Raw genomic sequence first — 110,445 nt, 5'->3', positions numbered from 1 at the left:
TGGTGCCGGTGGCCGTCCAGGCGGTGGCCGGGTCGGGGGTCAAGGTGGCCTCGGTCGCCACCGCGTTCCCCAGCGGGCGCTCCTCGCTGGAGGTCAAGGTGAGCGACACGGCGCTGGCCGTGGGCGCGGGCGCCGACGAGATCGACATGGTGATCGACCGCGGCGCGTTCCTGTCCGGCGACTACATGAAGGTCTACGACGAGATCGTCGCGATCAAGGCCGCCTGCGGTCCCGCGCACCTGAAGGTGATCCTGGAGACGGGCGAGCTGGCGACGTACGACAACGTGCGCCGGGCGTCCTGGCTGGCCATGATCGCGGGCGCCGACTTCATCAAGACCTCGACCGGCAAGGTGTCCCCGGCGGCCACGCTGCCGGTGACGCTGATCATGCTGGAGGCGGTGCGCGACTTCCGCGACGCGACCGGCCGCCAGGTGGGCGTCAAGCCGGCCGGCGGCATCCGCACGACCAAGGACGCCATCAAGAACCTGGTGCTGGTCAACGAGACGGCGGGCGACGACTGGCTCTCCCCCGACTGGTTCAGGCTGGGCGCGTCCTCGCTGCTCAACGACCTGCTCATGCAGCGCGAGAAGCTCGCCACGGGCCGCTACGCGGGCCCCGACTACTTCACCCTCGACTGAGGGTGAAGGCCCTCGGGCGGCTCTACGAGGTGTTCGGAGCCGTCGGCCGGCCCGCGAGCGTGTCCGGCTGTCCCCATTGCGTGGAGCCGGGCGAGGAGGCCTGCCTGCTGTCCGGGCCGGTCTCGGCGATCGAGGCCGGCTCGCTGGCCCGTTACGCGGCCAAGGCGCTCACCACGTGGGGTGACGTCCCCGAGTTCCGCTACTTCCTCCCGCGCCTGCTCGAATGCGCGGCGGCCGACGCCTTCTCCTACCCCGACCCGGAGATCGTCCTCGGCAAGCTCGCCGTCGCGGGCTGGCACGACTGGCCGGCCGCCGAACGCACGGCCGTCACCGCGTTCCTGCACGAGTGGTGGCACGACACGCTGCACCGCCATCCGTCCCGCCCGCTGGCCGACACCGTGCTGTGCGCCGTCGCCGCCACCGGCGTGGACCTCGCGCCCTTCCTCGACGCCTGGGCCGGGCTGGAGAGCGACGCGGCGATCGCCCACCTGCACGACTTCGTCACCGGCGGCCTGTCCGGGCAGCGGCTGACCAACGCCTTCTGGGACCGCGACGCCCCCGCCCACGCCCAGGTCCTCGCCTGGCTCGCCGGCGGGCCCGCGGCGCGCGCGGTGGAGGCCGCCTTCGCCCGGGAGAGCAGGGAGCCCGTGCTCGGCCTGCTCGCCGACGTCCACCAGGCGCTGCCGCCGCGCTCCTAGAGGATCGCGTCGACGAGCAGCACGATGCCGAAGACCGCGAACGCGGCGGCGGCGCCGTACCGGATGACCTTCTCGGGGAGGTGCTTGCCGAGCAGGCGGCCCACGAGGATGGCCAGGGCGTCGGCGGCGACCATGCCGACAGTCGAGCCGATCCACGTGCCGAACCAGCCGTGCTGCGTGGCCAGGGTGATCGTGGCGAGCATCGTCTTGTCGCCCAGCTCGCTCAGGAAGAACGCCACGGTCACCGCGACCAGGACGTTCCTGGTCGTACGGCGGGCCTTGTCCTCCTCCTCCTTGGTCAGCTCGTCGCCCCGCAACGTCCACAGGGCGAACCCGAGGAAGGCGATGCCGGCCACGATCGAGATGGCCGTCGTCGGCAGCGCCTTCCCGACCAGCTCGCCCACACCCACGCTCAGCAGGTGCACGACCGTGGTGGCGATGGTGATGCCCGCGAGCACGGGCCAAGGCTTGAAACGGGTGGCGAACGTCATCGCCATGAGCTGGCTCTTGTCACCGAGCTCGGCCACGAAAATGACCGCGAGACTGATCCAGAACGCGTCCAACCGGTCCTCTTCCGCGCGACCAGACCGGAAGCAGGCACCCGGGGGATCTTCGGGCACGACTTTCGGCCCGGCAGCGTCTTTGTGTCATGACTGCCAGGCCGAAGGTCTCGTCCGCCCGTTCAGGCCCGTGTGACCGGGCGCGATCACGCGCCAGTATGTCGATCACACGATTGGGACTACTCCCCTTCGGAATTACCAACACACCATAACAGCCCACGCAGAGCCGTCATTCCCCCAGGTCGTCCGCCAGCGTGCAGCCGACCAGCACCGGCTCGTTGACGAGCGTGACGCCGAACTTCTCCCGCACCCCGTCGCGCACCTCCGCGGCCAGCGCCAGCAGGTCGGCCGTGGTGGCGGCGCCCACCGGGTTGGTGAGGGCCAGCGTGTGCTTGGTGGAGATGCGCACCGGGCCGCGCTCGTAGCCCTTGGGGAAGCCCGCCTGCTCGATCAGCCAGGCGGCCGGCACCTTGACGCGGCCGTCGGGCATGTCCCAGCGCGGGTGGCCGGGCGCGCGTCCGGCCAGCTCGTCGGCGTGCTCGGCGGTCAGGATCGGGTTGGTGAAGAACGAGCCCGCGCTGCGGCTGTCGGGGTCGGACGCCGGGTCGAAGACCATGCCCTTGCCCCGCCGCAGCCCCAGGACGCCCTCACGGGCCAGGCCGAGGGGCACGCGGCCGCCGAGCTCCACCCCGAGCCGCCCGGCCAGCTCCTGGTAGGCCACCGGCCCGGACAGGTCCGACACGTCCAGCGCGTACGTCACCGCGAGCACCACGTGCCGCGACAGGTCCCGCTTGAAGGCGCTGTCGCGGTAGGAGAACCCGCACTGGCGCGCCTCCAGGTCGACCACCTGCCGGGTGAGCCGGTCGTAGGCCCGTACGCACCTGATGGTCTGCGCCACCTCCTGGCCGTACGCGCCGACGTTCTGGATCGGGGTCGAGCCCACCAGGCCCGGAATGCCGGACATGCACTCGATGCCGGACCATCCCTCGGCCACGGCCCGCTCGACCAGCACATCCCAGTCCTGGCCCGCCTCGACCGTGAGCAGCACCTGCTCGCCGTCCCTGGAGACCGTCACGCCCTCGGTGGCCACCTTGACGACCAGCCCGTCGAAGCCGTCGTCACCGATCACCACGTTGCTGCCGCCGCCGAGCACCAGGGTCGGCACCCCGTTCATGTCGGCCTCGGCGACGAGGGACACGAGCTGCTCCGCCGTGACTGCCTCGGCGAAGTCGCGGGCGGGGCCGCCCAGGCCCAGGGTGGTGTGCGGCGCGAGCATCTCCATGAGCCCCAAGCTTATGAGCCCCCCAGCCCACCCAGCACCCCCTCCACCGCCCCCTCCACCCGAACAGCATCCTGTCCGGGCAGCACTCCCACCCGGGCAGCACCCCGTCCGGGTGGCATTCCCAGCCGGGCAGCACCCCCTCCGGGCAGCACTCCCTCCGGGTGGCATTCCCAGCCGGGCAGCACCCCACCCGAGCCGCACCCCCATCCGGAAGGCCCCCCTTCCCGTGGGTGCGTCCGCCCGTTCGGGGGGCTTTCGCAGGTTGGGGGGCTTGGGGTGGGCTCAGCCGTGGAGGGCCTGCTCGCCGTGGTGCTCGGAGTCGAGCCGGAGGACCGGGAGCGGACCTTCGGGCACCACGAGGCTGCCCTCAAGCGCGTGGGAGAACTCCAGGTCGGCGTCCTCGCCGCGCTCCGCGTCCTCGGGGAACGCGCCCAGCGCCGCCGCCCTGCGCACCGCCATCAGGTCGCAGCGCAACGCCCGGACCCTGCCGGGTTCCTCGGCCTCGGCCGCCCGCCACCCCGCCGCCACCGCCCCTTCCACGATGGCCGCCACCAGCGGCGTCACCGCGTCGCCGGTCAGCGCGAGCGAGGTCTCCATCAGCACGTGCACCTCGGACTCGTCCAGCCGCAACAGCTTGGTACGCCCCTCACCCCACCCCGCCGTGCCCCCGTCCGCCCGCGAGGTCTCGGCGACGTGCCACACCGCGATCCGCTCCGGGTATCGCGCGGCCAGCTCGTCCAGGACGTCTCCCGCGCCGTCGACGTTCCCCAGGTCGAGGGCCAGGATCCGGGTGTGCGTGTGGTCGATCACCGACTGGACGCACGCCAGCACGTCCTCAGGCCGACCGTCCACGAGCAGCCCGACGGAGACCGTCACGTCCCTGGTCTCGACGCGCTGGCGCTCGGTGTTGACGCCCAGGTCGTCCATGCGGTTCGTGGCGAGGGTGGCGTCCCAGACGCGCTGGGCGTGCAGCATCGTGTCGTCGGGGTCGCCGTGCTGGCCGGGGTCGCCCGAGAAGCCCAGCGCGGCGGCGGGGTTCCCGTGCGCGCCCACGCCTCTGGGCCGGGCCCGTCCGGTGCCGACCCCGGTGGCGGAGCCGCCGGTGGTGTCCCGTCCGCTGCCGCTGCTGCCCCCCACCTGCTCAGGGGACGCGGGACGCAGGTGAGCGGGCGGCTTGGTGTCGGTCACGGACGACACGGGGATGGAACGGACGGTGGGCCAGACCTGTCGCGCAACTTCACTCATAACAACACGGGCTACCCGCGACCTGCCCGACATATCACGGCATCAGGAGAGCTGTATCACCGCGCGCGCCTTCGACAGGACCTCCGCGTCGCCCGCCTTGGCCGTCAGCCCGACGACCACCCGCTTGTCCTCAAGCTTCTCCTCCACGACCCCGCCGACCGAGATCGTCGCCCCGTGGTCGTCGTCCGGCACGATCACCATCGACGAGAACCGCACGCCGAAGTCCACCACGGCGCCCGGATCGCCCGCCCAGTCCGTGACGTACCGGCCCGCCTGCGCCATCGTGAACATGCCGTGCGCGATCACGTCGGGCAGCCCGACCGTCCTGGCGAAGCGCTCGTTCCAGTGGATCTGGTTGAAGTCGCCGGAGGCGCCGGCGTACATGACCAGGTTCAGCCGCCGGACGTTGTAGTCCACGACGGGGAGCTCCTGCCCGACCTCGACCTCGTCGTACCTCACCGTGGCCGCCATCTCAGCCCGCCCCTCCGCGCTCGACGATCGTGTTGTAGGTGGTGCAGACCGGCTCTCCGGCGGCCGTCGTCACGTCGCTCCTGATCGTCAGCAGCTCGTTGCGTCCCGCGCTCCGGATGTCGGTGATCGTCGCGGTGGTGACCAGCTCGTCGCCCGCACAGATGGGCCTGACGTACTCGAACCGCTGCTCGCCGTGGACCACCATCGCCAGGTTCAGACCCAGCTCGGGATCGACCAGCGCCTCGCCGCCCGCCTGCAGGCTGAACACGATGGGGAACGTGGGCGGCGCGATCACGTCGGGGTATCCGGCGGCCCTGGCGGCCTCCCTGTCGCGATAGACCGGGTTGTGGTCGCCGATCGCGGCCGCGAACTCCTTGATCTTCCCCCGGCTGACCTCGTACGGGGCGGCGGATGGGTAGGTCCTGCCCACGAAGTCACGGTTCAAGGCCATCAGTGCTCCCTCGTATGTCTTCAACGAGCGCTGCTGAGGCAGACGGTAACAGAACAAGGTTCGGCTGTCGCCGCTCATGGCGTGCTTTTTGCCGGGGCCTGGGTCAGTGCCCAGGATGGGCGCCCATACCAGGGCGAAAGCGCCCAGGAAGGACGCTCAAGGCAGTGAGAACACGACAAACCGGCGCCCCAGACGGGACGCCGGTTGTGCGATGTGGAGGCAGAAGTACCGCTAGCGGGTCTCGCGGTGCGCGCGGTGGCAGCGGCAGTTCGGGCAGTACTTCTTCAGCTCAAGCCGATCCGGGTCGTTGCGCCGGTTCTTCCGCGTGATGTAGTTGCGGTGCTTGCACTCCTGGCAGGCCAGCGTGATCTTCGGCCTAACGTCGGTGGCAGCCACTTGGGAGTGCCTTTCTACGTTCGGGACATGGACACACCCGTACCCAGGCCGACTGACCTGGGATTGGGTAGTAGCGGAGGCCGGACTTGAACCGGCGACACAACGATTATGAGCCGTTTGCTCTGCCTGACTGAGCTACTCCGCCTTGGCCGGAAACTCCCGGCCCGTAGAGGATACCCGAAGCTGGGAGCACATTAGTAACTCACCTGATCGGGCGGGTGCCACCAGTATGCCCCAGGTACCTCCGACAATCGAAATCCGATCATGCCACCTAGGTCTCGCCTGGGGAATCACCTGCGGAGGCTCTCGCCACAGTAGCAGCCGTCCTTTGCCCACGCGAACGCCTGGACCAGGCACGCAACGAGGGAAAGGCCGCCCGGCTTCGGGCATTCGCGCAGTCGACGGAGGGGTGTCCGCGGCGGACGCCGGCGCAGCGGCAGAGGGGGTCCGTCGCGGACGTCTGCGCACCACCAGAGGGGGTGACGCGCAGTCGGCGCCAGCGCAGTGACGAGATGGACAGAGCGGGTAGCTCTGGGGCAGACAAAGGGAGCGTGGCAGACACCCGTCCACCACATAAGGAGAACGCGGACACCCGCGCGCCGCGCAAAGGAACGCGGTGACCCGCGAAGGAACGCGGTGCGCACCCGTGCGCGGCGCAAGGGGAACGCGGTGGACACCCGCGCGCCACGCAAGGGGGGCGCTTCGCGCGGATGTCCGGCGAGGTGCCGCCCACCTCGACCGCGTCCCGGCTCTTGCACGACGAAACCGGTCCCCCGCCCGTCGCGCTTCATGGCGGCCGCGTCAGACCGGGCCGGGCGGGCCTGGCGAAGGGTGCTGGTTCGTCGGGGTCAGGCCTGGCGTTCGTCGACGCCGACAGCGCCGACGCCGCTGCCCCAGCTTGCGCATTTGCCCTCGGACCTGCCCGAGCCGCCGGGGCCGAGAGTGACCCACGGGCCGACGACGTCCGGGCTCCAGCCGCAGGTGATCACGGCGCGGTACACCCAGGTCTGTCCGGTGGGGTTGTGGCAGTCGGCCCGGCCGACGTAGCCGTCCTCCGGGGCCCGGCCGCTGTTGCACTGGAGGCTGCCGGCCGAGGCGGGGGCGGACGGGATGACAAGGCCGGAAAGGGCGGCGGCAATACCGGCGACGAGGGCCAGTTTCCTGTTCATGTCGTCTTCCTCTTCTGCTCGTACTGCTCGTACTGCTCGTACTGCTCGGGGTTTCGGCGCTGTTCTGCGCTCGAATGCCAGGAAAGCCATCGGGCGCCGGTGTCCAACAGCAGGGCGGACAGGCTCGTCCGGAGTCGTCCACATGCGAGCCTGACTCGGACGCCACTGAAATCCCCCCGGACACGTACGGTCATCGTTCGTACACTGTCGGACAGGACACGGCCGGTCGGGGAGAGGGGCGATGGGCGAGGACCAGGAAGGCGCGGAACCCGGCGTGGAGTCGGTGAACTGTCATGAGGGCCTCGTGAGGCTCCTGGCCGAGCAGTTCGCGCGAGCCGACGTGTCGCTGCGGGAGCTCCAGGCGCGGGCGGACAGGGCGGGCGGGCCCCGGCTTCCCCGGGCGACCTGCGCGGACATGCTGGCCGGGCGACGATTTCCGAAGAAGGCGGTGATGGTGACGTTCCTGCGGGCTTGCGGGGTGCCCGATCATCGGGTCCCGGAGTGGGAACGGGCCTGGGAACGCGTACGGATCGCCCGCATGCCCCCCAACGGCTTCCAACTCGCCGCAACAACCTTCTCCCCCGAAAACCCCACTCTCCCGGCCCCCGCCGCCTCTCTCACCGCCCCCACCCAGCCGACCCCCGGCCCCCTGGTGGACACGTACCCGCCGCACATGCCGCCCCTTGAGGGGATGGGCCACCCGGGCACCACAGCCCTCACGGAACTGGGCCAGCCAGGCACCACAACCCCCGCGGGACTGGGCCAGCCAGGCACCCCAGCTCACACGGGACTGGGCCAACCTGGTGCCACGCCTCACACGGGGCCGGGCCAACCGGATACCGCGGCTCTCATGGGGCCGGGCCAACCGGGTGCCGTGCTCGTCGGGAACTTCACCGAGCCTGGCGCGCCTCCCGGAGGGCCCGTCCAAGGCGCCACGTCTTTCGGTGGGCCCAGTGGTAGCACCGCAGCTCTCGGGGAACCGGGCCAAGGCGCCACGCCCCTTGGAGAGCCTGGTCAGGGCCCTGCGCTCACCGGCAGGCTCGGCGAGGTCGTCGCGCCTTCTGGAGGGACGTCTCTGCCGGATACTGAGCCTCCTGGAGGCTTCGCCCAAGCCGGCTCCCAGCATGTCGGAAGTGCTACACCGCCTGGGGCCGTTGCCCCACCTTTCGGAGCCGCCATTCCGTCCGAAGGAGTTGCAACCCCGCCTGGCGGAGCCGCTGACGCGCCGCTTGGAGGCGCTGCCCTGCCTACCGAGGGGCTCTCCGCCCACCCCGCCGGAGGCTTCACCGAGCCTCATGACGGGACAGGCCGCTCGACAGATGCTCAGATGGCGTGGAGTGGGCTGCCTCCGGCCGGTGCCCCTTCTGTCGGCGCGCCCGTCAGCGGCGGTCAACCATCAGCTACCCCCCCGACCGGCGGTCTCCCAGTCGAGAGCCTGTCGAGCGGGGGGCTTACGGTGGGCGGCCTCCCCGGCGGTGCACTCCCGGTTGTTTCCGGCGGCGGGTTGGGGGGCGACAGGCGTCCCTGCAGTTTGGCTTTCGGCGGGCTTTCTGGTGGTTCGGCGGTCGGTGGCCTTCCTTGCGCCGCATCCCCGATAGGCGCTCTGCCCGTCGGCGGGCATTCCGCCGCCAGGCCTCCTGGTGAGGGAGCTCCTGGTGGCGAGCCGTCTGCCGGCGAGCACACGCCGAAGGCGTCCGCGGAGGGTGTTCCCGCCGTCGGCAGGGCCCACGCCGCCGCTCCTCTGCCTCTTGTTCTCCCTGCCAACGCTTCTCTGCCCGATGCTCTCCCCGCCGACGCTTCCCCGGTCGGCGGGGGGCCGGGCGGTCCGGCGGCGGGTGGGGTGGCGGCCTCGCCAGGCGGGGTCGCGACTCCGCCGGCCGGAATGGCGGCTCCGGCAGGCGGGGTGGCGACCTCGGCGGATGGGGTGGCGACCGCTCCAGGCGGGGTGGGGGCTTCGGCGGGTGGGGCGCGGGGGTCGGGGCGGTGGAGGGTGATCGGGGTGGCGGCGGTGGTGCTGGCCGGGGCCGTCGGGGTCGGGGTGGCGGTCGGATTGTGGATGGCGCCGCGGCACGTGGAGCCACTCACCCTGGGCCGGCCGGTCTCGGACGACGGGCGCGCGTTCGGCCCCGGAGGTTCGAGCCGGTTCACGGTGACCGTGGACCCCGCCAACACCGGCGTACGCCTGATCCGCCGCCTGGACGCCGGCATCTCCATGCAGCAGGCCGCCATCACCGTGAACGGCGCCCCCGCCGGCATGTGGCACCCGTTGCCCGTCGAGAACACCTACCGCTGGCGGGACCAGGCCGTCGACCTGCCGCTGGCGCTGACCGCGGGCCGTCGTTCGCTCACCGTGGTCAACACCTTCGTCTCCTCCTCCCTCGACTTCAACGAGTTCCTCTACGTCGTCAGGCAGCAGGTGAAGGGCGTCTGGTCGATCGCGGACACCGTGGACGTGGGGCCGTACCACACCACCAGCGAGGCGGCCCACGGCTACCGGCTCACCGGCCCCCAGACGTTCGCCGACACCCGCCACTTCGCCTACCCGCCCCTGGACGAGACCGCCTAGCGACGGAACCCCGGACACGCGAAAGCTCCGGACGCTTCCCCACGTCCGGAGCTTTCGTGGATGGGCAACCAACCCTCACCGGCCTACTGCCCACCAGTCCACCTTCTATGCTTTTGTCCGTTTTGCGCAGAGTTGTGGCGTGACACGCCGGCACGGCCCCCGCGGTCTCCTCGGGGCGAGACAACGCCTCAAGGCCACCTAGACCGCCAACAGCCGCCCCCCTCAGCCACTACGGCACCATCGGCCAGATCGTGCAGCACGTCGACCTAGCGATGAGTCCCGCTCACCGGAATCCCGGCCACAGAGAGCCAGGACCACCAGTCACGAAGGGTCCGCAGGGTAGCGGTAGCGCAGATTCCACTGATATGTCGGCATCACATAGGTGGTGACCTTGACGGCCCGACCGTTGGCCGTCCACCCGATATGGAAGATCTCGTACACCCACTGATCAGGGATCATCCGCAAAAAGCGCGCCTCATCGGGCGTAGGCGGCCGAACCCGGACGTCCTCCTCAAGCTCGACCTGCGCATGCCCCAGTTCGGCCAGGCGGCTGCTGATTCCGCCGACTCCCGGGTCGACTTCGGCGATCGGCGTCCCATCGGCGATGTCCCGCGGGATGTAGCTGATGGCGATCTGAATGGGGACGTCGTCGGCCTTCATGCGTCGCGCGGATGCGGAGGCGCTCGCGTTCCTCGCCGCCTGCGCCGCCAACCCCGGCGCCGGCCTCGGTTCGTCCGAGCTGGTCGACATCGGCTGGCACACCTTCCTGATGTACACGGAGGAGTACGCTCGGTTCAGCGCCCGGGTCGCGGGCAGGTTCACCCACCACCAGCCGGACGACGTCCCCGGCCAGACCGGTGGCGGGGCCGGCCTCGCCGCCACCGTCAAGGCGATCAAGGCCGCGGGTTACCGGGTCAACCCGGCGCTGTGGCCGACGGCCGCTGAATGCAGCGGCGACAAGTGCCACCAGTGTCACGAGGGGTGTTATGACTCGCCGAAGAAGGTGGGCTGATCTGCCGGAGCAGGCCCGCGCAGCCGTGGAGGCACAGACCGGTCCCGTGGCCGTCACGCGGTCAGCGGAGATCGGGCTGACCTCCGGGCTTGCGGCCAGCATCAGCAGCACTGAGGGTGCCGTCTTCTTCGTGAAGGCGGCCCCCGCCGCCGCCCCCATCGCTGGACATCTGCTCAAGGAGCGCGCCGCCGCCCATGCCCTGCAGTCGAGCGTGCCGGCTCCGCGCCTGCTGTGGACTGACGATGTCGAGGGCTGGCACCTCCTGCTGTTCGATCACGTCGACGGCACCCCGGCAGACCTGTCCCCTGGCTCCGCCGACCTCGCCGGCGTCATGGAAGCCGTCGCGTCCATCGCCAGGCCCTGCACGTGGCCGGCGCCCCCAGCCACCAGGAAGATCGGCGGCCTCCTCCGGGTCGCCCAAGAGCACCTCGCCGAATCGCCAACCAACGACCTGGAGCCGCTCGTCAAGGCCCTGGACGTGGCAGCCTTCGACGGCGACATCCTCGTCCACGGCGATCTCCATCGGGACAACCTCCTCGCCCACCACGGCAGGGTCCAGATTGTCGACTGGTCGATGGCGTGCCGTGGATCTGCCTGGCTGGACGTTGCACTGCTGGTGCCGCGGCTCGTCGACGCAGGGCACACGGCCGCCGAGGCCGAGCAGGTGGCCGCGTTGGTACCTGCGTGGGCGGACGCCCCTGGTGAGCAGGTCACTGCTCTGGCCGCAGTTCGCAGCCTCTTCGCCAGCCGGATGGCCGAGGTCGGCCCACAGCACCTGACAGCGAAGCGCCGGTGGACAGCGGAGGCTTGCCGTGCCTGGGTCGAGTACCGCACCGAGCTGTAGTCGTACAACAACCCGCCGCTGTACCGCTTACGTGGGTGCCACGGTCTCCCGTGGCGGAGACGGGATCACGCCTGACGCTTACCAGCCAGCATTGCCATGGCAACCCCTCCCAGCATCGTCCCCGCCCCGGCCAACACCAGAAACAAGGGCTTCGCCAACGCATGTAACGCCATCGCCACCTGGAACGGGCCGCCTTCGGAGACGATGTAGCCCTGCACTTGGAAGAGAGCTACATACAGGCCCCAGGCGATAAGCGAAGTTCCTGCGGCCACGAACAGAAAAGTAATCAGTCGCATTCGCCGAATGGTAGGCCGGAAGGGGCGGGTCGCCCATCGGCGACCCCGGCGCCGTACAGCGATGGTTCACGCCGTCTTAGGCACGCTGATCTGCCGCACGAGCACCGCCACGGCGGCGCCCGCCTGCGACATCAAGACCGCGGTTTGCTCAGGCGAGGCTTCCCCTGCGAAGGGGACCGCCGCGGACATTGCCGCCTGGGCGAAGCCCAGGATGGCCGCCATGACGCCGCCATCCGTGCTCTTGGCGGTGAACGCCACCCGCACGCCAGCCGCAGCGATCACAGCCGCGTTCACGCCCGCCGCCATGGCATCCGTCCCCGGCAGCCAGAACGAGTGTCCGGATGCGGACAAGGTCAGGGGCAACCAAACGGAGAGCGGCGACGTCTCATAGGGGCCGATGTCTCAGGAGTCGCCTCATGACCTATCCGCCCCAGCCGCCCCAGGACCCGTACGGGCAGCCCTATGGGCCGTCAGGGCCGCAGGACCCGCAGGTGTACGGGCAGCAGGGGCCGCACCACTACCTGCCTCAGCCGTACAGCCAGCCCTACCAGGTGCAGCCCTACGCGCAGCCGTACCAGCAGGCGTGGCAGGCACCCCAGGTCGGGCCGGTGCAGTGGGTCACGGTGCGCGAGCGCGGGTTCAACCCGACCGCGTTCATCGTGCACCTCTGCCTGTGGCTGTTCGTGCACTGGTGGCTGGCAGGGTGCAGCATGGGGATCTGGTTGCTCGCCGCGATCCCGCTCACGTTCATCGGCTGGAATGTCACCAGGACGTATCCGGTCCAGAACGTCTACCAGCCGCCTTATCCGCCGATGTATCCGAGATGAGGGTGTTGCCGGCTCCGTTCGTGACGGAGAGCGGGAGCCGAGCGCCCCGATGGGGGTTCGCGGGGAGGCGAATTCCCGACTTCGCGTGCGGATTAATGGGCTCTCATTGCGAATGGCTCTGGACAACGAGAAACGCCCGGCCCCAAGTCACCTTGGTCCGGGCGTCGCGCCTGCTCACTACAAGAGCCCCCAAACGGAATCGAACCGTTGACCTTCTCCTTACCATGGAGACGCTCTGCCGACTGAGCTATAGGGGCCTGTCCGCTCGCTGCGGACAGGTGTAACCATACACGGCACTCAGCCATGATGCGAACTCGTACGGACCTCCGTCGCGGTGGCGGATCGGCGGCGCGCGGCAAGATCGACGACCTCGCACAGATCGGCCAGGTCGACGTGTCCGGCCACCTCCTCGACCGAACGGCAGTCGGCGACCAGCCACCCGTTCCTGAGCACCCGCAGCACCTGCCGGCCCGCTCGCACCGCCGGCACGATCTCGACGCCGTCGAGGCCGACCCATCGCCTGTCCATAGCGGCACACCTTAGCCCGCGGGTCTCTCAATTTCCGTCCGGCCACACGTGTTACAGCCATGCCAAGTCGGCACAAGTCGGCACCAAGAAGTGTCTAAGAGCGGTCGCCCACGCTGGTGCCCACACGACAAGAGGAGCACCGAAATGGCACCCAACATGCTCGGCTTCCGCATCACGCACCGGGCCATGCGCGGGGACACCCGCCGTCTGGCCGAGGTGATGAGCGCGATCGCCGCCGGCGAACAGCGGGCCGGTCAGGAACGGCTGCGGGCGATCGCGACGTTCACCGCGAAGCTCTGCGCGGGCATCCACCACCATCACCAGGCGGAGGACAACGTGCTCTGGCCGGTCATCGTCCGCTCGGCGGGCGCCGAGGTGGACCTGAGCGACCTGACCGACGACCACGCGGCGCTCGACCCGCTGCTGGAGGAGATCACGACGGCCGCGGCGCAGCTCGGCGCAGACGGGCAGGCGGCCCGGCGCATGGCCAAGTCCCTGGCCGCGCTGGCCGACCTCCTGGACGAGCACATCGAGGAGGAGGAACGGCTGATCTTCCCGGTCGTCGCCAAGTACGTCTCGGAGGCCGACTGGCAGAAGGTCGAGACCGAGGTGCGGAAGGGCGGGGACGCCCGGTTCGACCTGCCCAGGATCGCCCAGTACGCCGAGCCGGCGGAGCTGGCCGAACTGCGGCGTCTGGCCGGGCCGGTGCTCGTGGTGCTGCTCGCGCTCATGCGGCGCGGTCACCAGCGCCGCCAGGCCCTCATCTTCGGCACACCATGAGCCTTCCCGGCCGGCCAGAAGGCCGCCCGGCGGCAAGCCCTCCAGACCGGTCAGGAGATCGCCCGGCGGCAAGCCCGCCAGACCGGTCAGGGGGTCGTCCGGCGGCGGGCCGCCTCCGCCCAGTGGGGTGAGCCGACGCGTTCGGCCACCTTCAGGGCCTGGGCGTAGTGGCCGTCGGTGGGCAGCCCGAGCAGCTCGGCCAGGTCACCGAGCACCAGCGCGACCGGCCCGAGCGTGATCGACCCGCTGCTCATCCCGGCCAGCTCGTCCGCCCACGGCAGCAGGACGCGGTAGGAGCGTCCGGCCACCTCGCGGTCCCGCAGGGCGACGGCGGTCTGGCCGCGCAGCGCCTGCCACATCAGCCAGTAGTAGTTGCGCGGCAACCACGACTCGGGCCGCCACACCCGCCGGGCCGCGTCGAGCTCGCCCGCGGCCGCCAGCGCCCCGGCGTAGATCTCGTGCACGGTGTCGCTGTTCACGCGTTCCCGGATGGCGGCCAGCTCGTCGAGCGAGTCGCGGACGTTCCCGCGGGCCATCCGGACGGCGAACCTGCACAGCGCACCCATGGCCCGCGCGTTGACGCCGCCGCGCTCGGCCATCTGCTCGGTGAGCCCGGTGTAGACGGCCTCCGCCTCGTCGAACTCGCCCTCGACGAGCTTCCGCAGCGCGCCGAACAGCGTCAGGATGGCCAGCGACATGCCGAGCTGACCGCTGGTGGAGACCGCCACGCCGCTGTCGGCGTGCCGCCTGGCCGCGTCCAGGTCGGTGCGTCCGAGCGCGGCCATGAGCAGCGCGCAGTGGCCCAGCGTGAGGTAGCCGACGAGGCGGTGGGTGCGGCCCAGCTCCAGCAGTTCGGCGCCGACGGCCTCCAGCTCGTCCCGCCGTTCGGGGCTGAGCAGCGCGAAGTAGCGGGCGTTGAGCGCCAGGCAGAGCAGGTCGGGACGGCCGAGGCGGCGGGCCAGGGCCACGGCCTCGGCGCCGGCGGCGTCCACGCGGTCGTCGTCGTGCCCCTCCAGCTCGAACACGAGGGCGGCCAGCAGCCGGCAGCGGGTCTCGTCGTCGGGTCCGGCGGCCAGCTCGCGTTCCACGGCCTCCATGAACTCCCGGTTGTAGCGGGAGTCCACCTGGATCGTCCAGACCACGGGGGCTTCGTAGGAGGTCAGCGCGCGGGCGAGCGCGCCGCGGGCGGCGGCGAGCTCGACGGCCCGCGCCCTGGCGGCCAGCGCGCCCAGGACGTCGCCCGCGTGTCCCAGCGCCGACACCAGTCCGCACAGCAGGTCGAGCCTGGTCCCGTCGTCGGTGGCGAACTCCAGCGCGGCGCGCCACAGCGCCGCCGCCTCGCGGTGCGCGTGCAGGCCCGACGCCTGTACGGCCGCCGCCCTGGCGTACCGCACCGCGCTCGGCGCGGCCGCCTCCAGCGCGTGGTGCGCCAGGGCCGCCACGTCGTTCGGCCGCAGCCGCTCCAGCACCGACACCACGCGCCCGTGCAGCCTGGTACGCCGGATCCGCGCGGTGTCCTCGTACAGGGCCTGCCTGACCAGGACGTGTGTGAACCTGACGCGGCCGGGTCCCGGCTCGGCCAGCAGGCCCGTCATGACGCCCGCCTCCAGGCCGTCGAAGACGGTGTCCTCGTCGCCGTCGTGCAGCGCGATCAGCACGTCCACGTCGGCGTCCCTGCCGACGACGGCGGCGTTGCGCAGCACGGTCTGGGCGGTCGCGGGCAGGCGGGTGATGCGGCGGCGGATGAGGTCGCGCACGCCGGGCGGCAGCGCCTCGGCGGCCTGCGGCCCCTCCGAGGCCAGGAGGCGGGCGATCTCGCAGACGAACAGCGGGTTGCCGAGCGATCGCTCCAGGACCGTGCGGACGGTGGCGGGGTCGAGGCCCGTGTGCTGGGAGTGGCGTTCGAGCAGCGCGGCGACGGCGTCCTCGTCGAGCCCGGCGAGCTCGACGTGCCTGCTGCCGGTGGCGAGCGCGGCCAGGGTGGCGGTCAGGTCCTCGGTGGTCTCGGCCGGGCGGTAGGTGGCGACGACCATGATCCGCGCGGCGGGGTCCAGGTGCCGCAGCAGGTGCAGGGTCTCACCGTCGGCCCGGTGGACGTCTTCGAGCACCACGAGCAGGGGCGCGCAGCCCGCCAGGTAGCCGGCCACGGCCCTGGCGAGCTGGAACTGGTTCTGGATGGCGACGCCGTCGTTCAGGAGGGGCGCCAGGCGGGCCGCGTCGGCGGCGGACGGCGGCCGGACGGCGGCGAGCTGCCGGACGATCTCGCTCCACGCCCAGGCGGGCGGCGCGTCGCCGTCGATCTCCGGGCAGCGTCCGAACGCGACCCGCCACCCGCGCCCGGTCAGCTCGGCCGCGAACGCCTCGGCCAGCGCGCTCTTGCCCGCGCCCGGCTCGCCGCCCAGCCAGACCGTGCGCCGGGCCGGTCGCGCGGCCTCCTCCCGCAGCACGGCCAGCTCGCGCGTCCGGCCCACGATCGAGGGCTCCTGCGTGACCACGTGCCGTTCCTGGACGCGTTCGACGACCTCGGGCGCGTGCAGGGACTCGGATTGGCGGAGGATGTCCTGTTCGAGCGCGCGCAGGGCCGGGCCGGGATCGACGCCGAGCTCCTCGACCAGGCTCTCGCGGGCCTGGCGCAGCACGGCCAGCGCCTCGGCCTGGCTGCCCGCGCGGTAATGGGCCAGGGCCAGCAGGCGGACGGCGTTCTCGCGCAGCGGATGGGCGTCGGCGTGGACGCGCAGCTCCGGCACGGCCTCGGCGTGGCGGCCCATCAGCAGCGCGGCCTCGGCGCGGTACTCGACGGCGACGAGCCTGAGCTCGGCCAGCCTGGCCGCCTCGGGCGCGGCCCACTCCTCGGCGAACTCGGCGTAGGCGGGGCCCGTCCACAGGTCGAGCGCCTGGTCGAGCAGGTCGTGCGCGACGGCTCCCGCGCCCCGCTTCAGGGCGGCGCCGGCCGCGTCGATGAGTCCGGGCAGCCGCCAGGCGTCCACGGCCTCGTCGGGCAGGCAGAGCCGGTAACCGGGCGGGGCGCTGACGATGACGCGGGCGGGGGCGCGCGGCGGCCGGTCGGGTTCGAGGGCGCGGCGCAGGTTCGAGACGTAGACCTGGAGGGCGGCCAGTGCCTTGGGCGGGGGCTGTCCCTGCCACAGATCTTCGATGAACCGGTCGGTCGAGACGACCTGGCCGTCGGCGGCGACCAGGCGGGCGAGCACGGCGCGCTGTCTGGCAGATCCGAGGTCGAGGCGGCGGCCGTCCAGGGTGGCGTGGAGCGGTCCAAGGAGGTGTAACTGGATCATGGCACCCTTTTTCAGTACCGGTAGAAGCCCGCGAAGTCCGATCTTCGCCCGATATCGTCAATACGCACCAGAGCCCCCGTCTCAGGTGCGTTCATCATCTTCCCACGGCCCAGATAGATGCCCACATGATGCGTCTTGATCTTATTTTTCGTGATTTTTCCGAAGAAGACTAAGTCGCCGGGCAGTGCCCGCTCGACCCGCCGCATCCTGCGCACGTGGTCGTCGGTGTTGCCGGGGCCGAGCACGTCCGTGCCGTTGGCCAGGGCGTACACCCATCGGGCCAGGCCGGAGCAGTCGAGGCCGCGGGTCCGGGCGGCCGGGCAGGGCTTGATCCGGCCGCTGTAACCCTGGCAGGTGCCCTTCGTGGGGCCGGGCCGCTCGCCGTGGCCGCCGCCCCACGAGTACGTGATGTCGTACCGCTCGATCTCGTACGCGATGCGGACGATCCTGGACGGCACGAACGTCGACAACGGCATGGACGCCGTACCGGCCAGCAGGACGACGAGCAGCACGACCAGCGGCACGACCGGGCCGGCCACCAACACGCTCAACCGCCGCCGCGCCACCCGTTTCCCCTTTAAGCCGAGATCCCGGGATTTATCCTACCTATCGCGATTTATCAGCTTTTGAGGTTAAGCGTGACTGTTCCTACCTTGACGACCACCCCGACCTGGCCCGTCGGCTTCGGCTTGGTGGTGAACGTGAAGGCGGCCTTCTGACCGCGTTCCAGCTTCTCGATCGCGCAGCGCACCGCCGTGCCGCTGAACTTGCAGCCCGGGGCCTTGACCACCTTCTGCCCGCCGTACGCGCGCCCGGAGATCACGATGTTCTCGACGGGGTGCGGGCCGGTGTTCGTGACGGTGACCCGGTAGAGCTTCCTGCCCTTGACCAGGCCGGAGACCGACACCCGGGCGGGCGGGTTGGCCAGCGACCTGAGCTGGGACTCCGTGCCGTTGAAGGAGTTCTGGCCGCCGGCCAGCGAGCCCTTCTCCGCCGACTGCCAGAACGTGTGCCTCTTCCAGCCCTTCGGCAGCTCACCGGGGTCGCCGCCCCAGCGGGCGAGCCAGAGGGGGTTGGCCTTGAACGCCGCGGAGTTGCCGGTGCAGGTCTGCCACCAGCTCGTGGTGGTGTAGATGATCGCGTCCCGGCCGGTCTGCTGCCGGTACTTCTTGGTGAAGTCCTTGATCCAGGTGACCATGTCCTCGGCGGACAGGTCGTAACAGTTGTTCTTGCCGTTCTTGTCCTTGTACGGGTTGTCCTCGATATCGAGGACGCCGGGCAGCGTTTGACCGTCGCTGGACCAGTTTCCGCCGTTCTGCAGGAAATACTCGGCCTGCGCTGTCCCGTCGGATTCATGCGGTTGCGCAAAGTGATAAGCGCCGCGCAGAAGACCGGCCGTCGCGGCTCCGGCGAACTGTGCGTCGAACCGTGGATTGCGGTAGTTCGTGCCCTCGGTGGCCTGCACGAACGCGAACTTGCCGCCGCCGGAGGCCACGCTCGCCCAGTCCACGTCACCCGTCCAGTTGCTGACGTCGACGCCGGGAACACCGTCGGCCGCCTCCGCGACCCCTGTCATGCCGACTGCGGCAATTACCGCAATTAACCACAGACTTTTCACGCCGGAGATCATGACGGAGCCACCACATACACCGCAAGACCTGAAATATTGCGTCTCTTCGCGAAAAATCGCATAACCCCATGTCGCGGCCCGGAAATCAGCCTCCCGCGACCACCTCCCAGGACGGCGTTTCCGCAGGTCAGAGCCGTACATGAACGTCACATTCGCGTTTGCCAAATCGATATCACCCGGCTCAAACTGAACCGATCCCCGAAAGGGCCCCTGACCAGGGGCTTCTTCGCCATGCCCAGGAGGCGACCATCCATGATCCACACCCGGGGTCTCACCCGAGTGTTCACGCTGAAGAAGGAGACCGTCGAAGCCGTACGCGGCATCGACCTCGACGTCGAACCCGGCCGGCTCGTCGCCTTCCTAGGCCCCAACGGCGCCGGGAAGTCCACCACCCTGCGCCTGCTCACGACCCTGCTCCCGCCCACCTCCGGCACCGCCGTCGTCGCCGGCCACGACGTGACCCGCGACCCGGCCGGCGTGCGCTCCCGCATCGGCTACGTCGGCCAGAAGAACAGCGCGGGCGAGAACTTCCACGTCCGGGACGAGCTCGTCACGCAGGGCCGCTGCTACGGCCTGAACGTCTCCGACGCCGTCGCCCGGGCCGGCGAGCTGATGCGCCTGCTCGACCTCGAAGACCTGGCCGGCCGCAGGCCGGGCACGCTCTCCGGCGGCCAGCGCCGCCGCCTGGACATCGCGCTCGGCCTCATCCACCGCCCCGACCTGCTCTTCCTCGACGAACCCTCGACCGGCCTCGACCCGAAGAGCCGCGCCGACATCTGGCGGCACATCCTGCGCCTGCGCGAGGCGTACGGGACCACGCTCTTCCTCACCACCCACTACCTGGAGGAGGCCGACGACATGGCCGAACGGGTGGTGATCATCGACAACGGCACGATCATCGCCGACGGCACGGCCGAGCAGCTCAAGAACGACCTGGCCGGCGACACCGTCACGGTCACCGCCGAAACCGCCCAGGACGCCGCCAGGGCCGCCGAGCTGACCGGCGGCCACGCCGAGGGCCTCACCATGCGCCTGCGGGTGGCGAACGCGCCCGCCGCGCTCCCCGGCTGCCTGCGGGCGCTGGACGCCGCCGGGATCAAGGTGACCGCAGCCGAGACCGCCCGCCCCACCCTCGACGACGTGTTCCTCACTCTCACCGGGAGAAGCCTGACCGATGACGACCTTCCTGCGTGACACCGCCACCGTCTTCACCCGCGAGTTCCGGCCGGTCCTGCGCGAGCCGGTGGCGCTGCTGTTCGAGATGGGCCAGCCGCTGCTGTTCCTGTTCCTGTTCGGCGCGCTGCTGGACGGCGCGGTGGGCTCGTCGTGGCAGTGGTTCGTGCCGGGCATTTTGGTCATGATGTGCCTGACCGGGCCGATGTCCGCCGGTTACACGCTGCTGGTGGAGCTGATCGGCGGCTCACTGGAGCGCATGCTGGTCACCCCGCTGAACCGGACGGCGATGCTGGTGGGCCGGGCGCTGAAGGCGATGGTCGTCCTGCTGGCGCAGGCCGTGCTGATCATCGTGCTGGCCGTGCCGCTGGGGTTCGAGCTGTATCCGGCGGGCGTGCTGGCGGGGCTGGCGCAGCTCACCGTCTTCGGGGTGGGGCTGGGGGCGTTCTCGTTCGTCCTGGCCATCCGGTCGGCGCCCGGCGGGACGCTGTTCTACATCGTCAGCCAGTCGATCCTGTTCCCCCTGCTCCTGCTGTCGGGCGTGCTGCTCCCGCTGGACACCGCGCCGGGCTGGCTGCGGGCGGTCGGCACGGCGAACCCGGTCACGTACATCGTCGAGGCCCAGCGCGCGCTGTTCTCCGGCGACCTCGCGAACCCCTCCGTCCTGTACGGCACCGCGTCGGCCTGCCTGGTCGCCGCGATCGGGCTGTACCTGGGCAACCGGGCCATGCGCAAAGGCGTGTGAAATAGGGGCATGACACATGTGGTGGCCTCCTGCGTCGTGCCGTGGATCCCCGTCGACCACCGCCTCGACGTGATCCTCTCCTCGGCCCTCCCGCCCGCCGGCAGCACGACTTCGGCGTTCGCGTTCGTCTCCGACAGCATCGGCAGGACGCTGCTGACGTGCGTCGACCGGGTCGGGCGCGGCTGGGACATCCCGGGCGGCCACCTGGAGGCCGGTGAGAGCGCCACCGAGGCCGTGGTCCGTGAGCTCCAGGAGGAGACCGGTCTTCTCCTGGAGCCGTCGGCCCTGTCGGTCTTCGCGTGGCAGCGCGTCGAGCTTCTGGCCCCAGCCCCCGCCGGCTACCGGTACGCGGCGCTGACGCACATGGTGATGTTCCGGGCCCGGCTGGCCACGCCCGGCGCCGCGACCGCGCCGCCGGCGGGGTCGGAGAGCACGGGCGCGGAGTGGCTGCCCCCGGCGCGGATCAAGGAGCTGTGCGCCGGGCGCACCTGGCTGCCGCTGCTGGAGAGCCTCTAGAGGGTGCGCGCCCGTTCGAGGTCGGCGCTGCGGTAGTGCCGCTCCGGGATGCTGGCCAGCGTGGACGGGTGCACCTGCGGGCCCAGCCCGTACAGCTTCTGGAAGCTCATCATGAGCGGACGCCAGGCGTCGGGGTCGATGTGGTCGTCGGTGCCCTTCAGGCGGATGTCCTCGTGCACCCAGACCCGCTGCACCCGCACCTCGAACGTGAGCACCCCGCCGTCGCCCATCGGATGCGTCTCCTCCACCACGACCTCCATGGCGACCGGGCACTCGGCCACCCTGGGCGCGGCCACCGTCTCCGACGGGACGGCGGTCAGCCCGGCCCGGCCGAACTTGTCCGGCACGAACCGGTAACCGCGCTGGTGCTTGCGCTCGGGCACCGGGTCGCTCCCGGTGGTCAGCGCCAGCCGGTCCACCTGCGGGGCGAGGGCGTCGGAAGGCAGGTTGAGCACGCCTTCGCCGGTCCGCAACAGGTTCTGGGACGTCTTCGACCTGGCCCCGAGCCCCAGCATGCCGCGCCAGCCCAGCCAGAAGACCGACGACATGGGGGCGAGATTCGGGGTGCCGTCCTCGTTCAGGGTGGAGATCAGGACGACGGGGGTGCCGAAGTAGAGAATATTGGGCTCAATCCGGACGTGCTCATCCACGACAGTGTTCATGCCTTCCACTGTCGCGGCCGGTGGCGGCCGGGCGCTGGCGGCCATCGGACCTCTCGTTGCCGGGCGGGTCAGGAGCGCGGCACGAGCCTGATCGTGGCGGCGCGGGCCTGCCCGCTGACCACCGAGTCCACGATGCTCTCTGAGTAGTGGCGGTACTTGTCCCGGTAAGCGGCGTCGATCCGGTCGTTGAGCTCCTGGTCGGCGTCGGCGAACGTGACGCCCTTGTCGACGCCCCCGGCCTGGATCCGACCCCTGCCCCGCTCCTGGGCGCCGCGGAACCAGGTGCCGTCGCGCCCGTTCACGGCCCGGACGTACAGGTCGTCGTCGAGGCGGACGACCCAGATCGTCACCGGGCGGCGCAGCTCGCCGTCGCCGCGCAGGGACGCGATCTGCAGTTCCTCGGCGGCGGCGATCCGGTCGAGTTCGTCGTTCGTCCAAGCAGTCATGGTGGGGGCCTACCCGGAACCGGTCGACGGCGCTGATGGGCATCGTCCGTTGTTGGTAAATCCGCCGGGGGCTCAGGGGAGGTAGCCGGCGCGCCTGGCCGAGACCACGCTCTCCATCCGGGTGTGGGTGCCGAGCTTGCGCATCGCGCTGCGCAGGTAGCTCTTGACCGTCTCCGGCTTCAGGTCGAGCCGCCGGCCGACCTCGGCGTTGCCGCAGCCGACCGCGACGAGGGAGAGCACGTCGAGCTCCCGGGGCGACAGCGGGTTGGCCGGGACGGGCCCGACGTTCGGCGAGCTCAGCCGGTCGCAGACGCCCTGCAACCGCTCGCGCAGGACCGGGTCGGCGACCTCTTGGGCGATCGAGCGCAGCTCGGCGTGCGCCTCGCGCAGTTGCTCCCATTCGGGGCCGGCGGGCCGTTCGCGGGCGGCGCCGGTGATCGCGGCCGTCTCCAGCGCGGCCACCCGCCGCTCCACCTCGGCGCGTACGGCCAGCTCGACGCCGAGCCGGGCGGCGATCTGGTTCATGCCGTCGAGGACGCGGGTGCCGAGCGGAAGCGGCTCGCGGACGCCGCCGTAGAGCAGGCCGTAGACCGTCTCCCCCACCACGACGGGGACGGCCGCGATCGCGCGCAGCCCCTCCACCGCCACCGGCTTGTCGTATTCGTGGCTGATGCGGGAGTCGGTGACGTAGTCCTCGACGCTGCCCGGCCGGGCGGTGACCAGCACCCGGCCGCCCAGGCCGGTGCCGGTGTGGATGGCCAGCCCGCGCAGCACGTCCGTGCGGACGCCCGTCAGCTCGGTGAGCCGCACGGCCCCGCCCGGGGTCGACACCGCGCCGCCGAACAGGACGGGCAGCCCGACCACGTGCCGCATCCGGGTGAGGGCGGCCCGCAGGAGCACGGCGGCCTGCGGGGCCAGGGCACTCGACGGAAGGTGTGTCACCGCCATGTCACCAGCATGGCACGCGGCCGGCCTCCCGCGGCTACCCCTGAACGGGGGTAGCGTGCCTCACCGCCCTGGCGGATGCTTCCGGCATGGGTGACTCACTGCTCTCCTACGCGTCCGGCGTATCCTCGCTCCCCCTGCTGGGCGAGACGATCGGGGAGAACCTGGAACGCGCCGCGGCCCGGTACGCCGACCGCGAGGCGCTGGTCGAGATGGCGAGCGGGCGGCGCTGGACGTACGCGGAGTTCGACGCCGCGGTGGACGAGGTGGCGCTCGGCCTGCTGGCCAGGGGCATCGCCAAGGGCGACCGGGTCGGCATCTGGGCTCCCAACTGCGCCGAATGGGTGCTGACGCAGTACGCCACCGCCAAGATCGGCGCGATCCTGGTCAACATCAACCCGGCCTACCGCGCCCACGAGCTGGACTACGTGGTCCGCCAGTCGGGCATGCGGCTGCTGGTCAGCGCCGTCGAGCACAAGACGAGCGACTACCGCGCGATGCTCGCCGAGATCGGCTTCACGCAGGTGGTGTTCATCGGCGAGCCCGGCTGGGACGAACTGGTCGAGACCGGTCGCCGCGCCGACCCCGACGCGCTGCGCGTACGGGCGGCCACGCTGTCCTTCGACGACCCGATCAACATCCAGTACACCTCGGGCACGACCGGCTTCCCCAAGGGCGCGACGCTGTCGCATCACAACATCCTCAACAACGGCTACTTCGTCGGCGAGGGCGTCGGCTACACCGAGACCGACCGTGTCTGCCTGCCGGTGCCGCTCTACCACTGCTTCGGCATGGTCATGGGCAACCTGGGCGCGACCTCGCACGGCGCCTGCGTGGTGCTGCCCGCGCCCGGCTTCGACGCCGAGGCCACGCTGCGGGCCGTGGAGGCCGAGCGGTGCACGTCCCTGTACGGCGTGCCGACCATGTTCATCGCCGAGCTGGGCCATCCGCGTTTCGCCGAGTTCGACCTGTCGTCGCTGCGCACCGGCATCATGGCGGGCTCGCCGTGCCCGGTCGAGGTGATGAAGCGGGTGATCGGGGAGATGCACATGAGCGAGGTGGCGATCTGTTACGGCATGACCGAGACGTCGCCCGTGTCCACGATGACCCGCCGCGACGACGGCCTGGTTCGGCGCACCGAGACGGTCGGCCAGGTGATGCCGCACCTGGAGGTGAAGATCGTGCACCCGGAGACCGGGCTCGCGGTGCCCCGGGGCGAGCCGGGCGAGCTGTGCACCCGCGGCTACTCGGTGATGCTCGGCTACTGGAACGAGCCGGACAGGACGGCCGAGTCGATCGACGAGGCCCGCTGGATGCACACCGGCGACCTGGCCACCATGGACGCCGAGGGCTACGTCAACATCGTGGGCCGGATCAAGGACATGGTGATCCGCGGCGGCGAGAACGTCTATCCGCGCGAGGTCGAGGAGTACCTGTACACGCATCCCGACATCGCCGACGTCCAGGTGATCGGCGTGCCGGACGAGAAGTACGGCGAGGAGCTGATGGCCTGGATCGTCATGCGCCCGGACACCGAGCCGCTGACCGCCGAGGCGGTCAGGCGCTTCTGCTCCGGCCGCCTGGCCCACTACAAGGTCCCCCGCTACGTCCACCTGGTCAACGGGTTCCCGATGACGGTCACGGGCAAGATCCGCAAGGTCGAGATGCGCGAACAGGCCGTCACCCTCCTGGGCCTGCACGACTGACCCGCGCCCCGGACGGCTGAACCGGGGCCGGTCGGGCTGCGTACCTTCGCTTGTGCGCCGGAAGCAGACGATCACCGCGCCTGGCCCGGGCACGGCCCCTGTGGGAGCATGTGGGGACCGCGCCCGCCCCGGCCGGCGCGGCCGGGTTTCTGGCCTCGGACGACGTGGCGGGTGGCCTATGAGAGCTTCCGCACGGACGTACGCCGTGTTCGCGGTCGGCGTGGGCGTCCTGGTGCTGGTCGCGGTGCTGCGCTTCGGCGGCGGCGCCGGCACGGTGGAGGTCTTCGGGCTGCCCACCGCCGGGCCGGTCACCGACTGGGGCCTGCCGCTGGCCCGCCTCGCCCTCGACCTGTGCGCGGTGGCCTGCGTGGGGACGTTGCTGGCGGCGTCCGTGCTGGCCCCTGGCGGCTCGCCGGAGTCGGAGCGGTGCCTGCGCGCGGCGGGCTGGTGGGCGCTGGGATGGGCGGTCGCCGCCCTGGCCGGTTACGTGTTCACCCTGTCCAGCTTCATCCCGATGCCGGTGGCGAACCTGCTCGCCGAGCCCGGCATGCTCGACTTCGGCACGTCACTGCCGCAGACGCAGGCGCTGCTGGTGGTGCTGGTCACGACGTTCGCGGTGGCGCTGACCACGCTCGTACGGCGGCTGCCCGCCTGGGTCCCACTGGCCGTGGCGGCGTTCGGGCTGCTGCCGCCCGCCTACGTGGGCCATGCCGCCTCGGCGGCCGACCACGACATCGCCGTGTCCGCGCTGATGGCCCACCTGCTGGGGGTGTCGGTGTGGGTGGGCGGCCTGGGCGCGGTGCTGCTGCACTTCCGGCGCTCGACGGACCTGCGGGTCGTCCTGCCGCGGTTCAGCACGATCGCGTTGTGCTGCTTCGCCGCAGTCGCCTTCTCCGGCCTGGTCAGCGCCTGGGTGCGGCTCGACAGCCTCTCCGACCTGTGGCTGAGCCGGTACGGCCTGCTCCTGCTGGCCAAGGTCGCGGCCCTGGCGGTGCTGGCCTGGTTCGGCCGGCGGCATCGTCTGCGTACCGTCGCCGGGGTGGCCGATCGCGGGGTGCGCCGCACGTTCGTCCGCCTGGCCGTGGGCGAGGTGACGGTGATGGTGGCGGCGACCGGGCTGGCCGTCGGCCTGTCCCGTACCCCGCCGCCGCCCGGCGCGGGTGGCGGGCACGACCATCCCGTCCTGGAGTACGCCCTCGCGCCCTTCTCGCCCGGCGCCCTCCTCAGCGAGGTGCGGCTCGACCCGCTCGTCCTGCTGCTGCTGGCGCTGCCCGCCGCCGGCTACCTGGCCGGCCTGCGCCGGGTGCCCGGCTGGCCGGTCCTCCGCACGCTCTCCTGGCACGCCGGGCTGGCCCTGGCCGCGGTCGCGTTGCTCGGCGGGGTGGGCGGCTACGCGCGGGCGATGGCGTCGGCCCAGGCCGTGCAGCACGTCGTCCTCGCCGTCGTCGCGCCGCTGCTGCTGTGCGCGGGCGCGCCGCTCACCCTCGCCGCGCGGGCCACCGGCCCCGGCTCCCGGTACGGCCCGCTCGGCGACCGCGCCTTCGGGCGGCGTCTCACCCGTCCCGCCCTCCTGACGGCCGCCGTCCCGCTGCTGCTCCTGCTGCTGTACGGGACGGCGTGGCTGCCCTGGTCGCTCGCCGGGTACGCGCCCCACCTGGTCACCATGGCCGGGTCCGCCGGGGTCGGCCTGCTGGTCGCCTGGGCGGTGCTCGACCTCGACCCGTTGCCCAGGCCGTTCCCGTGGGCCGCGCGGGTCCGGCTGCTGGCGGTGGCCGCCGTCGCGTACCTGGGGCTCGGGACGTACCTGCTGGTGGGACCGGCGGTCGCGGCGGACTGGTTCTCCCTGGCGGCCCCGCTCGGGGTGCCCGATCCGCTGGCCGACCAGCGCGTGGCCGGGGCGGTGTTCCTGCTGGTGCCGCTGGCCGCCTTCGCGTTCCCGGCCGTGCGCCTGGCCCTGCGGCGGCAGGCCGCCCGCGCGCGGCGCCCCCGGCCCGTCCTAGACTCCTCCCTTATGGGCGATCTCCCGGTCTACGACGTTGTCCTGCTGCCTCCGCACGACGTCAACGCTCAGTCCGTACACCTGAGCCGGCGCTGCGCGGAGGCCACCGCGACCGAGTTCGTCCTGCGAGAGGACGGCCTCTACCCGCACATCTCGCTCTACATGGCCAACTTCACCCCCGACGGGCTCGAAGAGGCCGTCGCGCTGCTGCACGAGCTCAGCCGGCGCACCTCCGCGATGCGCCTGGAAGGCGAGTCCTTCGCCGCCAACGAGCACGGCATGGTCGAGCTGTTCTTCCGGAAGACGGACGCGATCACCCGGCTCCAGGAGGACGTCGTCACCGCGCTCGGCCCGTTGCGCACGGGCCTGCGCCACCTCGACCCGGTCGGCCGCGTCCTGGCCGACCACCGGCTCACCGCGCCGCCCACGGCCCGCGCCAACCTCGACCTGCACGGCTACGACGAGATCGGCGACCTGTTCCGCCCGCACATCACCCTCACCCGGCTCCAGCGGCCGGACCACCCGCTCGACCTGGGTCTCCTGGCCGAGCCCGCGGCCTTCACCGCCACCTACCAGACCCTGGCGCTGTGCGTGATGGGCGAGCACGGCACCTGCACCGAGATCGTCGAGACCTTCACCCTGGACACCGCCCCCGTCACCCCGACCGCGTGACCGCGCGGACCGTGGGGGCTCCCGCGCTGCGAGCACCCCGTACTGAACGGTCCGCCTCCTCGGCCTGCGCGCCTGCGTCAGTCCGTGGGGAGCAGGGTACCCAGGGGGCCGAGGTCGAGGTTGAGGTCGGCGGGGGACAGGCCGAAGCGTTCGCAGAGCTCGGCCATGGCCTCCTCCAGCCGCATCAGGGTCAGCCCCACCGCCTCAAGCTGCTCCTCCGACAGGTCGCCGTTGTCCATCCGCCGCACGCACTGACGTTCGACGAGCTGGCGGATCAGCTCGACCAGCGTCAGCACCAGCCGGCTCAGGTCGCGCTCCACCGAGTCGGCGTCCGTCTCCAGCCGCCATTCGCCGCGTCTCGCCGTCCGCCCGTCACTCCTGCCCGTCACGTCGCATCCCTCCTTCGACCGCGTCGCCCTCCCTGACGCTCACCAGCAGGGCCCTCAGGGAGATCCGTACGAGGTCGATGCCGGAGATGGACAGCACGACGTCGCCGATCACCACCGCCCCACCCGCCAGCAGGCGGTCCAGCAGGTCGACGAGCGCCACCCGCTGCTCGGGAAGGCGGCCCTCGGCGGCGAGCCGGCCTCCTCTCGGCTCAGGAAGCGTCACCGTGGGCCGCCTCACCCTCCTGGTCGAGCGCGGCGAAGGAGTAGGGCGCCCAGGGGCCGACGAGTTCCACGGCGACGCCCTGCCCGACGATGTCCTCGATCACCCGGGTGAACTCGGCGGCGCGTTCCTCGTCCACCAGGTAGGCGCCGTTGAGGACCATCTGCTCCCGGCGTCCGGACAGCTGCGGGTCCTGGGCGCGGTGGCGACGGCCGACGACGGCGACGTGCATCAGCGCCTCGTGCACGGCCTGGGCGTGCTCGGCGGCCCGGCGCCAGTCGGCCTCCCGCCCGCGCAGGGCCGCCCGGCGGCGGTTCAGGTACGCCGCCCCCGGCGACGCGCCCCGCGGACCGTCCACCGGCTCGGCCGCCGGCTCGGCGGGGACCGGGACGGCGTACGCCTTGACGCCCCACTCCTGCCGGCCCGTCACCCGCGACAACACCGCGTCGAACTGCTCGTGCCGCTCGTCGAGAAGCTCCCGTACCTGCGCCTCTCCCGTGTAGACGGTGACCAGCCGCACCGGGGCCGTGGACCGCAGGCCGGCGATGGCCTCCACCACCCGGTGATGGGTGCGCGCGGTCTCCTCCAGCCAGGCCAGGTCCTCCATCGAGCGCCGCAGCGCCTCCTCGCCGAACTCCTCCAGCGAGACCGTACTGAGGAAGGCGGCCAGGCCCGCGTGCACGAGACGGCGCACGGGCGCGCCCGCCACGCCGGTCAGGCCGTCGGGCCCCTCGCCCTCCGCACGCGTGACCGCGTACAGGTAGACGCCCTGATCAGTGGCCACGCTCGACCGCCTCAGGCCCGTGACCGGACACGTGCCCGGCGTCGCCGCTCGGCACCACCCGCGCGGACACCATCTCCTCCAGCGCCGCGAGACGGCGGCGCAGCTTGCGGTTCTCCTTGGCCAGCTCCTGGGTGCCGCCGGTGAGCCACGGATCGTGCTCCCACCAGTCGATGCCCATCTCACGGGCGGTGTCCACCGAGGCGATGAGCAGCCGCAGCTTGATCGTCAGCAGTTCGATGTCGAGCAGGTTCACCTGGATGTCGCCGGCGATCACCACGCCCCGGTCGAGCACGCGCTCCAGGATGTCGCCGAGGTTGGCCGACTCCCGGCCGCCGTGGCCGGACTGCATCGAGGACCCGGGAAGGTACGGACTCGGCCGCACGTTGGCGCTCACCGCGCCCCCTCGGCCAGGTCACCGCTGCCCCGCTTGTAGCGGCGCACCCGGCGGTAGGACAGAAGGTCGCCCGCCATGTCGAGCTCGATCTCGTACAGGGCCAGGGTGTCCCCGGACGACGGGATGCGCCGGTCCTCCACGATCTCCACGCCGACCAGCCACCCGTCCTCCGCCGGCTCGACCAGCGTGACGGACTCGGCCTCCTTGCCGGTCAGCTCGGTCATCATGCGCAGCCCCACCCCGGCCACCGCGGCGGCCGGGAGGTCCGCCGAGCGCGTACGAGGCGGCCCCTCGCCGCTGATGTCCGCGCTTCCCGTTCCTGGCGCGTGCTTGCTCCCGGTTCCCTGCCTGGCAGGCACGAAATCACCCCCGTACTCCCCCGATGCGGCGCGGGCGCCTCACCAGCCGACCATCCCCTGCAAGATCTCCTCGACCGCCCGCTCCTCCTCCTCCTCGGAGATCCGGCCGGCGGCCCTGGCCTGCTCCACCTCCTCCAGGCGGCGCCGGACCACGGCCGGATCGTGCAGCTCCCGCTCGACCTGGTCGCGCAGGAGCTCCCCGAGTTTGACGACCGCATAAACCGGCATAAGTGGCCAGCCAAAAAGCAACGTCCCCAGTCCCAAGGATGTTCACTCCTCTCTGACGTCGCTGTCCGCGCCGAACCGTCAGCTTCGTGCCGTCAGCTCGTGCCGACGAAGTCGTACGGCGCCATCGGCCCCAGCAGGCGTACCTCGACCCGGCCCGACCAGCGGCGGGTCAGCTCGTCCACCGCCTGCTCGAACTCGGCCTTCTTGCCCCGCTCCACCAGCGCGGCCACGTGCGCGGCGTCCCGTTCGTGGGCGGGCTCGCGCACGACCAGTTGCTCGCAGACGTCGGAGAGCTCGTCCACGACGGCCGCCGTGTCCACCTCGCGTTTGTCCGCGATCGTGCCTTCGATGATCTCCCCCAGGCGCATGCGCTCGTTGCGCGTCGCGTCCTCGGGCAGGCCGGCGATCTGCTGCCGGAGGTCCGCGGCCTCGCCGTTCTCCCGCAGGATCTCGCGCAGGATCGCCTGCTCGTCGTACCGGCCGTTGACGACGTACTGCGTCCGGCCCTCCACCTCCTGCAGGGCGTCGGCGAACTGGTCGTGGTACGGCTTCAGCAGCTCCTCCACCACGGCGTCGGAGTCGGTCAGCACCGCCCCGAACCGGAACGGCAGCACCGGCACCTCCGCCGCGGTCTGGTCGAGCAGCCGCTGGTGCGCCTGGAGATCCTTCGGCCGGCCCAGCGGGCGGTCCACCTCGACGTCGCTCACCAGAGCGGCGATCTGGCCGAACGGCACCAGCCGCACCTCCCCGGCCGGCTGCCCGACCCCCTCGGTCCCGGGCTCCACCTCGACATCCGTCGGCACGATCCCGTACACGTAGGACGCGCTGCCGTTCACGCTCGCCGGCGAGGTCTCCTCGGCCTCGGCGGCCCTGTCACGTGGCGACATCTCAGCCATCCTCTCTACGACGTGCCCGGCGCGGTTCTTCCTCGCGTTCCACGACGTCACCCGCGATCTCCTGGATCTCGTCCGTCTCCTCGGACGGGGCTTCCAGCGCTCCGCCGGCAGGCTCGTTCGCCTGGCTGACGGCCCTCGCCTGCGTCACTCCCTCGACGACCTCCGGCAGTCCCTTCTCCGTGGCCGACAGGTCGAGCCGGTTGGCCGCCTCCGCGAAGCGCAGGTACGTGTCCACGCTGGCCACGACGATCCGGCTGTCGATCGTCAGCACCTCGATGCCGACGAGCGAGACGCGGACGAAGGCGTCGATGACGAGGCCCTTGTCGAGGATGGTGTCGATGACGTCCGCCAGGCTTGTCCCCGCGGTGCCGCTGCTGGCCGGCGTGCCGCGACCGGCAGGCTGAACGGTCATGTCGTTCCCCCTGTTACTGGCTGGCCGGGCCTTCGGCGACAGGCCCTGACGAGTGGCTACTCGGCTCGGATCCGACGCCGGCGTACCGGCCGGTCCTGCTCGGCGGCCCGGCGGGTGGGCGCTCCGGCCCGACGCCGCGCAACCGGAGCCGCGGGACGCTCCTCCTCGGGCTCCTCTTCCTCTTCCTCTTCCTCCTCGGGCTCCTCTTCCTCTTCCTCTTCGGGCTCCTCCTCGTACTCCTCCTCTTCGGGCTCTTCGGGCTCTTCTTCCTCTTCCTCTTCCTCGGGCTCGCCCTCGCTCAGCTCGTCCTCGTCCTCGAACTCTTCCTCTTCGGCCCTCTCGCCCTCCTCGGGCTCCTCTTCCTCGGCGCCCTGCCGGTCCTGTTCCTCCTGGACGGCGGTCCGGTGATCCTTGACGACCTCGCTGTCGTGGATCTCACCGCGCCAGCCCTCCAGTTCGTCGGGCTTCAGCAGCAGGTGCGCCATCACGTGCCGTCTGAAGTGCTTGAGCTCCAGCCGTACGCGTCGCCCCTGCGCGCGCCACAGGTTGCCGGTCCGCTCGAACAGGCCCTGCGGGTGGTACTCCAGGACGACCAGGACCCGGGTCAGGTCGGGAGTGACCTCGTGGAAGGTCACGGCTCCGTCGACATACCCCTTTTGTCCCTCTGACCGCCAGATGATCCGCTGATCCGGGATCTGCTCGACGATGTGCGCCTTCCAGCTCCTGTGCGACCAGAAGACCTGGGCCTTCCAGGAAAGCTCCTCGTCGCTGTCCTGCTTGACGGTCTCGACCTTCTTCATGAACGTCGGGAAGTCCTGGAACTGGGTCCACTGGTCGTACACCAGACGCCGTGGCGCGCCGACGTCGATCGACTCCACGATGTTGGTGATCTTCTCGTGGCCCGCCTTCCCGCCGCCACCGCCGGTGAGCTTCTGGAAGATGCCCTTCAGACCCCCCTTGAGGCCGCCCTTCAGGCCACCGGTCAGGCCGCCCTTCAGGGCTCCGCTGACGAACCCGCCCGGCTTGTCCGAGCCCGTGACCGCGCTCATCAGGCCCTTCCCGCCGTGTTCCACGTAGTCGGAGAGACGGCCGGTCAGGCCTTCGAGCTTGTCCCCCGCGGAGGACAGCACCCGCGAGCCCGCGGCCTGCAGCAGCCCCTGTGCGGACTGGACGAGCCGGTCCATCGGCAGGCTGTCGGCAATTCCGTGACCGACCTCCCCCGCCTTCCCCGCGGCCTCACCGGCCTTTCCCACGGTTTCCCCGGCCTGGTCCTCGACCTTGCCCTTCGCGGCCTGGCCGGCGCGACGGGCCGTGCCGGTGGCTTTGCCCAAGGCTCTCCCGCCGGCTCCTGTCGCCTTCTTCGCTGCCTCTGCCTCAGTCACCGCACTCACCTCCGCGACTGGCTGACCCGCCGGACAGGACGCGTTCGCCGCTGTCCTCGATGACCCTCGGGTTGCTGCCCGGCCTGCTCCGGTTCCTCGGTCGCCTCTTCGTCCTCGTCCTCGTCGTAACGATCGCTTTCGTCGTAGTCCTCTTCGTCGTAGTCCGCTTCCTCGCCTCTGGGCGCCTGCTGCTTCGCGGGCTTGGCCTCGTCCTGCTCGGCGTGGGACTTCCCGCCGTGCTCCTGGAGCTTGTGGGTCAGGGAGTCGATCTGCCTGCTGGCCGCCGACACGGCCGCCGCCTTGCCGACCTCCATGAGCTCGCCCCGGAGGCGGCCGGTCATCCGCTGCAGCTCCGGATTGGAGCTGAGGGCCTTGACGCCCTGCGCCAGCAGGCCGCCCTCGCCACAGCTGGCACGTCCGGCCAGCCCCGCCGCCGCCAGTGCCGCCGCCATGCGCAACTTGTGGCGCCGTCCGAGGTAGTACCCGGCGAGTACGGCAAAGGCCACCTGCAACCTGTTCGACATGATCAGCACTCCTTCCCGCTCACTCACCACCTCGGCCCGCCCTGGGCCCGGTACGCGCGTACAGACCCCGGACGTGCCGGCGCCTGCTCGCGCGGCATGACCTACCCGCAAATCCGACAAAGGACCACATTGGCGGAAAAAAGGGACGCGGAGTTGGCGTGGAGCCGCGAATCCGACCCACCCCATCAGCGCCCGTTTAGCCCCAACTGGCCCCGACCGAGACCCCACACCTACCCGCAGCCATCGCAGGACTCCGGACCTCGGCATGGAAGTCGTTGACGGACAGTAAAAACTTGCCTACTGTGAGTGCTCGACATCACTCAACGCATCGAGAGGTGAAGCTCATGCTCAGACGAGTCGAATCCGACCGGTGGCAGGAAGCGCTCGATGTCAATCCCCTCTACAACGGGCTGGTCCCCGAAGGGGGCGTCCCCCGCTTCAAGATGCCGACCAACCCGATGAACCCCAGCGCGGCCCAGGCGCTCATCCGCGACGAGCTCCTCCTCGACGGCAACGCCCGGCTCAACCTGGCCACGTTCTGCACCACCTGGATGGAGCCCCAGGCCCGCGAGCTCATCGCCGAGACCCTCGACCGCAACATCGTCGACCACGACCAGTACCCGCAGACGGCCGACATCGAGTCGCGCTGCGTCAACATGCTCGACCACCTGTGGAGCGACCCCAACGGCGCCAGCGTCGGCTGCTCCACCGGCGGCTCCAGCGAGGCGGCCATGCTCGGCGCGCTGGCGATGAAGTTCCAGTGGCGCGAGCGGCGCCGGGCGGCCGGGCTCCCCGTCGACAGGCCCAACCTGGTGATGGGCACCGCCGTCCACACCTGCTGGCCCAAGTTCTGCCAGTACTGGGACGTCGAGCCGCGCTGGAGCCCGATCGAGGAGCCCGCCTACACCCTGTCCCCCGCCCGGCTCAGGGAGTTCTGCGACGAGAACACCATCGGCGTCGTCGGTGTGCTCGGCTCCACGCAATGCGGCAAGTACGACCCGATCGAGCAGATGTCGGCCGAGCTCGACCGGCTGGAGGCCGAGCGCGGCCTGAAGATCCCGCTGCACGTCGACGCCGCCGTGGGCGGCTTCATCACCCCGTTCCTGGAGCCCGACAGGGTGTGGGACTTCCGGCTCCCCCGGGTGCAGTCGATCAACACCTCGGGCCACAAGTTCGGCCTGGTCTACCCGGGCGTCGGCTGGATCGTCTGGCAGGAGCCGGACGCGCTGCCCGAAGACCTGGTGCTCTCCTGCGACCTGCTCGGCGGCAGCATAGACACCTTCACCCTCAACTTCTCCCGTTCCGGCGCGCCGGTCGTCGCCCAGTACTACAACTTCCTGCGGCTCGGCTTCGAGGGCTACCGGGCCGTCCAGCAGACCTGCCGTGACGTGGCGACCTACCTCGGCGAGGAGATCGCGAAGCTCCCCGAGCTCTCGCTCATCGCCGACGGCTCGGAACTACCGGTGCTCGCCGTACGGACGGCTCCCGGCTTCGACGGTTTCACCGTCTTCGACCTGGCCGACCGGCTGAAGATCCACGGCTGGCAGGCCCCGACGTACTACCTGCCGCCCAACCTGGAACACATCGCCGTCATCCGCTTCGTCATCCGCAACGGCTTCAGCCAGGACATCGCGGGCAAGCTGCTGGCGAACCTGCGTACCGAGGTCGAGTACCTGCGCAACAACCGGGTCCCGCGTCCCCGCACGGCCGCCGACGGCACCGGCGTACCGACCGGACGATAGGAACGATCCACAGCCTCAGTCGAAGGCGGCCCCCACAGCTGGGGGCCGCCTTCGCCGTGTCCCGGCCGCAGCCGATGAAACGCAGAAGAGGCCCCGAAGGGCCTCTGGTCTGCCTTCAACTACAAGGTACGAACCGCGCAGGCTGGGCCGATCTCCCAGTCCTGCCGACAAGAGCGCCGGGTTCTCCGGATCGGGCGCGCCTTCGTGACGACCTCCGCAACTTGGTCCGCCTCCCTTCTGGAGGCCGCGGGTCACAGGCTGCGGGCGGTGATGTCGCCGCTGGAGGTGGTGGCGTGGATGTCGAGCTCGACAGCGCCGTCGTTCTTGAGGGCGTTGGTGATGCGGCCGTGGTCGGTGCCGGCGTCCAGGGCCGCCGAGACCCCGGTGGCGGCGGCGATCGAGATGTCACCGGACTGGGTGCGGAGCACGACCTTGCCGCCCGCGGCCTCGGCGATACGGATGTCACCCCGTGCAGTGGTGATCTCCGCTGCGCCGCCCAGTCGGCCGATCTCGACGTCGCCGTCGACCGCGGTGAGGCGGAGGCTTGCGGCCTCTTCGATCTTGATCTGGCTGTACGCGCCGTCGAAGGTGACGTCGCCGAGGCGGCCGGCGGTCCGCAGTTCGGCGCTGGCCGCCTTGGCCTCGACGTGGGAGCCGGCGGGCAGCTTGACCGTCACCTCGATGGCTCCGGACGGGCCGAGGTACTGGTTCTTCACCGGGGTCACGACGCGCAGCACGCCGTCGGCGTAGTCGATCGTGGTCTGCTCCGCGGCCTGCGCGTCGCGGCTCTTCGAGGCGTTCGAGGGCACGACCTCGACCGTGGTCTCGGCCTGGTCGGCGGCGACGAAGTGCACGCGTCCCGCGGGGATGTCGAGGATGGCGCGGATGGCGGCGGGGGTGGCGAACGTCTGCATGCTGGTCTCCTGCGACTCATGGTTCTCGGGTAGGTGGCCCAGTTCGCGGCCCGGAGGCCGCATCGCTGAACCGTTCATGCATTCAGCATGTCCGTCCGCTCTGATACGGGGCTGTCGCCGCCCTGACACCACAACTGACATGGGGACGCCCTGGTCGCCGCGCGGGCGGGGCAACTTGTCAGTGGTCTTGGCCGCTGCTCCACACAGTCGATCCGGCCTCGGCCGGTTGGTCGCGCGGGGCGGCAAGGTCGTGGGCGGAGCGGGCCAGCCAGATCATGATCAGGACGCTGGAGACCACGCCGAGAGCCTCGACGGCGCTTCCCTCTTCCGCGAACGGCAACGCCGCCAGCATCAGGAGGATCGGCACCACCAGGGCGGCGACACCGTACTTGACGGTCGCCGTCCGCCAGCGGTCGTCGTCCCATTGGGCCCGCAGGATCAGAATCGTCCAGGCCAGGACGGCCAGGCCGCACACTAGCTCCATACTGTCCGGGACAGGCAGGCCGACGAGGCCGAGCACATCCATGAGGGTCAATCCGCCGTACCCCAGCACCCCCGCGCCCCGCATGTACTGCCGGCCGGGGCCCAGCACCCGCATGAACAGCAGCACCAGCACGTACATCGCCGCAGAGTCGATCACCGCGACATCCACCGGGAGCCACGCGGTGACGTGGAGCAGCCACGTCGTGGCCGTCGCGACGTAGAGCGCCACGCGCAGCCGCAGGATGTCGCGGTCCTGCCGGGGCGGCGGGCCCGCGAGCGGCCCGCGCAGGACCTCCCAGATCCCCCATGTCCAGGACAGCCCGGCCACGATCAGGAGGAGCAGGTTCCCCCCTGTCACCGTGACGTCGTCGGTCACGGCCGAGAACACCGTCAGCCCCCACAACGGGCCGAGGTCGCCGGAGATCAGGGTGACGACGGCGGCTGCCGTCAGCGCGGCACCGTACAGACCGGCGACGAGCAGGGCGGGCAGGGCTGAGCGGTGACGACGTAACACGAGAGGCTTCCTTGGGGGGGCGGAAGGACGGGGGTGAACGCCTCACCCTACAAGCGATCATGGAGAGTGGCGTCAGGCCGGAACACAATGAACTTTCTTCACGTCCGTCACCTCTAACCCGGATGTGAACAAGCTCCAGAAGTTAGTCGCCCTGTCCGCGCTGCCGGTCGTCGCGGCGCTCATGCCGCTCCCGGCCCAGGCGGCGGCTCGGCCGTCCTGTCCCGTCCCGTCCAAGGCCGAAGTGAAGCGGTCAGCCGACACCAGGATCGACAAGCCGCCGCGAGGGGCCGCCGCCATCAAGGGGGTCCGTGTCGGCCATGTCCCGAAGGGGTTCACGTCCGGGCAGGTCCTCGTCAACAAGCACGACAGCATCACCGAGTACGGCTACCAGTGGACCGACGACCGCGACGACGTGGACCGCCGGCATCGGTCGCTGTGGATCAGGGTGGTGTGCTGGCCGAAGGCCAAGTCGCTGGCACAGCTCAAGAACGGCCCGTTCGACCTCGGGACGTTCTCCGGAGACACCAGCACCGTGAAGATCGGCGACCGTCAGGTGCTCACCCAGGAGGGCGACGGCGCACTGGGCCACGGGCGGTACGCGGGCTGGGTCGAGCGCAAGGGAGTCGTGGTCACCGTCATGGCCAGCCAACCTCTCGTACCCGAGCTCACGAAGATCATCAGGAGCATCCGACTCTGAGCCGGCACCGGCCTTCCACGACGCCTACGGATCCCTCGGCGGAACATCGCGTCAGCAGAACAGCGGCTTGCCGGCGTTCTTGGGGACCTCCGGCATTGAGTCGACGACCTTCACCGTCATCACCGCCATGCTGGAACGCGGGGTCTCCTTGACCTGTCCGCCCTGGGGTTGTCCGAGCCAGCTCCGATAACCGAGGAACCGGTACGTGCCCGGCTCGAAGATGAGCTCCCCGCGCTCCCAGCCGCCGTCGGGGGTCGCGAGCTTGAGGGAGGCGCCCACCCCGTGCCGTCCGGCGGAGTCGGTGAGGTCCGGGACGATGGTCACATTGGGCATCCTGGACAGCGCGCCGAAGACCGTGGACCTGGTCCCGGAGGAGGCGAGCGGGTTCTCCACCAGCCTGAACAGCTGGCTCCCCACGGTCTTCTCGACCCGCATCTCGATCTCGTCCGCGTCCAGGTTCGTCTCTGCGCGTCTGCTCTGGTCCGAACGGACGAACGCCTCCGCGTCCTGGCGGACCTTCGCCAGGGCCTGATCGGGGTCGACGGGAAGCTCGTCGGCCTGAGGAAGCCGGGCCGATCCGCCTGTGCGGCACTGTCCCGCGCGTTCGTACTCCACCGTTCCGGGAGACTGGAGGTGCATCGGGTCCCGTCCGTCGGTGACGTGTGTCTGCCCGTACGTCGAGCGCGTCAGAGCCTTGTCGGCGTTCCCGCCCGGCAGCCACAGCTCGCGACGCACGTCCTGGGTGTATTCGCCCTCGGAACCGGAGCCCCAGGTGACGGCCTTCTGGTCGACGTAGAGGAACTGTCCCGCCCCTGGTCGCGTCTCCTCCCGTACCGCGACGAGGGCCGCGTTCCGCAGCAGCTCGGCGGCGCCGGCCGGGGCCGCCCCGAACGGAGCGGAGTCGTGATCGCCCCGGACCACCACGAGCCCCGCGGTCACCGCCGCGGCGAGGCCCATGGCCGCGCCGACTCTCATCGTCCACCTGCCGCCCGGGAGACCGTGAAGAGGCCGCCGAGGTGACCGCGCCGGCTGAGGGAGGCCGGCCCGGTCGCCCTCGATCTCCTCGGAGCCAGGGACGGGCGCTGGGACAGGTGAGGTCGAAGCGGTCACGGCTGCGAAAGGCGTGCCTTTCAGGTGGTTACGTCGAACACACCTGGTTCGGCGAACCCCCGATCCTTCTTCACGGTTTCTCGCGATCTCCACGGCCGTCCGAAAAGTATGGATTTACCAAGGTGATCGACTGGTGAGAAGATCGGGGGTGCGCAGAACAGCTAGAGCAGTACTCGCGAGGTTGCCGAAACCGCTGCACGCACTCGTGCTGAAGCACCGTGAGCTGCTGAAGTTCGTGGTCGTGGGCGGAGCCGCGTTCCTGGTGGACAACGCGACGTTCTACGGGCTGAAGCTGACCGTCCTGGAACCGAAGCCGGTGACCGCCAAGATCATCGCGGTGCTCGTGGCGACGATCGCGTCCTACGTGCTGAACCGCGAATGGTCGTTCCGGACCAGGGGCGGCCGCGAACGCCGTCACGAGGCGGCGCTGTTCTTCCTGGTCAGCGGCATCGGTCTGGTGCTCAGCACCGCACCGCTCTGGATCTCCCGGTACGTGTTCCATCTGGAGACCCCGGACGTGAGCGTGCTCACCCAGGAGGTGGCCGACTTCATGAGCGCCCAGATCATCGGCACGCTGGTCGCCATGGTCTTCCGCTTCTGGGCGTTCCGGAAGTGGGTCTTCCCCGACGAGAAGGCCGGGTCCGGCAGGATGCGACTGCTTTCCGTCCCCGATTCCACGGACGAGGCGGCCTGACCGCGCCCCTCATGGCTCACGGGGAGGGAAGGTTGAGCGGGTTGGTCACGACCAGGTCGAAGGAGTAGGAGTCGTCGATCCAGGCGATCACCGGCCGGCCGCGGCCGTCCAGGGCCATGGCGAGGCCCTGGCCGGGAGTGTGTTCGCTCTTGGCCACGGGGGTGTGCGTGCAACGGGTGCCCCTGCAGGTGGCGACGACGATCTGGTCGCGGTCGAGGTCCTGGTAGGCCACCACGGTCCGGCCGGTCTCGTCCACCGTCAGCGCCGGGGGCAGGTGGTCGTCCCCCGGGGTGGACAGGACGACGGTGTCGGCCTGCGAGCACGAGGGGTTGCGGCAGTCGAGCAGCCTGACCGACCCGTCGGCCGAGTCCCGGTAGGCGATCAGCGGGCGGCCGTCCTCCCTGAGCACCATGGTCGCGCCGGTGGGGCCGTCGTTCTTGCCCGAAGCCCACGTGAAGCCGCCCTGGACCGGATGTTCGACGTGCACGGGGTCGCAGGTGTCGTCCTCGCAGGTGATCACGGCCAGGGAGCCGGTGTAGTCGTCGAAGCGGAGGACGACGGGGCGGTCGAGCGGGCCCGCGGCGACGGCCAGGCCCTGATCCTGGTAGCGCGACGTGCGGGTAGGCAGCTTGGCCAGGTCCTTCGTCCGCGGCTTCGTGCAGGCGGGGTCCTCGCAGGTGGTGACGGAGAGGATCTCGCCGTCCCCGTTCCGGCGTACCTGGGCGATCATCAGGCCGCCGTAGTGGCTCGGCGCCAGGGCCACCAGCCTGTTCTCGTCCTTCACCTCGCCCAGGGACCGGCCGCCGGCCGCGGGCAGGCAGCCTTTCGCGTCGCACATCAGCAGTCCGAGCCTGGCCCGCCAGGTCTCGTCCTTGCCCTGTGTGGTCCAGGTGGTCAGCACGATCCGGCCGTCGGGCAGCCGGGTGCCGGCCGACCGGGGATCCTCGTCGGCCTGGGCGGGCTCGGCCCACGCGTACCGGTAGTGGGCGCAGGCGCTGTCGGCGCAGGTCAGCAGCTTCGCCTGGTCGAACCCGTCCATGAGCATGACCATGCTCGATCCCTGGCCGGCGAACACGGCCCGCAGATCCCGCGTGCCGAGCGTCGGGGCGGGGCGCCCGTCCTTCCGTATCGGCGGCTCACGACGTGTCCAGGACGCCGTGACGACCGTCTGGTCCACCTCCAGCCAGCCGAACGGGTTGACCAGCATCGTGCCCCCGTACAGCAGGCCGGGCAGCAGCAACGCCGCGAGCACCGGCACCGGCCTGGCCGGGGACGGCTCGCTCTCGGGCAGGCGCTCGACGAGCCCGTCGAACTCGGTGGCCGTGCCGCGCAGCGCCAGCCGCCGCAGGTACAGGCGGGCGATCACCGTCGCCTGGAACGCGGGGAAGGCCAGCCCCAGGACCGAGGTCGCGACGCCGCCGACGAGGGGATGTCCCGAGGCCGCCCACTCCACCGCCTGCCGCGCCGCGACCGGAAGAGCCAGCACGCCGAGGGCCAGCGTGAACGAGCTGGACCAGAAGCCGCTCTGGGCCGGTCCCGCCGCGCACGCCAGCCGGTACCCGCGGGCGATCGCGCTTCCCGGCGACCGGCCCTCCAGCACCACGGCCGCCATGCCCAGCAGGCACGGCATCGCGATCAGCAGGAGAAGGCCCATCACGAAGAACGCCCCCGGCAACGGCCCGTGCCACAGCAGCACGCCGATCCCCGCCGCCGCGATCACCGCGCACACCAGCACGGCCAGCAGCGCCAGCGCCAGCATCGCGGGCAACCTCCGCGCCGCGGCACGCATCGCGTCCGGCACCCGGACGCGCCTGCCGGTCAGCAGCCCGGCGGCGAGCACCACCGTGGCGGGCAGGACCACGGCCTGGGCGGCCAGCACGAGCGCGGTCGCCGCCGCCGTCCACGCCAGCAGCGGCCCGACCGGCGGGTCGAACAGCTCGAACGAGCCGTTGACCAGCGCCGCCGACCCGTCCACGACGGGCGCCAGCCCCAGCAGGGCCAGCAGGCCGAGCGGCACGAACACCAGCGCGGCCGGTGTCGCCAGCCGGATCAGGTGCCGGGCCGTGGCGGCGTAGGCGAACCAGACCACCCAGCCTCGCCGCATGCCCTCGCGCGGGTCCTCCACGCGGTCGGTGCTGCTGGGGACGTCTGCACGGGGTGGCGCCTCAAGCTCGGCCATGGGAGCTCCTGCGGGGGAAGGGTTCCCACGAGCCTAGGTTTCACCCGCCGCCCGGACCGGGCCGCAGACTCCATCGGCATCGGATCGAACCCACGGCGGGACACGTTCCGTACTCCAAGAACGCGACGGCCCCCCCTGGACGGAGGCGTCTCGCGGACGTGAAGACGTGCGTTCCCGCCTCGATACTCGGTGGCCGTTCGGTCTTGGCCCCGCATACGTTCGGCCGCATGGCTGACGAATGTTTCGGGGATCCACGCCTCGCCGTGCTCTACGACCCGCTCGACCCCGACCGCGGCGATCTCGACGCCTACCTCCGGATGGCGGAGGAGTTCGAGGCTCGCCGGGTGCTGGACATCGGCTGCGGCACAGGCGTGTTCGCACTTCTTCTGGCCGGCCGCGGGATCGAGGTCGTCGGCGTCGATCCCGCTCAGGCCTCCATCGACGTCGCCCAGGCCAAACCGGGCAGCGAGCGAGTGCGCTGGATCTGCGGTGACGCGACGGACCTCCCGCCGCTGCAGGTCGACCTGGCGACGATGACGGCGAACGTCGCCCAGGCCATCGCCGATCCGCCGACCTGGCAGAGGACGCTGCGGGGAGCCCGCGAAGCGCTGCGGCCCGAAGGGCGGCTGGTCTTCGAGACCCGCGATCCGGCCAGACGCGCCTGGGAGGAGTGGACCCGCGAGTCCTCCCACGACGTGACGGAGATCCCGGGCGTCGGCTCCGTCGAGAGCTGGGTCGAGCTGATCGAGGTGAGCCTGCCCCTGGTGACGTTCCGCTGGACCTACGTCCTCGCCGCGGACGGGCAGGTGCTCACGTCGGACTCGACGTTGCGTTTCCGGGAGCGGGAAGAGGTCGAGAGGGATCTGGTCGCCCACGGCTATGTGGTGGAGGACGTTCGCGATGCGCCTGACCGGCCAGGAAGGGAGTTCGTCTTCCTGGCAAGGCGTTCGTGATCGCCCAGCGATGACTTCCGGGTGGCGTCGGTGTCCAACCGCATGGACGACGGGCCGCGACGCCCACACGCACGTCCCTCCAACAGGCAGAGACCCCCGGAGATCTGATCATGCGGAAGCTCATAGCGACAGTCTTCAACTACTCCCTCGACGGCCTTCTCGCCGACGAAGGCACCGAGTTCTCGACGTTCTGCTTCGACCTGCCCGAAAACCGTCAGCCCGACGAGCCCGCGCACCTCGACTTCCTCCGGAGCGCCCACGCGCACATCATGGGCCGAACCGCCTACGAGAGCATCGCCCCGGCCATGACGACCTCCACCGACCACCCGTTCGCCGACATCCTGAACCCCGCGCGCAAGGTCGTCTTCTCCCGGACCCTGAAGACGGCCGACTGGGCCAACACCACCATCGCCGCCGGCGACACGACAGAAGAGATCGACAAGCTCAGGTTGGGCGGCGACGGCCACGTCATCGTCTGGGGCGGCGTCAGCCTCTGGCGGTCGCTCATGCGGCTCGACCTGATCGACGAACTCCGGCTGAGCATGTTCCCCTACGTCGCGGGCGAGGGCACCCGGCTGTTCGACGGCGTCCCCAAGTCCTACCGGCTCGACCTGGTCTCCAGCACCGCCTCCGGCAACGGGATCGTCTATCTGCAGTACCGGCGACACCGCTGACCTGCGACAGGCTTGGGGGCGGGGTTCAGCTGGTGAGCAGGAGACTGTCGACGAGGCCGGTGGCCGAGGAGATGGGGGCGGTGCCGAGCAGGCAGCCGGGCAGGCTGCCGTAGTAGCTGATACCGCTGGTGACGCGGGTGGCGGCGTCGCCGAGGTAGCGCCCCGAGGTGACGGTGCCGGTGAAGACGCTCTCGGCGCCGGTGCCGTCCGAGGCGACCGCGCAGGTGTCGTAGGAGTAGCCGCCGGTGACGGTGATGGTCTGCGCGGTCGTGGTGGCGGGAGGTGAGAAGGTACGGGCGAAGCTGCCGACGCATTCGACGTCGATGCCGGCCGCGTACGCCTGGGATGAGAGCGTGCAGGCGGCCAGGGCCGGCAGCAGTGCTGTGGCCCGGCGGCCGAGGACGGAGCGATGGCCAGGGCTCCTCGGACGCCGATGACGCTGCCTCGATGGACCGCCGCTCGACCGTGCTCAGCTGCCTGGCATGCTCTGTGGCGTGATGATTCGTACTGCGACGCGCCGGGATCTGCCCGCGATCATTGCCCTCCTGGCTGATGAGGACACTGTGATTGATCCCCGGACCGTTGAAGTCGACGAGGCGTACGAGCGGGCCTTCAAGGCCGTCGACACCGATGAGCGAAACGAAATGCTCGTTCTCGACGAGGGAGGCGGCACGGTCCTTGGCTGCCTCCAACTGACGTACATCCCTGGCCTGGGACGACACGGACAGGAGCGGGCTCTGATCGAGGCAGTCCGAGTGCGTGCCGATCGACGTGGGGCGGGACTTGGACGCGAACTGCTCACCTGGGCGATCGAACGTGCACGCGCCCGCGGATGCACCCTGGTGCAGCTGACCAGCAACAAACAGCGCACCGAGGCCCATCGCTTCTACGACTCCCTCGGCTTCGTCCGCAGCCACGACGGGTTCAAGCTGTCGTTCTAGCCAGAGTGCGAGCCCGCGCCGGCCCCTTGTCCCGGCGGTCCAGCGGTCCAGCGGTCCAGCGGTGGCGATGGTCCGCAGGGCGGCATTGCCGGTGGAACTCCATGCAGGTGGGTACTGCTGCGGGGTCAGATGCTGCCCTTGCGTTCGATGACCAGGATCCTCGCCTCCTGCACGGGGTGCGCGACGTGTTCGTCACCTGGCTCGGCGTAGCAGACGCGGCCGGGCGTGAGCCGCTCTCCGCAGAACCGCCGTGTTTTCAAGATCCAGTAGATGCCTTGAGCAATTTCACCTGCCGGTCATACCGTCGTGCTCATGCGACATATCGATGACCCGGACGTCCTCAAGGTCTTGACCAGCCGCTTTCGGATGAAGCTCTTCGGCCGCCTCTGCCGGATCGGCCCGATCACGGTGAGCGAGCTGGCCAGACGGATGGAGGCCGACCCCGGCCAGGTCAGCTATCACCTGCGGCAAATGCAGAAACACGGCTTGATCGAGGACGTGCCGGAGCTGGCCCGGGACAGCCGGGAACGCTGGGTGCGGGCATCCATGGGCGGGTGGGCATTGGTGAGGGACTTCGAAGCCCCGGAAGCACGAGCCGCGGCGCAGGCGTGGACTTCACAATGGGTGATCGACCAGTTCGAGCGGCTGCGCGATTTCGAGCGTACTCACATGACGCTTCCCGAGGACTGGCGCAACGCGGCCTTCGGCGGCAGCCACCACCTGAGGCTCACCAAGGACGAGCTCGCGCAACTCGCCGACCAGCTCTATGCCGTGTTGCAGCCGTGGCGTGAGCTGGCCAAATCGCGCGTCGAATCGAGCGAGGCGCCGCCGGACACTCGGCCGATTTTCATTTTCTACCACGCATTCCCCGAAGAACCCTGAGGAGCCTTCCGTGTATGCCATGTATGAGGAGTGGGGCCGCGCCTGCCTCGCCGAGCAGCGAGCAGAGGCCGCGCGGTTACGCATGATCCCGCCGCGTTCGCGCCAGCCTGTTCTTCTGCGCCTTCGCGGCCGGTTCGCAATCACCCTCCGCCGCCTCGCCAACCGCCTCGAACCTGCCTGATGGTCCCTACGGGTATTTGTCGACGGAGATCTCCAGGGCACATGGCAGGGGGCCCGGTTCCACCACTCGAAGTAGAGCCACTTTTCGTCGGACTCACATGCCATTCTCTTCGTGATCTGTCCCACGAGAAGAGGATCCCCGTGAGCGGCTACGACTGGCTTGAGGACGACGCTTTCTGTGCAACCTTCGTCCGCGGTCTCACCCCGCGCGAGGCGCTGGCCCGCCTCGGCATTGACGTGTTCGACGGGGATGACGAGGAAGGCGATTTCGAAGAAGGGCTGATCTGCGCGCGGTCGGCCAAGGGCGGGACCATTCTGAGCGAGTGGAACGGCTTCGCCGGAACGCTGCCCGAGGTGCTGCGGCTCTTGTCGGCCGGGACGGTCACCGCGAGTGTCTTCGTCAACGTGAACCGGGACGCGTCCTTCGACCATTACGCCGACGGTCGCGTCATCCTGACCTTCGATCCGCTGTTCGGCGGCAACGAGGACGACCTCCCGGACGACTACCTGGCCGACCGGATCGAACTCGGGCTGACCGGCGACAATGCGGAGGGCGGGCTCGCCGCTGCGCTGCTGCTGGCCGAGCGCATCACCGAGGTGCGGCCGAACGCGTCAAGTGACGTGGTGGCCGCCCATGGCGTTTTCGAGTACTGAGAGCGTTCCAGGGCAGCTTCCTCCCGCACACATGCCTCCGTCTGAGGAAACGTCTCGTGATCTATCCCGCGCGTGTTCCGTCACCGACGACGAACGACGGACTCAAGGCTGCATCTGGCTGCACTAAACGTCTGTTGCACGACATCTGGCCCGGAGAGCATCCGGTAGCCGGAGGTCCTCGCTGGAGGCGCAATGTGCTGAGGCGATCGAGGCCTGGAAGTCACACCCTTGCCATGCGATCATCATGCACATGACTTCGACCAGAAAGGGCCATGCCGCGTAGGCGCCCTTCAGCGGTTCGCACACGAGGATTCATGTGCGCAACCCACAGACCCTCTATTCATCAGGTTTCCGGTCTCGGACCACGCCCCATGTCCGCGGTCATCACGCTGGAACATACCTGGTGGGAGCCGGGCCATGTGGCGGCGATGCTGCTGGCATGGACGCGGGAAGTAGTTCCCGGCACCTCCACACGACTCCTACCCACCTGCACATGCCCCGGATGTTGGGAACACGATCCGCGCGGGGCACTGGAACAGGTGCTCATCGCGTTGCCCAGCTGGGCGCGACCTTGTCTCTACAGCCTGGTGCTACCTATCGACAGGAGCTTTCTCGCCCGAACATCGCCGAATCCCCTCGCGTCACCTGATTGGCCATGGTGGCGGCAGCGGCGACGTCCGAACTTCCCCTGGAACGCCGACTTCTGATCAAGGGGGCCCGTCTGGGATCACGAACACCCCGCTGTAGGCACCACCTTGCGGCGGCGCAGCATCGTCATGGCAAGCCAGGTGACGGTGGGCAGGGAGCAGCAGCACTACGACGGCGAGCTCCCCCATCTGGTGCACGACGGCCGTTCAGGGCCACCTGGCTCACGCCGTGGGTGCGCCCGCGACGTGGCGGTCGCCGCCGTTGCGCTCCTGCCAGAACCGGTACACGTCGACGGCGTCCTCGCGTGCCTCGTAGCGCATCGGCAGCCGGCGTTCCTGCCAGGGCTTGGCGAACTCGTCGTAGAAGGTGCTCAGCTCGAAGTACTTGCGGTCGTCCACGTAGTGGGGCTCGTAGGCGTCGCGGGTGGTGAGGAAGACGACCTCGTCCGGGGAGCAGTAGTACAGCGAGCCCAGGCACATCGGGCAGGGGTGGGCCAGCACGTAGATGGTGGTGCCGGTCAGGTGCTCGGTGCCGAGCTTGGTGCAGGCCTCGCGGATGGCGAGGATCTCGGCGTGGGCGGTGGGGTCGCCGGTCTGGGCGACCTTGTTGGGGCTCTCGGCCAGGATCTCGCCGTCCTTGACGATGACGGTCGCGAACGGACGGCCGCCGTCGGCGACGTTCTGGCGGGCGATGTCGATGGTGCGCTGAGCGAAGTCCACGGAAATCCTCCAGAGGTTTGCTGGGTGGGCAGTCGGCGCGGCTGGGTTCGTCGAACGGGGCGGGGCGGGCCGGCAGGTCGTCTGCGGCCCGCCCCGTCGCCGCCCGTCTGTGACGCCGTGTCAGGTCGTCAGAAGGGCTTGGTCGGCAGGTACTTGCCGTCCAGGGTGATGACGGCGCGCTCGCCGCCCTCGGGGTCGGCGACCTTCTTCACGTCGAGCCTGAAGTTGATCGCGGAGATGATGCCATCGCCGAACTGCTCGTGGACCAGGGCCTTGAGGGTCGTGCCGTAGACCTGGAGCATCTCGTAGAAGCGGTACATGGTCGGGTCGGTCGGGATCCGGTTCGGCATCGAGCCGCGGACCGGGATGGTCTGCAGCAGCATCACCGCGTCCTCGTCCAGGCCCAGCAGCTCGGCGACGGCCCTGGCGGAAGTCTCCGGCAGCGGGTGCTGGCCGAGGACGGCCGCGGTGGTGAAGGCCACCGACAGGCCGGAGGCGTCGGCGATCTGCTGCCAGGTGAGGTTCCTGCGGGTCTTGGCGTCCACAGCGGCGGCGGCCAGGGCCTCGCGAGCGGTGGCGTTGAACTGTGCGTGCACCATGATCGGTGTGTCCTTCTCTGTTCGATGGATACGGGGGTTCCGGCGAGCTGTCGCGGGCGAAACCCCGGCGTCAGGCCGCCCGCGCGGGGCCGGCGGCGGTCAGGTCCTCGACGCGGCCAGTGGGGATGTCGTAGACCCAGCCGTGCAGGGCGACCTTCCCCTCCGCCAGGGCGCGGGCCACCGACGGGTGGGTGGCCAGGTTCGCCAGCTGGGCGAGCACGTTCTGCCGGACCAGGGCGGGAACGTCGCCGGCGGTGGCGGTGCGGGCCCGGGAGGCGTCCGCGTGCCGCAGCCAGGCGGCGACCGTCGGAGCGCCGCTGAGGTCGTGCCCCTCGGCGAGCGCGGTCATCGCGCCGCACGCGGAGTGGCCGCAGACGACGATGTCCTGCACCCCCAGGGCGGCGACGGCGTACTCGATGCTCGCCGCGACCCCGTCGGCTTCGAGGCCGTAGGCGGGCACCAGGTTGCCGGCGGTGCGGATGACGAACAGGTCACCCGGTTCGGTACCGGTGATCAGCTCGGGGACGACGCGGGCGTCGGAGCAGCTGATGAACAGCGTGTGCGGTGTGTGGTGCGTGGCCAGATGGGCGAAGAGCTCCGCCTTGGCCGGGAAGACGTCCCGCTGGAAACGGGCGACGCCTTCGGTGAGGTCCTGCATGGTGTGGTCACTCCCTTCGCGGGCTGGTGAATCCATCATGCATGACCTGGGCTTATAGAGTCCAAGAGTTGTTCGACATGGAATCTATTGCTCTCATCTATATTTGTTCCATGGCCGTCCTCGAACTGCGTCACCTGCGCTATCTGCTCGCCGTGGCCGAACACGGCAACTTCACCCGCGCCGCCGAGGAGCTGCACATCTCGCAGCCCACGCTCTCCCAGCAGATCAGGCAGTTGGAGCGGACCCTGGGCGTGCAACTGCTGGACCGCACCGGCCGCACGGTACGCCTCACCGACGCCGGCGCCGTCTACACCGACCACGCCCGGCGCGCACTACGCGACCTGGCCGCCGCCGAACGCGCCGTCCACGACGTCCAGGACCTCTCCCGCGGTGACCTGCGCCTGGGCGTCACCCCCACCTTCACCGCCTACCTGGTCGGCCCGCTCACCGCCGAGCTCCACACCCGCCACCCCGGCATCCGCCTCACCCTGGCGGAGATGGCCCAGGACCGCATCGAAGCGGCCCTGCTCGCCGACGACCTCGACCTCGGCATCGCCTTCGCCGGCCCCCACCTGCCCGGCGTCACCGCCACCGCGCTGTTCACCGAGACCCTCAGCCTCGTCACCGGCATCCCCCGCGCCCGGCCGCTGCCCGCCCCCCTACCGGTCCGCGCCCTCAAGGACGAGCGACTCGCCCTGCTCAGCGGCGACTTCGCCACCCGCGGCCACATCGACGCCTACTTCGCCCGCCACCGGACCGCCCCCCACATCGCGGTCGAGGCCAACTCCGTCCAGGCCCTCATCGAGATCGTCCAGCGCACCCCGCTGGCCACCGTCCTGCCCGACGCCATCACCCACGACCATCCTCACCTCACCCCCGTCCCCCTCGACCCGCCCCCGCCCACCCGTACCGTCACCCTTCTGCACCGCGAGGGCGCCTACCGCAGCGCCGCCACCCACGCCTTCACCGAGCTCACCCGCGACCTCGTCCGCACCCGCGGCTACACCCCCGCCGGCGAGGCCGGCGTCGGTGCTGGTTGACGGCTTGAACGAAGGGCGCCGGAGAGGTCGCCGCCAAGCCCGAGATGCCGGGAACGAGGAGGGCTGAACCCGCTTCCGTACCGGGCGGCGCGGTTGCCGCCGATCAGCAGCAAGGTCTCATTGAGCGCCCGTGACGGGCGTGCACGGCTTCACGGATGTGCCCGCCTCGGCCAGCCAGGCGCCGAGCCGCCAGGGCACCTGCGGGTTCCTGTTGTCGCGGAACTCCACCACGAGTGTCTCGCCCGGCTTGATGTACTGCGGGAAGATCCGGATCGTCCGAACGGACGTCACCCGGGTGGCCTTGAACGACCGCGACTCTTCCACGAGTGAACGCAGCTCGCTCGCGTTCGAAGCGGGTTCCCCGCCGTAGGCCCGGTCCACGCCGGCGAACCGCGGGCCCGCGCACCGTGTGGCCGGGGCCAGGAAGGTCACGTCGGCCTTGATGCCCACCGCGGCCAGCTTGGCCTCCAGCCCGGCCGGATCGCTCAGCTCGTTGACGGTGACCTCGACCGTGCCGTCCGGGCTTCTGGTCACCGCGTGGGCGGCGGGCCCGGTTCCGATGATCAGCGGTGCGACGGTGAGCCCCGCCGCGAGCCCGGCCGCGACCAGCAGCCGGGGGCCGGTGACGACGCGTCGCCGGGGCCGCATCCCGTGGAGCAGCCGCTGCCGCGCTCCGGCCAGTTCGTCCGGGGTGGCGGGGGGGATGGTCTCCCACATGGCCTTGAGTGCGTCCATCAGCGTTCTCCTTGCTTGCTCAGGGCTTGACGGATCCGGAGACGGGCTCGGTTGAGTCGCGAGGCGACGGTTCCCGGCGGGATGGCCAGCGCGTCGGCCACCTCCTGGTAGCTCAGTTCGGCCCATGCGACGAGCAGCAGCACGTCGCGATCGGCCGGTGCGAGCTCCAGCAGGGCCAGCGCAAGCGGGCGGTTGACGGCCAGGGTGTTGACCTCGTCCTCGACCTGCGAGCCGGACAGCTCCGCCGGATGCACGCCGCTGCGAACGTAGGCGCGATAGAGGCTCGTCTCGGTACGCCGCCGCCGGCCGATCAAGTTGGAGGCGATGCCGTACAGCCACGGTCGGGCATCGGCGCGACTTCGGTCGTAGCCGCCGCGGTGCTGGAAGGCGGCCAGAAAGGTGTCGGCCACGACGTCCTCCGCCTCGCTGGGCCCCAGGCGCCTGGTCACGTAACGGTGCAGGAGCGGCGCATGCCGGTCGAACAACGTGGCGAAGATCTCGGGTTCGTTCAGCGATCTCTCGATGAGGAGCGCGTCGTCGACCTCAACTACTTCGCGAGGGATTGTCATGCATACCGACCTTTCCTGGCGTATGCGGTCACCTGTACTTACCGCGCCAGGCCGAAATCCTTCACGAACCGCCCATCATGGGTACGGGGGCGAGCGCCACTGGAGGCACCGGCGGCGTGATGCTCAGCCACACCCACAGGGCTCCGGACACCATCCGGGGCCCTCAGCCATTTCACGCGCCGCACGGATCTGGCCCGAGGCCCCTTGTCCCCCGGTCGAGTGCGCTACCAAGCCCCGAAGACCCACGGAGACGCCGCCAAGATCCTTGCACGTCTATTGGTGAACCACCGACAACAGGCCGGGACCACGCGAGGCAGGCATCACGCCGGGCCAGGCCGAGGCGCATTCAGCGGCCGGCGCGAACAGTCAGGCCCAGCCGCAGGGCCGCTCGAACGTCGGGTTGGCCCGCAGGTAGACGGCCGAGATCGGCGACGGTCGGCAGTGGATCAGTGGAGAGAGCCGCCGGTCTCCTTGAGATCTGCGGTCGTGGTGACCGCCACGGACACGATCGCCGTCAGCGCTTCGGCGATCGACCGGACGGACATCGACGGCTGGTCCCCGCTCGGGACCTGTTCGGGAAGGTAGGGCACGTGCACGAAGCCGCCGCGCACCCCCGGCCGGCCGGACTCGATGAGATGCATCAGCCCGTAGAAGACGTGGTTGCAGAGGAACGTCCCCGCCGTGTGCGAGACGGACGCCGGCAGCCCGACCTCGCGGACGGCTGCCACGCACGCCTTCACCGGGAGGGTGGAGAAGTACGCGGCCGGGCCGCCCACGACGACGGGCTCGTCGATGGGCTGGGCGCCCTTGTTGTCGGGGATGCGAGCGTCATCAAGGTTGATGGCGACGCGCTCGACCGTGATGCCCGGCCTCCCGCCCGCCTGCCCGACACAGACGACGACCTCGGCACCGGACTCCTCGACGGCCGCGCGCAGCCGTGCGATGGCGTCCTGGAAGACCACCGGCAGCATCACAGTCGTCAGCGACGCCCCTTCCGGCGGCGTGGTCGCGGCCAGTTGCACCGCCTGCCACGACGGATTGACGCCAGAACCGTCGAACGGCTCGAACCCGGTGAGCAGCACGTGGGTCATGGGTCTCCTCTCGTACGCCGGCGCCGATCAGCGGTGCAGGGGTCTGCGGAGACTATCGGCATCCTCGGCCCGCTCCCCTCCCCGGCCCTTGGCGAGGCCGGGGAGGGTCGGGGTGGTACTCAGAAGGCGATCATGCTCTGCCGCCTTTGATCGTTGGGGAACATACAGAGAACGATCACCCGTGGTCAGCCATGGAGTGCCGGACATGAAACGAGAGGCCCGTCACCGCGTTTCCACTGGTGACGGCCTTCTTCCCGTTGGTGCGTCAGGTGCAAGGTTCGAACTTGCGTAGGCTGAGCCGACGGTTTTTACAGGGGATCGTGGATCTCGCCTCAACTGGCCGCTTGGCCTGCGTCTCTAGATCGGGCCTCGGCTCTGCGACGTCATCACGTTCGTTGTGCCCGCTCCTCCAGCCGCCGGAGCCGGCGGTTGTACCGGCCGACGTGCGACCGCACTGCCCGGTCGATCAATCGGACTTGCGGATCTGAAGCATGCTCGTAGAGCTCGATCTCGAACGGATCGCCGTCGTACTCGATCAGTTGGGCCAGAGCTTCGCGGTCCCGCTCAACCGAACCACGGTCGCGGACAAGTTTGCGCCACGCACAAGCGCTCGCCATGGCCGTGTCCACCCCATCACCGTAATCGCCCGTATCGCTCGCGTGGAACCACGACAGCCGTTCGACCTGCATCACGTGACCTCGCGCCACCTGTCCGATAATCCCGTTCGCCGTCCACGCGCGCACGAGGACGAAGGACTGTCGAATGAGAAGCAGATCGCCTTCATGGCGCATCGCCCTGCCACTGAGCTGCGGATAGACAGTCTGGCGCGAAGATGATGTCGCTGATCATTCCGGGCATGTTCCGGATCACGCTCCCACGACGATACTGGTCCCGTGGAACTCCCGGCAGAACTGCGCGCGTATCTTGTTGAGCTTCGGGGTGACCTGCTCTGCCGACGACTCGTCGGTCGTGTCGCAGACGCAGGTTGGATGGCCTGCGAGCTGATCGGAGCCGGAGTCGACACACCCAGCACCATCGAACTAGCCGGATATGCCCTCTCCATCGGCTCCCTTTCGGAGATTGAACCGCTGCTTCGCCAGGTGCTCTCCGAATGTGGAATGCCCCCCTTGGACACCCAGCAGGAACCGTGGAATGTCGCGTTCGAAGTCTCACTAGCCATGCAGGACGGCACGCTGCCCATTTCGGCTGGTGCCGATTTCCTGATCACCGAACTCTCACCTCGATGCGGCCACCCACCCGAGATCACAGAGCTCATGATTCTCATCGATGATTGGGAAGCCTTACGAAGCACGCCGCCAACTGATGATGAGCTCCGATGCCAAGCTGGAGAAATCGCGAAAGCGGCGCGACTACGACGCATGAAATGAAAGAGAGCAGGCTCTGGTCCCCTGACCGTCGCCGATCGTCATGTCAGTTGGAGGGTTTCGGTACACGATCTCTGGACCCGTTGGGCATCACGTTCACGCCCCCATCCGCCATGTCTCGACGTCTACGCGTGGGTTCCGGAGCAGAGCCCCGAGGTCTTCGAGCGATTCATCGACGGCTACGTCAACGTGGACAAGTATCGTTCGCCCAGGGTGGCTCCCAAACCAGATCCACTCCGCGGGGGTTCACCCAGAGCCGGCGGCAGGGGTCCGGCGTCTGCTTTGATCACGGTTATGGAACCAGCAGCGGCACCCTATGAGCCGATGACTCCGGCGCACCTGGCAGTAGAGCATGGCGACCTGAGGGAGCTGACCCGGTTGCTCGACGCCGGTACCGACCCGAATGAGGTGTGCTCCAACACGACACTGCTCTTGCATTCGATCGACGTGGAGGCGGACGGAGCAGCCCAGACCGGAGAGCCACTCGATGCTGCATGCACCGCCGTGCTCCTGGCATATGGGGCGGATCCTGAACGCCCGGGCCCCGATGGGGACATCCCGCTGCTCTTCGCCCTCCATTACCGCCATGGGCTGGCTGTTCGGCTACTTGAGGCCCACATCACCCGTCGTCACGGTGGCACGGCGCCTGTCCCCTGCCCTGTGCTTCCTCCAGATGAACCGCTGACGCGCCCCCAGTCCTAACGAGTTCTACGCACTGCCCGCCACCTGGTCCAACGGCAGCCTCACCCTTCATTCCCGTACACCGCACTTCACGTTCGTTCGTTTGGGTGGCTCCCAAAGTGGCTCCCCGGAGCCCGCCTGTTCCACCGCGCTCCACCATCGGGCTTGCAGTTCCGACGATGCGGGCCGTAACTTGCCCCGAGCCGTCGAAACGATCTGTCAGAGGGGCACCCACCATGGCCTTGGCATGGCATGGCATCGACCTTGCTCTCGTGGACACTGTGATCAACCTGGCGAGAAGCCCATGGAGCCGTGAGGCACTCGATCAAACTTGGCAACCGACCGGATGGCCACTCCCGGAAGGCGGCTCTCTCGCCAAGCACATCCTCGACGATGAAGAGTGGCCCATAGTGCCCGCGGGAGAGTGGAACGTCGGTGTCATCACCAACGGCAAGAGCACTCGGGTAAGAGGATTCTCCGTGGGCTTCGCCCTCTTTTACGAGCCCGACGATATCTGGGATCCCGACCCAGACCCGGACCTGAGCGAGTTTCCCCAGCACGTCCCATCGGATATCTGGCGGATCGATCGCACCGCCGACCGGGCCCGGTTCCAGGGCGTCTGGGAAGACGGGCACAGGACTGTCGCACGACGCTTGGGCGCACCAACTGTGATCGATGACGGCTGGGACGACGAGTCGGAATGGCAACATGCGGTCTGGCGGCTGGGCGCACGTCTTCTCATAGTGGCCCAAGGCGACGACATCACGACGTACAGCCTCTACGACGAGGCTTCACTCCAGGTGATCGACTATCCGGATGACAGGCCCATTCCAACGGGCTGGGATCTCCACGGCCTTCTCCTGGGCTCCAACCTGGAATGAGGCCAGGCCGCACGCCCGGACGGCGGGCTTACGGCGGCGCGCCGCGCCGCCGTTCGATCTTCATGAGGCCGGTTCGGCAATGGGCCCCGCTGATCAGGCCGTCTCGGCGGCGAGCTGCATCACAGAGGCATCGGCAGTGCCGAGCAGGGGCTGTCGTCCATCAATGCTCGGTCCAGGCGGACACCGCTTTCCAGCTCCACCACGGCGAGGCATGCCGCGAGGATGTCCACCCTCGCCTCCGCGTCCTCGCTGTCATAGCCACTCGCGAGGAAGTCGGTGTACGGGCTCAAGGGACCGAGGTGGTCTGCCCATTCCGTAAAAGACATGAGGTCCGGCTCCGGATGATGGAGAAAGCCTTCGGCCTGGCCGTAGCGGGCGTACATGCTGGTGTTGCCTTCGATGTCGAAGGACACGTACCAGTGCCGGAATCCCTGGCCGGCGAGTCGCTCGGTCATCTCCATGCGGTCGCCTCCCGGGTTGACCCAGTCCAGCGTGACGATGCCGTCGCCGACCTGGTGGAGGCTGATGGAGCCGGTGCTGCGCGGCAGCTCGTCGGGGCCCTGAAGCAGAGTGAGGTCCGCCCCAAGCCGACGTACGGCATCCCTGATCGACAGGACACCGAAGTCGGGAAGCGTCACCGTGTAGGCGATGGTGTCGAGGTCACTCAGCATGTCGCCGTAACGAGCGACGATCTCATCCAACACGAGCGAATCCACTCTTCTCAGCAGTCTGGATGGCAGCCGAGCACGCCGCTCACCTGCTGCCTGCCTGGGCCTCACCTCCGACGCTCAGCCGTTCCTTGCCCCCGCCCCACCAAAGTCGTGCCCCCGGATCGCTGACCGACCAGTTGCGGGTCTTCGGATATCAGTCCCTGCGGAGGTACGAGCATCAGCAGAGGTTCTCCCGGGTCGCGCACCTCCAGTTCCTGAACAGGACGCTCGCGCGGGAACGCGAGCATCTTGGTGCCGGCGGGAAGAGCCTTTTCAAAATCCTCGACGGATTTGCGCGGCTTCCACTGCTCGACCGGGACCGTCGGATCGCTGACGACACCCCCCTGGCTGAGCTCTATGTAAACGAGCCCATCAGGGATCGGGCCCTGCTGCCAGCCGTCGATTGTTCCGGCTGGCACGACAGGGCGGTCCGCGGCGAGTTCTTCCGGCGTTCCGTACGGGTCGAAGTCGGCCTCGACCACGCGTAACAGCGACAGATCCAAAGAGCCCTTCGCTTCAGAGCTGTCGACCTGTCCCTGCTTCGGGCCCGCTTGTGTTGCGAGTGCGCCTCCGCCGGGTCCACCGCAGACGGACAGGGCCGCTGTCGCGGCGAGGGCGAATGCGAGAAGGGTCTGCTTCCCTATCGTTGTCCTCCCTTGCGTCAGGCCCAGTGCGGATTGTAGGTGAGGCTGAACACGTAACGACGAGACGCGCCACCGACGAGGCTGACCTCCTGCCCCTGCTCCAAGAGTGGGGTGTGGCGCCCGAGCGGTTCGCCTATCCGTGGAACACGGATTTTCCGGCGTAGGAGCCCGCAGCCATCGGCTCAGACCGCCGTGGGTACTGGCTCAGTAGCGATGGTCAGGCCAGTGGGGATCCTCCCAGCGGGCGGAGCCGGCGAGGCCGAGCAGTCGTATGCGATGGAGCAGCTCTACGGGGGCGTTCTGGCTGCGGAGGCGGGCGGGGGCGGTGCGGATCAGCCAGGCCGTCAGCTCGATACGCGTCTCTTCCTCGTGCTCCTGGGTTTCCCAGGGGAGTCGGTCTCCCAGCAAGTCGTATTCCCAGTGCGCCACCGCCTTGGCCAGGTGGTGGTCGGCCACGCTGGACGTCTGCGCTTCCCAGACGTCCAGCCAGGGGCTGAGTGTGGCAGAGGCTTCGTGACACAGTGCGAGAACTTCGTGCACGGGCACAACCGGATCCGGGTCGATGAGAGTGCGGGCCCACCAGGCGTTCAGGAATTCCCGGACCGCTGCAACCTGCTCGCCAGGCCACTGCTGCCACTGGCCCCGGGCAAGTGAACGTCCGACCTCATCCATACCGAAAAGCGGCTCGACGAGACCGCCGACGAGAGCCCTCGACAACTGAGGCAGAACGCGGCGCAACACGGATCCATGGTCGTTCCAATCGATGGGCCGCCAAGCGCGGTGCAGAAGATCAAGCTCTAGCTCCACGTCCGGCACCTTCAACTGCGCGAGCTCTTCCGCACTCCCCCAGTGGCACTCGCAGTTGTACTCATCAGGACGTGCGGTCATGCCTTGGAAGGTGACGACCATGCGGTTCAACGCGGCGTCGAGACGGAGACGCGCGGACGCCTGATCAAGGTTCGTCATGGACGTTCGCCTTCAGAGACTCCGGAAGATCGCCACTCTAGCCAACTCCGCGCCGGCGGTGAAGAAGACAGAATCGGCGTCGTCAGCGGGTGTCCACTGTCAGTCGAGCTTGACGGAGCCGCCAGTGGCCGGCGTGCTCAGCTGCGCGCTCGTCCGGCCGGTGAGCTCCTCGAGCGAGACGCTGCGCCGCGACCCGTCCTGGAGGATTGTCGTGACGCCCGTGACGCCGCCCCGACCTGAGGCGTTCTCGCGCTCCTCCGTCGTCGGCGCGTCCGGCCACCAGGCCGCGAAGTAGCCGCCGGTGACGGTCGCGGTGACGATGCCTTTCGCCTCCGTGGCGAGCTGGAGGCCCACCACACCGGCACCGACCCTGCCGGTCACCGTACGCACGCTCTCCTCACTCGAACTCGTGGCCGCGCCGAGGGCCGCCCGCGCCGACCCCGCGGGAACCGGCGGAAGCGGCTTCGCGCCGGGGCCCGGCGTGCTGCCGTGCATGCCGACGAGGTCGCCATCGCGGAGCAGGCAGGTGATCTCGGCGAGGTGGCTGCTGTCATCGTTGACGTAGACGAGCGTCCACGGTCCCCGCCCCTCGGTCACCACGGGCCGGAAGTCGAGCTTGCGTCCAGTCGTGCGCTGGGCGGTGTCCTGGGCGTTGTCGAGGCACTTCTCCTGGGCCTCGGCGGCCCGGTCACTGCTCACCGTGTGCGGCGTCGCGGTCCACGCTGCCATCGCTGTGCCACCGCCGAACACGCCGGGCAGCAGCAACGCCGCCGCGATGCCGGCAGCCACCCCTCCACTCACCATGGCGAGCCGCCCGGCAGTGAGCACGCGAGGGCTGCTGGTCGTCGGTGCGTGCGCGCCCATCGGGTCGGTGGCCACCACCTGGGCCAGCAGGGCACGAGCCTGCGGGTCGGTGCCGGTGTCCAGGTCGGCCGGGGTGACAGCGGGGTCGAGGTCGCGCAGGGTGTGGTCGAGGATGTCGTTCATCGCGTGCTCCGAGAGTCGACGGTGGCGGTCGCCACGAGCTGGGTTTCTGTGGTGGGAGCCGCGTCGGCGTGGCGGCGCAGGGCACGCCGGGCCCGGGTGAGCCGAAGCCGGAACGCAACGGGAGAAATACCGAGCACCCGCGCGGCATGCGGGGCTGTGAGTCCATCCCACACGGCCAAGGCGAGCGCCTCCTGGTGGAGCGGACTGAGCCGCCGCCACGCCTGGACGAGGTCGAGCCGGCGCGCCACCAGTTCGGGGTCCAGCCCGGCCACCGCGGCGCCGGTCAGCTGCCCGTCGGCGATGCGGACGGCGAGCGCCTGCCGCCGCCGATCAGCCCGCAACCCGTTGCGGAGAGTGCGGTGCGCGACACCGAACAGCCAAGCCCGCGCCTCATCCGCCGCCGGCGGCACGTCGTCCAGACGCCGCCAGGCGACGAGGAACACGTCGGCGACCACGTCCTCGGCGTGAGAGGGGTGGACGCGACGCTCGACGAACCGCAGCAACGCGGCATACGTCTGCTCGTAGAGCCGGCCGAAGCGCTGGGTGCGCTCCGGCGGCTCGGTGCCAGTGACGTTCATGCCTAGGTCATGTCCGGCAGGCCCGCAGGTGTGTCGCGAACCGTCACGACGAGGCATCGGACACTGCCTCCCCCGAGCTCTCGCCGGTGAGGTCGCGCGCCGCCCCGCCGCCACCCGGGTCGGAACAGCGCCCTACTTGGTCAGGGATTCGGCGACGAGGCGCCAGATGTCCGCGGCCAGGTCCATGTTGCCGCTCTGCTGGGCCTGCTCGGCGAGCTTGCGCAGCCCGGCGAGCGCCGTGTCCTGCTCGCCCTCCAGGAGCAGGACGCGGTTGCGCAGGACGTCGAGCCGCATCCGCTCCTGGTAGGTGAGCAGGTCGTCGAAGCCGGTCAGCCGGTCCAGGACCGTACGGGCCTCGTCGAGGTCGCCGGCGAGGACGGCGATCCGGGCGCGCACGGCCAGCAGTTGCTGCTCGATGGCCGGGGCGTCCGCGAACGGCAACACGGCCTGGACTTCTGTGACACGCCGCCGGGCGGACTCGATTCTGGGTGGATCGGCCCTGAGGTCGAGCCGGGCCGCGCCGAGGCGCAGACGCGTCCAGATCGTCAGGTCGTCACGGCCGTTGAAGCCATCGATGGCCTGGTCCATCAGTTCCGCGCCGGTTTCGAGGTCGCCCTGGCGGACCCGGATGTTGGCCACGGTCCACACGGCTTGGGCCCGCAGCGCTCCCGACACCTGGTCCGCCAGCGTGAGCAGTTCGTCGGCATGTCGGGCGGCGTCGGGGAGTCGCCCGGCCTCGGCCAGCGCCGACACCAGGGCCAGCAGCGCGGAGGCCCGCACGCGGGCGGGCAGCGCTTCGCGTTCGGCCAGCTCGTGGGCGTGTGTTGCGGCATCGACGGCGCCGACGATCTCTCCGGTGCTGCGCATGCAGCGCGACAGTGCGGCCAGCACTCTGGACTGCAGCTCGGGTAGCCCGATCTGTGCGCTAAGCGTGGCCAGCTCGTCGAGGCATGTGCGCTGCTCGGCGTACTCCTGACGCCACTGACGCCATTCGGCGACTTGCCAGAGGGCCTGCCAGCGCAGGAGGGGGTCCTCCCCGCCGGAGGTTTTCAGGGCGTCGCTGAGGGTTTGGCCGCCTTCGTCCTGGCTCAGGCCGGTGGCCAGGGTCAGGCTCTGGGCCAGGGAGGTGGCGGTGAACTGGGTGAGTGCGGTGGGGCTGATGCCGAGCTGCGTGGCCAGGTGCTTGATGGCTCGTTCGGTGGGCTGACGCGCCCCTGATTCCAGCCGGGACAGGTATCCGGTGGACATGCCCTCGCCCGCGAGGGCTGCGAGCGTCAGGCCGCGTTCGGTCCTCAGTTGCCTCAGTCGGCGGCCGAAGACTGGTTGTTCGAGCATGTCCGAACTCCCGGGTAGCGGTTGACGTCGTCCGACGTCTTGAGGGTCACGCCAGAGGCTAACTCACTTGCCTCCCTTCAGACAAGTTCTTGCCAGAGGACGATGCCGCACACCGACGGCTTTGGCAATTCATCTTGGCAACTACTTGCCAAGATTGTGGCAACGGTCGTAACGTTCCTGTCGTCGCCAACGGACCTCGTCGCCGACAAGCCGGAAGCCCCCGAAGGAGCACCGCCATGTCCCTCGCCCTCGCCCTCACCGACCAGGACCAGCTCACCCTGCGCACCGCCGCCTGGGGCGCCGTCTCGCTGATGTCCGCCGCCGGTGCCGCCGGTTCGGCGCACAAGGCCGCCGCCGAGGGCTCCGTCGCCCTGACGTCCGCGACCGGCCCGGTCGGGCACGTGCTGGCCAAGGCGCCCAAGGGCGTGAAGTACGGCAAGACCGTGGCCGAACTCGCCGACCAGGTGCTGCCTGCCCTGAACGCCTCCATGAGCCTGCTCAGGAAGCAGGCCCCGGCCGAGGCCGACAACTTCCGCCGCACCGTCCTGGTCGCCGTCGAAGCGGCCACCCACGGGAGGCCCAGCCCCACCATGACCGAGATGGCCCGCAAGATCAGCGCAGCCCTCGACACCGCCCCGGCCACGCCCGAGGTGAGCGCAGCGAACACCGTGGCCGGGCGGGATCGCCCGGAACTGCAGAAGCTCATCCAGGAGTTCGTGAACTCCGGCATCACCGGAATGCAGTTGCGGGTGAACGACGGGCGCGGCGAGTGGGTCGGCACCGCGGGGGTGCGCGAGCTGGGCTCGTCGGAGAAGCCGCCGGCGGACGGACGGTTCCGGGTCGGGAGCTCCACCAAGACGTTCATCGCAACCGTGGTGCTGCAGCTCGTGGCCGAGGGCAAGATCGGGCTGGACAGCCCGGTGGACGGCTACCTGCCCGAGTTCGCGCTGGACGAGCGGATCACCGTACGGATGCTGCTGCAGCACACCAGCGGGATCTTCAACCACACCGGCGAGTACTACGAGGACGGGACGTTCGCGCCGGGAATCGCGTGGTCGGGCAAGGAATGGGTGGACGGCCGCTTCCGCACCTACCAGCCCGAAGAGCTGGTCCGGCTGGCGCTGTCCAAGCCGGCGCGCTTCGAGCCGGGCACCGACTGGAGCTACTCCAACACCAACTACGTGCTGGCCAGGCTGCTGATCGAGCGGGTCACGGGCCGCTCGTTCGCCGAGGAGCTGCAGCGGCTGATCCTCGGCCCGCTGGGGCTGACGGGCACTGAGGCGCCGGGCATCTCGACGGAGATCACCGGGCCGCACGCCCACAGCTACTACCGGTACGAGGACGGCGGCCGGGAGCACACGGTGGACGTCACCAGCCAGAATCCTTCGTGGATCTCCGCCGGCGGCGACATGATCTCGACCACCCAGGACCTGCACACGTTCTTCGCCGCGCTGAACGGCGGCCGGCTGCTGCCCGCCGAGCTACTGACCGAGATGCGCAAGCCGGACCCGAAGATCGGCTACGGCCTGGGAATCTTCGAGCAGGACCTGGGCGGGAACGGCGGCACCCTCTATCACCACAACGGCGGCATGGCGGGCTCCGCGGCGCTGATGTACAGCACGCCCGACGGCGGCAAGACGATGACGGCCTCGGTGACCTACGTGGACGACGCCGACCTGTCCAAGGCGGCGGCGTTCCAGCAGGCGACACAGCGGCTCATCGACGAGGTGTTCCGCGACGGCCGGACCACGAACTGAGAACAGCGACCAAGAGCCCAGAACCCCAGAAACGAGGAAACCATGAACACGACGATCAGCCGGCGCATGGCGGTCGCGGCGCTCGCAACGGCGGTGCTCGCGGGGGCCGCCACCCCCGCAGGGGCCACCTCCACCGGACCGGATCGCCCGGAGCTGCGCAAGGCGATGAACGCCTTCGTCGACGCCGGCTTCACCGGGATCCAGCTACGCGTGCGCGATCAGCAGGGCGACTGGGCCGCCGGCGCCGGGGTGCGCGAGCTGGGATCGGCCGCCAAGCCCCCGACCAACGGGAGCTTCTGGACGGGCAGCATCATCAAGACCTTCACCGCGACCATGGTGTTGCAACTGGTGGCAGAGGGCAGGATCGAGCTGGACCGCCCCGCCGCCGACTACCTGCCCGGCTACGGGCTGGACGAGCGGATCACGGTACGGATGCTGCTGCGCCACACCAGCGGGATCTTCAACTACACCGGCGAGTACAAGCCCGACGGGACAATGGACGAACCCGGGATCCCCGCCAACGGAGACGGATGGGTGCCCAACCGGTTCAAGAGCTACAAGCCCGAGGAACTGGTACGGCTGGCGCTGTCCAAGAAGCCGCGCTTCGAACCCGGGACGCAGTGGAGCTACTCCAACACCAACTACACGGTGGCGCTGCTGATGATCGAAAAGATCACCGGCCACTCCTACGTCACCGAGCTGAAGCGGCGCATCACCGGCCCGCTCGGACTGCGGGACACCCTCGCGGCAGGCAACCGCACGACGGCACTGCCCGGGCCACACGCCCACGGCTACTACCAGTACAAGGACAAGGTGATCGACCTCTCCCACCAGAACCTGTCCCTGCTGACCGGCGCCGGCGACCTGATCTCCACCACGCAGGACTTGACCACGTTCTTCTCCGCACTGAACGGCGGCCGGCTCCTGCCCGCCGAGCTGCTGGCCGAGATGCGCACGGCGATCCCCACGCCGCTCCCCAAGCAGGACTACGGCCTCGGCATATGGGCGCAGGACCTGGGCCCCGGCTGCGGCACCGTCTACCAGCACAACGGCAGCCCACCGCACGGCTACGGAGCGCTGATGTACAGCTCGCCCGACGGCAGCAAGACCCTGACCGCCTCGGTGACCTGGCTGGATTCGGCCACCAGAGGCGCGGCGAAGGACTTCCTGACGCTTGTGGACGCCCTCGTCAAGCAGGAGTTCTGCGACACGCCGGCCGGATAGGCCTGTTCTGCCTTCTGAGGAGCGAGTGGCCGCAGCGGCGCCGGGGAAAGAGGACGGCGGCGGCGAAGTGCCATAGGAGGCCGGAGACGGCCGGACATGAAGCAAGAGGCCCGTCACCGCGTTTCCGCTGGTGACGGGCCTCTTCCCGCTGGTGTGGCAGGTGTCGGAACGTTCGGTCCGTACGGCGTGGCCGGCGTGCGGCCCCCGGCCCAGTGTGCCGCCGCCGTACAGCGGCCTGCCGCTTGCCCGCCGCCCGGGCATCCGGCCTGGGAGCCGGCCCCGGACGACAGCAGGACGGGCCGCCACGCCGACGTGTCCAAGCCAACCTGCCACCCCGCGGCGCCACACTGCCGTGCTCCCGCCCCGTCACCGGCCCTGACCGCTACGCGGCGCCTCCGGCGTCCTTCGGGGCAGCGCCGCCCGCGTCGCTCTCCGGTGACCGGCTGACGGATTTGCGCCACGCCCGGTGCCGCGTCCGACCGGCAGCTACACACAGCAACCCAAACACTTGAAGGCTGACGTAGACGAACAGGAATCTGTAGGCATTCGGCCACACGCGTCCGTCGTTGACAGCGAACACGAAGAAGAGGCCGGCAGCACCCCAGCCCAAGCTGATCAGAACAAGCGCCCGGCCGGCGCGGTACCAGGCAGATCGGCGATACGCGTCCACAGCGCGAACTGTCCCACGAACACATCACCCCAACAAGACCGCCTCCGGCGGGTACCTCTCGCTCTGGACGCGGTGACCCATTCGACCTGGAGACCGGCCTTCCCAGGTCGATGATCAAGGACGCGCGTACCGTCCTCGACTTCGTGAAGGCATATGTCGAGGCCCGTTGGCCGCACGCGGCCGCCAAGAGCCGTGACAGCATGTCCGACGCTCTGGCCACGGCTCTCCCGGCACTGACGACGGACAAGGCAGGCCGGCCATCCTCCGAACTGCCCTACGCCAGTACGTTCTCCTGCCCGAAGACAAGCGGCCCATGACGCCCACCGACATCACGCGGGCCGCCCTCACGCTCCGCCTGGACGGCATGAAGGCCGGCGCCAACACGATCAAGAGGAAGCGCGCCATCCTGCACCACGTCTTCGAGTACGCGGTGGAGCTGGAAGAACTGCCGTCCAACCCGATGCACCGCATCAAGCGGAAGCTCCCCAAGACCACCGAAACAGTGGACCAACGGGTTGTAGTCACCCCTGGTCAGGCCCGCCAACTTCTCGTGGCACCCACCTACATCGGCAAACGCCAGCGCGCGGGAAGGGCAGAGGGCAGCGGTTGATGGCCATGTTCGCCTGCATGTACTTCGCCGCACTCCGCCCCGGCGAGCCCGTCAGCCTCCGCAAGCAGGACTGCCACCTCCCACCACACGGCTGGGGACGACTCACTCTCGACGGCTCGCGCCTGCCCGCCGACGAAACGGCCCTCTACCCCCAGCGCTGCACCGACCCAGCCGAACGCCGCCGTCTGCTGCACGGCGTCAACGGGATACGGCTGGTGCCGTTGTCGAGCCTGCCCTGGCCCACGGCCTGTCAAATGACGATGGCCACGACGGGATCACCAACGACCAGCACCGCCTGTGCACGCTGCGCGCCGCCGGAGTCCTCACCTGCCCCGTGGACGGCCGGCACGTCCCCGACGCCCCCTACCCCCGGCCCGGTGCCCGCCCACGAGCACGCCCGGCAGACCGTCACCGGATTCTGGCACCGCTACCTGACCAAGCGGCTGCGCCGCCGGGGGCCGGCCGACCTCGCCACCCGCATCCTGCTGCCGTGGCCCACCAGCCGCCGCTTCTTCTTTGGCTCATCGACAGCGACCAGAAACCCGACACACTCGGCCCCCTCTGCCGCCGCTCGACTCGGGGGAGGCGGACCGACGGACCGTCAGATCCGTCGTTGATCGCGCCTCAACTGCGCGGTTCCGCGTTGCGCAGGCCAGGAAAGCCGCGCACCGGGTTGGCGATGGTGGGCGCCGATCAGTTGGCCATGTCGGCGAACATGCCGGGCTCGTAGGAACCACCAGGCTTGCGCACGATCACGTTGAGCCGGTTGTTAGCGTTGATCATGGCAACCAGGGTGACCAGTGCGACGATCTGGTCGTCGTCGTAATGCCTGCGCACCTCGGCCCAGGTCTCATCCGACACGCCGCGGTGATCGTCGGCGATCCGGGTGCCCTCCTCGGCGAGCGCCAACGCGGCCCGCTCGGCCTCGGTGAACACCGTCGACTCACGCCAGGCGGCGACCAGATGGATGCGGGTCGCACTCTCACCGGCGACCGTGGCGTCCTTGGTGTGATAGTCGACGCAGAAGCCGCAACCGTTGATCTGGCTGGCGCGCAACATCACCAGGTCCTGGGTGGCCTTGGGCAGCGGCGACTTCTCCACCAACACGGCGACGTTGTAGATCCGCTTTGCGATCTTGGCGCCGAGCTCGTTGGCCAACAGGTCGAAACGTTCCATGACTGAGTCCTTGCTCGCGGGGTTGTCTGTCATTCGGATGGGGTGCGGATCGTCACTTGGCGGGCTGGTAGGAGCCGCCCCGCTGCCGGTTCATGACGGCGAAGCGGTTGGTGGCGTTGATGAGGGCGATGAACGCCACCAGCGCGGCCAGCTGGTCGTCGTCGTAGTACTTGGCGGCGTCGGCCCAGACCTCGTCGGTGATGCCACCGGCGCCGTCGGCGATGCGGGTGCCCTGCTCGGTCAGCTCCAGTGCGGCGCGCTCGGCGTCGGTGAACACCGTCGACTCGCGCCAGACGGCGACCAGGTTCAGCCGCGCGATGGTCTCACCAGCGTGTGCGGCGTTCTTGCCGTGAACGTCGGTGGCATAGCCGTCGCCGTTGATCTGACTGGCGCGCAGCATCACCAGGTTCTGCGTCGTGGCCGGCAGCGCCGACTCCTGAATCAGCACCGGGGCCGCCGCGCCGTAGTGCCCCAGGGCCTTGGCGACGACCGGGCTGGCGAAGAGGTTCAGGCGGCTTTCCATGGAATTGCTCCTTGCTGCTGTTGTCGGCTCGGCCATGAGATGCCGGAGGTCCGAGTTCTGTGACACCGCCACTCATGTGACTTACGTCATACAGACCCTGAAACTCCATTGAACTCACATGCAATCACTGCACTGCTGTGCAATCACTGCATGAAGATATACTCTAGCGGTGAGCAGGCGTCAAGATCTGCGGCCACCACCGACCCAAGGAGCGACAGAGCCACGATGAGCAGCGACGATCCAGCCCGCCGTAGCGGCCGCGAAGCGCAGCGCCGCCGTACCCGCAAGGCGATCGTGGACGCGGCGGTCCACCTGAGCGCCGGCGGAACGACACCGTCCGTCGACGAGATCGCAGCCGCCGCCGACGTGTCCCGCCGCACGGTGTACATGTACTTCCCGAGCCTGGACCACCTGCTGATCGACGCGACCGCCGGCGCGATCAACGAGCCTCCCGTCGAGGAGGCGCTGGCCGACCCTGCGCTCGCCGGCGACGCCGCGGCCCGAGTGGAAGCCCTCGCCCGGACCCTGCTCGCCTACTCACCCCAGTCGCTCCCCCTGGGCCGCCGCCTCATCCGGCTGACCGTCGACCCACCGCCCGACGTCGCCCCGGGCACGGCCACCCCACAGCGCACCCGTCGCCGGATCGAATGGCTCGAGCAGGCCTGCCAACCGCTCCATGGCACCCTCAGCGAAGAGTCCTTCCAACGCCTGATCTCGGCCTTGACCATCGTGGTCGGCTGGGAAGCACAGATCGCCCTGCGCGACGTCCGCGGCCTCGACCCCCAGGCCGAACAGGAAACGATCACCTGGGCCGCACGAGCCCTGGTAGAGGCAGCGATCAAGGAAAAGCGACCTCGACCAACAAGATGCCGGTGACCCCGGCGAGCGTGGCGATGTGCGGGAGGGTCTCCTCCTCGGGCGGACCGCCGTAGCCGGGTGGCCGATGTGGCCCTCCAGCCATTGGGCGGTCAGCTCGCCCAGGTCGGACGGCGCGCGGGCCTGAGCCAGGGGTGATCACGGCAGGTCCCTTCGAGCGCGGCGGCGGTTCTGCCGGACGCGGTGGACGTCGGCCACCAGGTCGAGCACGGATCTGACCCGGGTCACCCTGGTGCGGGACAACACCCCGACCGCGACCGCCAAGCGCTATCCGCACGCCAGGCCATGTGGGGCCAGCACGGACAGAGCGGCCAGGGGCAGGACGGCCAGCGCCGCGTGCCGTCACCGGTAGAGGAGGCCGCGATCGCCGCCGCCGTCCAGATCCATCGCATGCGCGGCCGGCAATTCCCGCGGACCAGCGACCAGACCACCCATGTCTCCCACGGCACGCTCCACTCCTGTCCGAGGTCCGCCCACAGCGTGCACGAGCCGGCGAGCAGCGCCTGAGCGTCGTCCACGGTGGGCGCGTCCCAGCACACCATGTGCGCCAGGTGCTCCCCGTCGAAGTGCATCGCCCTCCAGCCGCCGGCCAGGTTGTGGTCCGAACAGGTCGGCTCAGCCAGGCAGGACGTACGCCTGGGCGGCATCTACGCACTCCAACGTCTGGCTGGCCACTCGCCACGCGACCGAGACACCGTGGTTGCCGTGCTGTCCGCCTATGTCCGCGGCCATGACGTGTGCACCTTGAAACCCGGGCAAAAGAAGCTTCCTCACGCCTGTACCTTCATCGTCTGGAACAACAAGCTAGAGATGTCGCCGCTTACCAAGCCAGGAGCGGACGTGGTCGCAGCGCTCACCGTCGCCTCCAACCTGGCGCTCGCCGATGGACTGCGCTTGCACCACCAGCAGGCTGAGAACTTCACCCCGCCCCGTCCCGGCTGGCGAGCGGACCTGGTGACCACTGCCGCGCCTTCCACTGGATGGACCAGCACCGGATCCTGCTCAAACGCATCTGAACCCCGGAGCAAGTGATCGGCTACCTGTATTCGACCTCGTTCGCCGCTCGCTCGCTGTTCGGCGACCGGATCGAGGAGTTCGAGGACGCGGCCACCACGCTGCTGCAGCACCCGCCCACGACGGGCCACTGACGGAGGATGCCGAGTCCCAGGTGCTACTCGCCCGGCGCTAACCCCGGGCCGGGCGGAACCGGCTGATGCAACCAGCCCGCCCGGCATCTCCCCCACTCAACCTGCGCCAACGTTCACCATCCGGACGGGACTTCGGCGCACTCGTCCTCGCCCGGGGGCTCGAACCGGGCGTAAAAGTCGTTCAACGCCTCCGACGTCACCGTCAAGGCGTCGGCGTCCTCACGCAGATTGCGTTCGACCAACCGCCGCAGCAGCTCACGGCGAGGCACGTCGAAATACACCAGCCTCCACCGGCCTCCCGCCTGCTCGACCAGCTTCTTCCACTCCTCACGGTCACGCCGCCGCCACAACCCCCAGTCGACAACGACGTCCTTCCCGGCCCTCACCAGGTCGACCAGCCGCTCACGGACTTCAGCGACCGCCGGCGCCTCCCGAGCGAAGTACTCCTGCTCGGGGTAGTCCACGCCATAGCGGCCGTGCCGCTGGTAGACGAGCTCATCCACCGACAGCCGCAGCACCCCGGCCGGCTCCAAAGCCTGCCGGGCATAAGTGGTCTTGCCCGAACCGGTCAGCCCGACCAGCAAGTACACCACCGGCCGTGCGTCACCGGCCTTCGACCTGCGCATCTCTGCCACTACCTACCATCCCGCCGCTCGCTGCTGCCGGGCCTCATGCGTCCGGCTCCGATCACTTGTTCCCCCCCTTGATCAATCGGGAACGATCAACCGTAGATGGCCGTTGATCGCCGTGGGCAGCCGGACATGACACGAGAGGCCCGTCCCCGCGTTTCCGCTGGCGACGGGCCTCTTTTTGCTCGTGCGGCAGGTGCAAGGTTCGAACTTGCGCAGGCTGAGCCGACGGTTACAGCGCGTGACCCTTGCGGCCGAAAAGCGGCCTTCTACCTGCGGTAGAGCCGTGTCCCAACACCAAGAAGCCCCTGATCATTGCACGTATATTGCACGCGGACCACGCGGAGCGCCCGCCAAGGCATACGGTTTGATCCGTGGCTACTGGATGGTCAGACGGTAGCCATGCTCGGCGGATCGCGGGCAGAGGAAGATCGTGAGCGCGGCATAGCGGCCAAGCTGGAGCGTGGTGGGTTCGAGCGTCTCTTGGCATTCGGGCGTGCCCCAATCGAGGTGGCGTTCTTCAAGGGGACGCCATCGGGATTCGCTGCCATCCCATTCGCTGCTGGCAAGTTTCAGGAGTGGCTCTGTTTCCGTTCCACAGACGTCGCAGGGTAGCTCGTACATGTCGGTGATGTGCCAGGATTCCCATCCTCCGATTTTGCAGCCCGGCGCGATGGACAACTGAGAATGGTAGGAGTGCTCAGAAGTGTCTTCCCATGCGTCCAGGAACGTCTGGAGATGCTCTGGCAGCTCTTCGGGATCCGGGTACTCGATGACGCGTTCGGGATGAAGCACGCAGGGGCGCGGCAGGTAGTCCCCATGGCTGAGGTCGGCCACCGGGGTATCAGGCCCACCATCGGGCGTGGTGTGATCCCGCATCGGCGGTTCAGCGAGGACATCGGTCAAGTCGGCGGCGCGGCGCCGATCCGGAGCTATGGCCAAGGGGACGATTCTCACGAACCTGAAGAGGGCAAGGCGTTCGGGTGACCCCGTGAGGATCAGCCGTGAGATCGAGCGCGTGGATCGACTTGATGCCTACGTGGTGGCTATTGGCCGTAAGTGGGCACTGCTGCACACCATCTCTGACGAACTTCATCTCGATGGCTACTCGGCTATACGCCTCCGCGACATCGAGCACGCAGCGCGCTCAGGTTGGAAGGGTTCGACCATGACCCATCGCGCCCTTACCTTGCGGGGGGAGTACCCCCAGCCTCTGGCGGGGATCGACCTGGATTCCACCACGGGCCTGATCACAACGTTGACAAAAGCGTTTCCTCTCGTGGCCATCTACATCGAGAGGATCGACCCGCGTGTCTGCTTTATCGGCCGTGCTCGCGGGATCACCCGGAAGAAGCGAGTGCGTCTCCAAGAGATCGGCCCGGCCGCGGACTGGGCGCTCACATGCTCTACGAACAAGACGACGGACATCACACGGTTCGACGTCGGTGGCGGGTACATCGATGCGCTCCACGCAGTCGGCGGAGATCCACCAGAGTGTTGATCCTCGACGGTGCAGTGTCGCGTAGCCGGAACGCACACCACCAGTTTGGATGATTCAGGCACACGATCTCTGTGCCTGCCTCGGTGCAGCTCAGCGGGGGCAGTCATCCTGTCCGCGCTTCCCCGCGACTCCCCTCGTCGACCGCCCTTACGGGCACGCCAGCGAGGTGCCGACGGTTTACAGCGGGCCGACGTTCCTGACCGCATCAGGCATCCGACCTCGGGGTACGGCTCTCACCTCTCCCGCGCCAGGGAAGATCATCCCGCATTTATCCCGCAAGGCAGAGCCAGCCGACGAAAATGCACGACGATCAGCCGCTGACCTGGATGGTTGACGGGAGCGATGCGACATGTGATTCTCAGCTCAGCGTTCTGGACGCTGGGTTCTGTTTTGTGGGTGCACGGTCGCCGTGCATGATGCGTTGCAGGCTCCAGCGACAGACACCGATTCCGAGAGGTGGCTCTGTCGTGTCATTGCCCTTTGCTGTCCTGATCACAGTTCTCCCCTGGCTGGTGCTCGGCCTTGTGGCACTCATGCGTGCGCGCCGAGAGGACATCCCTACCATCATTCGCGCTCTCGCCCGATGGGGGCGCCGTTAACGGCACGGGAAACGCCGCAGAAGAAGCGAGCGGGGAACCAGAGAACTCGTGAGCCGTGCTGAGGAACGAAGCACGGATCGTCGATCGCCCCAGCCATATACAGCGACCGGCCATGCAGTGGCGATCGTAGGGCTGCATCTGCGCGGCGGCGTGGCAACCCCGGTCGGAGCCTTCGGTCCGTACGGCGGGGCCGGCGTGCGGTGCCCGGCCCGGTGTCCCGCCGCCGTCCGGGACCGGCCCTCAGGCCGCACGCCTGGACGGCGGGCGGGCGGAGGGCCGGGGTACGGCGGCGCGCCGCGCCGCCGCTTGACGGCCTACACGGAGGTTTGGCAAGAAGCCCGCAAGCTCGCCCTGACGCCCTCCCAGGTCGCCTCTCCGCTCGCCAAACGACCGTACGACCTCCGACACGCGGCGGTGTCCCTCTGGCTCAACGCGGGAGTTCCGGCCCCAGAGGTGGCCGAACGTGCGGGGCACAGCGCCGATGTCCTCCTCCGGGTCTACGCCAAGTGCATCGACGGCCACCAAGAGATCGCGAACCGGAGGATCGACAACGCTCTGGCAGCCTGAGCCCTCAGATATCTCCCCTTGGGAGGAGCGCGAAGATACGATCCAGCCCATGTCGGATCGAACGGTTAGCGAGTACGCGTTTACGTACGCATCACCTACCTCGCGACGCGCAGAGGGTGGGGAGTGCATCTGGTACCGCTCGCACGAAGGCTCGTATGACCTGATCCGTACCGGCAAGGAGGGCAACCGCCGGTACCACGTCTTCAATGCTGAGAGCGGAGAGCACTTGGAGGAGTTCACAAGCTGGGATGCCGCTCGCCAGTGGATCGACGAACAGCTGCGAGCAGCGTGAACATGCGCCATAGGGTCCCGGAGATCGTCCGGGGCCCTTCTCTCGTCTTCGGGACACATCGATCTACGTGAAGCCCCGCTCGACCTGGGGGAACACACCTCAAGATCATTGCGCGGATATTGCGTGACCAGCGACAAGCAGCCGCTTACCGCGGCTCACGGCTGCACACCCCTGAAACGCAGAAGAGGCCCCGAAGGGCCTCTGAACTGCTGTTACTGCTGGTGGCAGGTGCAAGGTTCGAACTTGCGTAGGCTGAGCCGACGGTTTTACAGCTCGTGACCATTGCGGCCGACACACGGCCTCCCGCCTGCGTCATAAGTGTGCCTGGCCGGCACCCTGCCCATGATCATTGCACGCATATTGCACGACGACCGCTGCAACAGTTAGGCGGCCACACGGGCCGCGACGTCTGAGTTGATCTGCCGTCCTTCGTGGCCGTTTCTGTCACAGGTCCAGCGGTGGCAGTCCCCGCATATCGCGGTAGCGCTGTCGCGCTGTGGTCAAGCTGTCCGACCCGTTGGGGCCGCCCATGACGACGTCGGCGTTGTGATCATCCTGGCCCTCGTCCTCCCAATCGCATTCTTTGCAATACCCGAAGCCGCCGCGGTCTTGCAGTGTGGGGTGGAAGCAGCATGGGCACGTGTACGGCTGATCGCCTGGCGGTAGATTCAGGCGGTCTCCGCCCTGCTCCGCCATCACGGACAAGACCCACCGCTTGCGCTCGCGGATCTCCTCGATGCTGGGGTGGGCCATATTCGTCATGATGCCGTACGGCTCCGAACATCCGCATCTCGACCGGCACCGCTGTATCTACTCCTGCCTCGTGCCTGGATAGCTGTCAGAGATCCCCGACTCGCGCCCGCGGTTCCGGCCGGGGTTGCCTCCTACCGTCTGATGATCCAGCCGCTCACCGACATACGGTGGGCCGGGGCTGAGGAACGAAGCCCTGGACCGTCGATCGCCCCCAACCCCGTATGGCGGCCAGCCACAACCTGGCGATCGTGAGGGCGGTAGGCCAACGTGCCGATCTAGCGATCAACCTTCCGGCGTGTGATCATTAACCCCATGACGTCGATCAGAAAGGGCCATGCCTCGTAGGCGCCCTTCTGCGGTTCGCACGCGAAGATTCATGTGCGTAACCCACAGAGCCTCAATTCATCAGGTTCCCGGTCTCGGGCCGCGCCCCATGGCTCCGGTGATCGCGCTGGAGCACACTCGACTGGGTCCAGGTTATGTGGCCGCGGTGCTGCTGGCTTGGACGCGGGAAGTGATTCCCGGCACCTCTACCCGGCTCCTACCCACCTGCACATGCCCTGGCTGTTGGGAAGACGATCCGCGCGGGGAACTGGAACAGGTGCTCATCGCATTGCCTCGCTGGGCACGACCGTATCTCTACAACCTCGTGCTTCCCATCGACCGAAGCTTTCTCGCCAAAACATCGCCAGATCCGCTCGCATCACCTGATTGGCCATGGTGGCGACAGCGGCGACGCCCCAACTTCTGGGAGAACATCGACTGACCGAGGGCGTGCGCCCGAGCGGCCGGAGTACCCGCCGGAAGCGCTACCTGCGGCGCCGCAGCATCGTCATGGCAAGCCAGATGATGGTGGGCAGGAGAAGCAGCAGAACCATGAGGCCAGTCGCGACGGCGAGCTCGGCGTCGCTCCATAGCTGGATCACGGGATCATCGTTGTCCACCCTGTGACGCTATCGGCTACGGGGGCCGGCCGGAATATCCATGCCCAGCGCGGCCCGAGCACGGCCGCGCGCGAGAACGGCCCCCAGGCCGCACGCGCAGCGTGCGGCCGAGCGCAGGGCCGCGTCGGCGGCGCGGAGCGCCGCCCTTGATACCTACAAGAGCTATTCGGCAATGCCCCGGTTGAGCCCAGTGTCACCAGGTGAAGCCAAAGAAAACAGACAGGTGTCCAGCCAGTGACCGTCCGCTCTTCTGGTGTAGCTATCACGGCGGTCTCCAGCCCCTACGAGGAGCCAGCCAGTCCTCAGCAGTGCTCGTCGTGTGAGGTTGGTGGCCGACGTTGCCGTCAGAGTTGCCGCCACAGATACCGCCATGCCCAGTGCCGAGTGCCGACGAAGGAGGACCTTCGGGGCGATCGCCCCACCCCGTGAGTCGGGCACCGAAGTCCACGATCGTCACGGCCTCAGCCTCGTTACGACGAGGGTTATCGCACTCGCCGCGCCGTGTCGCCCACATGAGCCCTCAACCTTCTGATCCGTAGGGCAGGGCAGATACGCCTTCAGGAGCATGATGTGCTGCTCGGACCCCAGATCTGGGCCGTCTCGATGTGATCACGTGAGACGACGATGCTGTACGGGTTGCTGTACAGCAGAACTCAGGCTTGGTCCTGGCCAGCAGGCTTCCGGCTGCTGTACACGTAGGCGCCCTTGCCATGGACGCTTCGGATCGGGCCGCGCTCGCATAGCTCCTGCATCGCGCGGCGGATGGCCCTTCGAGCTACGACGTACTGCCCGTCTCCGCCTATCCCACGAGGCCCGCGCTCGCCACAGGCTCCTTCGCGTTGCCACACCAAGAGGCACTACTTGTGCGGCAGCCTCACAGCGCTCCTGCTCTGTGCAGCAGCCAGAACCACATATCAGTCAGCACCACAACGACCAAACCCTCCCAACATTGCCGCATGCTGCCGAAATGCCCGTTGAGTCGCGCCGAAAACAGCTCTCGCTCGACGCCGCTCAAAGTGGCATACTTGAAACCTTCTGATGAAGTGGGCAGCTGCGACGACAGGCGAGGAAAAGGCGTGTCACACGAAGCTTCAGGAGATCCGTCGGTCCCACTTTCCGACATGCCTGCACCACCGGAGGGGCAAGTGACCACGGTGGCGAATCTTGCTGGCGGTCCTCCACCTACCCCCAAGCAGAGAATTCACTTCTACACGCCCGACGAGTGGGAAGACTTCATCCTTGAATGGGCGACCGGCCTCAAGGAAGATTACTCTCAGATCAAGCGTATCGGCGGGTCAAACGATCGTGGCGCGGACGTCGCAGCCTTCCTGACTCCGAATGGATTCGAGGGAGAGTGGGACTGTTTTCAATGTAAGCACTACGCCGACGGATTGATGCCCAGCGACGCTTACCCTGAAATCTTTAAGCTCATTAAATCTGTCGTCGAGGGCCACTACACCATGCCACGCAGGTACTACTTCCTAGCACCTCAAGGATGCGGCCAGACCCTCAAAAGAATGCTGAGTAAGCCTAGCGAACTCCGAACGAAGTTTCTCGAAAGGTTTGATGGGGAAAAGCCGCTAGGTGTGGGGCTCGACAGCAACCTTGTCGACAAGATTCGCGCCTTGGCTGAAACGATTGAGTATAACGTCTTTCAGTCCAGTGAAGTGCACGAGATTTTGTCGGTACATGAGCGCACTCCGTACTATGCCCATCGCTTCGGTGGTCCTCTACCTGCGCGACCTACTGTCGATGCGCCTCCAGAGACGCCCACGGACAACGAGACTCGATACATCGGGCACTTGCTCAACGTCTACGGCGAACACTTCGGAATAGACGTACAAGGTGTCGCTAGCATCAAGAGTCATCCAAGAGCATCGAAGCACTTCGCTCGACAGCGTGAGGCATTTTACAGCGCTGAAGCCTTGAGGCTCTTCGCTCGGGATAGCGTAATGCCCGGAACATTCGAGAAGTTGCAGGACGAAGTGTATGACGGTGTTATTGAGACCCAGGAGCGATCCCACCCAGATGGGATGGAGCGGCTGACACGCGTCCTGGAGATGGCAAATACCCTAAGCCTAACATCGAACGCCCTTATTTCCGTTTCTAACCCAAGAGACAAGCGTGGGATCTGTCACCAGCTAGCGAACATAGATCGACTCATCTGGTGTGAAGAACAATGACTACTCAACCTCTTAACGGGCCTCTAGAGACGGGCCTACGCGCGCTAGCGATTCTCACAAGTGCTTTCCCGGAAGCCTATGACATTGATTCTCTAGCCTTTTTTGACTATAGCCTACTCCACTCCGAGGAGTTCGGAGGTCCTGAGAGTTTGCATCCCGATGTTCCAAACCACACCAGCGAGATAACTGTGAAGCGGGACCTTCTAGAGCTTGGCCTCCAAGTTATGATACGAGCGCGATTGGTTACCTTGCAGATCGACCGTGGCGGGATCAGCTACGCAGCAACCGATAACGCGCCTGGTTTCGTGGACTTGCTTGAATCCTCGTATATGCACCAACTGAGGAGACGAGCAGACTGGGTAGTTGAAGCTTTCGGCAATGTAGGCCCTGCCTATATTCGAGAAAGAACGTCAGCACTTGGTCGCTGGTCCGAATCCGCAGGCCCAACACCGAACTATGACATGGAAGCATCCGATGAGTAGACTACGGCTCACACGCCTCACATTTGTCGGAAAAGGCGTTCCAAACGCATCGGTTGAGTTCGGGCCAGGCCTCACAGTGGTGTATGGGGCTTCCGACACAGGCAAGTCCTATATTGTCGAAGCGATCGACTTCATGCTTGGCAGAAAGACGCTGAAGTCAATTCCAGAAGCAGAACCTTACTCTACGATCCTGCTGGCCATCACTCTTCCCGACGATACTACCCTGACTCTAGAACGGTCACTTAAAGGCGGCTCGTTTCGGGCATATCATGGCGATCTCGCCAGCGCTCCTGATTCTCCACCGGCTTTTAGATTGGCCGCAGCACACGGTCAGGCCAGCTCGAAGACCGACAGTTTGAGCGGATTCTTGCTGCGGCAGATCGGCTTGGATGCCCGCCAGATCCGCAAGAATAAGCGCAACGAGACCGTTCCGCTGAGCTTCCGAAATCTCTGCTTTTTGTGCATTATTGATGAAACCAAGATGCAAGCTACAACTCCGCCAGCACTCTCGGGTCAATACACCACAGCAACATCCGAGATCTCGACACTCAAACTACTTCTGCAGGGCGAAGACGATAGTGCGATCGCCCAGGACGCCGGTGCAGCCGAACGGCGCAAAATCAGCAGAGGTAAAGCTGAGGTTCTCGACGTAGTTATTAGGGACCTCAGGGAATCCCTGACCACCCCTCAGGGTCCATTGGAGCTCAGTACCCGACTGTCCCGCATCGACGGCTCCCTCCAAGAGCATACTTCGGAAATAGACTCGATACTGGAAGCCCGATCAGGTGTTGCCGCTGAACATGCTGCGGCGACGCGCACTCACCGTAGCTGTCAGTCTCGGCTCGAGGAGGTTCGTGAGCTAATTTCCCGCTTTTCTCTACTTCATGCCAAATACGACTCTGACCTAGAGCGTCTTGAGATGGTTCGAGAGGCCGGCAGTCTGCTCGGGTTTTTCCGTCGAGGCGTGTGTGTTTTCTGTGGCGCAGAGGTCGCGCACCAGGCCGCCGATGCGCACAGCGCTGAGGAGATCACGGCATTCGGTAATTCCGTCTTGACAGAGATCCAAAAGACTAACGCGCTGCGCGAAGATCTTCTTATCACATTATCCGACCTTCGAGCACAAGAAGGGCGTTTGCGATCAGAACTCGAGGAAGCGGCAACAGCAGTACAAGCGCTACGAGGACGAATCAGTACTTTCGATGAAGAACTTGCACCTCAAAGGATCGCCATAGAAGAACTGATGAACGCGCGATCAGATGTCGAGCGAGAGCTGGCAACACTAGGGCAGATCGAGAAGCTAGAAGCTCTGCGGGCGTCCGTCCAGCCCGAAGATCCAGAAATCGTTCCGACGCCTTCCGGAGTTAACGACAAGGTTCTGGTAGAACTCGCTGGAGCCGTCAAGGAAGTGCTTGGTCAATGGTCAGTTCCCATTGCCGATTCAGTGACTTACAACAAGAACTTGAACGATCTATTTGTTGGAGATCAGGCTCGCGGCTCAAGAGGGAAAGGCGTCCGATCCATTTTGCATGCCGCATTTACTCTAGGGCTCGCCCAGTACTGCTTCGATCGTGACCTTGAACACCCCGGCTTTGTCGTCCTCGACTCGCCGCTTATCACTTACCGCGAGCCTGAGCCTGGAGTGAGCGAAGGGCCGACGGATGAGGAGTTCGCCAGCGTTTCCGATTCCTTCTACCGCTACCTAGATTTTCAGTTTGACGGCCAGTGTATCGTAGTCGAAAACACTGACCCTCCCTCCAATTTGTCGGATGAGGCAAAACTCATTCACTTCACCAAGCGGCTCCATCAGGGGCAGTACGGCTTTTTTCCACTGCCAGGCTGATCCTGTGCCGGGTATCTCAGACGCATAAATCACGTGCCATAGCCCCTGATCACCTCGTTCGCTGTCGACCCACCGCGAAGCGGCAGCGGGCCGGAGACGGAGTGTCAAGCTCGGCTTCGCGTGTCCATTGGCCGGCTGCCGTTCCCCGATCACCGGTTGCCCTGCGTGCCACAGCCGGGCTTGATACGCAGGAGCCGGTCTGCTGGGCATGCCCGGGTCGATAGCGGGCGAGGTGATCAGCCTTCCACCGCAGCCACTCCAGCGCCCCGGCTCGCGCGCGGCGATCACCTCGGGGGGCTGGAGATCCCCGCCGGAGGCGTGCTTGTACCTGTGCTGATCATGGCGGCCCCCATACTCCGGCGCTGCCTGTGGCCAAGCTTCCATGCGTCTGTGAGCCTGCGTCCGATGTGCGGCGGGCCGGTCGGGCGGGACTGGCCCGAAGAGGCCGCCCGCCTGATCCGGTCCGACCGCCCGCCGCCTTCGGCGGTGCCTTGATGGTTTAGAGAACGTTTTCATTCAGCGAACGCTCAGACAGGTGCCCAGTGCAGCAAGTGGCATCTCAGGACGACCGGAAGCCATGTACCACGGATGCGTTAGACGGTAGCTTCGCGGTGTGGCTGATGACGCTGAGCTGACGCGCTGGGTGGTGCATGGCGAACGGCTGATCTATGACAACCGGTGGATCCGGCTCGGGATGGCTGATGTCGAGATCCCCGGCGGGGAGCGGTTCGAGCATCATGTGGTGCATCTGGATCGGGCTGCCATCGCTGTCGTCGTGGATGAGCAGGATCGGGTGCTGCTGATGTGGCGGCATCGGTTCGTGTTCGACCGGTGGGGGTGGGAGCTGCCTGGCGGGCTGGTCGAGGCCGGCGAGGATCCGATGGCGACCGCCGTGCGGGAGGTGGAGGAGGAGACTGGGTATCGGCCGAAGCGGGTCGAGCACCTGGTGAGCTATCAGCCGATGGCCGGCATGGTGGACTCCGAGCACATCCTGTTCCTGGTGCACGGCGCCGAGCTGGTCGGTAAGCCTGAGGGTGAGGTGGAGGCCGATCGGATCGAGTGGGTTCCGATGGCCGAGATCCCCGACATGATCGCTCGCGGGGACATATGGACGTCGGGAACGCTGATCGGGTTGCTTCAGGCTCAGCAGCGGCTCAACGGCCGAGAGCGCGGTTGACGGCTCGCGAGAGTTCTTCGATGCGGCGTCGTTGACGCCGGCACCCGGTCATGGTGGCCAGTTGCTTGGCGCGCTGGATGTGGGGCTGTGCTGCTTCAGGCTCGCCGGCTGCGAGCAGGGCGTGGCCGAGGTCGCAGCGGACGCCTGCTTCGGCGCGGTTGTAGGTGCCGTCCATTCCGGCGAGTGATGAGCGCAGGTCCTCGACCGTGCTGGGGTCGCCGAAGCGGAGCAGGCAGCTTCCGCGCCAGCGGGCGAAGTGGTGGACGTTGATGGACAGGTAGGGCATGTCCGGGTCGCTGTCGCCTTCTGGCAGCACGAGGGCGGCTTGGTCGAGCGCGCGACGGCATGCGTCTTCGTCGCCGAGGATGGCCGCGGCTTCAGCTTCGGCCGCTGCGAGCCATGTTCTGAGGCGAGCCGGGACGCGGTCGCGGTGGGTGGTGTGGATGTGCTGGAGGAGTTCGGCTGCTTCGGCGGGGCGTCCCAGGTCCATGAGGACGTACGCCTGTTCGCCGGAGACGTAGGCCAGGACGGCGGCGTCCTCGGCTTCGCGGGCGGCGGCCTTGGCGCGTTCGTAGTGGTTCCACGCGTCGTTGAGCGCCACGGTGTTGATGGCCTGCCAGCCGGCCAACGACGCTGTTTCGGCAAGTAGGTGGGCGAGCTGAGTACGGATGCGTGGGCGGACGGCGTGGCGGTGGGCTCGTTCGATCTGGGCCATCTGGGCGTGCATCTTGTCGGCGATGGCGACGCTGCCGAGTCGGCGGTCCTGGAGGCGGAGGTTGTTGGTGTCCGTCCGCAGGATCATGACCATGGTGTCGTCGACGGCTGCGGCGGATTCCAGGCGGGCGGTGAGTTCGTCGGTCTGCTCCTGGTGCTCGTCGTCGAGGTCGCCTGTTGGGGACGCGGTGTCGAGCGGGGCCAGGCCGAGGAGCATGCGGGCGTGGTCGGGCAGGCCGAGTCCGGTGGCGATGCGCTCGAAGACGGCCAGTTCTTCGATGGGGCCGGCCGTTCCGTTGAAGATCTTGTTGACGCGGGGCTGGGCGATTTCGGTCGCTGATGCGATGCGGACCTGACTGATTCCGCCGTATTTGGCGACCAGGCGGAACAGTCCCGCGATGTCGCGGTTTTTCAGGCTTTCTCGCATATCGTCGCGTTCCCATACCGATGGTGGGAGTTTGATCGGCTGGAAACCACTCGCGCGCATGCGACCCTCCGGAACTCGTACTCCGAGATTGTGCATTGCTGTGCGGCGGACTCTATATGCCTTGGCGGTATATCGCCGTGGGATATGTATAAACGGTTGGTCCATTCATGCTCTGGCGCATGACAACTCCAGTCAGGTGCGAAGAATGCGAGGGGCGGGGATGGAAGATCGTCACCCGTCGTGGGCATGTGGCGGCATCGAGGTTGGATGCGGCCTCGTCGGTCACCACTGAGTGCCTTCACTGCGATGGGGCCGAGCACGGTCCTGCCGCCGGCGAGGCGTTCGAGTGGGAGGTCCGAGTTCGGTCTGGCCTCGGCGAGGAACTGGGGACATGCGGTTCGAGCTCGTTCCAGGCGACTGCCATGGATGAGTTGCGCAAGGCCATGCGGGGCATGTCGGTGGACGCCGGCGCGGTGCTGGGGCGGATCATCCACAGCGTCTACGGACTCGGGGCCGTGCCGGACGAGGCCACCCGGCGTGAGATCTTCCGGGCCTACCTCGACGCGGCGGGGTCGGTGCGGTTCGAGCGGGTGGCCGGATGACGGCCCCCGTCGTGATCTCGATCGATCCGCGTCGTTCCGCCGAACTGCTCCGGGAGGCGCTGGAGCAGAACGGCGTCAGCGCGGATGTCCATGACGGGTACGGGCTCGCTTTGGTGTCGGTCTGGGTCGGGCTGGTGGTGTGGTGCGACGGTCGTCACTACTGGTGGCGAACCGGGTGGAATGTCGCCCGTCGTCGCGTCATCTATGCCTGGCATCCGGCGATTGATCCGGTGCGGGCCGCTCGTCGTATCTCCATGCATTATTCGGACCTGCGTAGGACGCAGCCATATTCGGCGTTGATCGCCGATCTTGTTGACGGGGTCAAGTAATGATCGGCCGGCGGGTGTCGTGCGGGGTGGGGACGGAGCGTCGTAATTTCTCGCTTGTGCAGCACGCGGTTGTGCGTGGCGCTTCCCAGGCGTTGTGCGGCGAGACGATTCAGCTCGTGGTGATCGGTGATTGGCAGGTGCCGTTCATGCCGACCGTCGCGAGCGCTTGCGAGGAGTGTGTACGCCTCCTGGCGGGGCCTTCTGGGTCCTAATCATGGCCTGACAAGTCTTGGCTCAGCCGGTACTGTACTTATGCGGACAAGCGCAAGAGTGAACGGACGGCCAACATGAGCATGGACTTCGCCCCGCCGAAATATGCGCAGGTCATGCAGGCGATCCAGGAGCGCATCGAGTCGGGCGAGTACGCCCCCGGCGACATGCTGCCGTCCGAGACGCAGCTTGTTCGCGAGCTGGGCGTGGGGCGCACCACGGTGGTGCGGGCGCTTCAGACGCTCGCCATGCAGGGGTGGATCGAGCGCGAGCACGGGCGCGGGTCGTTCGTGAAGGGCCGGCCGGAGCGCGAGGCGGAGACCGTTCGTCCGGGCCTGGGTGCTGCTGAGCAGGGAGAGAGCGCCGACAGTCTTGTTGAGGTGGCGCGGGTTCCGGCGCCTCGGCATGTCGCGAAGTTGCTCGGGGTCGCCGAGCGTACGCCGGTGGTCGTCCGTAAGCGGGTGGCTCGTCAGGCGGATCTCGTCTCGGCGGTGGAGACCGTGTGGGTGCCGCTGGAGATCGCGGTGGGGACCGATCTGGACAAGGCCGAGCCGTTGCGGGGCGGCATCCGCAAGCATCTCCAGGCGGTCAAGCATGTGCGGTTCGATCGCATCACCGAGCGGCTGTCCGCGCGTAAGCCTACGAAGGACGAGGCCGAGCTGCTGGGCTCGTCCAATCCGGTGCTCGGCGTGACGGCGACGGTGCACGACCCTGCGGGGAACGTCCTGCTGGCCATGAGCCTGGCGCTGCCTGGCAGCCTGCATGAGCTTGAGGATGTCTACAAGGTGAGGTAATTCTTACCGCGCCACTCCGGCTCAACCACTTGTGCGGACGAGTGGCCACAGCCTACTCTCAACTCATGCGGACAAGTGGACGAGCGAACGAAGAGCTCTCCACCGCTATTGAGAGGAACCACATGGCAATCCAGGGACCCATTCCCGTCAGCTACACCATGGTCTTCCCGCACGGCTGCTACATCGTCGGCGAGGTCGAGCCCGTCAAGGACTTCGACGCCTCGTCCAACGGCCGGTTCGTGCAGGCCCGCGACAAGCAGACCCAAGAGCTGGTCTGGCAGGTCGCGGTCATGGACGGTGACCCGACCCTCAAGCCCGCCCAGAAGACCGTCGCGGTCAAGATCCTCGCGCCGGTCCAGCCGGTACCCCCGCAACCCATGCCGGGGCTGCCGTTCACGCCGGTCGAGTTCAACGGCATGTCCGTCACGCCGTACGTCAACGCCGCCGGCCGCCTCGCCTACTCGATCAAGGTTCGCGAGATGTACGCGCCCCGCCAGACTGCCCAACCCGCCCAGACAGCCAAGGCTTCGGCCGGAAAGGACGCCGCCTGATGACCCGACGCCGCACCCCGCGCAACAGCATGATCCGGCTGACCACCGGGCACGCCGCCCGCACCCTCAACCACCCGTTCGCCCGCCGTGAGCCCGTCCTGGCGCTCGACTTCGGCGCCACCTCCGTCCTGGTCACCACCAACGGACCCGCGACGGCAGAGGATCTGCAGTTCGCCCGCCAGCTCGCCCACGCAGCCAACCGCTTCGCCCACTCCATCGAGCGCAGCTTCTACGGCCTCCCAGACGGCAAGGAGGTCGCGGCATGACTCTCAGCCCGTACACCTACGTCACCCTGTCCCTGCGACCGGAGTCCACGCCGCACGTCGGCGTCTCCTTCCACACGCCCGACCTCAAGGTTGGCGCCGGTCTCCTGCTCAGTGGCCCGCGCCCGTACCTGGAGCTCTACTCCCACGAGGCGAACGTCCACATCTCCACCACAGGGGCCGGGCCGGTCACCGACGCCGACCTGAACACCGCACGCGAGATCTTCAACGCCGCCGCCCGCTACCTGGCCGAATGCGAGCAGTTGCACACCGAACAGGCCGACAAGGACGCCACCGACCCGGCGACCTGACATGAGGCGGGGCCGCTGGAAGCGGCAACTTCCGGCGGCCCCTCGGTTCTCCCCTGACTCCACATCACGAGAGGTAACCAAGCTTATGTTCAAGCGGCTGCCTGGCGACGAGGCACGCAACCTCGTCTCCACCACGCCCGACACGGCCGTCGTATTCCGACCGGCCGTGGTCAAGACACCCGCAATCCTGACCATCGTCATCCTCATCGGTCGCACGGTCGCCAGACTCGTCCGTACTATCTGGCGTCACCCCATCGCGACCGCCATCCTCGTCGCCCTCGGCGCTCTCTGGTATGTCTACGGCTGGCCCGTGGCGGCGTCCTTGTCCGGGACAGTCGTCATGGCCCTGGCCTCCTGGGCGTTCCTCGACCGACCGTCCTTCGCCCGTCTCGTCGGCTACCGGCTGCTGGCCTGGTGGCGACTCGTCTGGATCTACCGGCGACACTGGCAACCCGTCATGATCGTCTCCGGTCTCGGCCGTCACATCCGAGGCCGTGACTACCTGCCCCGGCTGGGCAAGGTCACCTGTACCTCGTGGGCCGACGTGGTCACCGTGCGCATGCTCAAGGGCCAAGCCGTCAAGGACTGGGCCGATCGCACCGACCACCTGGCCCATGGCTTCGGCGCGCAGTCGTGCCGCGTGGCGCTGTCTCACGCCGGGCGGCTGACGCTGACCTTCCCACGCAGCGATCCACTCGCCTCTCCCCTGCCTGCGCTCGCCATACCGAACGAACCGACAGTGGGACCGGTCGAGGTCGGCAAGGGCGAGGACGGGCGGCCGTGGCGGCTCAAGGTGCATGGCACCCATGTCCTCGTCGCGGGCGCGACCGGGGCCGGCAAGGGGTCGATCATCTGGTCCGTCATCCGCTCCCTACTCCCTGCCGCCAGCGCGGGCCTGGTCGAGTTGTGGGCGCTGGATCCCAAACTCATGGAGCTGTCCTACGGCCGCGCCTTGTTCGGCGATCGGTACGCGGCTACTCCCGAGGAGTGCGCAGACCTCCTGGACGAGGCCGTGGCCGTCATGCAGAAGCGGGCTGCCCGGTTCGCCGGACTCCAGCGCTCCCACACGCCCACCGTCGTTGATCCGTTCGTCCTGGTCGTCGTCGATGAGGTGGCGTTCCTGACCGCCTACCAGTCCGACCGGCAACTCCGGCAACGCATCTCCGCGGCACTGGCCACCCTGACCACCCAAGGGCGCGCGGTCGGTGTCGGCGTCCTGGCCGCTCTTCAGGACCCGCGCAAAGAGGTCATGAACATCCGCAACCTGTTCCCTGACAAGATCGCCCTCCGGCTGGACGAGTCCGAGCAGGTGGACATGGTCCTCGGCGACGGCTCACGCGACCGGGGCGCCCTGGCCGACCGCATCTCACCCGTCCCGGAGCTGGGCGCGGGCGTCGGCTACGTCCGGCTGGAAGCCAGCCCCGAACCTGTACGGGTCCGCGCCGCCTACGTCTGCGATCACGACATCCGCGCCATGGTCGACGCCTACGCCCCGCACGGGGAGGCAGCGTGAAGATCTGCTTCCACGGCACCGCCGACGAAATCAGCCTGGTCGCCGGCCGCCCCCTCCTGGTCCTGCTGACCGCCCGCGATCTACCTCGTATGCGGGTCTTCGAGCTCTACCAGCCCCACGTCCACGCCTCCCCCTCCCACGAGCACTACCGGCTCTGCGCCGTGATGACCGAGACCCCCGACGAAGGGAGGATCGCGTGACCCATCCGCACGACCGCGCACTACCCCGGGCCGTCCGCCAAGCCATGCCGATGGCCCGGGACGTACTCGTGGAGGTCGCCAAGCTCCATGGCGTCTGCATCCGGCCTATCCCGCTGCGGCGGCTCGACATCGTCACCGGCAAGTCCGAGATCATCGACGTCCCGTGCGGGGCTGTCCTCGCCAGCAAGTGTCCGCCGTGTGCCAAGCGCAACCGGCAGCTCCGCATGGCCCAATGCCGCGAGGGCTGGCACCTCGACACCGAACCCACGATCACACCCGACGAGCCGAACGAAGAACAGCGCTGGCTGATCGAGTTCCGCGCCGACATGCAGGCCAGACGGGATGCCGCCGAACAGGCCGGCGACGACACGACCGACCTGGACGCCGTCCTGTCCGGCCTCGATGACGAGATCAACGCCGCTGGCATGCGTGGCAGCATCACCGGATCCGCAGTGCCCAAGCGCACCCGATCAACCCGCCGACGGCAGGACGCCCCCGACCTGCCCAAGCGCAAGATGACCAACACCACCATTGGCCGCACCTTCACCAGCACCGACGGCAAGACCTACCGGCCGTCGCTGTTCGTCACGCTCACCCTGCCCAGCTACGGCAAGGTCCGCGACGGCGTCCCGATCGACCCCGACACCTACGACTACCGGCGCGCCGCTCGGGACGCGCTGCACTTCCCCAAGCTCGTGGATCGCTTCGTGCAGAACCTACGCCGGGTCGCGGGCTATGACGTGCAGTACTTCGCGGCTGTAGAGCCTCAGAAGCGGCTCGCCCCGCACCTGCACATGGCCATCCGGGGAACGCTCCCGCGCGCGGAGACCAAGCAGATAGCCGCCGCCACCTACCACCAGGTCTGGTGGCCCACCGCCGAAGAAGCACGCTTCGCCGGTGACCACCTGCCCGTTTGGGACGAGGAGGCAGGCTACCTCGACCCGGCTACCGGCGAGGTGCTGCCCACCTGGGACGAGGCCCTTGACGCTCTGGACGCGGACGCCGAACCCCTCCACGTGCTGCGCTTCGGCGATCAGGTGGACGTGCAAGGTGTTCTCGCCGGTACGCCGGACGCCGACCAGTGCATCCGGTATCTGTCCAAGTACCTGACCAAGTGCATCGGCGACAGCATCGACGGTGGCCAGGCCCAGCGCGAGCATGCCGCCCGCATGGTCGATGCCCTGCGCTACGAGCCCTGCTCGCCGACCTGCCCGAACTGGCTGCGCTATGGCGTCCAGCCCAAGAACGCCAAAGCTGGAATGGCTCCCGGCCGGTGACGCTCCAAGGCGCACAAACCCGAACATCTCGGCTACGCCGGACGCCGGGTCCTGGTCTCCCGCAAGTGGTCGAACAAGACCCTCGCCGAGCACAAACAGGACCGCCGTACCTGGGTCCTCGAAGCCCTCGGCCAGGCCGCCGAACCCACCGACCCACACCGCTACATCTGGCGCCCCGTACCGGCCGGAGACGCCAACGTGCCGCCACTCGCCATACGCCTCCTGCGCACCGTCGCCGAACGCCAACGCTGGCGAGCACACCTCAGAGACCTGGAAGCCAGAGCAGCCGGACAAGACCTTTCGGCAACTGAGGACATGGGGAGGGCCGCATGACCAAGCACGACGAACTCCTGACCGTCCGCCAGGTCCTCACCGAGCTCGGCGGTGTCTCCCGCCGCACCTTCTACCGCTGGCGTGAGATCGGCAAGGCACCCGAGGGGATCCGCCTGCCCAACGGTGAACTCCGCATCTACCGCAGCGATCTCAACGCCTGGCTCGAATCCCTCAGGAGCACCGGATGACGACCTCGTACGACGTGAAGTTCTTCGAGATCAGCCGCAACAAGTCCAGCAAGACGCCGTCATACGTCGTTCGCTGGTCGGTCGCCCGCAAGCGCTCCTCCAAGACCTACCGAACCAAGGCCTTGGCCGACAGCTTCCTGTCCGACCTGCGGCAGGCTGCCAAGCGCGGTGAGGCCTTCGATGTGGACTCCGGGCTGCCGACGTCGATGCTCAAGGCCAAGGATGCTCGGAGCATCTTGGAGTTCGCGCAGGCGTTCATAGAGATGAAGTGGACACACGCGGCGGCCAAGAGCCGAGACAGCATGTCCGACGCGCTGGCAACGATCCTTCCTACCCTGACCAAGGACCGCATAGGGCGCCCGGACGCTCGCGAGCTTCGGACCGTCCTCCGCAAGTGTCTCCTCCTGCCAGGGGACAAGCGTCCGGACGTACCGCCGCAGTACGCCTCCGCCGTGGCCTGGATGAAGGCGGCCTCACTCGACCTGGCAAGCCTGGAGGAGGCCAAGACGGTACGGCTCGCCCTGCACGCCCTGACCTTGTGCCTGGACGGCAAGGCGGCGGCCTCCACGACGATCGCCCGCAAGCGCGCCGTCTTCCATGCCCTCCTGGAGTACGCAGTGGAGCTGGAGGAGCTTTCGGCAAATCCGCTGCACAAGATCAAGTGGAAGCCGCCCAAGACCACCGAGACCGTAGACCCTCGCGTCGTCGTCAACCCACGCCAGGCGCAAGAATTGCTGACCGCCGTGACCTACGTAGGCCGACGCGGCAGAGGCCGGCGCCTGATGGCTCTCTTCGCCTGCATGTACTACGCCGCCCTACGCCCGGCCGAAGCGGTCGGCCTCCGACTCCAGGACTGCCATCTCCCCGCCTCCGGCTGGGGACGCCTCACCATCGACGTCTCCCGGCCGGAGGTGAACACCCAATGGACCGACACCGGCAACGCACACGAGGAACGCGGCCTCAAGCACCGCGGCAGACAGGACGTCCGCCCCGTGCCCATCCCGCCCGAACTGGTCAAGATTCTCCGCGCTCACATCGCGGAGTACGGGACAGCCGAGGACGGCCGCATCTTCCGCAGTGAACGGGGAGGTGTTGTGGCTTCAACGGCCTACACCGAGGTCTGGCAGGCCGCCCGCCTCTTGGCCTTCGCCCCCGCGCAGGTCGCCTCCCCGCTCGCCAAACGCCCGTACGACCTTCGGCACGCGGCAGTGTCCCTCTGGCTCAACGTGGGCGTCTCAGCCCCGGACGTGGCCGAAAGAGCCGGCCACAGCGTCGATGTCCTCCTACGGGTCTACGCCAAGTGCATCGACGGACAGCAGGGCATCGCCAACCAGCGGATCGGCGACGCCTTCGTCGCATGACGCACAGCCCAACCACACCGAGAGCCCCGGCCACCACCGGGGCTCTTGTTCTTGCCTGCGTACTGACCAAAACCAAGGGCCGACCTGCGGAAACGCGCCCAAGATCATTGCACGTATATTGGTGGACCAGCGACAACGGGCCACTCACGGCGGCATCTGGTTGCACACCCCTGAAACGCAGAAGAGGCCCCGAAGGGCCTCTGAACTGCTGTTACTGCTGGTGGCAGGTGCAAGGTTCGAACTTGCGTAGGCTGAGCCGACGGTTTTACAGACCGCTCCCTTTGGCCACTCGGGCAACCTGCCGTGCCATCCGCTCTCGCGGCGACAGACAGAAGAATAGCGGACTTCCGAGGTGTACGTGACACCAGTTTGTCCCTAGCCGGATCGTGGTCATCGGCTGCGCCGGAACAGCAGGCGTCCCATCCCGCGTGCGTGCTGGTCGAAGCCTGCCGCGTCGTTGGTTCTGGGGAAGGGTTCGTTCGGGACGGGTACGTCCAGGAAGTCGCAGAGCGGCTGCCAGCCCTGGGCCACTTCGAACACCAGCAGCCGGTCCGAGGGGATGGTGGCTTTGACCTCTTCCACGTGTTCTTTGAAGATTTTCAGGGCGAGTTCGGTGTCGGGGATGCCGCCGCCGAAGACGCGTTCGCTCACGACCAGCCGGGTCATCCGGATGAATGCCGCGAAGTCCGTGTCGAGGAGGCGGGAGATCGTGCCCATCGTCCGGCCCGACCAGGTGCGGGCGCGGGCGGACCGTTTGAAGATGGTGGCGTTCATGCTGGCCAGCCAGCGTTCGGGGTCGCGGACGGTGAGGATGACCTTGGCGTCCTTGTAATGGTGGGCGAGTTCGCGCCAGTACGCGGCGGCCGGCCAGTCGACGCAGGAGTCGTAGCCGGACATGAGGGTTTCCCAGGTGACGGGGCGGCCCTCGGCGAGGTCCAGCCAGCGGCGGATGTGGACGGGATTCTGGAGCACTTCCGTCATGTGATGACATGGGCCGAAGCCCAGACGTTCCAACGCGGTCTTCGTGGACAGCGTTCCTGTACGGCCGAAGCCGGCTCCGATGACTCGCATGATCCCTACCAATACGATCGGAAACTGCGAAATGTGGGCCCACAGGCATGATCCGCCGCCGAGGGCCCGGCAGCAAGCCGTGTCCGGGGAACGTGGACTGCACGGCGCGCCGATGCTGGCTAGGCTCGTTCGCTGGGTCCGCGCATTTGGCGTACGACGGAGCGGTTTCGCGTACGGCGGAGAGGCGGGATCCCGAATAACGCTTTCACAGCCGAGAGGATGGGTGTTTTGGCCGATTCATCTTTCGACATCGTCAGCAAGATCGACCGCCAGGAGGTCGACAACGCGCTGAACCAGACGGTCAAGGAGATCGGACACCGCTTCGACTTCAAGGGCACCGGGGCGAGCATCAGCTGGTCCGGGCAGGACAACATCGAGATCAAGGCGAACAGCGAGGAGCGCGCGAATGCCGCACTCGACGTGTTCAAGGAGAAGGTGGTCAAGCGCGGGCTCTCGCTGAAGATTCTCGAGGCGGGCGAGCCCAGGCTGTCGGGCAAGGAATACCGCATGCTGGTCACCCTCAAGGAGGGCATCGACCAGGAGAATGCCAAGAAGATCTCCAAGCTGATCCGCGACGAGGGTCCCAAGGGGATCAAGGCGCAGATCCAGGGCGAGGAGCTGCGGGTCAGCTCGAAGAAGAAGGACGATCTGCAGGACGTCATTTCTCTGCTCAAGGGCAAGGATCTGGACATCGCTCTGCAATTCGTGAACTACCGCTAACGGGCCGGCATCCGGGGCACATGGTGGCGTACGCGCCTTCTTGTGCCTCGGGCCTGCGTTCTCGTCGGACGGCGGGTCCGGCATCGTAAGCTCGACAACCGTGACGAAGATCCCCCTGCGCCGCTTCACGGCACGCGTCCTGCCCCTCGACGCAGAAGACCGGGTGCTGCTGCTGCACGGCTTTGATCCGCAACGGCCGGACGAGCCGTTCTGGTTCACCATCGGCGGCGCGACCGAGGCCGGGGAGGAGCTTCAGCAGGCCGCCGCGCGCGAACTGTACGAGGAGGTCGGGATGCGGCTGGAGGCGGAGGAGTTCGCCGGTCCGTACGGGACGAGCACGATCGAGTTCTTCTGGTCGGAGTACGCGATCACGCAGGACCAGACCTTCTTCGCGATCCGGGTGCACGACGCCGCCGTCTCCTTCGATCACATGGAGCAGATCGAGAAGGAGACGACGACCGGGCATCGGTGGTGGAGCGCGGAGGAACTGGAGAACACCGGGGAGACCTTCTTCCCCGAGGACCTGCCGGCCATCCTGAGGAAGGTCACGGCGGCCGGCGAGCTCGGGTAACAGCCGAGCGGTGAGACCCGCCGAGCCGTACGCGAGCCCTTGCGGCCTTCCGAGACAGGGCCGGAAGGCCCTGATCGATTGCGGTACGGCCGGTGGAGAGCAGATGGCGAAGCTCTGACAGGAAGGCCGGATTCGGGGCTCTCGGTCGATTTCAGCAGCCCTGGCGCAGTCGCGACGGATTCGCCTCCTCGGCCTCACCCGACCAGGAACGCCCTCGGTCCATCTGATCGGGAAGGTCAGCGGCGGTAGCCGGCCATGCGCTCCAGCCTTGCCACCCGCTCCGACGTGGGCGGATGGGTCGAGAAGAGGCGGCCGAAGCCGGATCCGCTGAACGGGTTCGCGATCATCATGTGCGAAGCCGAGGTCAGGCGGCTGTTCTCGGGGAGCGGCAACCTGCGCGCGCCCATCTCGATCTTGCGAAGCGCCGAGGCCAGGGCCAGCGGGTCACCCGTGAGCCTCGCGCCCGATTCGTCGGCCTGGAACTCTCTCGTCCGCGAGATCGCCATCTGGACCATCCCGGCCGCCACCGGCCCGAGGATCATCATCAGCAGGGCGCCCACGAAGCCGGGGCCCTCGTCGTCGTCGGAACCGCCGAAGAAGACGGCGACGTAGCTCAGCCACGTGATCATCGTGGCCAGCGCGCCGGCCACGGACGAGACAAGGATGTCCCGGTTGTACACGTGCGACAGCTCGTGCCCGATCACGCCGCGCAACTCGGACTCGTCGAGCAGCTGGGTCAGGCCGTACGTGACGCACACGGCGGCCTTACGTGGGCTGCGTCCGGTGGCGAACGCGTTGGGCTGGACCGTCGGGGAGATGTACAGGCGCGGCATCGGCTGGCGGGCCTCGGTGGAGAGCTCGCGGACGATCCGGTAGAGCGTGGGGTGCTCGACCTCGCTGACCGGCCTGGCCCGCATGGCCGACAGCGCGATGCGATCGGAGAAGAAGTAGGCGACGCCGTTGCTCAGCAGGGCCAGCACCAGCGCGATCTGCAGGCCGGTGCCACCGCCGAGCCACGCGCCCACCACGATGATGAACGCCGACAGACCTCCGAGGAGGATGGCGGTACGCAGACCGTTGTGGTGCAAGGTCTCCCCCCTTCGTGGTCCGGGTTTCACCTCGTCCAACGACGATGACCCGGGTTATCGTTCCCCGGCGTGCTCAGCTGCGGGCGGAGCGCGACTTACCCCCTGTTCCGGGGGAAGCAGGGCGGGTTGCGGCCCGGCTGCCCCGCAATGCGAACAGCCGGTGGACCCGCCCACGGTCAGCTCGTGGCCGATAACGAGGTCAGGTCGAGGACGAGCTGGGGAGCGACCGAGAAGAGGATCGCCACGGCCAGGGCCAGGCCGACGGCGAGCCACGCCGCCGGGGACGGGCTACGGAGGCGCCTCTCTCCTGAAGGCGTGAAGAGGCGGGACGCCCATACGGCGTAGTAGTAGAGGCCGATCACGGTGTTGACGGCCATGACCAGCGCGAGCCAGCCCAGGCCGCCCTCGACGATCGTCCGGAACACGAAGACCTTGGCGAAGAGGCCGGCCAGCCCCGGCGGCAGCCCTGCCAGGCAGACCAGGCAGAACGCGAGCGCGATCCCGGCGGCCGGGCTGCGCAGGACCAGGCCGCGGTAGTCGTCGAGCTCGTTGCGTGGAGAAGTTCTGGAGACGAGCAGGACGACGGCGAAGGCGCCGAGGTTCATGGCCGCGTAGATGACCAGGTACGCGACGGACGTGCCGGTCGCGGCCTGGGACGTGGCCGCCGTGGCGGCGATCGCCAGCGGGGCCAGGACGTAGCCGGACTGCGCGACCGAGGACCAGGCCAGCATGCGGACGGCCGAACGCTGGCGCATGGCGAGCAGGTTGCCCACGGTCATGGTCAGCGCCGAGATGACCGCGATCACCGGCCCCCAGGTGGACGACTGCCCGGCCAGGGCGGTGACCAGGAGCAGGATGAGCCCCGCGAACCCGGCCGCCTTGGAGATGACCGAGAGGAGGGCCGCCACCGGGATGGGCGCGCCTTGGTAGACGTCCGCCGCCCAGGAGTGGAACGGCACTGCGGCGATCTTGAACGCGAACCCGGCCGCCACGAGGACGACGCCCACCGTGACGACCGCGGGCAGCCCGTGGGCCGTCTCCAACGCCGTGGAGTACGTGCCCGCCGCCGCTCCCGGCGCCGGGGCCCGGCCGCTCAGGACGGCCGCCAGACGGGAGAGGTAGACCGTCCCGGAGATGCCGTAGAGGAGGGAGACGCCGAACAGCATGATGGCCGTGGACACGACCGACACGACGAAGAGCTTGACCGCGGCCTCGGAGGCGCGGCCGTCGTAACGTTTGAGCGCGGTGAGGGCGAACACCGGGAGCGAGACCAGTTCGAGCGCCACCACGAGCATGACCAGGTCGCGGGAGGCGGGCAGGGTCACCGCGCCGACGAGGGTGCCGAGCAGCAGGAAGTACCACTCGCCGGCCGGGATGCCGCCGCCGGCCAGCTCCGCCATCGACATCAGCACGACCACCAGGGCCGCGACGAGCACCAGCCCCGCGAACGCCGTCGTGAACCGGTCGGCGACGAACGAGCACAATGAGCCCGCCTCGCCGGCCGCGAGCTCCGGCGGGACGCAGAACGTGGCCCGGGACGTACCGCTCACGGCCTGCGCGATCATGAACCCGAGGGCCGCGGTCACCCCCGCCAGCGTCACCAGCCCGAGTGCGGTCCGTGTGCGCGCCGACGACGGCAGGAACGCGTCGAGCAGCAGCACGAGCCCGGCCACCACCGCCAGCGCCAGCGGCGGCGCGATCGCGAAGTAGTCGATCTGCTGAGTCATGACAGGGCTCCCAGCAGCGTCTGCACGGCCGGCGTGGTGAGTGAGAGCAGGAGGCCGGGCCAGAGCCCGAAGAGCAGGATCAGGACCACCAGCGGGGTCCACGCCGCCAGCTCGTAGGACCGGATGTCATCGATGCCCTGCTGGACGTTCTCGGCTTCGAGCGTCGTGGTCGGCTGCCCCGCGAGCGACTCGTCCGAGCCGAGGGGCGCCACCGGACGTTCGTCGGGCGTCTCGCCGGCCGGCTGCCGTGCATGCCCCGACGGGCGGCCGTGGGTGACGCGGGACAGCATGAGCACGAAGTACGCGGCCGTCAGGACCGCCCCCAAGCCGCCGATCACCATGTACGTCAGGAAGAGCGGACGCGGCAGGCCGCTCGCCGGCTGGAACGCCCCGAACAGCGCCAGCATCTCCCCCCAGAACCCGGCCAGACCGGGCAGCCCGAGCGAGGCGATCGCGGCGAAGGTGAGCACCGATCCCAGGCGCGGCATCGTGGCCAGCAGGCCGCCGCCGAGGCTCGGCATGTCGGCCGTGTGGTAGCGGTCCTTGATCGCGCCGGCCAGGAAGAACAGCAGGCCAGTGATCAGGCCGTGGGCGACGTTCGCGAACAGGGCGCCGTTGATGCCGACCGGGGTCAGGGTGGCGAAGCCGAGCAGGACGAAGCCCATGTGCCCCACGGACGAGTAGGCGATCATGCGTTTGAGGTCACGCTGCGCCAGACAGGCCAGAGCGCCGTAGATGACGCCGACCACGGCGAACGCCCCCAGCCAGGGCGCAACCGCGATCGCCCCCTCTGGGAGGACGGGGATGGCGATCCTGGCGAAACCGTACGTGCCCATCTTCAGCAGCACGCCGGCCAGCAGCACCGAGCCGACGGTCGGGGCCTCGGTGTGGGCGTCGGGCAGCCAGGTGTGCAGGGGCCACATCGGCGTCTTGACGGCCAGGCCCACACCGATCGCCACGAACGCCAGGATCTGCACGGACCTGGACATCCCCGCGCCGTGGGACGCGGCCAGTTCGGCCAGGTCGAGCGTGCCGGTCTGGGCCCGGACGAGCAGCAGGCCGAGGAGCATCACGACCGAGCCGAGCAGCGTGTAGAGGATGAACTTGATCGACGCCGCCCGGCGCCCTGCCCCGCCCCAGATGCCGATCAGGAAGTACATCGGGATCAGCACGATCTCGAAGAAGACGAAGAAGAGCAGCAGGTCGAGGGCGAGGAACGTGCCGATCATGCCGACTTCGAGCACCAGCAGCGTGAACACGAGCGCCCGCGGCCTGTTTCCCAGGAAGCGGCTCGGCGTGCGGGCCCGCCCCCAGGAGAGGTAGCCGAAGCAGAGGAACGTCAGCAGCGCGGTCAGGACGATCAGCGGCAGCGAGATGCCGTCGACGCCCAGGTGGAAGCGGAGCCCCAGGCCGGGGATCCACGGCTGGTCGACCGTGAACTGCAGGCGCGTCGGACGTCCGTGATCGAACGTGGCCGTCATGACCAGGGCCAGCGCCAGCGTGATGCCCGAGAGGATCAGGCCGTACGTGCGCAGGGCCGGGCGGAGCGCGCTGGGGGCGAGGAGGAGCAGGAGCGCGCCGAGCAGCGGCACGGCGAGCAGTGCGACCGGCAGCCAGCCCGTCATGAGATCACCACCGTCCCGCGCGGGTGCGCACTCGTGCCCGGATGGTCGTGGCTCGTCGTGTGGGCCACTCTGATGCGGCTGGGGCCGTCATGTGAGCATCACCGCCCCCACCGCGATCAGGAGCACCCCGGCGAGGACGCCGCTGACATAGAGCTGGACGTTGCCGTTCTGGGCCAGGCGCAGCCATCCGGACAGGCCGCGGACGGTGCGGCCCGATCCGCGGACGGCGCCGTCCACGACCACGTCGTCCGTTCTGACGACCAGCCGGGCCAGGGCCATGATCGGGCGGACGAACAGCGCGGCGTAGAGGCCGTCCACGTAGAACGCGTGCTCGCAGGGGGCCCGCAGTGGGCCCAGCAGGCGTGCCGGATCGGTGAGCGGGTCGCCGCGCCAGACGGCGTAGACGACACCCGCGCCGAGCAGGGCGAGCACGACGCTGATCGCGGCCACCGCCAGGTCCACGTGCGGCTCCACCGCGAAGCCCAGCAGCAGGGCGGGGACGGTGAGGAGCATGACGGGCACGAGCATGGTCCTGGGGGCCTCGGTGACGTCGACGACGTGGGCCGTCCCGGGCTCGGGCTCGGGGAGCGCCACCACTCGCGGCGGCCCGAAGAACGTGCGGAGCCAGGCTCTGGTGGCGTACGCGCCGGTGACGGCGACGGTGGCGAGCGCGCAGCCGTACAGGAGCAGTGCGGCGGCGTCCGTCAGGCCTCCGCCGGCCAGCGCGTTGTCCATGGCCGCCAGGACGCCGTCCTTGCTGAAGAAGCCGCTGGCCGGTGGGAGGCCCATCAGAGCGGCGAAACCCACCGTCATCGTCACGAACGTGACCGGCAGCTCGCGGCGCAACCCGCCCATCTGGGTCATCAGGTTGGAGCCGACGTGGTGGATCACCGCTCCGGCACACAGGAACAGCAGCGCCTTGAACGCCCCGTGCGTCACCAGGTGGAAGATGGCCGCCCGGTCGGAGCCCGCGGCCAGGCCGCCGGCCATGTAGGCGAGCTGGCTGACCGTGGAGTAGGCGAGCACGCGTTTCAGGTCGTTCTGGGCGAACGCGGCCAGCGCGGCGCCCAGCATGCCGATCGCCGCGATGACGGCCAGGACGTCGAGCGTGGGGCGGGCGGCGAGGAAGGCGGGAAAGAGCCTGGCCACGATGAAGATGCCGGCGGCGACCATGGTGGCGGCGTGGATCAGCGCGCTGATCGGCGTCGGGCCGGCCATGGCGTCCGGGAGCCAGGTGTGCAGCGGCACCTGGGCGCTCTTGCCCGCGACACCGCACAGCAACAACATGGTGGCCGTCGTCAGGGTGGCCGCGGACATGTCGGGCACCTTCGCCAGCACGTCGGCGACACGGAAGCTGCCTGCCGCCGTGCCCAGGACGAAGATGCCGAACAGGAAGCCGACGTCGCCGAGCCGGGTGACGAGGAACGCCTTGACCGCCGCGCGTGAGTTGCCCCGGTCTTCCCACCAGTGACCGATGAGAAGGTAGGAGCACAGGCCCATGATCTCCCAGCCCACGTAGAGGACCAGGAGGTCGCCCGCGTAGACCACCAGGAGCATGGCGGCGGTGAACAGGCTGATGAACGCGCTGTATGACGGGTAGCGGGGGTCGTCCTTGAGGTAGCCGACCGAGTAGACCTGCACGGCCAGCGCCACGAGTGTCACGAGGACGCCGAGGATGGCCGACAGGTCGTCGGCCTGGAGGACCAGCGAGATCGGGACGCCGCCGGTGACGATCGTGCCGTACGCGCGGCCCACGGGCTCGGAGGGTGTGCCGCCGTCCAGGAACGTGAAGCCCGGCCCCCAGGCCAGCCACAGGGCCAGGACGGCCGAGGCGGCGGTCGGGAGGATGGCGATCCACGCGGCCCGGGTGTTGGCCCGTTCGCCGAGGGTCTTCTCGGCCGCCGCGAGTCGCGCTCTGTCGGTGGGGGTGTGGCGTGGTGGCTGTTCCTGGGCCGGTGTGCGGGGGTGCGGCCAGCGGGAGAGCAACAGGGCGATGGCGGCGGCGATGGCGGGCAGGAGTACGGCCAGCAGCGGGAACGTCGTCACGGCTTGCCTCCTCGCTCGGCGCTCTGGTCGTCTGCGCGGCCGCCGTCGAGGGCCGGGGCGGGTTGGCGGTTGTCGAGAGGGGCCGGGGTGGTGCTCGAGAGCAGGGCCGGGCGCTCGTCGGCGGGCTCGGACAGGTCGCGGAGGTGGTCGAGGTCGACGGTACGGCGGTTGCGGTAGAGGGCCAGGACGATCGCCAGCCCCAGGCCGACTTCGGCCGCGGCGATGACGATGACGAACAGGGTGAGCACCTGGCCGCTGTGCAGGCGGTCGCGCAGCCACACGTCGAAGGCGACCAGGTTGAGGTTGACGGCGTTGAGCATCAGCTCGACCGACATCAGCACGAGGATCGTGTTGCGCCTGGCGAGCACACCGTAGACGCCCACGGAGAACAGGAGCGCGGAGACGACCGCCGGGTAGACGATGTGCACTAGTGACCCCCCGTCTCATCGGGCGGCGAGCCGGGAATGTCCGTACGGGACAGCACGATGGCTCCGATCAATGCGGCGAGCAGCAGCACGGACAGCGCCTCGAACGGCAGCACCCACGTGGCGAAGACGCTGGCGCCCAGCTCCTTCGCCGCCCCGTGGCCCGGCGTCAGCGGTGTGTACGCCGTACGGAAACCGTCGATCACGACCGTGACCAGGACCGCCGCCGCCGCCACCGCCACCACGGCCGCCACCGGACGGTTGCCGCTGTCGAGGTCGGCGGAACGGCCGATCGGGGCGCGGGTGAGCATGATGCCGAACAGCATCAGGACCACCACCGCGCCCACGTAGATCAACACCTGGACCCAGGCCACGAACTCGGCGGTCAGCACCAGGTAGCCGCCCGCGAGCGCGCCGAAGGAGACCACGAGCCAGAGGGCGGCGTGGACGAGTTGTCTGGTCGTGACGACGAGCAGCGCCGATCCAACCGCTACCGCTCCCAGCAGCAAGAAGACGATCTCTTGCCCGGTGGGTGACAGGTAGGAGGGCACCGCCTCGGTCACGACTCCTCCTCGGACTCCTCTGGGTCGTCAGGGCCGAGCCGCCCCGGCGGTCGGATGGACCTTGGGTCCGCCATCCTGCGCCTGCGGGGGCTCGCGGATGAAGTCTGCTCCTCCGGCCCGGGTTCCGGTGACGGTTCACCCGTGGCTGTGGAAAACCTGTTCGAGGGCGGCTCGCCTGTGGATGAAGTCGTTCCCGGCGAGGGCTCCTCCGAAGCTTGTGGGCCCTGGTCCTGGGCGGGCGTGCGGTTCGGCTCCTCGCCTGCCGAGATGGCAGCGTCGTCGTCCTCGTCGGCGCGGGGGGCGTCGCCCTGGGGTTCGGTGGGAACCTCGCCGTTCGTCACGTCTGAGGGCTCCGTCGTGTCTGACGGGCTTGTCTCGGATGAGGGCTTCGTCGGCTCGGACGGGTGGGCCGGGGCCTTCGTCTCCTGTCCCTGCTCGGGGGCGGGTTCTGTGGATGACGGTTCGGCCGGCTGCGGGCTGGGAGGGAGAGCGCCTGGCGGGCGGATGCCTCGCACGTTCGACATGGGCCTGCGCGTACGCTCGCGGCGGCCCGCAGTGGGAGGGGTCGCCGCAGGGCCCTCGCCGGGAGCGGCTTCAGGAGCTTCCGTGGAACCGGCCTGCTCGCGCGCCCGCTCCCCCTGGTCGGCGCTGTGCCGAGCCCGCTTTTCGACGCCCCCGGCCGACGGGCCGGCGTCCGTGCGCCCAGGAGCCGGAGTCACGCCGGCCCGCCCGGTGTCGGCCCGCCCGGTGTCGTCACCGCCTTGTTGGGACGGAGCCGCCTCGGCACGTTCGGAAGGTGGCGCTGCTTCTGTGCTGGGGGTTGCGCTTACGGCGGAGTCTGGGCCGAGCGCCGATTCGGCGCCGGCTTCAGGCTCGGCGCCCGCGATCCCGCCGGAGGCCGCCGCCCCCGGCTCTACGACCCCCGGACGGGCGGCGCCCGCTTCCTGAGGGCTCGCCGGCGTTCCGGTGCCGGTTTCGCTCGTGGCGGCCTCGCGCGGTCCGGCGGCGCGCTCTCGCGCGGCACGCCGGGCCTCGGCGCCGGCGGGGCCGGGCGCGCCGGGGCGGGCGGTCCCGGTACGGGCCGCGGGACGGCGAGGGGCGGCCGTCAGCTCCTTCGGAGGCTCGGCGCCGGGGTCGTGGGCAGGCGGCGGCGGGACGGTCTGGGTCCAGGACGCCAGTTTGTCCTTCTCATGCAGAAGGTTACGGATGTCACCCTCGGCGTACTCGAACTCCGGAGACCAGAAGAGGGCGTCGAAGGGACAGACCTCGATGCAGATGCCGCAGTACATGCACAGGGCGAAGTCGATGGCGAACCGGTCGAGCACGTTGCGCTGGCGGGGACGTCCGCCTTCCGGGGCCGGGATCGTCTCCTTGTGGGAGTCGATGTAAATGCACCAGTCGGGGCACTCTCGGGCACAGAGCATGCAAGAGGTGCAATTTTCCTCAACCAGGGCGATAACGCCACGGCTGCGGGGCGGCAGGGCCGGCTTGACCTCGGGATACTGCTGGGTGACGGATTTGCGCAGCATGTGGCGAAGAGTGATGGACAGCCCTTTTGCCAGTCCGACTCCCGGTATCCGCGCCATGGTTCAACATCATGACGTACTTGGCGGCGGAGGTGAATGAGCCAAGACCGTTATCCCCAGTTTTTCCACAGCCATCCACAGGTTCAGTGGAAGTTATCCACAGGCTGGGTGACTGTCCGATATGAACGACTGCATGGCGATAGTCTCTCGGCCATGCCGTACAGCCATCCGGTCCGTCCCAGTAGTGGGGCGTGGGCGGCCGCCATCGGGTGGGCCGTCCTGGCCCTCATCTCGTGCGGGCTGGCGACCCCGTTCACGATCGGGTTCGCGGCATACTGGCTGCGGAGCACCTGGCAGGCCATCGGCGCCTGCGTCTACCTGGTCCTCATCGGCTCGTTCGCCATCGCCATCATCCTTTACGACGACTTCGACAGCATTCCCGAGCCGATGTCCACCCTGATCTCGTTCGGGTTCGTGGTCGGCTGGATCGGCGGGATCGCCCATTCGATCGTCCTGGTGCCGGCGATGGCGCGGGCGCGCCACCGGCCGCCCGTGCAGGCGCAGGGGCCCGTACCGCAGTACCGTCCCACCGACGTGCATCAGCGCACCACGGCCCCCACCCGTCAGCAGCATCCCGGGCAGCCGGAGTGGATCGGGCACTACCGGGTGCTGCACCAGCTCGGGCGCGGCGGGCAGGGGGCCGTCTACCTCGCCATGGCGCCCAACGGGGTGCGGGTGGCGGTCAAGGTGCTGCACGATCTGGTAGACGAGACGGCACGTACGAGGTTCGCGCGGGAGGTGGACGCGGCTCGGCGGGTCGCCACGTTTTCCACAGCCCGGGTGCTCGATGTGAACATCAACGGGCAGCACGCGTACATCGTCTCCGAATACGTGGAAGGGCCGTCGCTGGAGCAACTCGTACGGCGCCACGGGCCCCGCGACGAGGACGGCCTGACGCGGCTCGCGTTATCCACAGCCGGAGCATTGGCGGCCATCCACAAGGCCGGAGTGGTGCATCGTGACTTCAAGCCGAGCAACGTGCTGATCGGGCACGACGGGCCGCGGGTGATCGACTTCGGGATCGCCCGCGCGCTCGACAGGATGACCATGACGTCCGGGAAGATGGTGGGGACGCCGCCGTACATGTCGCCTGAGCAACTGACCGGGGAGCCTGTGGGGCCCGCGTCCGACGTGTTCAGCTGGGCGGTGACGATGATGTTCGCGGCCACGGGGCGGCCGGCGTTCGGGGAGGACACCGTGCCTGCGGTCTTCAACCGGGTGCTTACGGTTCATCCGGATCTGTCGCCGTTACCGCCTGCCTTACGGGGAATTGTGGGGGCTTGCCTGAACAAGCGCCCCCAGGAACGGCCGTCGGCGTCGGACGTGATGGTGGCGATCGTCCACTAGACGCCGACGCCTCCGTACGGAACCGGCGCCTCCGACGGACGGTCAGAGGCAGCGGCGGACCCTCCCCACCCGCAGGCCGGACAGCCGGAGCTCGACCCGGCTCGGAAGGGCGGGCAGAGGGGTCAGGGGATGGCTTGGGGGGAATTGGTGGTGAGGGTCAGGTATTCGTCTCGGGATATGCGGTGCATCGCCAGGCCCAGGCCGTGGCGTTCGGTGAAGCGGTGAAGAGCGGCGGGGGCCCAGCGGCCGGGAAGGTGGATCAGAGGGTTCCCGGCGGGGTCGAGGAGGAAGATGCCGGACAGGTCGTCGAAGCGGTACCGGAGAAGGCTGCTGCCCCGTTCGACCGGAAGCTCGGCGATGACCCCCGACCGGCGATAGACCGACAACCTCCTGGACGACTTCATTCGCAGATACGGCCCTTCCGGCGGCCCCACGATCACGCCGCGCCCCGCCTGCCACCGATGCACCCCGCCCAGCACAGGCCGGACGACCAGCAGGGCAGGGCTGAAGGCGACCAGCAGCCATTTGGCCTCGATCAGTTCCATCAGGACCCGCCCGACGGCCGAGAAGCCGCGCCAGGCCCCCCACATCCCGATGGCCCCCAGGTACACCATCAGCCCGAGCCCGGCGACTCCCGCGCACACGCCCAGCGCCAGGTTCCATCTGGCCGGTCGCGGCACCGGAAGACCGCGGACGCGTTCCCAGCCGGGCGCGCGGGCGGCGAGGATCCGGCGGGTCCGCTCGGAGCCGTCGTCCTGGCCGTCTCTGAGGGGGATTCCGGCCTTGGCGGCGAAGTCCCGCAGGTGGGGCGGGTGCCAGTCGCCGGGGAGGTCCAGCAGGACCAGTCCGTCGGGGTCGAGGGCGGCGACCCCCGTCAGGACCTGCGACTTCTTTCCGGAACCGTCGATCGAGTAGCCGTAACGGTAGAGCGATGCGGGTGACAGGGTCGTCGAACGGCCCCTGGCTTCGTCGGTGACGGTCAAGGTTCGGCCGTCGGAGGTCAGGCTGACTTTCGGGCAGCGGGCGCCTTTCATCGCACCCGCGACGGGCAGGAGTTGCGCGTTCACAAGTCGTCCCCTTCATCTGGGGCCCCCTATGCCGGGTACGACGGATAAGCACGACATAAAGTTTCCGTCGCCACAACAGAAAGCCCCGCGAACCTCAGACGAGGACCTTCACCACGCCGGTGAGCGCGAGCTGGACGAGGGCCAGCGGCACCAGCCCGGCCCAGGCGAGCTTCTGGAGCTGGTCCTCACGCAGCCGGGGATAGGTGACCCGCAGCCAGATCACCACGAACGCCAGCGCGAAGACCTTGATCAGGGTCCAGATCCAGCCCGGCAGGAACGGCCCGTGCCAGCCGCCCAGGAAGAGCACGGTGGTCAGGAAGGACAGGACGACGATCCCGACGTACTCGGAGAGCATGAACAGGGCGAAACGCATGCCGGTGTACTCGGTCATCGGGCCCATGATGATCTCGGACTCGGCGATCGGCATGTCGAACGGCGGACGCCGCAGCTCGGCCAGCCCCGCCACGAAGAACACCACGCCGCCGATCGCCTGCCAGGGCAGCCACCACCACTGCCACGCCTCGACGATGCCGGGGATCGACAGCGTGCCCGCCGCCATCGCCACGGAAGAGGCCGCCAGCACCAGCGGCAGCTCGTACGACATGAGCTGGGCCGCCGCCCGCATCCCGCCGAGCACCGAGTACTTGTTGGCCGACGACCATCCGGCCATGATCGCGCCGAGCACGCCGACGCCCATGACGGCGAGCACGAAGAACAGCCCGAGATCGAGGTCGACGGCGACCAGCCCGCGGTCGAGCGGGATGACGATCAGCACGATCAGGTACGGGACGAGGGCCACGCCGGGAGCGATCATGAAGATGCGGCGGTCGGCCGCGGCCGGGATGACGTCCTCCTTCTGCATGAACTTCACGCCGTCGGCGATGAGCTGCGCCCAGCCGTGGAAGCCGCCCGCGTACATGGGGCCGAGCCTCGACTGCATGTGGGCCATGACCTTGTGCTCGGTCTGGCCGACGATCAGCGGCAGCACCAGGAACACGACGAGGATGACGACGAAGCTCAGCACCACTTCAAGCATCAGGCGGACCCCAATCGGCCGGTACTCCGGGCGGAAGCGTCTTGCGGCGGCTCGGGGCGCCGTGCCCGGACTCGCCCGGTTCCTTGGCGCCCGGCCACGGCTTGGCCACGCGGGCGGCCAGCACGAAGTCCTTGCGCAGCGGGTGGCCCTCGAAGCCGTCGGGCAGGAGCAGCGGCACCAGGTGGGGGTGCTCCTCGAAGATCACCCCGAACATCTCGTACGTCTCGCGTTCGTACCAGTTCGCCCCCCGGTAGACGCCGACGGCGGACGGCAGGCGCGGGTCGGCGCGCGGCACCCGGGTGCGCAGCAGCAGCCGCTCGCGGGTGTCCAGGTTGTAGACGTGGGCGACGACGACGAAGGCGTCGGGCGGCTCGTCCACGCCGGTCAGCCAGTCGAAGAAGGCGTGGCCGAGGTCGTCGCGGGCGTAGGTCAGCAGCTCGATCCAGTCGGCGGGGGCGACGTCGATCGTGGTCTCGCCGTAGGACTCGCTGAGCTCGGCGCGCTCGCCGAACCGGGCGGCGACGGCGGCGGCGGCGGCGTTCACGCCTGGTCCTCGGCGCCGTGGGAGCGGGACCAGACGTAGCGGTCGCTGAGCTTCTCCCCCGCGATCTTCTCCTGGAGCTTCATGATGCCGTAGAGCAGGGCCTCGGGGCGGGGCGGGCAACCGGGCACGTAGACGTCGACGGGGATGATCTGGTCGACGCCGTTGGTCACGCAGTAGGAGTCCCAGTAGGGGCCACCGGTGTTGGAGCAGGCGCCGAACGAGATCACGTACTTGGGGTCGGGCATCTGCTCGTAGAGGCGCTTCACGGCGGGGGCCATCTTGTCGGTGACCGTGCCGGAGACGATCATCAGGTCGGCCTGACGGGGGCCGTTGGCGAACGGGATCACCCCGAACCGGATGAAGTCGTGCCTGCTCATGGAGGTCGCGATGAACTCGATGGCGCAGCAGGCCAGCCCGAAGTTGAACACCCACAGGGAATAGCGCCGACCCCAGTTGAGCACGAACCGCATGGGTTTGGGCGCGAGCCTGGAGACAGGTCCGACGGTGGGCATCGGGAGATCCGTTGCTGCCATGTCGCCCATTCTTGCGCGAATCGCAGGTCAGGCAAAGGAATCATGCTTCTTGGTGGCGGCGAGCTCGGTGACGAGCCGGTCGAACAGGGGGGCGAGCTCGGCCTCGATGGCCTCGTTCTCGTTGTCCCGCAGCCGGATGACCGGCCAGTCGTGGTGGAGGGAGCGTATGAACTCCACGCGCAGCGGGAGCGGTGGATGCGAGTCATCGACGCGGGCCTGTTCCATGGCCTGGATCCGGCGCCGCCGTTCGAGCTCGTGGTCGGGGAAGGCGGCCTGCCGTTCGCGCAGCTTCTCCCACACCGAGGGGCCGAGCGCGGCCGACATCCAGGCCAGTTCGTTCACGTCGATGTCGCCTGTCGCGACGAGGTCGAGTGTCCCGGCGGCGGCCTCGGAGGAGGCGACACGGGCGGCGCGTTCGTCGGCGACGTACTCGGCCTGGCGGGCGGAGCGCATGGTGACGAACAGCAGGAGCATGCCCAGCATCCAGACCAGCAACCCCGAGACGCGCATCAGAATGATCACTGCCAGCGCGAAGGGGCCGAGCACGCTTTCCGGCATGGTCTCCCCCACGTATTCCCCGCCTCGTGAGGCTCCGCGCATGGACCGTCGGACGGACTCCAGCGCGCCGAGCGCGGTGCGGGTGAACCGAGCGTGCCGGCTGTCGCCGTTGCTGGAATGGCTGAGCTCGTGCGCGAGCAGCGCCACCCGTTGCTGAGGTTGGAGCAAGGCCCATAACGGGGCGCCGATCTCGAGCACGCGCCTGCCCCGCAGGCCGACCTGACCGAAGGAGCCGTTGAAGGCGGGAGTGACGATGACCAGGTCCACCGGGTTCGCACCGATCTCCGCACCGACCCTGTCGATCAGGTCGTACAGGCGCGGCGCGGCGCCCCTCGTGAGCACGAGCGGTCCGCGCGGCAGGCGTCCCAGCCGCGGGCGCATCAACCAGGCGACGAACAGCAGGAGCGCGCCGAGCAGCACGCCGAGGACGTTCGGCCACGTGACGACCGCCCACCCCGCCCCGACGAGCGCGCCCGCCGCGATCACATGCACCGACGCGGCTATCACGTACGAGAGCACCCGCGCGACCGTCGTCCCCGGAACGTCGGCGCCCTTCTTGAGGGTGTCGGCGTGCAGTCCCGCGGTCAGCCGGTCCGTGACGGCCTGGCTGATCGAGCGCTTGCCCTCAGGTACGGGCAGGTTCCACCCGCAGGACGGACACCACACGGGAAAACGCCCGTCCTGTGTGATCGAGACACCACATCGGGGACACGGTCTCTGTGTCGGCATGTCGGAGAACGGTGACAGAAGCCACATCCGACGCACCAGCACACCCGAATAACGATCTACGTCCAGGACAGGACGCGTTTGCGCCAGGCGTACAGGATGCCGAGGGTGATGAAGCCGAGGAACACGAACATCTCGACCAGGGTCGTCACCCCGTAGCCGGGCGCGTCGAAGATCGTGGCCCACGGGAAGAGGAAGACGGCGTCGACGGCGAAGACGACGTAGAGGTAGGCGAAGACGTAGTAGCGGATCTGGGACTGCGCCCAGCCGTCGCCGACCGGGTCGACGCCGCACTCGTACGTGGTCAGCTTCTCGGGGGTCGGCCTGGTGGGCCGCAGGAGCCGGTTGACCGTGAGGGCCCCGGCGACGATGGCGACGCCGATCGCGAGCAGCACGGCGACCAGCACGTAGGACCCGAAGTAGCCCTCCATGACGTGATCGTAACCCAGTCAAACCTCAGACCCCATAACCCCAAGACAGGGCAAAAGGGATAGTCGCCCCCATACCCTGACAGACATGCACCAAACGCGATTCTTTACTGGAATCGCTCTGCTGGCCCTCTCGGCCGGGGGCTGCGGGCTGGCCGCCGCCTCGCCCGAGCGGGACGTGCTGGTCCCGGCAGAGCCGACCGCGATCGACTTCGTCGACCCCGCGACAGTCGTCGGCCTGTCCACGGCGAACATCACCAACAAGGACGACCACAGTAGATATGTGCACATCAGCTACCCCGAACTGACCGACGCGCCGAGCCTGAACCGCGTCCTGCGCGCGGAGGCCGAGCGGCAGTTGCGCGCCTTCCGGGCCGCCAAGAGCGTCAACGGCGGCTACCCGCGTTCGGAGCTGAACATGGACTGGCAGCTCGCCGCCCGCTCCCCCGAGGCCGTCGGGGTACGGCTGCGCACCGGCGAGTTCCTGGGCGCGAGCTGGGGCAACTCCACCCGCACCTTCTGGTTCGACCCGCGTACCGGCAAGGCGGCCGGGTCCATGGCGCTGCTCGGCGGGCAGCAGGCGCTCGACCGGCTCACGGTGCTGGTCAAGGAGCAGCTCAAGGGACGCGGGCCGCAGGTCGAGCGGGACGGCGTGCGCGCCGACCCCGACCAGTTCGACTCCATGGCCTTCAACCGCGGCGGTGACCTGGTGGTCGAGTTCGACGACTGCCAGGTCGGGCCGTGCTCGCTCGGCCGGGTCGCCGTGGCCGTCCAGGCCGGACGGGTGACGCCGCTGCTGTCCGAGCTGGGACGCCGGGCGCAGGAGAGCGTACGGGAGGCCGCCCGCAGCGCTCCTCCGGCCGGGCCGGAGACGACGCCCACGGCCAGTCCCGAGGCCACCAGCAACCGGGCCGGCAGCGTGAACTGCGCCAGGACCAAGTGCGTGGCGCTGACGTTCGACGACGGGCCAGGGCCGGGGACCGGGCGACTGCTCGACCTGCTGGCCGCCGGCAAGGCGCGGGCCACGTTCTTCACCGTCGGGACGAACGCCGTCACGCAGCCGGGCCTGCTGCGCAGGATGAGCGCGGAGGGCCATCTGGTCGGCAACCACTCCTGGGCCCACCGGGACCTGTCGAAGCAGGGCACCAGCAAGATCGCCGACTCCTTCCGGCGTACCGACGACTCCGTCAGGGCGGCGATCGGGCAGGAGCCCACGCTGGCCCGTCCGCCCTACGGCGCGATCAGCAAGGACGTCCGCGACGTCGCCCGCGACCTGGGACTGTCGCTGGTCGGCTGGGACGTCAACGCCAGGGACGAGCCCGGCGCCAAGGCGTCGGAGATCACCGACCGCGTCGTGCGCAAGGCCCATCCGGGCGCGATCATCCTGCTGCACGACACCAATGCGGAGTCGATCGACGCGATTCCGGGCATCCTGAAAGAACTCAGCGGGAAGGGTTACACCTTCGTGACCGTTCCAGAGCTGTACGGCTCCGCAGCGATGCGCGCCGGACGCCTGTACGAGACGGGGAGCACGCAGTCGCGCAAGCAGCCCCTGACGTAGCACACGTGTTGGGGGGACGTATCATTGGCGCTCGTGACCCGAACCGTCCTCTTCGCACGCCTGCATGTAGACCTCTGCAGGCTCGCGTCAGGGCTGTGTCGTCGTTCTCCCGCCTCAACCTGACTTCCGACCGCGTTACCCGCTTTCGCGGCTGGCAAACGCGTGACCTTCCGAGGATCTAGCATGGAAACAGAGAACGCGCCCAAAGCAACCGCGCCTTGGCGCGTCGAGGAGGACTGAGCTGTGACGAAGCAGGTCCAGCAACTCGACCGCGTGATCATCAGGTTCGCCGGCGACTCCGGCGACGGCATGCAGCTCACCGGCGACCGCTTCACCGCGGGGACGGCGGAGTTCGGCAACGACCTGTCGACGCTCCCCAACTTCCCCGCCGAGATCCGCGCCCCCGCAGGGACCCTGCCCGGCGTGTCGAGCTTCCAGCTCCACTTCGCCGACCACGACATCCTGACGCCCGGCGACGCGCCCAACGTGCTCGTGGCGATGAACCCGGCGGCGCTGAAGGCCAACCTCGGCGACCTGCCGCGCGGCGCCGACATCATCGCCAACATCGACGAGTTCTCCAAGCGCAACCTGCAGAAGGTCGGCTACGCGGCCAACCCGCTGGAGGACGACTCCCTGAACGAGTGGCGCGTGCACGCGGTGCCGCTGACCTCGCTGACGGTCAAGGCGCTCGAAGGCTTCGAGATCTCGAAGAAGGACGCCGAGCGCGCCAAGAACATGTTCGCCCTCGGCCTGCTGTCGTGGCTCTACCACCGGCCGACCGAGCAGACGATCTCGTTCCTCCAGCAGAAGTTCGCCAAGAAGCCCGACATCGCCAAGGCGAACATCGCGGCCTTCCAGGCGGGCTGGAACTACGGCGAGACGACCGAGTCGTTCTCGGTCTCCTACGAGGTCAAGCCCGCCAGGCTGGCTCCCGGCGTCTATCGCAACATCTCGGGGAACCAGGCCCTGGCCTACGGGCTGATCGCGGCCAGCGTGCAGTCGAAGCTGCCGCTGTTCCTGGGCTCGTACCCGATCACGCCGGCCAGCGACATCCTGCACGAGCTGTCCAAGCACAAGCGGTTCGGCATCCGCACCTTCCAGGCGGAGGACGAGATCGCGGGCGTCGGCGCGGCGCTGGGGGCGGCGTTCGGCGGGGCGCTGGGCGTGACCACCACCTCCGGGCCCGGCGTGGCGCTGAAGGCGGAGACGGTCGGCCTCGCGGTCACCACCGAGCTGCCGTTGATCATCGTTGACGTCCAGCGCGCCGGTCCCAGCACGGGCATGCCGACCAAGACCGAGCAGACCGACCTGCTGATGGCCATGTTCGGCCGCAACGGCGAGTCGCCGGTGCCGATCGTCGCGCCGCTCTCGCCGAGCGACTGCTTCGACGCGGCCGTCGAGGCGGCGCGGATCGCGGTCAAGTACCGCACCCCGGTCATGTTGCTCTCGGACGGCTACCTGGCCAACGGCTCGGAGCCGTGGCGCCTGCCCGAAGTCGCCGACCTGCCCGACATCTCGCAGGAGTTCACGACCGAGCCCAACGGCGAGGGCGGCGAGTTCCTGCCGTTCAAGCGGGACACCGAGACGCTGGCCCGCCCGTGGGCCATCCCCGGCACGGCCGGCCTCGAACACCGCATCGGCGGCATCGAGAAGGCCGACGGCACCGGCAACATCTCCTACGACCCGGACAACCACGACCTGATGGTCCGCACCCGGGCCGCCAAGATCGCCGGGATCGACGTGCCCGACCTCGTGGTCGACGACCCCGACGGCGACGCCAAGGTCCTGGTCGTCGGCTGGGGCTCGACGTACGGGCCGATCGCGGCGGCCGTACGGCGCATCAGGCGCAACGGCGGCAAGGTCGCCCAGACGCACCTGCGCCACCTCAACCCGCTGCCGGCCAACACCGGCGAGGTGCTCAAGAGCTACGACAAGGTGCTGCTGCCCGAGATCAACCTCGGCCAGCTCGCGCTGCTGCTGCGGGCCCGCTACCTCGTCGACGTGATCAGCTACAACCGCGTGCGCGGGCTCCCGTTCAAGGCCGAGGAGCTGGCCGGAGTCATTCAGGACGTGATCGACAGTGACTGAGCTGGTGAACGGGAAGGGCCTGAGCCTGGTTCCCAAGACGGACGTCAAGCAGGGGCTGAAGGACTTCAAGTCCGACCAGGAGGTGCGCTGGTGCCCGGGTTGCGGTGACTACGCGATCCTGGCCGCGGTGCAGAGCTTCCTGCCGGAGCTGGGGCTGCGGCGCGAGAACATCGTGTTCGTCTCCGGCATCGGCTGCTCCTCGCGCTTCCCGTACTACCTCGACACCTACGGCTTCCACTCGATCCACGGCCGCGCGCCCGCGATCGCGACCGGCCTGGCCGCCTCCCGGCCCGACCTGTCGGTGTGGGTGATCACGGGTGACGGCGACGCGCTGTCGATCGGCGGCAACCACCTGATCCACGCGCTGCGCCGCAACGTCAACCTGAACATCCTGCTGTTCAACAACAGGATCTACGGTCTGACCAAGGGCCAGTACTCGCCCACCTCCGAGGTCGGCAAGATCACCAAGTCGACGCCGATGGGCTCGCTGGACAAGCCGTTCAACCCGATCTCGCTGGCCATCGGCGCCGAGGCGTCGTTCGTGGCCCGCACGATCGACTCCGACCGCAAGCACCTGCAGTCGGTGCTGCGCGAGGCCACGGCGCACCAGGGCACGTCGCTGGTGGAGATCTACCAGAACTGCAACATCTTCAACGACAACGCCTTCGAGCAGCTCAAGGACCCGGCGGTCCGCGACGACATCACGCTGCGGCTCGAACACGGCCAGCCGATCGTGAGCTCGTCCAAGGCCGTCGTGCGCGGCGCCAACGGCGGCATCGAGGTCGTCGCCAGAGACGGCGTGAGCGAGGAGCAGATCCTCGTGCACGACGCCCACAACCCCGACCCGTCGGTGGCCTTCGCCCTCAGCAGGCTCGACGAGCCGGCCTTCGAGCACGTGCCGATCGGCATCTTCCGCCAGGTCGACCGCCCGGCCTACGACGTGCTCATGGCCGACCAGCTGGAGGAGGCCGTGGCGCAGAAGGGCCCCGGCGACCTGAGCGAGCTGCTCTTGGGTGGAGACACCTGGCGCATCAGCTAGTGGCCCGTCACCGAATCTTGGACGGGTAATTGATCTCCAGCGGTGAACCCGCCAGGCTTGCTGCCTCTTCGATATTGGGAGGTGGTCGTGG

The 110,445-nt window shown here is 68.7% G+C and carries 118 protein-coding genes, 3 tRNA genes and 4 pseudogenes (1 of these 125 only partly in view); 55 read left to right on the top strand and 70 right to left on the bottom strand.

Annotation, left to right across the window (positions count from 1 at the left end):
* Nucleotides 1-638: the 3' portion of a deoxyribose-phosphate aldolase gene (deoC, locus tag ACIA8R_RS34575; protein WP_357706341.1), read on the top strand. The gene continues 292 nt to the left of window position 1, outside the view; the window shows 638 of its 930 coding nt (coding positions 293-930); its start codon lies off the left edge, out of view; it ends in the stop codon at nt 636-638.
* 2 nt (nt 639-640) lie between these two features.
* A complete protein-coding gene (locus ACIA8R_RS34570; RefSeq protein ID WP_397042107.1) occupies nt 641-1,336 on the top strand; it encodes a hypothetical protein in 696 nt (231 codons plus the stop codon).
* On the opposite strand, the gene ACIA8R_RS34565 is transcribed toward ACIA8R_RS34570, so the two are convergent.
* From ACIA8R_RS34565 to ACIA8R_RS34530, 8 genes are all read right to left on the bottom strand, one after another.
* The gene (locus ACIA8R_RS34565; RefSeq protein WP_357706339.1) at nt 1,333-1,899 is read right to left on the bottom strand and encodes a TMEM165/GDT1 family protein; all 567 of its coding nucleotides are present in this window, start codon (nt 1,897-1,899) and stop codon (nt 1,333-1,335) included. The genes ACIA8R_RS34570 and ACIA8R_RS34565 overlap by 4 nt on opposite strands.
* A 226-nt stretch (nt 1,900-2,125) precedes the next feature.
* Entirely contained in the window at nt 2,126-3,178 is a 1,053-nt protein-coding gene (locus ACIA8R_RS34560) for a UDP-N-acetylmuramate dehydrogenase (RefSeq protein WP_357706338.1), read from the bottom strand.
* Between the two features lie 282 nt (nt 3,179-3,460).
* Entirely contained in the window at nt 3,461-4,366 is a 906-nt protein-coding gene (locus tag ACIA8R_RS34555; protein WP_397042106.1) for a hypothetical protein, read from the bottom strand.
* A 99-nt stretch (nt 4,367-4,465) separates the two neighbouring features.
* Complete coding sequence (locus tag ACIA8R_RS34550; protein WP_357706336.1) at nt 4,466-4,894, bottom strand: MaoC family dehydratase; 429 nt, start codon at nt 4,892-4,894, stop codon at nt 4,466-4,468.
* A 1-nt stretch (nt 4,895) separates the two neighbouring features.
* Entirely contained in the window at nt 4,896-5,345 is a 450-nt protein-coding gene (locus ACIA8R_RS34545; RefSeq protein ID WP_357706335.1) for a MaoC family dehydratase N-terminal domain-containing protein, read from the bottom strand.
* Nucleotides 5,346-5,576: 231 nt separating this feature from the next.
* Entirely contained in the window at nt 5,577-5,741 is a 165-nt protein-coding gene (rpmG, locus tag ACIA8R_RS34540; protein WP_019632658.1) for a 50S ribosomal protein L33, read from the bottom strand.
* Nucleotides 5,742-5,812: 71 nt separating this feature from the next.
* Nucleotides 5,813-5,886: transfer RNA gene (locus ACIA8R_RS34535), tRNA-Met, on the bottom strand.
* A gap of 703 nt (nt 5,887-6,589) precedes the next feature.
* Entirely contained in the window at nt 6,590-6,910 is a 321-nt protein-coding gene (locus ACIA8R_RS34530; protein ID WP_357706334.1) for a hypothetical protein, read from the bottom strand.
* Between the two features lie 1,999 nt (nt 6,911-8,909).
* Between ACIA8R_RS34530 and ACIA8R_RS34525 the strand changes: the two genes are divergently transcribed.
* Complete coding sequence (locus tag ACIA8R_RS34525; RefSeq protein ID WP_397042105.1) at nt 8,910-9,476, top strand: hypothetical protein; 567 nt, start codon at nt 8,910-8,912, stop codon at nt 9,474-9,476.
* Nucleotides 9,477-9,797: 321 nt separating this feature from the next.
* On the opposite strand, the gene ACIA8R_RS34520 is transcribed toward ACIA8R_RS34525, so the two are convergent.
* On the bottom strand, nt 9,798-10,136 hold the full coding sequence (locus ACIA8R_RS34520) for a UTRA domain-containing protein (RefSeq protein ID WP_397042104.1): 339 nt from the start codon (nt 10,134-10,136) through the stop codon (nt 9,798-9,800).
* Here ACIA8R_RS34520 and ACIA8R_RS34515 point away from each other — a divergent pair.
* Nucleotides 10,135-10,488, top strand: a complete 354-nt coding sequence (locus ACIA8R_RS34515; RefSeq protein ID WP_397042103.1) for a hypothetical protein — start codon at nt 10,135-10,137, stop codon at nt 10,486-10,488. The two genes, ACIA8R_RS34520 and ACIA8R_RS34515, sit on opposite strands and share 2 nt — an antisense overlap.
* A gap of 46 nt (nt 10,489-10,534) precedes the next feature.
* Nucleotides 10,535-11,332 carry a phosphotransferase family protein gene (locus tag ACIA8R_RS34510; RefSeq protein ID WP_397042102.1) on the top strand — a complete coding sequence of 266 codons (798 nt, stop codon included), beginning with the start codon at nt 10,535-10,537 and terminating at the stop codon, nt 11,330-11,332.
* 65 nt (nt 11,333-11,397) lie between these two features.
* Here the strand turns inward: ACIA8R_RS34510 and ACIA8R_RS34505 are convergent, their stop codons facing one another.
* Both ACIA8R_RS34505 and ACIA8R_RS34500 read right to left on the bottom strand, forming a co-directional pair.
* Nucleotides 11,398-11,628 carry a hypothetical protein gene (locus tag ACIA8R_RS34505; RefSeq protein ID WP_397042101.1) on the bottom strand — a complete coding sequence of 77 codons (231 nt, stop codon included), beginning with the start codon at nt 11,626-11,628 and terminating at the stop codon, nt 11,398-11,400.
* Nucleotides 11,629-11,694: 66 nt separating this feature from the next.
* A complete protein-coding gene (locus tag ACIA8R_RS34500; protein ID WP_397042100.1) occupies nt 11,695-11,934 on the bottom strand; it encodes a hypothetical protein in 240 nt (79 codons plus the stop codon).
* 110 nt (nt 11,935-12,044) lie between these two features.
* Between ACIA8R_RS34500 and ACIA8R_RS34495 the strand changes: the two genes are divergently transcribed.
* On the top strand, nt 12,045-12,455 hold the full coding sequence (locus ACIA8R_RS34495) for a hypothetical protein (protein WP_397042099.1): 411 nt from the start codon (nt 12,045-12,047) through the stop codon (nt 12,453-12,455).
* A gap of 184 nt (nt 12,456-12,639) precedes the next feature.
* Here ACIA8R_RS34495 and ACIA8R_RS34490 read toward each other — a convergent pair.
* Together ACIA8R_RS34490 and ACIA8R_RS34485 are read right to left on the bottom strand one after the other, a co-directional pair.
* Nucleotides 12,640-12,712: transfer RNA gene (locus ACIA8R_RS34490), tRNA-Thr, on the bottom strand.
* Between the two features lie 40 nt (nt 12,713-12,752).
* Entirely contained in the window at nt 12,753-12,983 is a 231-nt protein-coding gene (locus tag ACIA8R_RS34485; protein ID WP_357706328.1) for a transposase, read from the bottom strand.
* A 144-nt stretch (nt 12,984-13,127) separates the two neighbouring features.
* Here ACIA8R_RS34485 and ACIA8R_RS34480 point away from each other — a divergent pair, with 144 nt between their 5' ends.
* A complete protein-coding gene (locus tag ACIA8R_RS34480; RefSeq protein ID WP_364102601.1) occupies nt 13,128-13,763 on the top strand; it encodes a hemerythrin domain-containing protein in 636 nt (211 codons plus the stop codon).
* Nucleotides 13,764-13,849: 86 nt separating this feature from the next.
* On the opposite strand, the gene ACIA8R_RS34475 is transcribed toward ACIA8R_RS34480, so the two are convergent.
* The 3 genes from ACIA8R_RS34475 to ACIA8R_RS34465 all read right to left on the bottom strand — a co-directional run bounded on the left by ACIA8R_RS34475 (nt 13,850) and on the right by ACIA8R_RS34465 (nt 18,686).
* The gene (locus tag ACIA8R_RS34475) at nt 13,850-17,056 is read right to left on the bottom strand and encodes a BTAD domain-containing putative transcriptional regulator (RefSeq protein WP_397042098.1); all 3,207 of its coding nucleotides are present in this window, start codon (nt 17,054-17,056) and stop codon (nt 13,850-13,852) included.
* Between the two features lie 11 nt (nt 17,057-17,067).
* Complete coding sequence (locus ACIA8R_RS34470) at nt 17,068-17,601, bottom strand: C40 family peptidase (RefSeq protein ID WP_397042235.1); 534 nt, start codon at nt 17,599-17,601, stop codon at nt 17,068-17,070.
* Between the two features lie 74 nt (nt 17,602-17,675).
* Nucleotides 17,676-18,686 carry a lysozyme gene (locus tag ACIA8R_RS34465; RefSeq protein WP_397042097.1) on the bottom strand — a complete coding sequence of 337 codons (1,011 nt, stop codon included), beginning with the start codon at nt 18,684-18,686 and terminating at the stop codon, nt 17,676-17,678.
* Nucleotides 18,687-18,938: 252 nt separating this feature from the next.
* On the opposite strand from ACIA8R_RS34465, the gene ACIA8R_RS34460 reads away from it, so the two are divergent.
* The 3 genes from ACIA8R_RS34460 to ACIA8R_RS34450 are packed head-to-tail and all read left to right on the top strand — an operon-like array spanning nt 18,939 to nt 21,120.
* Entirely contained in the window at nt 18,939-19,880 is a 942-nt protein-coding gene (locus tag ACIA8R_RS34460; protein ID WP_397042096.1) for an ATP-binding cassette domain-containing protein, read from the top strand.
* Nucleotides 19,861-20,604, top strand: a complete 744-nt coding sequence (locus ACIA8R_RS34455) for an ABC transporter permease (protein WP_357706322.1) — start codon at nt 19,861-19,863, stop codon at nt 20,602-20,604. The genes ACIA8R_RS34460 and ACIA8R_RS34455 overlap by 20 nt, the downstream gene beginning before the upstream one ends.
* A gap of 9 nt (nt 20,605-20,613) precedes the next feature.
* On the top strand, nt 20,614-21,120 hold the full coding sequence (locus ACIA8R_RS34450) for an NUDIX hydrolase (RefSeq protein ID WP_397042095.1): 507 nt from the start codon (nt 20,614-20,616) through the stop codon (nt 21,118-21,120).
* Here ACIA8R_RS34450 and ACIA8R_RS34445 read toward each other — a convergent pair.
* From ACIA8R_RS34445 to ACIA8R_RS34435, 3 genes are all read right to left on the bottom strand, one after another.
* On the bottom strand, nt 21,117-21,782 hold the full coding sequence (locus ACIA8R_RS34445; RefSeq protein ID WP_357706320.1) for a flavin reductase family protein: 666 nt from the start codon (nt 21,780-21,782) through the stop codon (nt 21,117-21,119). The two genes, ACIA8R_RS34450 and ACIA8R_RS34445, sit on opposite strands and share 4 nt — an antisense overlap.
* Nucleotides 21,783-21,850: 68 nt before the next feature.
* Nucleotides 21,851-22,228, bottom strand: a complete 378-nt coding sequence (locus tag ACIA8R_RS34440; RefSeq protein ID WP_397042094.1) for a DUF2255 family protein — start codon at nt 22,226-22,228, stop codon at nt 21,851-21,853.
* 72 nt (nt 22,229-22,300) lie between these two features.
* A complete protein-coding gene (locus tag ACIA8R_RS34435) occupies nt 22,301-23,176 on the bottom strand; it encodes a LuxR C-terminal-related transcriptional regulator (RefSeq protein WP_357706318.1) in 876 nt (291 codons plus the stop codon).
* A gap of 86 nt (nt 23,177-23,262) precedes the next feature.
* Here ACIA8R_RS34435 and ACIA8R_RS34430 point away from each other — a divergent pair, with 86 nt between their 5' ends.
* The gene (locus tag ACIA8R_RS34430) at nt 23,263-24,879 is read left to right on the top strand and encodes an AMP-binding protein (protein WP_364102580.1); all 1,617 of its coding nucleotides are present in this window, start codon (nt 23,263-23,265) and stop codon (nt 24,877-24,879) included.
* 178 nt (nt 24,880-25,057) lie between these two features.
* On the top strand, nt 25,058-27,550 hold the full coding sequence (locus tag ACIA8R_RS34425) for a cytochrome c oxidase assembly protein (RefSeq protein ID WP_397042093.1): 2,493 nt from the start codon (nt 25,058-25,060) through the stop codon (nt 27,548-27,550).
* Between the two features lie 77 nt (nt 27,551-27,627).
* Here ACIA8R_RS34425 and ACIA8R_RS34420 read toward each other — a convergent pair whose 3' ends face one another.
* From ACIA8R_RS34420 to ACIA8R_RS34375, 10 genes and pseudogenes are all read right to left on the bottom strand, one after another.
* Nucleotides 27,628-27,939: a gas vesicle protein K gene (locus ACIA8R_RS34420; RefSeq protein ID WP_364102574.1), complete on the bottom strand. Its 312-nt coding sequence runs from the start codon at nt 27,937-27,939 to the stop codon at nt 27,628-27,630.
* Entirely contained in the window at nt 27,923-28,162 is a 240-nt protein-coding gene (locus tag ACIA8R_RS34415; RefSeq protein ID WP_357706314.1) for a gas vesicle protein, read from the bottom strand. Before ACIA8R_RS34415 ends, ACIA8R_RS34420 begins: the two co-directional genes overlap by 17 nt.
* Entirely contained in the window at nt 28,149-28,943 is a 795-nt protein-coding gene (locus ACIA8R_RS34410) for a GvpL/GvpF family gas vesicle protein (protein ID WP_397042092.1), read from the bottom strand. Before ACIA8R_RS34410 ends, ACIA8R_RS34415 begins: the two co-directional genes overlap by 14 nt.
* Nucleotides 28,933-29,292, bottom strand: coding sequence for a gas vesicle protein GvpJ (gene gvpJ / locus ACIA8R_RS34405; RefSeq protein ID WP_357706443.1), 360 nt, complete (start codon nt 29,290-29,292; stop codon nt 28,933-28,935). The genes ACIA8R_RS34410 and gvpJ (ACIA8R_RS34405) overlap by 11 nt, the downstream gene beginning before the upstream one ends.
* A 41-nt stretch (nt 29,293-29,333) precedes the next feature.
* Nucleotides 29,334-29,696, bottom strand: a complete 363-nt coding sequence (locus ACIA8R_RS34400) for a gas vesicle protein (protein WP_357706312.1) — start codon at nt 29,694-29,696, stop codon at nt 29,334-29,336.
* A gap of 39 nt (nt 29,697-29,735) precedes the next feature.
* Entirely contained in the window at nt 29,736-29,945 is a 210-nt protein-coding gene (locus ACIA8R_RS34395) for a gas vesicle protein GvpG (protein WP_397042234.1), read from the bottom strand.
* Nucleotides 29,946-30,016: 71 nt separating this feature from the next.
* Nucleotides 30,017-30,811: a GvpL/GvpF family gas vesicle protein gene (locus ACIA8R_RS34390; RefSeq protein ID WP_397042091.1), complete on the bottom strand. Its 795-nt coding sequence runs from the start codon at nt 30,809-30,811 to the stop codon at nt 30,017-30,019.
* A gap of 214 nt (nt 30,812-31,025) precedes the next feature.
* Nucleotides 31,026-31,232 (bottom strand): annotated as a pseudogene (gene gvpJ / locus ACIA8R_RS34385) (gas vesicle protein GvpJ); the annotation flags it as partial.
* Nucleotides 31,233-31,288: 56 nt separating this feature from the next.
* On the bottom strand, nt 31,289-32,563 hold the full coding sequence (locus ACIA8R_RS34380; protein WP_397042090.1) for an SRPBCC family protein: 1,275 nt from the start codon (nt 32,561-32,563) through the stop codon (nt 31,289-31,291).
* 56 nt (nt 32,564-32,619) lie between these two features.
* Nucleotides 32,620-33,138, bottom strand: a complete 519-nt coding sequence (locus ACIA8R_RS34375) for a hypothetical protein (protein WP_364102561.1) — start codon at nt 33,136-33,138, stop codon at nt 32,620-32,622.
* 344 nt (nt 33,139-33,482) lie between these two features.
* Here ACIA8R_RS34375 and ACIA8R_RS34370 point away from each other — a divergent pair, with 344 nt between their 5' ends.
* Nucleotides 33,483-34,880 carry a glutamate decarboxylase gene (locus ACIA8R_RS34370; protein WP_397042089.1) on the top strand — a complete coding sequence of 466 codons (1,398 nt, stop codon included), beginning with the start codon at nt 33,483-33,485 and terminating at the stop codon, nt 34,878-34,880.
* Between the two features lie 251 nt (nt 34,881-35,131).
* Here the strand turns inward: ACIA8R_RS34370 and ACIA8R_RS34365 are convergent, their stop codons facing one another.
* Nucleotides 35,132-35,794, bottom strand: a complete 663-nt coding sequence (locus tag ACIA8R_RS34365) for a DUF4097 family beta strand repeat-containing protein (protein ID WP_364102637.1) — start codon at nt 35,792-35,794, stop codon at nt 35,132-35,134.
* A gap of 178 nt (nt 35,795-35,972) precedes the next feature.
* Nucleotides 35,973-36,791: a hypothetical protein gene (locus ACIA8R_RS34360; protein WP_364102557.1), complete on the bottom strand. Its 819-nt coding sequence runs from the start codon at nt 36,789-36,791 to the stop codon at nt 35,973-35,975.
* Nucleotides 36,792-36,915: 124 nt separating this feature from the next.
* Here ACIA8R_RS34360 and ACIA8R_RS34355 point away from each other — a divergent pair, with 124 nt between their 5' ends.
* On the top strand, nt 36,916-37,488 hold the full coding sequence (locus tag ACIA8R_RS34355; RefSeq protein ID WP_364102554.1) for a hypothetical protein: 573 nt from the start codon (nt 36,916-36,918) through the stop codon (nt 37,486-37,488).
* A 51-nt stretch (nt 37,489-37,539) separates the two neighbouring features.
* Here the strand turns inward: ACIA8R_RS34355 and ACIA8R_RS34350 are convergent, their stop codons facing one another.
* Complete coding sequence (locus ACIA8R_RS34350) at nt 37,540-38,598, bottom strand: CU044_5270 family protein (protein WP_397042088.1); 1,059 nt, start codon at nt 38,596-38,598, stop codon at nt 37,540-37,542.
* Nucleotides 38,599-38,803: 205 nt separating this feature from the next.
* Here ACIA8R_RS34350 and ACIA8R_RS34345 point away from each other — a divergent pair, with 205 nt between their 5' ends.
* A complete protein-coding gene (locus ACIA8R_RS34345; protein ID WP_357706302.1) occupies nt 38,804-39,292 on the top strand; it encodes a GtrA family protein in 489 nt (162 codons plus the stop codon).
* Between the two features lie 16 nt (nt 39,293-39,308).
* On the opposite strand, the gene ACIA8R_RS34340 is transcribed toward ACIA8R_RS34345, so the two are convergent.
* A complete protein-coding gene (locus ACIA8R_RS34340; RefSeq protein ID WP_397042087.1) occupies nt 39,309-41,471 on the bottom strand; it encodes a hypothetical protein in 2,163 nt (720 codons plus the stop codon).
* Nucleotides 41,472-41,698: 227 nt separating this feature from the next.
* On the opposite strand from ACIA8R_RS34340, the gene ACIA8R_RS34335 reads away from it, so the two are divergent.
* The 3 genes from ACIA8R_RS34335 to ACIA8R_RS34325 all read left to right on the top strand — a co-directional run bounded on the left by ACIA8R_RS34335 (nt 41,699) and on the right by ACIA8R_RS34325 (nt 44,039).
* The gene (locus tag ACIA8R_RS34335) at nt 41,699-42,424 is read left to right on the top strand and encodes a class I SAM-dependent methyltransferase (protein ID WP_397042086.1); all 726 of its coding nucleotides are present in this window, start codon (nt 41,699-41,701) and stop codon (nt 42,422-42,424) included.
* A gap of 110 nt (nt 42,425-42,534) precedes the next feature.
* Nucleotides 42,535-43,098 (top strand): dihydrofolate reductase family protein, encoded by a 564-nt coding sequence (locus ACIA8R_RS34330; protein WP_364102541.1) that lies wholly within the window; start codon nt 42,535-42,537, stop codon nt 43,096-43,098.
* Between the two features lie 497 nt (nt 43,099-43,595).
* A complete protein-coding gene (locus tag ACIA8R_RS34325; protein WP_364102634.1) occupies nt 43,596-44,039 on the top strand; it encodes a GNAT family N-acetyltransferase in 444 nt (147 codons plus the stop codon).
* 125 nt (nt 44,040-44,164) lie between these two features.
* On the opposite strand, the gene ACIA8R_RS34320 is transcribed toward ACIA8R_RS34325, so the two are convergent.
* Nucleotides 44,165-44,299, bottom strand: coding sequence for a hypothetical protein (locus ACIA8R_RS34320; protein WP_364102538.1), 135 nt, complete (start codon nt 44,297-44,299; stop codon nt 44,165-44,167).
* 52 nt (nt 44,300-44,351) lie between these two features.
* On the opposite strand from ACIA8R_RS34320, the gene ACIA8R_RS34315 reads away from it, so the two are divergent.
* Both ACIA8R_RS34315 and ACIA8R_RS34310 read left to right on the top strand, forming a co-directional pair.
* Entirely contained in the window at nt 44,352-44,921 is a 570-nt protein-coding gene (locus ACIA8R_RS34315) for a helix-turn-helix domain-containing protein (protein WP_364102535.1), read from the top strand.
* A gap of 321 nt (nt 44,922-45,242) precedes the next feature.
* Entirely contained in the window at nt 45,243-45,755 is a 513-nt protein-coding gene (locus ACIA8R_RS34310; protein WP_364102532.1) for a DUF6461 domain-containing protein, read from the top strand.
* An 869-nt stretch (nt 45,756-46,624) separates the two neighbouring features.
* Here the strand turns inward: ACIA8R_RS34310 and ACIA8R_RS34305 are convergent.
* From ACIA8R_RS34305 to ACIA8R_RS34295, 3 genes are all read right to left on the bottom strand, one after another.
* A complete protein-coding gene (locus ACIA8R_RS34305; RefSeq protein WP_364099101.1) occupies nt 46,625-47,122 on the bottom strand; it encodes a nucleoside deaminase in 498 nt (165 codons plus the stop codon).
* A 128-nt stretch (nt 47,123-47,250) separates the two neighbouring features.
* The gene (gene cynS / locus ACIA8R_RS34300; protein WP_357706293.1) at nt 47,251-47,721 is read right to left on the bottom strand and encodes a cyanase; all 471 of its coding nucleotides are present in this window, start codon (nt 47,719-47,721) and stop codon (nt 47,251-47,253) included.
* Nucleotides 47,722-47,791: 70 nt separating this feature from the next.
* Nucleotides 47,792-48,379, bottom strand: a complete 588-nt coding sequence (locus ACIA8R_RS34295; protein WP_364099107.1) for a carbonic anhydrase — start codon at nt 48,377-48,379, stop codon at nt 47,792-47,794.
* Nucleotides 48,380-48,489: 110 nt separating this feature from the next.
* Here ACIA8R_RS34295 and cynR point away from each other — a divergent pair, with 110 nt between their 5' ends.
* Entirely contained in the window at nt 48,490-49,419 is a 930-nt protein-coding gene (gene cynR / locus ACIA8R_RS34290; protein WP_397042085.1) for a transcriptional regulator CynR, read from the top strand.
* Nucleotides 49,420-49,536: 117 nt separating this feature from the next.
* Here the strand turns inward: cynR and ACIA8R_RS34285 are convergent, their stop codons facing one another.
* From ACIA8R_RS34285 to ACIA8R_RS34270, 4 genes are all read right to left on the bottom strand, one after another.
* Nucleotides 49,537-50,154, bottom strand: a complete 618-nt coding sequence (locus ACIA8R_RS34285; protein WP_364099113.1) for a hypothetical protein — start codon at nt 50,152-50,154, stop codon at nt 49,537-49,539.
* Complete coding sequence (locus ACIA8R_RS34280) at nt 50,154-50,723, bottom strand: RNA polymerase sigma factor (protein ID WP_364099116.1); 570 nt, start codon at nt 50,721-50,723, stop codon at nt 50,154-50,156. Before ACIA8R_RS34280 ends, ACIA8R_RS34285 begins: the two co-directional genes overlap by 1 nt.
* A 446-nt stretch (nt 50,724-51,169) precedes the next feature.
* On the bottom strand, nt 51,170-51,814 hold the full coding sequence (pcp, locus tag ACIA8R_RS34275) for a pyroglutamyl-peptidase I (RefSeq protein WP_397042084.1): 645 nt from the start codon (nt 51,812-51,814) through the stop codon (nt 51,170-51,172).
* Nucleotides 51,815-52,200: 386 nt separating this feature from the next.
* Entirely contained in the window at nt 52,201-52,605 is a 405-nt protein-coding gene (locus ACIA8R_RS34270; protein WP_397042083.1) for a hypothetical protein, read from the bottom strand.
* A 102-nt stretch (nt 52,606-52,707) separates the two neighbouring features.
* On the opposite strand from ACIA8R_RS34270, the gene ACIA8R_RS34265 reads away from it, so the two are divergent.
* Complete coding sequence (locus tag ACIA8R_RS34265; RefSeq protein ID WP_364099125.1) at nt 52,708-53,202, top strand: hypothetical protein; 495 nt, start codon at nt 52,708-52,710, stop codon at nt 53,200-53,202.
* A 950-nt stretch (nt 53,203-54,152) separates the two neighbouring features.
* A complete protein-coding gene (locus ACIA8R_RS34260; protein ID WP_397042082.1) occupies nt 54,153-54,761 on the top strand; it encodes a hypothetical protein in 609 nt (202 codons plus the stop codon).
* A 119-nt stretch (nt 54,762-54,880) separates the two neighbouring features.
* Here ACIA8R_RS34260 and ACIA8R_RS34255 read toward each other — a convergent pair whose 3' ends face one another.
* From ACIA8R_RS34255 to ACIA8R_RS34230, 6 genes are all read right to left on the bottom strand, one after another.
* On the bottom strand, nt 54,881-55,477 hold the full coding sequence (locus ACIA8R_RS34255) for a hypothetical protein (RefSeq protein ID WP_397042081.1): 597 nt from the start codon (nt 55,475-55,477) through the stop codon (nt 54,881-54,883).
* A 59-nt stretch (nt 55,478-55,536) separates the two neighbouring features.
* Entirely contained in the window at nt 55,537-55,974 is a 438-nt protein-coding gene (locus ACIA8R_RS34250) for a hypothetical protein (protein WP_397042080.1), read from the bottom strand.
* 345 nt (nt 55,975-56,319) lie between these two features.
* Nucleotides 56,320-57,081 carry a hypothetical protein gene (locus ACIA8R_RS34245; RefSeq protein WP_397042079.1) on the bottom strand — a complete coding sequence of 254 codons (762 nt, stop codon included), beginning with the start codon at nt 57,079-57,081 and terminating at the stop codon, nt 56,320-56,322.
* Nucleotides 57,082-57,180: 99 nt separating this feature from the next.
* The gene (locus tag ACIA8R_RS34240; protein ID WP_397042078.1) at nt 57,181-58,068 is read right to left on the bottom strand and encodes a hypothetical protein; all 888 of its coding nucleotides are present in this window, start codon (nt 58,066-58,068) and stop codon (nt 57,181-57,183) included.
* Nucleotides 58,065-58,646 (bottom strand): RNA polymerase sigma factor, encoded by a 582-nt coding sequence (locus ACIA8R_RS34235; protein WP_397042077.1) that lies wholly within the window; start codon nt 58,644-58,646, stop codon nt 58,065-58,067. The genes ACIA8R_RS34240 and ACIA8R_RS34235 overlap by 4 nt, the downstream gene beginning before the upstream one ends.
* A gap of 132 nt (nt 58,647-58,778) precedes the next feature.
* Nucleotides 58,779-59,981 carry a helix-turn-helix transcriptional regulator gene (locus ACIA8R_RS34230; protein WP_364099144.1) on the bottom strand — a complete coding sequence of 401 codons (1,203 nt, stop codon included), beginning with the start codon at nt 59,979-59,981 and terminating at the stop codon, nt 58,779-58,781.
* A 236-nt stretch (nt 59,982-60,217) separates the two neighbouring features.
* Here ACIA8R_RS34230 and ACIA8R_RS34225 point away from each other — a divergent pair, with 236 nt between their 5' ends.
* The 4 genes from ACIA8R_RS34225 (at nt 60,218) to ACIA8R_RS34210 (ending at nt 64,859) form a co-directional block, all read left to right on the top strand.
* Complete coding sequence (locus ACIA8R_RS34225) at nt 60,218-61,738, top strand: serine hydrolase domain-containing protein (protein WP_397042076.1); 1,521 nt, start codon at nt 60,218-60,220, stop codon at nt 61,736-61,738.
* Between the two features lie 42 nt (nt 61,739-61,780).
* A complete protein-coding gene (locus ACIA8R_RS34220) occupies nt 61,781-62,962 on the top strand; it encodes a serine hydrolase domain-containing protein (protein WP_397042075.1) in 1,182 nt (393 codons plus the stop codon).
* Between the two features lie 983 nt (nt 62,963-63,945).
* Nucleotides 63,946-64,242 (top strand): hypothetical protein, encoded by a 297-nt coding sequence (locus tag ACIA8R_RS34215; RefSeq protein WP_397042074.1) that lies wholly within the window; start codon nt 63,946-63,948, stop codon nt 64,240-64,242.
* On the top strand, nt 64,242-64,859 hold the full coding sequence (locus tag ACIA8R_RS34210) for a hypothetical protein (protein WP_397042073.1): 618 nt from the start codon (nt 64,242-64,244) through the stop codon (nt 64,857-64,859). The genes ACIA8R_RS34215 and ACIA8R_RS34210 overlap by 1 nt, the downstream gene beginning before the upstream one ends.
* Before the next feature lie 76 nt (nt 64,860-64,935).
* On the opposite strand, the gene ACIA8R_RS34205 is transcribed toward ACIA8R_RS34210, so the two are convergent.
* Together ACIA8R_RS34205 and ACIA8R_RS34200 are read right to left on the bottom strand one after the other, a co-directional pair.
* Entirely contained in the window at nt 64,936-65,418 is a 483-nt protein-coding gene (locus ACIA8R_RS34205; RefSeq protein WP_357710743.1) for a carboxymuconolactone decarboxylase family protein, read from the bottom strand.
* Nucleotides 65,419-65,470: 52 nt separating this feature from the next.
* Nucleotides 65,471-65,941, bottom strand: a complete 471-nt coding sequence (locus tag ACIA8R_RS34200) for a carboxymuconolactone decarboxylase family protein (protein WP_357710740.1) — start codon at nt 65,939-65,941, stop codon at nt 65,471-65,473.
* A 225-nt stretch (nt 65,942-66,166) separates the two neighbouring features.
* Here ACIA8R_RS34200 and ACIA8R_RS34195 point away from each other — a divergent pair, with 225 nt between their 5' ends.
* On the top strand, nt 66,167-66,817 hold the full coding sequence (locus ACIA8R_RS34195; protein ID WP_397042072.1) for a TetR/AcrR family transcriptional regulator: 651 nt from the start codon (nt 66,167-66,169) through the stop codon (nt 66,815-66,817).
* Between the two features lie 138 nt (nt 66,818-66,955).
* Here the strand turns inward: ACIA8R_RS34195 and ACIA8R_RS34190 are convergent, their stop codons facing one another.
* Entirely contained in the window at nt 66,956-67,081 is a 126-nt protein-coding gene (locus ACIA8R_RS34190; protein WP_397042071.1) for a hypothetical protein, read from the bottom strand.
* 72 nt (nt 67,082-67,153) lie between these two features.
* Between ACIA8R_RS34190 and ACIA8R_RS34185 the strand changes: the two genes are divergently transcribed.
* Complete coding sequence (locus ACIA8R_RS34185) at nt 67,154-67,324, top strand: hypothetical protein (RefSeq protein ID WP_397042070.1); 171 nt, start codon at nt 67,154-67,156, stop codon at nt 67,322-67,324.
* 198 nt (nt 67,325-67,522) lie between these two features.
* Complete coding sequence (locus ACIA8R_RS34180) at nt 67,523-67,849, top strand: hypothetical protein (protein WP_397042069.1); 327 nt, start codon at nt 67,523-67,525, stop codon at nt 67,847-67,849.
* A 229-nt stretch (nt 67,850-68,078) separates the two neighbouring features.
* On the opposite strand, the gene ACIA8R_RS34175 is transcribed toward ACIA8R_RS34180, so the two are convergent.
* Nucleotides 68,079-68,591 carry an ATP-binding protein gene (locus ACIA8R_RS34175; RefSeq protein WP_364099172.1) on the bottom strand — a complete coding sequence of 171 codons (513 nt, stop codon included), beginning with the start codon at nt 68,589-68,591 and terminating at the stop codon, nt 68,079-68,081.
* 381 nt (nt 68,592-68,972) lie between these two features.
* Nucleotides 68,973-69,536, bottom strand: a complete 564-nt coding sequence (locus tag ACIA8R_RS34170; RefSeq protein ID WP_397042068.1) for a hypothetical protein — start codon at nt 69,534-69,536, stop codon at nt 68,973-68,975.
* On the opposite strand from ACIA8R_RS34170, the gene ACIA8R_RS34165 reads away from it, so the two are divergent.
* Both ACIA8R_RS34165 and ACIA8R_RS34160 read left to right on the top strand, forming a co-directional pair.
* Entirely contained in the window at nt 69,529-70,095 is a 567-nt protein-coding gene (locus tag ACIA8R_RS34165; protein WP_397042067.1) for a hypothetical protein, read from the top strand. The genes ACIA8R_RS34170 and ACIA8R_RS34165 overlap by 8 nt on opposite strands.
* A 908-nt stretch (nt 70,096-71,003) precedes the next feature.
* A pseudogene (locus ACIA8R_RS34160) lies at nt 71,004-71,261 on the top strand (site-specific integrase); the annotation flags it as partial.
* Between the two features lie 736 nt (nt 71,262-71,997).
* Here ACIA8R_RS34160 and ACIA8R_RS34155 read toward each other — a convergent pair.
* The gene (locus tag ACIA8R_RS34155) at nt 71,998-72,306 is read right to left on the bottom strand and encodes a CPCC family cysteine-rich protein (protein WP_397042066.1); all 309 of its coding nucleotides are present in this window, start codon (nt 72,304-72,306) and stop codon (nt 71,998-72,000) included.
* Between the two features lie 442 nt (nt 72,307-72,748).
* On the opposite strand from ACIA8R_RS34155, the gene ACIA8R_RS34150 reads away from it, so the two are divergent.
* On the top strand, nt 72,749-73,072 hold the full coding sequence (locus ACIA8R_RS34150) for a hypothetical protein (RefSeq protein ID WP_397042065.1): 324 nt from the start codon (nt 72,749-72,751) through the stop codon (nt 73,070-73,072).
* Between the two features lie 43 nt (nt 73,073-73,115).
* Here ACIA8R_RS34150 and ACIA8R_RS34145 read toward each other — a convergent pair whose 3' ends face one another.
* On the bottom strand, nt 73,116-73,250 hold the full coding sequence (locus ACIA8R_RS34145) for a hypothetical protein (RefSeq protein WP_397042064.1): 135 nt from the start codon (nt 73,248-73,250) through the stop codon (nt 73,116-73,118).
* Nucleotides 73,251-74,326: 1,076 nt separating this feature from the next.
* Here ACIA8R_RS34145 and ACIA8R_RS34140 point away from each other — a divergent pair.
* The 4 genes from ACIA8R_RS34140 (at nt 74,327) to ACIA8R_RS34125 (ending at nt 78,932) form a co-directional block, all read left to right on the top strand.
* Nucleotides 74,327-75,433, top strand: coding sequence for an ABC-three component system protein (locus ACIA8R_RS34140; protein WP_397042063.1), 1,107 nt, complete (start codon nt 74,327-74,329; stop codon nt 75,431-75,433).
* Nucleotides 75,430-75,915 carry an ABC-three component system middle component 2 gene (locus ACIA8R_RS34135; protein ID WP_397042062.1) on the top strand — a complete coding sequence of 162 codons (486 nt, stop codon included), beginning with the start codon at nt 75,430-75,432 and terminating at the stop codon, nt 75,913-75,915. Before ACIA8R_RS34140 ends, ACIA8R_RS34135 begins: the two co-directional genes overlap by 4 nt.
* Nucleotides 75,908-77,755, top strand: coding sequence for a hypothetical protein (locus ACIA8R_RS34130; RefSeq protein ID WP_397042061.1), 1,848 nt, complete (start codon nt 75,908-75,910; stop codon nt 77,753-77,755). The genes ACIA8R_RS34135 and ACIA8R_RS34130 overlap by 8 nt, the downstream gene beginning before the upstream one ends.
* Before the next feature lie 646 nt (nt 77,756-78,401).
* Nucleotides 78,402-78,932: an NUDIX hydrolase gene (locus ACIA8R_RS34125; RefSeq protein ID WP_125649541.1), complete on the top strand. Its 531-nt coding sequence runs from the start codon at nt 78,402-78,404 to the stop codon at nt 78,930-78,932.
* Here the strand turns inward: ACIA8R_RS34125 and ACIA8R_RS34120 are convergent.
* Entirely contained in the window at nt 78,910-80,133 is a 1,224-nt protein-coding gene (locus tag ACIA8R_RS34120) for an XRE family transcriptional regulator (RefSeq protein ID WP_397042060.1), read from the bottom strand. The genes ACIA8R_RS34125 and ACIA8R_RS34120 overlap by 23 nt on opposite strands.
* 362 nt (nt 80,134-80,495) lie before the next feature.
* Between ACIA8R_RS34120 and ACIA8R_RS34115 the strand changes: the two genes are divergently transcribed.
* The 11 genes and pseudogenes from ACIA8R_RS34115 to ACIA8R_RS34065 all read left to right on the top strand — a co-directional run bounded on the left by ACIA8R_RS34115 (nt 80,496) and on the right by ACIA8R_RS34065 (nt 88,005).
* Nucleotides 80,496-80,675, top strand: coding sequence for a hypothetical protein (locus ACIA8R_RS34115; protein WP_397042059.1), 180 nt, complete (start codon nt 80,496-80,498; stop codon nt 80,673-80,675).
* Complete coding sequence (locus ACIA8R_RS34110; RefSeq protein ID WP_397042058.1) at nt 80,672-81,004, top strand: hypothetical protein; 333 nt, start codon at nt 80,672-80,674, stop codon at nt 81,002-81,004. Before ACIA8R_RS34115 ends, ACIA8R_RS34110 begins: the two co-directional genes overlap by 4 nt.
* A 287-nt stretch (nt 81,005-81,291) precedes the next feature.
* Nucleotides 81,292-82,008: a GntR family transcriptional regulator gene (locus ACIA8R_RS34105; RefSeq protein WP_397042057.1), complete on the top strand. Its 717-nt coding sequence runs from the start codon at nt 81,292-81,294 to the stop codon at nt 82,006-82,008.
* A gap of 122 nt (nt 82,009-82,130) precedes the next feature.
* On the top strand, nt 82,131-82,559 hold the full coding sequence (locus ACIA8R_RS34100; protein WP_397042056.1) for a plasmid replication, integration and excision activator: 429 nt from the start codon (nt 82,131-82,133) through the stop codon (nt 82,557-82,559).
* A complete protein-coding gene (locus ACIA8R_RS34095) occupies nt 82,559-82,825 on the top strand; it encodes a hypothetical protein (RefSeq protein WP_397042055.1) in 267 nt (88 codons plus the stop codon). Before ACIA8R_RS34100 ends, ACIA8R_RS34095 begins: the two co-directional genes overlap by 1 nt.
* A complete protein-coding gene (locus ACIA8R_RS34090) occupies nt 82,822-83,133 on the top strand; it encodes a hypothetical protein (protein ID WP_397042054.1) in 312 nt (103 codons plus the stop codon). Before ACIA8R_RS34095 ends, ACIA8R_RS34090 begins: the two co-directional genes overlap by 4 nt.
* Before the next feature lie 85 nt (nt 83,134-83,218).
* Nucleotides 83,219-84,646: an FtsK/SpoIIIE domain-containing protein gene (locus ACIA8R_RS34085; protein WP_397042053.1), complete on the top strand. Its 1,428-nt coding sequence runs from the start codon at nt 83,219-83,221 to the stop codon at nt 84,644-84,646.
* A complete protein-coding gene (locus ACIA8R_RS34080) occupies nt 84,643-84,846 on the top strand; it encodes a hypothetical protein (RefSeq protein ID WP_397042052.1) in 204 nt (67 codons plus the stop codon). Before ACIA8R_RS34085 ends, ACIA8R_RS34080 begins: the two co-directional genes overlap by 4 nt.
* A 44-nt stretch (nt 84,847-84,890) precedes the next feature.
* Nucleotides 84,891-86,456, top strand: a pseudogene (locus ACIA8R_RS34075) (replication initiator).
* Nucleotides 86,453-86,644 (top strand): AlpA family transcriptional regulator, encoded by a 192-nt coding sequence (locus ACIA8R_RS34070; protein ID WP_185845092.1) that lies wholly within the window; start codon nt 86,453-86,455, stop codon nt 86,642-86,644. The pseudogene ACIA8R_RS34075 and the gene ACIA8R_RS34070 overlap by 4 nt, the downstream one beginning before the upstream one ends.
* Nucleotides 86,641-88,005, top strand: coding sequence for a tyrosine-type recombinase/integrase (locus tag ACIA8R_RS34065; RefSeq protein WP_397042051.1), 1,365 nt, complete (start codon nt 86,641-86,643; stop codon nt 88,003-88,005). Before ACIA8R_RS34070 ends, ACIA8R_RS34065 begins: the two co-directional genes overlap by 4 nt.
* A gap of 218 nt (nt 88,006-88,223) precedes the next feature.
* Here ACIA8R_RS34065 and ACIA8R_RS34060 read toward each other — a convergent pair.
* Both ACIA8R_RS34060 and ACIA8R_RS34055 read right to left on the bottom strand, forming a co-directional pair.
* Nucleotides 88,224-88,308, bottom strand: a tRNA-Tyr gene (locus ACIA8R_RS34060).
* Nucleotides 88,309-88,395: 87 nt separating this feature from the next.
* A complete protein-coding gene (locus tag ACIA8R_RS34055) occupies nt 88,396-89,076 on the bottom strand; it encodes a sulfotransferase family protein (protein ID WP_397042050.1) in 681 nt (226 codons plus the stop codon).
* Between the two features lie 219 nt (nt 89,077-89,295).
* Between ACIA8R_RS34055 and ACIA8R_RS34050 the strand changes: the two genes are divergently transcribed.
* Complete coding sequence (locus ACIA8R_RS34050) at nt 89,296-89,796, top strand: YajQ family cyclic di-GMP-binding protein (RefSeq protein WP_357692229.1); 501 nt, start codon at nt 89,296-89,298, stop codon at nt 89,794-89,796.
* A gap of 100 nt (nt 89,797-89,896) precedes the next feature.
* Nucleotides 89,897-90,367 (top strand): NUDIX hydrolase, encoded by a 471-nt coding sequence (locus ACIA8R_RS34045; RefSeq protein ID WP_397042049.1) that lies wholly within the window; start codon nt 89,897-89,899, stop codon nt 90,365-90,367.
* Nucleotides 90,368-90,603: 236 nt separating this feature from the next.
* Here ACIA8R_RS34045 and htpX read toward each other — a convergent pair whose 3' ends face one another.
* The 7 genes and pseudogenes from htpX to ACIA8R_RS34010 all read right to left on the bottom strand — a co-directional run bounded on the left by htpX (nt 90,604) and on the right by ACIA8R_RS34010 (nt 99,265).
* On the bottom strand, nt 90,604-91,455 hold the full coding sequence (gene htpX, locus ACIA8R_RS34040; RefSeq protein ID WP_357692233.1) for a zinc metalloprotease HtpX: 852 nt from the start codon (nt 91,453-91,455) through the stop codon (nt 90,604-90,606).
* Between the two features lie 176 nt (nt 91,456-91,631).
* Nucleotides 91,632-93,182, bottom strand: a complete 1,551-nt coding sequence (locus tag ACIA8R_RS34035) for an NADH-quinone oxidoreductase subunit N (RefSeq protein ID WP_397042048.1) — start codon at nt 93,180-93,182, stop codon at nt 91,632-91,634.
* The gene (locus ACIA8R_RS34030; protein ID WP_397042047.1) at nt 93,179-94,807 is read right to left on the bottom strand and encodes a NuoM family protein; all 1,629 of its coding nucleotides are present in this window, start codon (nt 94,805-94,807) and stop codon (nt 93,179-93,181) included. The genes ACIA8R_RS34035 and ACIA8R_RS34030 overlap by 4 nt, the downstream gene beginning before the upstream one ends.
* Before the next feature lie 87 nt (nt 94,808-94,894).
* A complete protein-coding gene (locus tag ACIA8R_RS34025; RefSeq protein ID WP_397042046.1) occupies nt 94,895-96,853 on the bottom strand; it encodes an NADH-quinone oxidoreductase subunit L in 1,959 nt (652 codons plus the stop codon).
* Nucleotides 96,854-96,978: 125 nt separating this feature from the next.
* Nucleotides 96,979-97,281: pseudogene (gene nuoK, locus ACIA8R_RS34020) on the bottom strand (NADH-quinone oxidoreductase subunit NuoK); the annotation flags it as partial.
* Nucleotides 97,281-97,841 carry an NADH-quinone oxidoreductase subunit J gene (locus tag ACIA8R_RS34015; RefSeq protein ID WP_397042045.1) on the bottom strand — a complete coding sequence of 187 codons (561 nt, stop codon included), beginning with the start codon at nt 97,839-97,841 and terminating at the stop codon, nt 97,281-97,283. The pseudogene nuoK and the gene ACIA8R_RS34015, both read right to left, overlap by 1 nt.
* Nucleotides 97,838-99,265 carry a 4Fe-4S binding protein gene (locus ACIA8R_RS34010; RefSeq protein WP_397042233.1) on the bottom strand — a complete coding sequence of 476 codons (1,428 nt, stop codon included), beginning with the start codon at nt 99,263-99,265 and terminating at the stop codon, nt 97,838-97,840. Before ACIA8R_RS34010 ends, ACIA8R_RS34015 begins: the two co-directional genes overlap by 4 nt.
* Nucleotides 99,266-99,580: 315 nt before the next feature.
* Here ACIA8R_RS34010 and ACIA8R_RS34005 point away from each other — a divergent pair, with 315 nt between their 5' ends.
* Nucleotides 99,581-100,774: a serine/threonine-protein kinase gene (locus ACIA8R_RS34005; RefSeq protein ID WP_357692245.1), complete on the top strand. Its 1,194-nt coding sequence runs from the start codon at nt 99,581-99,583 to the stop codon at nt 100,772-100,774.
* A gap of 122 nt (nt 100,775-100,896) precedes the next feature.
* Here the strand turns inward: ACIA8R_RS34005 and ACIA8R_RS34000 are convergent, their stop codons facing one another.
* From ACIA8R_RS34000 to ACIA8R_RS33975, 6 genes are all read right to left on the bottom strand, one after another.
* On the bottom strand, nt 100,897-101,841 hold the full coding sequence (locus ACIA8R_RS34000; protein WP_397042044.1) for a hypothetical protein: 945 nt from the start codon (nt 101,839-101,841) through the stop codon (nt 100,897-100,899).
* Between the two features lie 94 nt (nt 101,842-101,935).
* Complete coding sequence (nuoH, locus tag ACIA8R_RS33995; protein WP_364099276.1) at nt 101,936-102,877, bottom strand: NADH-quinone oxidoreductase subunit NuoH; 942 nt, start codon at nt 102,875-102,877, stop codon at nt 101,936-101,938.
* Nucleotides 102,870-103,421, bottom strand: coding sequence for an NADH-quinone oxidoreductase subunit C (locus ACIA8R_RS33990; protein WP_397042043.1), 552 nt, complete (start codon nt 103,419-103,421; stop codon nt 102,870-102,872). Before ACIA8R_RS33990 ends, nuoH begins: the two co-directional genes overlap by 8 nt.
* The gene (locus tag ACIA8R_RS33985) at nt 103,418-103,933 is read right to left on the bottom strand and encodes an NADH-quinone oxidoreductase subunit B (RefSeq protein WP_397042232.1); all 516 of its coding nucleotides are present in this window, start codon (nt 103,931-103,933) and stop codon (nt 103,418-103,420) included. Before ACIA8R_RS33985 ends, ACIA8R_RS33990 begins: the two co-directional genes overlap by 4 nt.
* Before the next feature lie 48 nt (nt 103,934-103,981).
* The gene (locus ACIA8R_RS33980) at nt 103,982-105,178 is read right to left on the bottom strand and encodes a M48 family metallopeptidase (protein WP_397042042.1); all 1,197 of its coding nucleotides are present in this window, start codon (nt 105,176-105,178) and stop codon (nt 103,982-103,984) included.
* A 119-nt stretch (nt 105,179-105,297) separates the two neighbouring features.
* Complete coding sequence (locus ACIA8R_RS33975) at nt 105,298-105,669, bottom strand: NADH-quinone oxidoreductase subunit A (protein WP_397042041.1); 372 nt, start codon at nt 105,667-105,669, stop codon at nt 105,298-105,300.
* Nucleotides 105,670-105,754: 85 nt separating this feature from the next.
* Between ACIA8R_RS33975 and ACIA8R_RS33970 the strand changes: the two genes are divergently transcribed.
* The 4 genes from ACIA8R_RS33970 (at nt 105,755) to ACIA8R_RS33955 (ending at nt 110,354) form a co-directional block, all read left to right on the top strand.
* Nucleotides 105,755-107,227, top strand: a complete 1,473-nt coding sequence (locus ACIA8R_RS33970; RefSeq protein ID WP_364099288.1) for a polysaccharide deacetylase family protein — start codon at nt 105,755-105,757, stop codon at nt 107,225-107,227.
* Between the two features lie 33 nt (nt 107,228-107,260).
* Complete coding sequence (locus tag ACIA8R_RS33965) at nt 107,261-107,350, top strand: putative leader peptide (RefSeq protein WP_357692259.1); 90 nt, start codon at nt 107,261-107,263, stop codon at nt 107,348-107,350.
* A 120-nt stretch (nt 107,351-107,470) separates the two neighbouring features.
* The gene (locus ACIA8R_RS33960) at nt 107,471-109,315 is read left to right on the top strand and encodes a 2-oxoacid:acceptor oxidoreductase subunit alpha (RefSeq protein ID WP_364099292.1); all 1,845 of its coding nucleotides are present in this window, start codon (nt 107,471-107,473) and stop codon (nt 109,313-109,315) included.
* Nucleotides 109,308-110,354 carry a 2-oxoacid:ferredoxin oxidoreductase subunit beta gene (locus ACIA8R_RS33955; protein WP_357692263.1) on the top strand — a complete coding sequence of 349 codons (1,047 nt, stop codon included), beginning with the start codon at nt 109,308-109,310 and terminating at the stop codon, nt 110,352-110,354. The genes ACIA8R_RS33960 and ACIA8R_RS33955 overlap by 8 nt, the downstream gene beginning before the upstream one ends.
* Nucleotides 110,355-110,445: the final 91 nt, after the last annotated feature.

The organism is Nonomuraea sp. NPDC051191, from assembly GCF_044455665.1.
In the GTDB taxonomy this organism is placed as follows: domain Bacteria; phylum Actinomycetota; class Actinomycetes; order Streptosporangiales; family Streptosporangiaceae; genus Nonomuraea.
The sequence above is the reverse complement of the archived record's forward strand: the minus strand, read 5'-3'. Positions and strand labels throughout refer to the sequence as shown.

Excerpts from the sequence above, each read along its gene's own strand:
- ACIA8R_RS34325 (WP_364102634.1), top strand. The coding sequence starts at position 43,596 with ATGATTCGTACTGCGACGCGCCGGGATCTGCCCGCGATCATTGCCCTC.
- ACIA8R_RS34165 (WP_397042067.1), top strand. The coding sequence starts at position 69,529 with ATGGCCAAGGGGACGATTCTCACGAACCTGAAGAGGGCAAGGCGTTCG.
- ACIA8R_RS34200 (WP_357710740.1), bottom strand. The coding sequence starts at position 65,941 with ATGGAAAGCCGCCTGAACCTCTTCGCCAGCCCGGTCGTCGCCAAGGCC.
- ACIA8R_RS34230 (WP_364099144.1), bottom strand. The coding sequence starts at position 59,981 with ATGCTCGAACAACCAGTCTTCGGCCGCCGACTGAGGCAACTGAGGACC.
- cynR (WP_397042085.1), top strand. The coding sequence starts at position 48,490 with ATGGCCGTCCTCGAACTGCGTCACCTGCGCTATCTGCTCGCCGTGGCC.
- ACIA8R_RS34110 (WP_397042058.1), top strand. The coding sequence starts at position 80,672 with ATGACGGCCCCCGTCGTGATCTCGATCGATCCGCGTCGTTCCGCCGAA.
- ACIA8R_RS34240 (WP_397042078.1), bottom strand. The coding sequence starts at position 58,068 with ATGAACGACATCCTCGACCACACCCTGCGCGACCTCGACCCCGCTGTC.
- ACIA8R_RS34105 (WP_397042057.1), top strand. The coding sequence starts at position 81,292 with ATGAGCATGGACTTCGCCCCGCCGAAATATGCGCAGGTCATGCAGGCG.
- ACIA8R_RS34270 (WP_397042083.1), bottom strand. The coding sequence starts at position 52,605 with ATGCGCCATGAAGGCGATCTGCTTCTCATTCGACAGTCCTTCGTCCTC.
- ACIA8R_RS34370 (WP_397042089.1), top strand. The coding sequence starts at position 33,483 with ATGCTCAGACGAGTCGAATCCGACCGGTGGCAGGAAGCGCTCGATGTC.
- ACIA8R_RS34545 (WP_357706335.1), bottom strand. The coding sequence starts at position 5,345 with ATGGCCTTGAACCGTGACTTCGTGGGCAGGACCTACCCATCCGCCGCC.
- ACIA8R_RS34100 (WP_397042056.1), top strand. The coding sequence starts at position 82,131 with ATGGCAATCCAGGGACCCATTCCCGTCAGCTACACCATGGTCTTCCCG.
- ACIA8R_RS34130 (WP_397042061.1), top strand. The coding sequence starts at position 75,908 with ATGAGTAGACTACGGCTCACACGCCTCACATTTGTCGGAAAAGGCGTT.
- ACIA8R_RS34440 (WP_397042094.1), bottom strand. The coding sequence starts at position 22,228 with ATGACTGCTTGGACGAACGACGAACTCGACCGGATCGCCGCCGCCGAG.
- ACIA8R_RS34135 (WP_397042062.1), top strand. The coding sequence starts at position 75,430 with ATGACTACTCAACCTCTTAACGGGCCTCTAGAGACGGGCCTACGCGCG.
- ACIA8R_RS34365 (WP_364102637.1), bottom strand. The coding sequence starts at position 35,794 with ATGCAGACGTTCGCCACCCCCGCCGCCATCCGCGCCATCCTCGACATC.
- ACIA8R_RS34210 (WP_397042073.1), top strand. The coding sequence starts at position 64,242 with ATGGCCATGTTCGCCTGCATGTACTTCGCCGCACTCCGCCCCGGCGAG.
- ACIA8R_RS34205 (WP_357710743.1), bottom strand. The coding sequence starts at position 65,418 with ATGGAACGTTTCGACCTGTTGGCCAACGAGCTCGGCGCCAAGATCGCA.
- gvpJ (WP_357706443.1), bottom strand. The coding sequence starts at position 29,292 with ATGCAGTCCGGCCACGGCGGCCGGGAGTCGGCCAACCTCGGCGACATC.
- ACIA8R_RS34515 (WP_397042103.1), top strand. The coding sequence starts at position 10,135 with ATGCGTCGCGCGGATGCGGAGGCGCTCGCGTTCCTCGCCGCCTGCGCC.
- ACIA8R_RS34465 (WP_397042097.1), bottom strand. The coding sequence starts at position 18,686 with ATGATCTCCGGCGTGAAAAGTCTGTGGTTAATTGCGGTAATTGCCGCA.
- ACIA8R_RS34035 (WP_397042048.1), bottom strand. The coding sequence starts at position 93,182 with ATGACTCAGCAGATCGACTACTTCGCGATCGCGCCGCCGCTGGCGCTG.
- ACIA8R_RS34550 (WP_357706336.1), bottom strand. The coding sequence starts at position 4,894 with ATGGCGGCCACGGTGAGGTACGACGAGGTCGAGGTCGGGCAGGAGCTC.
- ACIA8R_RS34460 (WP_397042096.1), top strand. The coding sequence starts at position 18,939 with ATGATCCACACCCGGGGTCTCACCCGAGTGTTCACGCTGAAGAAGGAG.
- cynS (WP_357706293.1), bottom strand. The coding sequence starts at position 47,721 with ATGGTGCACGCACAGTTCAACGCCACCGCTCGCGAGGCCCTGGCCGCC.
- ACIA8R_RS34485 (WP_357706328.1), bottom strand. The coding sequence starts at position 12,983 with ATGGACAGGCGATGGGTCGGCCTCGACGGCGTCGAGATCGTGCCGGCG.
- ACIA8R_RS34445 (WP_357706320.1), bottom strand. The coding sequence starts at position 21,782 with ATGAACACTGTCGTGGATGAGCACGTCCGGATTGAGCCCAATATTCTC.
- ACIA8R_RS34010 (WP_397042233.1), bottom strand. The coding sequence starts at position 99,265 with ATGCTCTGTGCCCGAGAGTGCCCCGACTGGTGCATTTACATCGACTCC.
- ACIA8R_RS34220 (WP_397042075.1), top strand. The coding sequence starts at position 61,781 with ATGAACACGACGATCAGCCGGCGCATGGCGGTCGCGGCGCTCGCAACG.
- ACIA8R_RS34280 (WP_364099116.1), bottom strand. The coding sequence starts at position 50,723 with ATGACAATCCCTCGCGAAGTAGTTGAGGTCGACGACGCGCTCCTCATC.
- ACIA8R_RS34430 (WP_364102580.1), top strand. The coding sequence starts at position 23,263 with ATGGGTGACTCACTGCTCTCCTACGCGTCCGGCGTATCCTCGCTCCCC.
- ACIA8R_RS34435 (WP_357706318.1), bottom strand. The coding sequence starts at position 23,176 with ATGGCGGTGACACACCTTCCGTCGAGTGCCCTGGCCCCGCAGGCCGCC.
- ACIA8R_RS34340 (WP_397042087.1), bottom strand. The coding sequence starts at position 41,471 with ATGGCCGAGCTTGAGGCGCCACCCCGTGCAGACGTCCCCAGCAGCACC.
- ACIA8R_RS34335 (WP_397042086.1), top strand. The coding sequence starts at position 41,699 with ATGGCTGACGAATGTTTCGGGGATCCACGCCTCGCCGTGCTCTACGAC.
- ACIA8R_RS34115 (WP_397042059.1), top strand. The coding sequence starts at position 80,496 with ATGGATGAGTTGCGCAAGGCCATGCGGGGCATGTCGGTGGACGCCGGC.
- ACIA8R_RS34495 (WP_397042099.1), top strand. The coding sequence starts at position 12,045 with ATGACCTATCCGCCCCAGCCGCCCCAGGACCCGTACGGGCAGCCCTAT.
- ACIA8R_RS34455 (WP_357706322.1), top strand. The coding sequence starts at position 19,861 with ATGACGACCTTCCTGCGTGACACCGCCACCGTCTTCACCCGCGAGTTC.
- ACIA8R_RS34425 (WP_397042093.1), top strand. The coding sequence starts at position 25,058 with ATGAGAGCTTCCGCACGGACGTACGCCGTGTTCGCGGTCGGCGTGGGC.
- ACIA8R_RS34520 (WP_397042104.1), bottom strand. The coding sequence starts at position 10,136 with ATGAAGGCCGACGACGTCCCCATTCAGATCGCCATCAGCTACATCCCG.
- ACIA8R_RS34390 (WP_397042091.1), bottom strand. The coding sequence starts at position 30,811 with ATGTCGCCACGTGACAGGGCCGCCGAGGCCGAGGAGACCTCGCCGGCG.
- ACIA8R_RS34315 (WP_364102535.1), top strand. The coding sequence starts at position 44,352 with ATGCGACATATCGATGACCCGGACGTCCTCAAGGTCTTGACCAGCCGC.
- ACIA8R_RS34560 (WP_357706338.1), bottom strand. The coding sequence starts at position 3,178 with ATGGAGATGCTCGCGCCGCACACCACCCTGGGCCTGGGCGGCCCCGCC.
- ACIA8R_RS34500 (WP_397042100.1), bottom strand. The coding sequence starts at position 11,934 with ATGGCGGCGGGCGTGAACGCGGCTGTGATCGCTGCGGCTGGCGTGCGG.
- ACIA8R_RS34050 (WP_357692229.1), top strand. The coding sequence starts at position 89,296 with ATGGGTGTTTTGGCCGATTCATCTTTCGACATCGTCAGCAAGATCGAC.
- ACIA8R_RS34295 (WP_364099107.1), bottom strand. The coding sequence starts at position 48,379 with ATGCAGGACCTCACCGAAGGCGTCGCCCGTTTCCAGCGGGACGTCTTC.
- ACIA8R_RS33975 (WP_397042041.1), bottom strand. The coding sequence starts at position 105,669 with ATGGAGGGCTACTTCGGGTCCTACGTGCTGGTCGCCGTGCTGCTCGCG.
- ACIA8R_RS34070 (WP_185845092.1), top strand. The coding sequence starts at position 86,453 with ATGACCAAGCACGACGAACTCCTGACCGTCCGCCAGGTCCTCACCGAG.
- ACIA8R_RS33970 (WP_364099288.1), top strand. The coding sequence starts at position 105,755 with ATGCACCAAACGCGATTCTTTACTGGAATCGCTCTGCTGGCCCTCTCG.
- ACIA8R_RS33985 (WP_397042232.1), bottom strand. The coding sequence starts at position 103,933 with ATGCCCACCGTCGGACCTGTCTCCAGGCTCGCGCCCAAACCCATGCGG.
- ACIA8R_RS34095 (WP_397042055.1), top strand. The coding sequence starts at position 82,559 with ATGACCCGACGCCGCACCCCGCGCAACAGCATGATCCGGCTGACCACC.
- ACIA8R_RS34285 (WP_364099113.1), bottom strand. The coding sequence starts at position 50,154 with ATGGACGCACTCAAGGCCATGTGGGAGACCATCCCCCCCGCCACCCCG.
- ACIA8R_RS34530 (WP_357706334.1), bottom strand. The coding sequence starts at position 6,910 with ATGAACAGGAAACTGGCCCTCGTCGCCGGTATTGCCGCCGCCCTTTCC.
- ACIA8R_RS34005 (WP_357692245.1), top strand. The coding sequence starts at position 99,581 with ATGCCGTACAGCCATCCGGTCCGTCCCAGTAGTGGGGCGTGGGCGGCC.
- ACIA8R_RS34175 (WP_364099172.1), bottom strand. The coding sequence starts at position 68,591 with ATGCGCAGGTCGAAGGCCGGTGACGCACGGCCGGTGGTGTACTTGCTG.
- ACIA8R_RS34235 (WP_397042077.1), bottom strand. The coding sequence starts at position 58,646 with ATGAACGTCACTGGCACCGAGCCGCCGGAGCGCACCCAGCGCTTCGGC.
- nuoH (WP_364099276.1), bottom strand. The coding sequence starts at position 102,877 with ATGCTTGAAGTGGTGCTGAGCTTCGTCGTCATCCTCGTCGTGTTCCTG.
- ACIA8R_RS34085 (WP_397042053.1), top strand. The coding sequence starts at position 83,219 with ATGTTCAAGCGGCTGCCTGGCGACGAGGCACGCAACCTCGTCTCCACC.
- ACIA8R_RS34475 (WP_397042098.1), bottom strand. The coding sequence starts at position 17,056 with ATGATCCAGTTACACCTCCTTGGACCGCTCCACGCCACCCTGGACGGC.
- ACIA8R_RS34065 (WP_397042051.1), top strand. The coding sequence starts at position 86,641 with ATGACGACCTCGTACGACGTGAAGTTCTTCGAGATCAGCCGCAACAAG.
- ACIA8R_RS34030 (WP_397042047.1), bottom strand. The coding sequence starts at position 94,807 with ATGACGGGCTGGCTGCCGGTCGCACTGCTCGCCGTGCCGCTGCTCGGC.
- ACIA8R_RS34090 (WP_397042054.1), top strand. The coding sequence starts at position 82,822 with ATGACTCTCAGCCCGTACACCTACGTCACCCTGTCCCTGCGACCGGAG.
- ACIA8R_RS34215 (WP_397042074.1), top strand. The coding sequence starts at position 63,946 with ATGACGCCCACCGACATCACGCGGGCCGCCCTCACGCTCCGCCTGGAC.
- ACIA8R_RS34155 (WP_397042066.1), bottom strand. The coding sequence starts at position 72,306 with ATGGCCCACCCCAGCATCGAGGAGATCCGCGAGCGCAAGCGGTGGGTC.
- ACIA8R_RS34225 (WP_397042076.1), top strand. The coding sequence starts at position 60,218 with ATGTCCCTCGCCCTCGCCCTCACCGACCAGGACCAGCTCACCCTGCGC.
- ACIA8R_RS34505 (WP_397042101.1), bottom strand. The coding sequence starts at position 11,628 with ATGCGACTGATTACTTTTCTGTTCGTGGCCGCAGGAACTTCGCTTATC.
- pcp (WP_397042084.1), bottom strand. The coding sequence starts at position 51,814 with ATGACCCACGTGCTGCTCACCGGGTTCGAGCCGTTCGACGGTTCTGGC.
- ACIA8R_RS34375 (WP_364102561.1), bottom strand. The coding sequence starts at position 33,138 with ATGTCGAACAGGTTGCAGGTGGCCTTTGCCGTACTCGCCGGGTACTAC.
- ACIA8R_RS34195 (WP_397042072.1), top strand. The coding sequence starts at position 66,167 with ATGAGCAGCGACGATCCAGCCCGCCGTAGCGGCCGCGAAGCGCAGCGC.
- ACIA8R_RS34245 (WP_397042079.1), bottom strand. The coding sequence starts at position 57,081 with ATGACGAACCTTGATCAGGCGTCCGCGCGTCTCCGTCTCGACGCCGCG.
- ACIA8R_RS34055 (WP_397042050.1), bottom strand. The coding sequence starts at position 89,076 with ATGCGAGTCATCGGAGCCGGCTTCGGCCGTACAGGAACGCTGTCCACG.
- ACIA8R_RS34450 (WP_397042095.1), top strand. The coding sequence starts at position 20,614 with ATGACACATGTGGTGGCCTCCTGCGTCGTGCCGTGGATCCCCGTCGAC.
- ACIA8R_RS34120 (WP_397042060.1), bottom strand. The coding sequence starts at position 80,133 with ATGCGCGCGAGTGGTTTCCAGCCGATCAAACTCCCACCATCGGTATGG.
- ACIA8R_RS34330 (WP_364102541.1), top strand. The coding sequence starts at position 42,535 with ATGCGGAAGCTCATAGCGACAGTCTTCAACTACTCCCTCGACGGCCTT.
- ACIA8R_RS34480 (WP_364102601.1), top strand. The coding sequence starts at position 13,128 with ATGGCACCCAACATGCTCGGCTTCCGCATCACGCACCGGGCCATGCGC.